This window comes from Niameybacter massiliensis, assembly GCF_001282685.1.
GTDB lineage: Bacteria > Bacillota > Clostridia > Lachnospirales > Cellulosilyticaceae > Holtiella > Holtiella tumoricola.
Genome location: NZ_LN875035.1, coordinates 3,296,446 through 3,380,000 on the forward strand (window position 1 = coordinate 3,296,446; position 83,555 = coordinate 3,380,000).

72 protein-coding genes, 2 tRNA genes, 2 rRNA genes, 1 riboswitch and 1 other annotated feature (1 of these 78 running past the window's edge) are annotated in these 83,555 nt (G+C 34.2%); of the genes, 14 read left to right on the forward strand and 62 right to left on the reverse strand.

Going from position 1 to position 83,555, the window contains the following annotated elements; all coding sequences use genetic code 11:
• Positions 1–177: 177 nt before the first annotated feature.
• The gene (locus tag BN2390_RS20820; RefSeq protein WP_053986202.1) at positions 178–525 is read left to right on the forward strand and encodes a hypothetical protein; all 348 of its coding nucleotides are present in this window, start codon (positions 178–180) and stop codon (positions 523–525) included.
• A gap of 210 nt (positions 526–735) precedes the next feature.
• Here the strand turns inward: BN2390_RS20820 and BN2390_RS20825 are convergent, their stop codons facing one another.
• The 5 genes from BN2390_RS20825 to BN2390_RS20845 all read right to left on the reverse strand — a co-directional run bounded on the left by BN2390_RS20825 (position 736) and on the right by BN2390_RS20845 (position 9,627).
• Positions 736–1,161 carry a GNAT family N-acetyltransferase gene (locus BN2390_RS20825; protein ID WP_053986203.1) on the reverse strand — a complete coding sequence of 142 codons (426 nt, stop codon included), beginning with the start codon at positions 1,159–1,161 and terminating at the stop codon, positions 736–738.
• 894 nt (positions 1,162–2,055) lie between these two features.
• Positions 2,056–3,264 (reverse strand): MFS transporter, encoded by a 1,209-nt coding sequence (locus tag BN2390_RS20830; RefSeq protein ID WP_053986204.1) that lies wholly within the window; start codon positions 3,262–3,264, stop codon positions 2,056–2,058.
• 1,681 nt (positions 3,265–4,945) lie between these two features.
• The gene (pheT, locus tag BN2390_RS20835) at positions 4,946–7,336 is read right to left on the reverse strand and encodes a phenylalanine--tRNA ligase subunit beta (protein WP_053986205.1); all 2,391 of its coding nucleotides are present in this window, start codon (positions 7,334–7,336) and stop codon (positions 4,946–4,948) included.
• A 508-nt stretch (positions 7,337–7,844) separates the two neighbouring features.
• Positions 7,845–8,864: a phenylalanine--tRNA ligase subunit alpha gene (gene pheS / locus BN2390_RS20840; RefSeq protein ID WP_053986206.1), complete on the reverse strand. Its 1,020-nt coding sequence runs from the start codon at positions 8,862–8,864 to the stop codon at positions 7,845–7,847.
• Positions 8,865–8,935: 71 nt separating this feature from the next.
• Positions 8,936–9,175 (reverse strand) — a binding site (T-box leader).
• Positions 9,176–9,189: 14 nt separating this feature from the next.
• Positions 9,190–9,627: a hypothetical protein gene (locus tag BN2390_RS20845; RefSeq protein ID WP_053986207.1), complete on the reverse strand. Its 438-nt coding sequence runs from the start codon at positions 9,625–9,627 to the stop codon at positions 9,190–9,192.
• A gap of 167 nt (positions 9,628–9,794) precedes the next feature.
• Between BN2390_RS20845 and BN2390_RS20850 the strand changes: the two genes are divergently transcribed.
• A complete protein-coding gene (locus tag BN2390_RS20850) occupies positions 9,795–11,060 on the forward strand; it encodes a 6-phosphofructokinase (RefSeq protein WP_053986208.1) in 1,266 nt (421 codons plus the stop codon).
• Positions 11,061–11,168: 108 nt separating this feature from the next.
• On the opposite strand, the gene BN2390_RS20855 is transcribed toward BN2390_RS20850, so the two are convergent.
• Positions 11,169–12,782 carry a putative ABC transporter permease subunit gene (locus tag BN2390_RS20855; RefSeq protein WP_053986209.1) on the reverse strand — a complete coding sequence of 538 codons (1,614 nt, stop codon included), beginning with the start codon at positions 12,780–12,782 and terminating at the stop codon, positions 11,169–11,171.
• Positions 12,775–13,488 carry an ABC transporter ATP-binding protein gene (locus tag BN2390_RS20860; protein WP_053986210.1) on the reverse strand — a complete coding sequence of 238 codons (714 nt, stop codon included), beginning with the start codon at positions 13,486–13,488 and terminating at the stop codon, positions 12,775–12,777. Before BN2390_RS20860 ends, BN2390_RS20855 begins: the two co-directional genes overlap by 8 nt.
• Positions 13,489–13,636: 148 nt before the next feature.
• Between BN2390_RS20860 and BN2390_RS20865 the strand changes: the two genes are divergently transcribed.
• The 6 genes from BN2390_RS20865 (at position 13,637) to BN2390_RS20890 (ending at position 19,397) form a co-directional block, all read left to right on the forward strand.
• A complete protein-coding gene (locus BN2390_RS20865) occupies positions 13,637–13,903 on the forward strand; it encodes an autorepressor SdpR family transcription factor (protein WP_053986211.1) in 267 nt (88 codons plus the stop codon).
• 2 nt (positions 13,904–13,905) lie between these two features.
• Positions 13,906–14,556 carry an SdpI family protein gene (locus BN2390_RS20870; RefSeq protein ID WP_198524961.1) on the forward strand — a complete coding sequence of 217 codons (651 nt, stop codon included), beginning with the start codon at positions 13,906–13,908 and terminating at the stop codon, positions 14,554–14,556.
• A 213-nt stretch (positions 14,557–14,769) separates the two neighbouring features.
• Positions 14,770–15,783, forward strand: coding sequence for a 3-deoxy-7-phosphoheptulonate synthase (aroF, locus tag BN2390_RS20875; protein ID WP_053986213.1), 1,014 nt, complete (start codon positions 14,770–14,772; stop codon positions 15,781–15,783).
• Positions 15,784–16,884, forward strand: coding sequence for a prephenate dehydrogenase (locus BN2390_RS20880; RefSeq protein ID WP_053986214.1), 1,101 nt, complete (start codon positions 15,784–15,786; stop codon positions 16,882–16,884).
• A gap of 24 nt (positions 16,885–16,908) precedes the next feature.
• Positions 16,909–18,189 carry a 3-phosphoshikimate 1-carboxyvinyltransferase gene (aroA, locus tag BN2390_RS20885; RefSeq protein WP_053986215.1) on the forward strand — a complete coding sequence of 427 codons (1,281 nt, stop codon included), beginning with the start codon at positions 16,909–16,911 and terminating at the stop codon, positions 18,187–18,189.
• A gap of 119 nt (positions 18,190–18,308) precedes the next feature.
• Positions 18,309–19,397, forward strand: coding sequence for a stalk domain-containing protein (locus BN2390_RS20890; RefSeq protein WP_053986216.1), 1,089 nt, complete (start codon positions 18,309–18,311; stop codon positions 19,395–19,397).
• 42 nt (positions 19,398–19,439) lie between these two features.
• On the opposite strand, the gene BN2390_RS20895 is transcribed toward BN2390_RS20890, so the two are convergent.
• From BN2390_RS20895 to BN2390_RS20915, 5 genes are all read right to left on the reverse strand, one after another.
• Complete coding sequence (locus BN2390_RS20895) at positions 19,440–20,084, reverse strand: SGNH/GDSL hydrolase family protein (RefSeq protein WP_053986217.1); 645 nt, start codon at positions 20,082–20,084, stop codon at positions 19,440–19,442.
• 73 nt (positions 20,085–20,157) lie between these two features.
• Complete coding sequence (putP, locus tag BN2390_RS20900) at positions 20,158–21,663, reverse strand: sodium/proline symporter PutP (protein WP_053986218.1); 1,506 nt, start codon at positions 21,661–21,663, stop codon at positions 20,158–20,160.
• 172 nt (positions 21,664–21,835) lie between these two features.
• Entirely contained in the window at positions 21,836–22,357 is a 522-nt protein-coding gene (locus tag BN2390_RS20905; protein ID WP_053986219.1) for a hypothetical protein, read from the reverse strand.
• Positions 22,358–22,581: 224 nt separating this feature from the next.
• Complete coding sequence (purH, locus tag BN2390_RS20910; RefSeq protein ID WP_053986220.1) at positions 22,582–24,132, reverse strand: bifunctional phosphoribosylaminoimidazolecarboxamide formyltransferase/IMP cyclohydrolase; 1,551 nt, start codon at positions 24,130–24,132, stop codon at positions 22,582–22,584.
• 84 nt (positions 24,133–24,216) lie between these two features.
• A riboswitch (ZMP/ZTP riboswitch) is annotated at positions 24,217–24,297 on the reverse strand.
• A 30-nt stretch (positions 24,298–24,327) separates the two neighbouring features.
• Positions 24,328–25,680 carry an NCS2 family permease gene (locus tag BN2390_RS20915; RefSeq protein WP_053986221.1) on the reverse strand — a complete coding sequence of 451 codons (1,353 nt, stop codon included), beginning with the start codon at positions 25,678–25,680 and terminating at the stop codon, positions 24,328–24,330.
• A 332-nt stretch (positions 25,681–26,012) separates the two neighbouring features.
• Here BN2390_RS20915 and BN2390_RS20920 point away from each other — a divergent pair, with 332 nt between their 5' ends.
• Complete coding sequence (locus BN2390_RS20920) at positions 26,013–26,576, forward strand: hypothetical protein (RefSeq protein WP_198524962.1); 564 nt, start codon at positions 26,013–26,015, stop codon at positions 26,574–26,576.
• 274 nt (positions 26,577–26,850) lie between these two features.
• Here the strand turns inward: BN2390_RS20920 and phoU are convergent, their stop codons facing one another.
• From phoU to BN2390_RS20945, 5 genes are read right to left on the reverse strand one after another with little or no spacing between them, the layout of a single operon-like run.
• A complete protein-coding gene (gene phoU / locus BN2390_RS20925; RefSeq protein ID WP_053986223.1) occupies positions 26,851–27,504 on the reverse strand; it encodes a phosphate signaling complex protein PhoU in 654 nt (217 codons plus the stop codon).
• A 14-nt stretch (positions 27,505–27,518) separates the two neighbouring features.
• The gene (gene pstB / locus BN2390_RS20930; RefSeq protein ID WP_053986224.1) at positions 27,519–28,271 is read right to left on the reverse strand and encodes a phosphate ABC transporter ATP-binding protein PstB; all 753 of its coding nucleotides are present in this window, start codon (positions 28,269–28,271) and stop codon (positions 27,519–27,521) included.
• Positions 28,261–29,133 carry a phosphate ABC transporter permease PstA gene (pstA, locus tag BN2390_RS20935; RefSeq protein WP_082238895.1) on the reverse strand — a complete coding sequence of 291 codons (873 nt, stop codon included), beginning with the start codon at positions 29,131–29,133 and terminating at the stop codon, positions 28,261–28,263. Before pstA ends, pstB begins: the two co-directional genes overlap by 11 nt.
• Entirely contained in the window at positions 29,117–29,986 is an 870-nt protein-coding gene (pstC, locus tag BN2390_RS20940; protein ID WP_242847704.1) for a phosphate ABC transporter permease subunit PstC, read from the reverse strand. The genes pstA and pstC overlap by 17 nt, the downstream gene beginning before the upstream one ends.
• Before the next feature lie 57 nt (positions 29,987–30,043).
• A complete protein-coding gene (locus tag BN2390_RS20945) occupies positions 30,044–30,952 on the reverse strand; it encodes a phosphate ABC transporter substrate-binding protein (RefSeq protein ID WP_053986226.1) in 909 nt (302 codons plus the stop codon).
• A gap of 245 nt (positions 30,953–31,197) precedes the next feature.
• On the opposite strand from BN2390_RS20945, the gene BN2390_RS20950 reads away from it, so the two are divergent.
• Positions 31,198–32,406: a patatin-like phospholipase family protein gene (locus BN2390_RS20950; RefSeq protein ID WP_053986227.1), complete on the forward strand. Its 1,209-nt coding sequence runs from the start codon at positions 31,198–31,200 to the stop codon at positions 32,404–32,406.
• A gap of 814 nt (positions 32,407–33,220) precedes the next feature.
• Here BN2390_RS20950 and BN2390_RS20955 read toward each other — a convergent pair.
• The 4 genes from BN2390_RS20955 to tgt all read right to left on the reverse strand — a co-directional run bounded on the left by BN2390_RS20955 (position 33,221) and on the right by tgt (position 36,368).
• Entirely contained in the window at positions 33,221–33,421 is a 201-nt protein-coding gene (locus BN2390_RS20955; RefSeq protein ID WP_053986228.1) for a cold-shock protein, read from the reverse strand.
• A gap of 488 nt (positions 33,422–33,909) precedes the next feature.
• A complete protein-coding gene (locus BN2390_RS20960; RefSeq protein WP_053986229.1) occupies positions 33,910–34,800 on the reverse strand; it encodes a CPBP family intramembrane glutamic endopeptidase in 891 nt (296 codons plus the stop codon).
• Positions 34,801–34,832: 32 nt separating this feature from the next.
• On the reverse strand, positions 34,833–35,216 hold the full coding sequence (gene yajC / locus BN2390_RS20965) for a preprotein translocase subunit YajC (RefSeq protein WP_242847705.1): 384 nt from the start codon (positions 35,214–35,216) through the stop codon (positions 34,833–34,835).
• Between the two features lie 24 nt (positions 35,217–35,240).
• Positions 35,241–36,368, reverse strand: coding sequence for a tRNA guanosine(34) transglycosylase Tgt (gene tgt / locus BN2390_RS20970; protein ID WP_053986231.1), 1,128 nt, complete (start codon positions 36,366–36,368; stop codon positions 35,241–35,243).
• Positions 36,369–36,542: 174 nt separating this feature from the next.
• On the opposite strand from tgt, the gene aroC reads away from it, so the two are divergent.
• Positions 36,543–37,712 carry a chorismate synthase gene (gene aroC / locus BN2390_RS20975; RefSeq protein ID WP_053986232.1) on the forward strand — a complete coding sequence of 390 codons (1,170 nt, stop codon included), beginning with the start codon at positions 36,543–36,545 and terminating at the stop codon, positions 37,710–37,712.
• Between the two features lie 19 nt (positions 37,713–37,731).
• Entirely contained in the window at positions 37,732–38,154 is a 423-nt protein-coding gene (locus BN2390_RS20980) for a potassium channel family protein (protein ID WP_053986233.1), read from the forward strand.
• A gap of 51 nt (positions 38,155–38,205) precedes the next feature.
• Here the strand turns inward: BN2390_RS20980 and BN2390_RS20985 are convergent, their stop codons facing one another.
• The 4 genes from BN2390_RS20985 to BN2390_RS20995 all read right to left on the reverse strand — a co-directional run bounded on the left by BN2390_RS20985 (position 38,206) and on the right by BN2390_RS20995 (position 40,805).
• Entirely contained in the window at positions 38,206–38,709 is a 504-nt protein-coding gene (locus BN2390_RS20985) for a metal-dependent hydrolase (RefSeq protein WP_053986234.1), read from the reverse strand.
• Positions 38,710–38,904: 195 nt separating this feature from the next.
• Positions 38,905–39,681, reverse strand: coding sequence for a CAP domain-containing protein (locus BN2390_RS20990; protein ID WP_053986235.1), 777 nt, complete (start codon positions 39,679–39,681; stop codon positions 38,905–38,907).
• Positions 39,678–39,815: a hypothetical protein gene (locus BN2390_RS21845; protein ID WP_154668868.1), complete on the reverse strand. Its 138-nt coding sequence runs from the start codon at positions 39,813–39,815 to the stop codon at positions 39,678–39,680. The genes BN2390_RS20990 and BN2390_RS21845 overlap by 4 nt, the downstream gene beginning before the upstream one ends.
• 213 nt (positions 39,816–40,028) lie before the next feature.
• Positions 40,029–40,805: a Cof-type HAD-IIB family hydrolase gene (locus BN2390_RS20995; protein WP_053986236.1), complete on the reverse strand. Its 777-nt coding sequence runs from the start codon at positions 40,803–40,805 to the stop codon at positions 40,029–40,031.
• Positions 40,806–40,891: 86 nt separating this feature from the next.
• Between BN2390_RS20995 and BN2390_RS21000 the strand changes: the two genes are divergently transcribed.
• Both BN2390_RS21000 and BN2390_RS21005 read left to right on the forward strand, forming a co-directional pair.
• Complete coding sequence (locus BN2390_RS21000; protein ID WP_053986237.1) at positions 40,892–41,728, forward strand: hypothetical protein; 837 nt, start codon at positions 40,892–40,894, stop codon at positions 41,726–41,728.
• A gap of 143 nt (positions 41,729–41,871) precedes the next feature.
• Positions 41,872–42,792 carry a hypothetical protein gene (locus tag BN2390_RS21005; protein ID WP_207642822.1) on the forward strand — a complete coding sequence of 307 codons (921 nt, stop codon included), beginning with the start codon at positions 41,872–41,874 and terminating at the stop codon, positions 42,790–42,792.
• 127 nt (positions 42,793–42,919) lie between these two features.
• Here the strand turns inward: BN2390_RS21005 and BN2390_RS21010 are convergent, their stop codons facing one another.
• From BN2390_RS21010 to BN2390_RS21185, 37 genes are all read right to left on the reverse strand, one after another.
• Positions 42,920–43,741: an undecaprenyl-diphosphate phosphatase gene (locus tag BN2390_RS21010; RefSeq protein WP_053986239.1), complete on the reverse strand. Its 822-nt coding sequence runs from the start codon at positions 43,739–43,741 to the stop codon at positions 42,920–42,922.
• Positions 43,742–43,945: 204 nt separating this feature from the next.
• Positions 43,946–44,680 carry an acyl-[acyl-carrier-protein] thioesterase gene (locus BN2390_RS21015; protein ID WP_053986240.1) on the reverse strand — a complete coding sequence of 245 codons (735 nt, stop codon included), beginning with the start codon at positions 44,678–44,680 and terminating at the stop codon, positions 43,946–43,948.
• Positions 44,681–44,697: 17 nt separating this feature from the next.
• Positions 44,698–45,459, reverse strand: coding sequence for an SDR family NAD(P)-dependent oxidoreductase (locus BN2390_RS21020; protein WP_053986241.1), 762 nt, complete (start codon positions 45,457–45,459; stop codon positions 44,698–44,700).
• A gap of 181 nt (positions 45,460–45,640) precedes the next feature.
• A complete protein-coding gene (gene queA / locus BN2390_RS21025; RefSeq protein WP_053986242.1) occupies positions 45,641–46,666 on the reverse strand; it encodes a tRNA preQ1(34) S-adenosylmethionine ribosyltransferase-isomerase QueA in 1,026 nt (341 codons plus the stop codon).
• 258 nt (positions 46,667–46,924) lie between these two features.
• Entirely contained in the window at positions 46,925–48,541 is a 1,617-nt protein-coding gene (locus tag BN2390_RS22200; RefSeq protein WP_053986243.1) for a SpoIID/LytB domain-containing protein, read from the reverse strand.
• A 74-nt stretch (positions 48,542–48,615) separates the two neighbouring features.
• Positions 48,616–49,605, reverse strand: coding sequence for a hypothetical protein (locus BN2390_RS21035; protein ID WP_053986244.1), 990 nt, complete (start codon positions 49,603–49,605; stop codon positions 48,616–48,618).
• A 118-nt stretch (positions 49,606–49,723) separates the two neighbouring features.
• Positions 49,724–50,980 carry a GntP family permease gene (locus tag BN2390_RS21040; protein WP_053986245.1) on the reverse strand — a complete coding sequence of 419 codons (1,257 nt, stop codon included), beginning with the start codon at positions 50,978–50,980 and terminating at the stop codon, positions 49,724–49,726.
• A gap of 32 nt (positions 50,981–51,012) precedes the next feature.
• Complete coding sequence (locus BN2390_RS21045) at positions 51,013–52,152, reverse strand: glycerate kinase family protein (protein ID WP_053986246.1); 1,140 nt, start codon at positions 52,150–52,152, stop codon at positions 51,013–51,015.
• A 111-nt stretch (positions 52,153–52,263) separates the two neighbouring features.
• Complete coding sequence (locus BN2390_RS21050) at positions 52,264–53,349, reverse strand: CdaR family transcriptional regulator (protein WP_053986247.1); 1,086 nt, start codon at positions 53,347–53,349, stop codon at positions 52,264–52,266.
• 151 nt (positions 53,350–53,500) lie between these two features.
• Complete coding sequence (locus tag BN2390_RS22335) at positions 53,501–53,617, reverse strand: clostri-philic family protein (RefSeq protein WP_278308279.1); 117 nt, start codon at positions 53,615–53,617, stop codon at positions 53,501–53,503.
• Between the two features lie 54 nt (positions 53,618–53,671).
• Positions 53,672–54,424 carry a creatininase gene (locus tag BN2390_RS21055; RefSeq protein ID WP_053986248.1) on the reverse strand — a complete coding sequence of 251 codons (753 nt, stop codon included), beginning with the start codon at positions 54,422–54,424 and terminating at the stop codon, positions 53,672–53,674.
• Positions 54,425–54,489: 65 nt separating this feature from the next.
• Positions 54,490–56,013, reverse strand: coding sequence for a hypothetical protein (locus BN2390_RS21060; protein ID WP_053986249.1), 1,524 nt, complete (start codon positions 56,011–56,013; stop codon positions 54,490–54,492).
• Complete coding sequence (locus BN2390_RS21065; protein ID WP_053986250.1) at positions 56,006–56,575, reverse strand: RNA polymerase sigma factor; 570 nt, start codon at positions 56,573–56,575, stop codon at positions 56,006–56,008. The genes BN2390_RS21060 and BN2390_RS21065 overlap by 8 nt, the downstream gene beginning before the upstream one ends.
• 312 nt (positions 56,576–56,887) lie before the next feature.
• Positions 56,888–58,156 carry an amidohydrolase family protein gene (locus BN2390_RS21070; RefSeq protein ID WP_082238899.1) on the reverse strand — a complete coding sequence of 423 codons (1,269 nt, stop codon included), beginning with the start codon at positions 58,154–58,156 and terminating at the stop codon, positions 56,888–56,890.
• A gap of 992 nt (positions 58,157–59,148) precedes the next feature.
• Entirely contained in the window at positions 59,149–60,309 is a 1,161-nt protein-coding gene (locus tag BN2390_RS21075; RefSeq protein ID WP_053986251.1) for an iron-containing alcohol dehydrogenase, read from the reverse strand.
• 104 nt (positions 60,310–60,413) lie between these two features.
• Positions 60,414–60,782, reverse strand: a complete 369-nt coding sequence (locus BN2390_RS21080; protein ID WP_053986252.1) for a MerR family transcriptional regulator — start codon at positions 60,780–60,782, stop codon at positions 60,414–60,416.
• Positions 60,783–60,906: 124 nt separating this feature from the next.
• A complete protein-coding gene (locus tag BN2390_RS21085; RefSeq protein ID WP_053986253.1) occupies positions 60,907–61,125 on the reverse strand; it encodes a (2Fe-2S)-binding protein in 219 nt (72 codons plus the stop codon).
• A gap of 144 nt (positions 61,126–61,269) precedes the next feature.
• On the reverse strand, positions 61,270–61,536 hold the full coding sequence (locus BN2390_RS21090) for an HPr family phosphocarrier protein (RefSeq protein ID WP_053986254.1): 267 nt from the start codon (positions 61,534–61,536) through the stop codon (positions 61,270–61,272).
• On the reverse strand, positions 61,533–62,492 hold the full coding sequence (whiA, locus tag BN2390_RS21095) for a DNA-binding protein WhiA (protein WP_053986255.1): 960 nt from the start codon (positions 62,490–62,492) through the stop codon (positions 61,533–61,535). Before whiA ends, BN2390_RS21090 begins: the two co-directional genes overlap by 4 nt.
• A 30-nt stretch (positions 62,493–62,522) precedes the next feature.
• On the reverse strand, positions 62,523–63,488 hold the full coding sequence (locus BN2390_RS21100) for a gluconeogenesis factor YvcK family protein (protein WP_053986256.1): 966 nt from the start codon (positions 63,486–63,488) through the stop codon (positions 62,523–62,525).
• A 1-nt stretch (position 63,489) separates the two neighbouring features.
• Positions 63,490–64,362, reverse strand: coding sequence for an RNase adapter RapZ (gene rapZ / locus BN2390_RS21105; protein ID WP_053986257.1), 873 nt, complete (start codon positions 64,360–64,362; stop codon positions 63,490–63,492).
• 3 nt (positions 64,363–64,365) lie between these two features.
• Positions 64,366–65,280, reverse strand: coding sequence for a UDP-N-acetylmuramate dehydrogenase (murB, locus tag BN2390_RS21110; protein ID WP_053986258.1), 915 nt, complete (start codon positions 65,278–65,280; stop codon positions 64,366–64,368).
• A gap of 77 nt (positions 65,281–65,357) precedes the next feature.
• On the reverse strand, positions 65,358–68,474 hold the full coding sequence (locus BN2390_RS21115) for an AAA family ATPase (protein WP_053986259.1): 3,117 nt from the start codon (positions 68,472–68,474) through the stop codon (positions 65,358–65,360).
• Positions 68,464–69,624, reverse strand: a complete 1,161-nt coding sequence (locus BN2390_RS21120) for an exonuclease SbcCD subunit D (RefSeq protein ID WP_053986260.1) — start codon at positions 69,622–69,624, stop codon at positions 68,464–68,466. The genes BN2390_RS21115 and BN2390_RS21120 overlap by 11 nt, the downstream gene beginning before the upstream one ends.
• Before the next feature lie 138 nt (positions 69,625–69,762).
• The gene (locus BN2390_RS21125) at positions 69,763–71,031 is read right to left on the reverse strand and encodes an ABC transporter substrate-binding protein (RefSeq protein ID WP_053986261.1); all 1,269 of its coding nucleotides are present in this window, start codon (positions 71,029–71,031) and stop codon (positions 69,763–69,765) included.
• 3 nt (positions 71,032–71,034) lie between these two features.
• On the reverse strand, positions 71,035–73,653 hold the full coding sequence (locus tag BN2390_RS21130; RefSeq protein WP_053986262.1) for a putative bifunctional diguanylate cyclase/phosphodiesterase: 2,619 nt from the start codon (positions 73,651–73,653) through the stop codon (positions 71,035–71,037).
• 148 nt (positions 73,654–73,801) lie between these two features.
• The gene (locus BN2390_RS22020) at positions 73,802–74,140 is read right to left on the reverse strand and encodes a sulfurtransferase-like selenium metabolism protein YedF (protein ID WP_242847706.1); all 339 of its coding nucleotides are present in this window, start codon (positions 74,138–74,140) and stop codon (positions 73,802–73,804) included.
• Positions 74,141–74,343: 203 nt separating this feature from the next.
• Positions 74,344–74,712, reverse strand: a complete 369-nt coding sequence (locus BN2390_RS21140; RefSeq protein ID WP_242847707.1) for a hypothetical protein — start codon at positions 74,710–74,712, stop codon at positions 74,344–74,346.
• Between the two features lie 142 nt (positions 74,713–74,854).
• Positions 74,855–76,729, reverse strand: a complete 1,875-nt coding sequence (locus BN2390_RS21145; RefSeq protein ID WP_053986263.1) for an extracellular solute-binding protein — start codon at positions 76,727–76,729, stop codon at positions 74,855–74,857.
• Positions 76,729–77,541 (reverse strand): ABC transporter permease, encoded by an 813-nt coding sequence (locus tag BN2390_RS21150; RefSeq protein WP_053986264.1) that lies wholly within the window; start codon positions 77,539–77,541, stop codon positions 76,729–76,731. Before BN2390_RS21150 ends, BN2390_RS21145 begins: the two co-directional genes overlap by 1 nt.
• Before the next feature lie 6 nt (positions 77,542–77,547).
• Positions 77,548–78,606, reverse strand: a complete 1,059-nt coding sequence (gene potA, locus BN2390_RS21155; RefSeq protein ID WP_053986265.1) for a spermidine/putrescine ABC transporter ATP-binding protein — start codon at positions 78,604–78,606, stop codon at positions 77,548–77,550.
• Positions 78,607–78,619: 13 nt separating this feature from the next.
• Positions 78,620–79,159: a helix-turn-helix domain-containing protein gene (locus tag BN2390_RS21160; RefSeq protein ID WP_053986266.1), complete on the reverse strand. Its 540-nt coding sequence runs from the start codon at positions 79,157–79,159 to the stop codon at positions 78,620–78,622.
• A 510-nt stretch (positions 79,160–79,669) separates the two neighbouring features.
• Complete coding sequence (locus BN2390_RS21165) at positions 79,670–80,512, reverse strand: diguanylate cyclase domain-containing protein (protein ID WP_053986267.1); 843 nt, start codon at positions 80,510–80,512, stop codon at positions 79,670–79,672.
• 140 nt (positions 80,513–80,652) lie between these two features.
• A tRNA-Leu gene (locus tag BN2390_RS21170) sits at positions 80,653–80,736 on the reverse strand.
• Between the two features lie 6 nt (positions 80,737–80,742).
• A tRNA-Gly gene (locus tag BN2390_RS21175) sits at positions 80,743–80,813 on the reverse strand.
• Between the two features lie 4 nt (positions 80,814–80,817).
• Positions 80,818–80,935: ribosomal RNA gene (rrf, locus tag BN2390_RS21180) — 5S ribosomal RNA — on the reverse strand.
• 79 nt (positions 80,936–81,014) lie between these two features.
• Positions 81,015–83,555 (reverse strand): 23S ribosomal RNA (locus tag BN2390_RS21185) (it continues 364 nt past the right edge of the window).

Below are 83,555 nucleotides of genomic sequence, written 5' to 3' on the forward strand. Positions count from 1 at the left end.
TATGCTTTTATCTAAATTAAGTTTTAAGCTTATTGTATCTCTATACATGCTATATTTCAATTCTAAATCTATCTTTATTTTTTATTCAAAACTAATAATTTGTTTTTGAATAACTTTTACATTTTATTCCTTATTGAGCCATATTATATAAATATAGATTTTGTGGAGGTGAATGATATGTATTATACTTTTGCTACAACTTTAATACTCCTGGGTATTTTTCTTTTAGCTTTCTTTTTTTCAATTAATGATGCTACGTTGCTTACTTGCTTGCCTCTTATCAAAGGACATTCTATACAACATGAAAGATTACTTCATTCTAAAGTAGCTTGCGCGCTTATTCGTTGTTTGAAAGGCTTAGAAGTTACTTTCCTTCTCCTTTTAGCCGTTACCACCTTTGTCATTGGTGAAACTTCTTTTTATAGCATTATTTTCCCATTCTTTTGCATAGGAACATTGAGTTTGATCATCATTGATTTATTTTTACCCCTTATTATTGATTCTTTTCTCATACACTCTAATTAAAAATACTCCTCATGAAAATCATTATCTATTGATTGACATGAGAAGTATTTTTTTGATGTATCCAAGATTTTATTTTTTAATCATCATTGGATATAGCCTTTATTGCTAATCATCCCTTATTTCATTAATAGCTCATTGGCGACTTTATTCCATCATAATAATAGAAACGTTTGACCTCTAACTATAGCTAATCCATACTGCGATAGTCTCCTATTCACAAGTACACTTACATTCATATCTAATAATGCCTGGATATTTCTCACCTAAACTATTCACTTCAAAGCCTATCTTTCTATAGAAACCAACTGCATCATCATCCGTTTCTGCTAATATGCAGGCTGGTTTATAGAACTCTTTTATACATTTAATCATTTGATATCCAATGCCTTGATGTTGCCTCTCTTTTAAAATAGCAATGTCCAGTATCTCTACTCTGTAACTCTCTACATAATTTAAAATAACAATGCCACAAAACTTATCATCTATATTTGCACCTAAGGCAATAACTCTGTCATCATCCATATACCTTTGGGCTCTAGCATTTAATTTTTCTTCAGTAGGCATATATGTACTTTGGGCTAGTATTGTTAGAATATCTTTAGCCTTTAAATACTCCTTTATATTAATCATTTCCATTTTTCTTCCCCCTCAAAATAAAAAGGCTTGATATATATTGCTATTAATCAAGTCTCTTCATTTATGCACTATTATTTTTTTAGTTCTTATCCACATCTTTGACTAATCTAATAGCTTGCAATATTTTATCTACCTTAGATTGCTTACCACCCATTATAGGCGTAAAGATTAGTTCTATAATATCATGGACTGTTAAATCTTTTCCTGTTTAACGGCCTAATAATACTTCATAAGCCATTGATAGCCAATAACTTACGAATCTTTGTTAATTGCACCTAAATAAACTTGAATAGGTAATGTACGGTTTAGGAAACCTGCCATTTATGCTTTTGTGCTGTCTTTCCTAAACTCTGTACCCTTTGGTACTCAACCCCTTCAGGCATTTCTTCTCGTCGCCCTCTTTGTTATTTCTGTCTAGCGACGACGTTTTGACGTCCTAACAATTTAAATAAGTTTGCACTACTTAGGGATAATGCACACTATTTGAAAAAAGTGTCTTTAAAACTACCTTCTCCGTAAAATTAAAAGGCTCTAGTGTAAGTATTAAACTATACCTACGTCTAGAGCCTCGAAAATACCACTATCTAACTTTTCTGCTGTTTCCTTTTCTACCTCTCCTATAACATGTGAGTAAATATCCATTGTTGTTGAAATGGATGCATGTCCTAGCCTTTGCTGAGCTACCCTTGGATTAATGCCAATGTGTTAGGCAATTCTAGCTCCCTTATACTACTCTCTGTCTTTGGATCTTTTGTTACGTTTTTTACTTTTCTGCATTTAGTACACCTATTGCTATTTTTTCAATTTTCTTCCTCTTATATAATAATTTTTATCCTTCTAGCCTATTATTAGGTATCAATCCCCTTACCTGACTCTTCATCAGATAAGTGCTTCTTAATTATATCTTGTAGTCGTCATATATATTTTAGCATACACAACCCCTACGACCATAATCCCTATTCCTGAAATCAAGAAGTATGTCTGTACTCCAATTATTTCAGCCATAACACCCGATATTGCAATCCCTATAGGTGTACCAATTACCATTAGTGCTCCAGATAAGGATAGTACTCTTCCTAAATAGGAATTCTCTATCTTCTCTTGAAATACTATTGTCTGTAAACCTTGATAAAATGGTGATGCAAAGCCTAATAACGCTGTTAAAACAACAAATCCACTGAATGCCTGTGTCGATAATATTCCTGAAAATGTAAGAGATATTCCCATTCCAATAGTAGCAATCGCTACATAAATAATTTTATTCCTTTTTAACTTAAGCCTACTAAGTAGTACTGCTCCCATTAGCATTCCAATAGCAAATATAATCTCTACAAAGCCTGCATGCCACTCACTTTTATTAAAATACCCTAGTGTCATCATTGGATAAAGCACAAAAATAGGCATATATATTATTGAAAACATAGCCCCTGCCATCATAAATCCTACAAGTTTATTTTCCTTTAGAACAACTATTCCTTCCTTCATTTCAGTAAAGAAATGATTTTCCACAGCCTCAGCAGTTTCTCTGTTTTTAGGGATCTTTGCAACGAATATGCATGCAATCGCTATTATTGCACCTATGCAATCTAGAAAAACAATATATTCTAGCTTCCAAACTGTAAATAAGGCTGCCGCAATAGCAGGACTCAGTATAAGAGATATAGATTGGAGTGTTTGTGAATAACCTGCATACTTGCTTAATTCACTTTCTGGAACAATCAGTGGAGTTACTGCTTGTAAGCAAGGTTGATGAAATGCCGTTCCAATAGAACGCACTGCTAAAACTACCATGATAATCCATATAGGAATATTTCCACCCAAGCCTGCAATAACAATTACCAAGCTCGCTAATGCAATTACAATATCTGATACAATCATCATTTGCTTCCGATCAGAGCGATCTATATATACACCTACAAAAAATCCTAAAATACCTTGTGGAAGAAAAGCCATAATTCCTGATAATGCAATAATAGATGGCGCATTGGTTTCAGCAATTAAATACCATACGATTGCCATCTGTAAAATTGAACTTGTTAGTTGTGAAATAGCTTGTCCAAAATACAGTATAAAGAAATTTTTATTCATCTTTCTTTTATTCATCTTTTCATTCTCCTTAGTTAGTGATTGATTTTGACAATATGGCAAAAATAAAAGCTATGGATTTTTCCATAGCTTTCTACTTAAAAGTATATAAAGGTATGGAAATAATTTAAAATTACAAATTGGTAATATAAATAAACCATCATAGCAAATGGCCTTTAATTACCTTATTTCATTGTAATTTTATTGTTTTTCCATACCACATTTATTTTGCCTATTATACAAAATCAAATATGAGGAGCAGTATCATTCCCTTCATACCATATTGTCATTTTTTATTTTATATAAAAAAATATCTTTAGTCAACTTGTTTACTACGTAATACTGTTTACTTTTATTACCCACACTATTCATATATAAATTATTTAACCTTCAAGTCGCCCATTTGACGCCCTAAAGACGACGACTACCTAAAAAAAGACGACCTTAATGACCACTAATTGCAATTCTCTAGTAGTTTCTCTATAAAACAAAAACCTTACACCCCTTGAAAATCAAGTACTTGTAAGACTTTATTCATTGCACCTGATAGGATTCGAACCTACGACGCACGGTTTAGGAAACCGTAGCTTATCCCGCACATCATTTGTTTAGCTATCCAAAAAATATTCTTTATTATAATAGCGTTTACTATCATTAATTCTATACATAAAAAAGTCATCCTTTTAATACCATAATGACGAAGACTAACTGAAAAAAGGCCACCAAGCCTTTCCCCCTTAAAATTTAAGTAATTATAAAACCCTTATTATATGCCTAATAGGCTTAAGATCTCACAATGCAACAAAAGCTAGCCTAAGTTGCCTCCCCTCCAAAATCATGGGCAAACTTAAGCTAGCTTTATAGGTGACATGTTTTAGCGGACTCTTATTATACAACTTCATCAATAGGGTGTGTGTATAAGGAGTTATTCTGGTTCCCTTCTAGCCGATTCTCGTCCTTACTAAAGCGCCTGGTATCCCTGCCGGTGCAAGAGGTCGCAATGACTTTACACTTTTAATCGTCTGGCCACTTGTAACACATAAGAGGTACTGTCTTGGTTCCATCCAACATTTATACAATATGTATTATTGATTCCATTATGAGATTGAATCCTTATCCTTTTCATCCATCATCTTGGTGTCACCTCCAAGATGGGGATGCCTAAGAAACAAGTTTGCCTTTTGGGAGGGGAGGCAAAAGTTATGGCTTCTTTCTTAGTGGTATAGTAGGTTGGGCATCTAGAATACCAACGCACCATACTTTTATATTAGGGTTACTTTATACTGCATGTCTCTTAATATACTAAGTATATAACTTTTCTGATTATTTTACAATATACAAAATATATAATTTTTATATTTTTATCTATTCTATTTCTCAAAGTTCTTTAAAATATCCCCTCTATTTTAAGCACTATTTTGTATACTCTTTATATTATAGCTTTCACTTATTTCAATCACTTGTAAAGCCCCACCTACAGCTACTTCTTCATCGACAAAGTCTACCTCAAAGTACTACGTCCATAACCCAGCAGTTTGGATAATAAGCCTTGGGATAGACGTGATATAAGTTTTACTACAATCAAAAAGCTAACTTAAATCTACCTGTTGGTTTTGTATCTAAACAGTAATAGGAGGTACTGAAATGAATCTCAGTACCTCCTATTATTTGTCTTATTATAAGTTCTACAATCTGTATCTTATTGTTCTCTTAATTTTGCTCCAATAACCATTTCAAGACCATTTAAGATTTTCTTCATTGGTTTTTGAATGTCTTCATCTGCAAGTGTACGATCAGGTGCTCTAAACACAAGGTTGTAAGCTACTGATTTGAAACCTTCTTCAATTTGTTTACCTTGGTAAACATCGAAGAGTTCACAGCTTTCAAGGAGTTTACCAGCTCTTTGTTTGATGACTTTTTCAATATCACCTACAAGTACGTCTGCTGCTACTAACATAGCGATGTCTCTTGTTGAAGATGGGAATTTAGGAAGGGCACTGTAGCTACGTGCTTTTTCCATATTGTTAAGAATCATAGCAAGGTCAAGCTCTGCTACATAAGTTTTAGCTTCTAAACCGTAGTTTTTAGCTACTTGTGGGTGAATTTCACCGAAGTAACCACAAACTTTACCACCAATTAAAAGGTTAGCTGTACGACCTGGGTGCATGAATACTAACTCTGTATTTCTTTCAAGTTCTACTTTTTGAACATGAAGGTCTTCCATTAAAGATTCTACAAGACCTTTAAGTGTGTAGAAGTCTACATCTTTGCCGTACATACCTACAGTAAGTTTTTTGATCTCGTTTGGAAGTTCTTGTCCTTCTACTTTTTCAAAGATTTTGCCTACTTCGTAAAGCATAGCTGTTTCATTTCTACGGTTATAGTTAATAGAAAGTGAATTTAAGATACCATTTAAAGTAGTTGTACGCATGATACTGAAGTCTTCACCTAGTGGGTTTGTAATCGTTAATACATTTCTAAGTGGACTATCAGCTGGAATGCAAAGTTTATCAAATACTTTTGGACTTTCGAATGTATAAGTTACAGCACCATGTACACCGTATCTACTCATAAGATGACGAATTTCTGTTACTGTTTCTTGTTCAAAGTTTTTGTGTCCAACTGTTGGTGTACCTCTTTCAAGTGTTACTTCGATTTTATCATAGCCATAAAGTCTAGCAACTTCTTCTGCAAGGTCAGCCATCATTGTAATGTCTGGTCTGAATGTTGGAAGTGTAACTGTTTTTGCTTCTGTGTTCACTTCAAACTCAAGACTTTCGAAGTAAGCTTTCATTTCTTCTTCAGTTACTTTTGTTCCAAGGTAATTATTGATCCATTGTAAATCATATGAAATTGTAAGTTTTTCACGTTTTACTGGATATACATCAATAACGCCAGATACAACTTCACCAGCACCTGTCATATTGATAAGTTGTGCTGCACGGTCTACTGCATCTGTAATGTTGTTTGGATCAAGACCTTTAACGTATTTTTTAGATGAGTCACTGCTAATACCAAGTTTTTTAGAAGTTTGACGTACATTGTATCCATTGAAGTTAGCACATTCAAAAAGAATTGTAGTTGTTTCTTCTGTTACTTTTGTATCTTCTCCACCCATAACACCTGCGATTGCTACTGGTTTTTCTTCATCTGCAATAACAAGCATTGTGTTATCAAGTTCTACTTCATCACCGAATAAAGTAACCATTTTTTCTCCGTCTTTTGCATTACGTACGATTACATGGTGACCTTTAAGTTTATCGTAATCAAAAGCATGCATTGGTTGACCAAATTCAAGAAGCATGTAGTTTGTAATATCTACAATGTTGTTAATAGGTCTAAGACCTGCTGATAAAAGACGGTCTTTTAACCATTTTGGTGATGGACCTACTTTTACATTTTTGATAATACGTGCTGCGTATCTTGGGCAAAGTACTTCATTTTCAATTGTTACTTTTGCCATGTCAGCTGCATTACCTGCAACTTCTTCAACTTTGATTTCTGGGTATTTGAAAGGTTTTTTGAAAGTCGCAGCTGCTTCTCTCGCAATCCCTAAAATACTGAAACAATCTGGTCTATTTGATGTAATTTCATATTCTACTACTTCTTCGCCAAGACCAAAGAAAGGTTTTACATCTGAACCTAATTCAATTGGCTCATGGAAGATATATACACCATCTTCTGGTGCATCTTCGAAGTCACTTGCAGCAAAACCAAGTTCTTCTACTGAACAGAACATACCTTGTGATTCTACACCACGAAGTTTACCTGTTTTAATTTTAAGACCACCATGAAGTGTTGCACCCTCAAGTGATACAGGAACAACATCCCCTGTATTTACATTCGTTGCAGCTGTAACGATTTGAAGAAGTTCACTTCCACCGATATCCACTTTCATTACACGAAGTTTATCTGCATCAGGATGTTGAGTTGTTTCAACAATTTTACCTGCAACAACTTTAGTAATCTCTTCTCCACTCACTTCAACTGTTTCAACTTTAGAGCCAGACATTGTCATTGCATCTATATAAGTATTTATATCTACATCAATATCTACATATTGTTTTAACCAAGACATAGGTACGTTCATTTTTCCAACTTCCTTTCTTATCTATCATCTTTATATACTTTTATCTTATTTAATCGAACTACATTATCGTTATAATCTATCACAGATGTTTCTGTTTCTCCCCCTTTATCCCTCTCAGGATCTAAGGAGCTTACCAGTACTCGTAATAATGAAGTGAAAAGTATCTAGGCCACTTCTAGAAGTTTAGCTAGAGTGTTTACATTGAGTATTCAAACTCCATGCAGTCACCAAATCCACCCTTTACTTTCCGTTCCTTATCAAAGTTCCTAGGAAACCTATGGATGTTTGGCAAGGTGGATGTCTAGAGGTTGAAGCATGAAATATGCCTCTGGAGCATTTGTAGAGATGCATGAATTATAAATAAGATGGTTTTAGCCACACTGTTTGAGCGTTAGCGAGTTTGTGGCGTTATCTTATTTATAATGAAATAGCAGCTCTTAAAATGTGGAAGGAGCATATGGAATGCTCAAACTCTATATAGCCACCGTCTTCCCACATTCTCTCTTCCCTAGAACTGTGATAAGAATCTCACATCATTTTCGTAGAATAATCTTAAATCGTTAATATCGTATTTAAGCATTGTTAAACGTTCCACACCCATACCAAATGCGAATCCTTGGTATTTAGTTGAGTCGATACCAGCCATTTCAAGTACTTTGGGATGTACCATACCACATCCTAAAATTTCAATCCAGCCAGAACCTTTACATACGTTACAGCCTTTACCACCACACATTACACAGCTTACATCTACTTCAGCACTTGGCTCTGTGAATGGGAAGTAGTGAGGTCTAAATTTAACTTGTACTTTATCTCCGAAGAATTTCTTAGCAAACTCAGCAAGTACCCCTTTAAGGTCACCAAATGTAATATTTTCATCGATTACAAGACCTTCAATTTGGTGGAATACTGGTGAATGTGTTGCGTCTGACTCATCAGAACGGTATACACGTCCTGGAGCAATCATACGAATAGGAAGTGCTTGTTCTTCCATTGTGTGTACTTGTACTGGTGATGTAGCTGTACGAAGTACTAAGTTATTTGTAAAGTAGAATGTATCTTGTTCATCACGAGCTGGATGTTCTTCTCCTAAGTTAAGGGCATCAAAGTTGTAGTAAGCTGTTTCAACTTCACGACCATCTACAATTTCATATCCCATTCCCATAAAGATGTTTTCTAATGCTTCAAGTGTTTTATGAAGTGGATGCATATGTCCTTTGTTCATTTTTTTACCTGGCATTGTGATATCAATAACTTCTTCTTTAAGTTTTTGATTTACAGCTTCGCTTTCAAGAGCTACCTTTTTATCAGATAAGGCTGTTTCTAATGCTTCACGCACCTCATTTGCCATTTGACCTACTACTGGTCTTTCTTCTGCTGTTAAATCTTTCATTCCTCTAAGAACAGCTGTAAGCTCACCTTTTTTACCTAAGTATTGTACTCTTAAGTCTTCTAATACTTTAAGATCACTTGCACTTTGTATTGCACTTAATGCAACTTGTTGAATTTGCTCTAATTTTTCTTTCACTTTTCTTACTCCTTTCTGGACTTTAAACTTACTTTTATAATTTTAGAAATAAAAAAAGCTCCATCCCTCCGAAAAGGGACGAAGCTTGACTCCGCGGTACCACCCAAATTTTTATACTAAGTATAAACACTTTAATAGCTATAACGCGCAACCGATACTTCCTACTTCTTTCAATCTAGATGAAAAGGATTCAAAAGTACTGCTCCAATGTGAAATTCACTTTTCTACAGGGCCAAAAGGTGCTTACAGCCGGTGACACCTTCTCTCTTTATGGTTCTAAAAAAGCTACTTTGCATTTTCCTAGCATTTCATACTATTATATCAATTATTGTACTATACATTCATTTCTTGTCAAGTCAAAAAGTTTTTCTTCCATAGTCATACTAATCTCCATTAAAAGGATAAGACTTTCGCCTTCTTCCATGACATTATATCTAGCAAGTGTATGACCATTTTGATAGTAATTCCAAAATTCTACTAATCTCTCATAGTGACAAGCTATGAGCTCATGCCTTTCGTTTATACTATTCATCAGTTCCTCATACTGTTTGTAATTCCCACCCAACCTGTAGTTCATAATAAGTTCACGTTCTCTAAGATGATGAAAGCCTATTATATTTTCTTTAACAAAAGCTAGACAAATAGACCACATTACCTTGTCTACCCTTTGATCTTGTACTAGAGAAACGAGCTCACTTTTCATCTGTCTCAAAATACTCTTAATTGTTAAATGTTCTTTCTGAATAATCTCCATAGTATCCATATTAGCACCTCGTTTTTATAATGTATCAACATTATTGCCAAATTTTTAGGTTTTTTAAACTTAAAGATTGAAACTTGCTTACTCTTGTCAATCTGTCCGCTTTTTAGTATTATGAATAGGTATGCTTAAATGAATGAATGACTGATATTTCTAAGGAGGATCTTTGCATGCTAACTCGCGGAAACTGTATTGTTGGGCAATCCGGAGGCCCTACTGTTGCTATAAATGCTTCTTTAAGTGGCGTTTTACAAGGTATATTAGAATCGGAGAACTATAACTCGGTATATGGGATGGTTAATGGTATTGAAGGCTTACTTCAAGGCAAGTATCTCAATTTATCGGAAACTTTTACGACCCAAGAATCTCTTGATACTCTTTCTATTACGCCTTCTATGTTTTTAGGCTCCTGTCGTTTTAAATTACCTCATTATGAAGTTGCTCCTGAGGTTTATGAAATACTATTTAAGTTCTTTACTACTCACAATATTACAACTGTATTTTACATTGGCGGTAATGACTCTATGGATACCGTTGTTAAACTCTCTTCTTATGCTGAATTAAAAAATTTCCCTATTCGTATCGTTGGTATTCCAAAAACTATTGATAATGACTTACCAATGACTGATCACACACCTGGTTTTGGTAGTGCTGCAAAATTCGTTGCTACTACAATGCTCGAAATTGCACATGATACTTATATTTATAATATTCCATCTGTAACTATTATTGAAATTATGGGCCGTAATGCTGGCTGGTTAACTGCAAGTGCTGCACTGGCTCGTACAACATATTCTTGTGCACCTGACCTTATTTATTTACCTGAAGCAGCTTTTTCTCTTGAACAATTTGTAGAAGATATAAAACGTGTTCAAAAAGAACGCAAAAATATTATTGTAGCTGTATCTGAAGGTATTAAAGATGCAGAAGGTAACTATATTTCAGCAACTGGAACAAGCGTAGATGCCTTTGGTCATAAACAACTTTGTGGTGCTGGGAAAACACTTGAAAATTACTTAAAAGACCAACTTGGTTGTAAAGTACGTTCTGTAGAGCTTAATGTGACACAACGTTGTGCGGCACATGTGGCTTCTAAAACAGATATTGATGAGAGTGTTCTCATTGGTAAAGCTGCTGTACAAGCTGCTATAGATGGACTAACAGCAAGTATGATGTGCTATAACCGTATAAGTGATGCACCATACCAAGTTGAGATTGTTCCTCATGCCATTGAAGATATTGCTAATAAGGAAAGAATTATTCCAAGATCTTGGATTAATGAAGCAGGTAATGATGTAACAGAAGACATGCTTACCTATCTTCGTCCTTTAATCGAAGGCGAAACTTTAGTAGGCTACAAAAATGGTCTTCCTATTTATTGTGATATTACACATCTTCATAATAAACACTTCTTTGAGCATTTAGAAGAAAATTAAGAAGCTATTATAGGATTAATTAATCTATATTAAATAGATAAAAGAGGTATATAATGAGAGATTCTTCCTCTCGTTATATACCTCTTTTCATGTCTTATAGAATATTTTTTATGATAACGCTTTAAAATATGCTACTCCTTTAGTATTCAAATACTTATAACTTCCTAAAGTCAATCCGATTAGCAACACCGTAAGGATGATTAATCTCATATTTTGAGCTATCCCTGGTAGGACCATCACAAGACCAACAGGAATAACTATACTTAACAATCCTATTACCATCGTAAGCATGACTGGTGCGCCTTGTTTAACCACTTGCACTTCACTTGTCCAGTCTAGCTTAGGGTATTTTAAATTCATATTAAGCCCTACCATACCTATCAAAGTAGAGTATATAAGTGGAATGACAAACACTAGTATACTTTGTACAAGATCTAATTGGAATGTAAAAATCATAATAATACCACTTACTAGAATCGCTGGTACTGTTATTGTAAGTTGAATGAGTAACTTACTTATAAATATCTTTTCTATTGGAATAGGTGAAGAATGTAAAATCCATAGGTTCTTTCCTTCTAATGAAATAGCGGAAGCTGTTGTACATGTTAAGACCATAAAGAACGCCGCAACAATAGGTGCAAATTGCCCTACATATATTCCTATATTAGAGACACCCAGTGCGCTTTCAATCTCACTCATATCAAAGAAACATAGACTAATAGCAAATACTAAAAGTAGTACAGACCCTATTGCTGTATTCATTACATATAAACTAGAGCTAAAATATCTTCTTAGTTCCTTCTTATAAAGTGCCATTAAAGGGGATGTACCTTTGAGCTCACCTAATTTATATACTGTATGAGTGCCAGAAGTTGCAAGTCTTGTTTGAATCTGTTTAAAGTATCTTCCCAATATGACTATGAATATACCAAAACTTAATAATGAGATAACTATAAATACTAGCAAACCTCCTATTTGATTACTACAAACACCATTGCCATACATGAGTGCAAATGGATAGACTTTCTGTATAAATCCTTCTAACATTTGCCCCACTACATCCATATTTTCTAATGCACTTTCAGTTGCTTGCCCTATTGTTCCTGTACTTGCAAATATTGCGACCACTACTGCCATTGATAAGACTATGCTAATAATGTTGGTATGCTTAGATTTTGAAGCAATTACAGTAATAATTGTTCCAATAATAGCACCTAATATAATTGGAATAAAAGGTACACATAAAAGTCCTATAATGTATTTAATCCAAAAACCTATACTCGCCTGTACCATTATGCTATAGAGTACACCTGCTGGTATCATAATAATCGCTAAGAATAAGAAATTCATACTATATAGCCAAATGATACGACTAGCGATAATATAAGATGTCTTAATAGGTAAACTCATTAATAGATCATAATCTTTAAAACTAAATAGTACACCATTTACCTTATAAATTGTTGTAAGAAACAAAATCATACTGGTAAGGGTCATAACAAGTGGCAAATATAAGGATTCCATATTCCACTCTAATAAATTGAATAAGAGAATACCGTTATATGTAGCCGACATAAGAACAAACATCATGCCTATTAATAAAAATAAAAAGCTCATACCTAAAACTTTTGTTTTCTTCTTAGGATCATTCTCATGAAGCATTTTATTAATATTACCTGTAGCCATTAATTGGATTTTAAATAGATACCATACCTTATTCATGACGTGTCAACTCCATAAATAAATCTTCTAAGCTCTGATTACCTTTAACATCTTCTGTTTTGCCTGTAACAACTAATCTCCCTTTTTGAATAATTGCTAACTTATTACATAACTTTTCTGCTACTTCTAATACATGGGTAGAGAAAAATATAGCACCGCCTTCAGCACACACCTCTTGCATAATTTGTTTTAACGTATGAGCTGCTTTAGGATCAAGTCCTACAAAAGGTTCATCTAATATAAGTAATTTAGGTTTATGCACTAAGGCTGCAATAATGGCTAATTTTTGCTTCATCCCATGTGAATAGGAGGAAATTAAGTCTCCTAAGCTACTTGTTAGCTCAAATTGGTCAGCGTATTTTTTAATACGTGACTCTCTTTCTTCTTTTGCTACGCCATATATATCTGCAATAAAACTTAAGTATTGTATGCCTGTCAAATGCTCATATAAATCCGGATTATCAGGTATATAAGCAATCTTAGATTTGCATTCAAGAGGATTTTTGAGGATAGATGTTCCGTCTATCTCTATTTCTCCTTCTTCAAAATCAAGTATCCCAACGACTGCCTTTAAAGTTGTTGTTTTCCCTGCTCCATTGTGACCTATAAAGCCATATAAATCTCCCTTATCTATATGAAGGTTCAAATCATCTACTGCCTTTTTTCCACCTTTATATATTTTTGAAAAATGTCTAATACTAAGCATAGTATTCACTTCCCTTTCCTTTTACGGCTTGCATTTTTAAATAAAAAGGTATATCATTTAATTAGATATTTAGATATTTATCTAATTACCTAACATTATAATACGATTTATCTTAAAGTCAACTATTTTAGAGAAAGAGGTACTACCTATGAATGATCTTTTTAAAGCTTTATCAGACCCTTCTAGACGAAGGATTATTCAGCTTCTCAAAAATGGTGATCTCTCTGCTGGCGAAATTGCAGAACACTTTGATATGGCAAAACCATCCATTAGTCACCATTTGAACTTACTTAAACAAGCAAATCTCGTTACATCTGAAAAACAAGGTCAAAGTGTTATTTATTCTTTAAATACAACAACACTCCAAGATGCCCTTACATTCTTTTTTGATTTAATGAATAAGGAGGATAAATGATTATGAAAACCAAAAATCCTATGATTATAAGCATCGCTATTATAACTATCATTTCTTTCATTGCTACTGTATGTCTATACAATCAATTACCAGCTCAAATACCTATTCATTTTAATAGTGCAGGTGAAATTGATAACTATGGTCCTCGTAGTTTTGCTTTTTTTACAGCTATTTTACCACTCCTAATGTTAGCTTTTCTAAAAGTGGTTCCTAAGATAGATCCAAAAGGAGATGCTTATTTAAAACATGGTAAAGCTTATAATATCTTTATTTTATTTATTCTTCTCCTACTCATTATTATTCACTGGGTAACTATGGGGATCGCTCTTGGCTTAACCCTTTCTGTTAATAAAATTGTACCACCTCTTACTGGTATTCTTTTTATTGTTATAGGAAACTACATGCCACAAATTAAACAAAACTATACACTAGGTATTAAGGTACCTTGGACTTATAATGATGAAGCTAACTGGCGTGCTACACATCGTGTTGGTGGATACTGTTTTGTCTTTGCAGGTATCTGCTTTATCATAACCGGATTTGTACCTACTCAATTTGTTACCATCATGACCATTATCTCTTTTGTACTGTTATTTTTCCCTATACTTTATTCTTATTTATTCTTTAGAAAAAACAAGTCTAAAAAGAATTAATATGCAAGTTTATTCATTACAACTTGCCAATTATCAATAATTAATATGATATATTTTTAAAAAGCTTGCATAAAAAGTCACTTTTCGTTAAAAGTCTTTGATTGCAAGCTTTTTCCCTGCTTTGCAATTCTCCGACCGTTGACATTCAAGATTTTAGCATTGTACAATAGATCTATAAAAGGTAAAATAGGGTTATAAAAGGAGGTTTGTACTATGATTATTGTTATGAAACATACTGCAACATCAGATGAGATTAATACAGCCGTTAAGCAAATAGAAAACGCTGGCCTTTCAGCACATATTTCTCAAGGTGCTGTTGTAACGATTATTGGTGTTGTTGGAGATAAATCTTTATTAAGTAGTGACTGCCTTTGTTCATTGAATGGAGTAGATAAAATCGTGCCTGTAACTGAGACTTATAAATTAGCTAATCTTAAATTTCATCCGGAACCAACAAAAGTCAAACTTGGCAACTGTGAGGTTGGTGGTAAACAACTTATCATTATGGCTGGCCCATGTGCCATTGAAAGCCGTGATCAACTTCTTGAATCTGCAGATGCAGTAAAAATGGGTGGTGCAACTGTACTACGCGGTGGTGCTTATAAACCACGTACATCACCTTATTCTTTCCAAGGTCTTGAAGAAGAAGGCCTTAAATATATGCAAGAAGCAAGGGAAAAAACTGGACTTTCTATTGTTTGTGAAGTAACAAGCATTAGTGCAGTAGAAACTGCTTCTAAATATGTAGACATTCTTCAAATAGGTGCTCGTAATATGCAAAACTTCGAGCTCTTAAAGGCTGCAGGTAAAACAAATATTCCTGTACTTTTAAAACGTGGTCTTTCTGCTACTATTGATGAATGGCTTAATGCTGCTGAATACATTATGAGCGAAGGAAATCAAAATGTTATTCTTTGTGAACGTGGTATTCGTACATTTGAAACAGCAACGCGTAATACACTAGATATTAGTGCTATTCCTGTTATCAAATCAAAAAGTCACTTACCAATCATTGTGGATCCAAGCCATGCTTGTGGTAAGCGTCCATATATTCCAAGTCTAGCAAAAGCTGCTATTGCTGCTGGTGCTGACGGACTTATGATAGAAGTTCACCCTAATCCAAAAATTGCTTTGTCCGATGGTCCTCAATCTCTTGATCCCCAAGACTTCAAAGTGCTTATGGATGAACTTCGCCCAATAGCTGAGGCAATGGGTAGAACGATCTAAATGCGTATTGGTATCATCGGTCTTGGTCTTATCGGGGGATCAATTGCCAAGACACTCAAAAAAGTTCATGCACAAAATAGTTATATTATTGGCTATGATACCGATTCTCTTTCTTGTGCTAAAGCTCTAGATGAGGGTGCTATTGACCATATTGCAGTAGAAATAGGTGAAGATTTCGTAGATTGTAATGTTATCTTTCTTTGTACGCCTGTTTCTGCTATTGATAAGGTAGCAGCTAAGCTACTACCTTATGTTTCTAAAGACTGTATTTTAACTGATATAGGAAGTACAAAACATGATACTGTAGAAAAAATAGGACGTCTTATTTCACATAGTCCTAAAAAGTGCTATTTCATAGGAGGACATCCTATGACTGGTTCTGAGCAATCAGGCTATGAAGCTTCTACTAGCTATCTTTTTGAAAATGCTTACTATATTTTAACACCATTAAAGGGGACACCTGACTTTATTCTATTCATTATGCAAAAAATGATAGAACGTCTTGGTGCTATTGCTATTACTCTAGAACCAGATTATCATGACTTTGCTACTGCTGCTGTTAGTCACTTGCCACATATTATTGCAAGTAGTTTGGTCCATCTTGTAAAAAATAATGATGGAGATGAGCATCTCTTACACACATTAGCTGCTGGAGGATTTAAAGATATTACACGTATAGCCTCCTCTAATCCGGCTATCTGGCAAGATATCTGTCTCTCTAATAAAACAAATATTCAAACTTGCCTTAAGAAATTTATAGACTCTTTAAGTGAGTTTTCAAATATACTTGATATGGAAGAAGCTGATAATCTTTATGACTTCTTTAATGAAGCTAGAAATTATCGTGACTCCTTCCAAGATGGTATTAAACCTGACATTGCTAAAGTATATACAATCTTTGTAGATGCAGAAGATGAACCTGGTATTATTGCATGCATTGCAACACTCCTTAGTTCTCACAGTATTAATATTAAAGATATTGGCATTGTTAACCACAGAGAATTTTCAAGCGGCGTACTCCGTATTGCTTTTGGTCACAAGCATGATATGCAAAAAGCACATCAATTACTTACTAAGCACAACTATACGGTCTATTGCTAATATTTGAATTAAAGGAGTTTTGTTATGATTATACAACCTGCATCATCTCTTAAGGGGACTTTATCTATTCCTGGAGATAAATCTATCTCTCATCGCAGTATTATGTTTGGAAGTATTGCGGAAGGGGAAACACGTATTTACAACTTTCTAATGGGCGATGACTGTTTATCTACTATTCGTTGTTTTCGTCAATTAGGTATTCATATTGAAATGTGTCCAGACTCTATCTTAGTTCAAGGAAAAGGCCTCCATGGCCTAAGTAAGTCTGATACTATATTAGATTGTGGTAATAGCGGAACAACCACTAGATTAATCTCTGGTATTCTTGCTGGACAATCTTTTACTTCTACTTTAACTGGAGATGCTTCTATTCAAAAGCGTCCTATGAATCGTATTATGGTTCCACTTAAAGCTATGAACGCTCATATTGAAGGTAAAGATGATAGCTACTGTCCACTAACTATTACACCAAGTACATTAACTGGTATCAACTATGCTTCACCTGTTGCTAGTGCCCAAGTTAAATCTTGTATTCTTCTAGCAGGTTTATACGCAGATAGCCCTGTTACTGTATCTGAGCCTAGTATTTCTAGAGATCACACTGAACGTATGCTTAAAGCCTTCGGAGCTAAGATTGAGACAGAAGGTAAATGTGTAACTGTTCATCCTAATAGTCATTTAACAGGTCGTGAAGTTATTGTACCTGGTGATATTTCTTCTGCTGCTTTCTTTATGGTAGCTGGATTAATCGTTCCAAACAGCAAGCTCACCCTCAAAAATGTAGGCATTAATCCTACACGTCGCGGACTCTTAGACGCATTATTAGAAATGGGTGGACGTATTACTTGCCTAAATGAACGTGAACTCTGTGGTGAACCTGTATGTGATATGATTGTAGAATCATCTCATTTAAAAGGTATTACAATCAGTGGTGATATTATCCCAACCATGATTGATGAAATTCCTGCTTTTGCTGTAGCTGCTCTCTTTGCAGAAGGTACTACAACAGTTAAAGATGCAAAAGAACTACGTGTTAAGGAATCTAATCGTATTGATACAATGACTAATGAGCTCACTAAAATGGGAGCACATATTACGCCTCAAGAAGATGGGCTCATCATAGAAGGTGGCTATCCTCTTCAAGGTGCTAAGCTTGAAAGCTATGATGATCATCGTATTGCTATGAGCTTAGCCGTTGCTTCACTGATGGCTTCTTCTCCTTCTGAGATAGAAAATAGTGAATGTGTACGTATTTCTTATCCTCATTTCTTTGAGCATTTAAAAGAGGTTAGTATGTATGATTAATCATACATACTAACCTCTTTTCATTTGTACATATTAATTGGAACTGTAATATTTGCAATACTTTATATACATTTGCGTAATACTTTAGTTATATGGTATAATTTACCTGGAGGTGTATTATGAAAAATTATATAAAACTTATTTGCATCCTTTGTCTCTTACTCATGACACCAGTATATGCTAATACACAATATACTTTAAAAGTGAACGATATCTCTTATCAATTAAGTACACCACTGATTGAGAGGAATGATACGCTCTATATGGACTTAAATGAACTTGCAAATATTTTATTTACTCATGTAACTGTAGATGAGGAAACATACGTTTTAAACTTTCAAGATAAAACTTATGAATTAAAGGCTAATGTGAAAACTGTTTCAAAAGGTATAGAAAAGTACATATTATCGACTCCACCAGTAGCAATAGATAATAAAGTCTATGTTCCTATTGAGTTATTCGAGATAATCCTTGGTAAAGATAATCTAGATATAGCACAAGGCAACATACAAATTACTTGCCCTACTCTATTTTCACGTAACTCTGATTCACCTGAAGAACATACTTATATTCTATCCCCTTATAACTTAAACAATTTACCTAAACATATTATGGCCCTCAGTACAGAAGATACGATTACCAATGCTATTAATACTGCTATTACCAATAAGGACTACATCAGTTTCTTAGATAATTCTAATCAAACTAAAGTAACTGACTATCTAAGATCTCGTCTAACTTTTTCTCCTTATAATAATATCCAAGTATCTTACCGTATCATTAATACACATACGTACCCAAATCAAATTACAGATACTGTAACGCTTCCTCTAAAAATTGATTTCTACGGAAGTACAATCCGCCTTAAACTTGGTGAGGATCAATGGACTTATCCGACGATTTGGTCTACTTATTATCCTAAACGTTCTCTAACTGATATGGACTTACAAAAATCTGTAGATACAACTATTATGCGTGCTCTTTATGAATACTATCGTAATAAGCATGATTTAAGAGATGATAAATACTTTAGTCCTTTCACTATTAGCTCTTCAAATAGGACTAATGAAATGCTTCATGATGCTTATAGTATTTCATATAGAAATGATGATACTTTAAAAGAATATGAAACCTCTTATACTATTAGTATCCAACGTATCCATCAATCAGGCAAACTACATTTTGTTATTGATATCATTAGTAAATAAAGCAAACAGGGAACAAAACATTATGTTTTGTTCCCTGTTTGCTTATGAGATAAAACGATCCTTTAATACCCCTTGATAATTAATAAGTCTTGTAAGTTCAATAAATACTATATCGTATAAAAGGTCTACACCTTTTTCATTTAATGCGGTACCTTCTTCATTTATAAATTGCTCCTCATACTGAGGCTGCTTTCTCATAATACTGAATAAATCTATAATAGGACAGTCGTGCTTAGCACTGACTGTTTTCGCTCTATATGTATATTGGCTAATTCTACTATTACTACATCCCCTATCCTCTTTGCTCTCTTTCATTGGGATAGGTGTAATAAGTATAGGAATAGGCATACATCCATTTAATCCTGTTCTATTATTAGAAGACTTAATCTCATTTATTAAGTTATCTAATTCATTTTCATATGTATCAAGTGAAACAAATGTTGCATTGTTGGTGTTAAGCTCTTCTAAACTTAATTCAACAAAGACTATATTAGGATTATAAACGAGAACTTTAGATTTTAAGTTTTCATTATACTTCTTGCTCGTACCTTCTTTTAGCCTAACATCTAGAAACTGCCAAGATATATTAGGGTAATACAAAGGTAAATACTTCTCTAATCTATCCATATAATGTTCCATTAACTTAGTTTGTGTTTTCCCATATCCTACTATAGTGGTTTTAATCATCTGCAACTCCTCCACATCTGAACTTGACTTCCATTGTATATTATATATTCTTTTTAGACGATATACAATATTCTTACAGATTAAGTTGATTCATTTTAGCTTCAATCTTAGCAGATTCTTTAACAGACACCTTACTTACTACATAGCAACAAAGACATGCAAAAATAAATCCTGGTAGAATTTCGTAGATATAAAAGATCCAAATACCCGGGAATGTAGCTTTAAGCATTGGCCATATAAGAGCTACTAATCCTCCTACTATCATTCCTGCTATAGCTCCTTGTTTGGTCATACGCTTCCAAAATAGAGAAATAAGAATAACAGGTCCAAAACTTGCTCCAAATCCTGCCCAAGCCCAAGATACTAATCCTAATACTGAACTATTAGGATTTAATGCTATATATCCTGCAATCAGTGCAACAGCCATAACAGTTATTCTTCCTACCCACACTAATTCTTTATCTTTAGCTGTTGGTCTAATAATACCTCTATAAAAATCTTCTGATACTGCTGATGCTGTTACAAGAAGCTGTGAATCTGCTGTACTCATAATTGCTGCTAGAATAGCAGAAAGTAAAATGCCAGATAGAATAAGAGGAGAATACTTCCCTACTAATAAAATAAAGATATTTTCTGATTCTACTTGGCTTAACCCTGTAAATGCTACATGCCCAATAAGTCCAACAATGGTAGCCATAATGAGCGAAATAATAACCCATCCTGTAGCAATACGCCTTGACCTTGTAATCTCTTCAGGATCTTTGATTGCCATAAAACGTGTTAAAATATGTGGCTGTCCAAAATATCCTAGTCCCCAAGCTAATGAAGATAAAATGCCAACGATCATCATTAAAGTATTTTGTGGCGCACCTGTTGGCACAAGGGCCTCCATTAAAAATGGATTCAGTAAAACAGGCTCTATAGTATTTACAATCGTTCCTATTCCACCCACACTAAAGATAACAATAGAAGGCAAAATAACTAATGTAGCAAACATCAAAATACCTTGAATAAGATCTGTCCAACATACTGCCATAAATCCGCCCATAAACGTATAGCTTACAACTACAATAACGCCTATTATAACTGCAACCTTATAGTCAATTCCAAATACAGTTCCAAATAATTTACCACTAGCAACAAAAGCTGAGGCTGTATAAATTAAAAAGAAAATAAGAATAAATAGTGATGATGCTACTCTTAAAATTTTACTAGTATCTTCAAAACGATTTTCTAAATAAGAGGATATTGTAATAGAATCATCTAACTTTTCTGTTGCTACTCTTAATCTCTTTGCAACAATACGCCAATTTAGATATGTACCTATAGCTAAGCCTATGGCCATCCAAATAGATCCTGAAAGCCCTGTTAAATATGCTGCTCCTGGTAGGCCCATTAATAGCCATCCACTCATATCAGAAGCCTGCGCACTCATAGAAACTACCCATTTACCAAGCTGTCTTCCTCCTAATACATAGTCTGATAAATTATGAGTCTTTCTGTAAAAAAATGCTCCAATCCCCAACATCATTGCTAAATATAAAACGAATGTTATCAATATAACTATTTCTCTATTCATTTTATTCCCCCTTATATATAAATTTTCTTATGTATTATTATACATTTAACTCTGTATCATTTCAACGTGTTAAAGTATATTTTTAGAATTTTTTATACTAATTTTACATAAAAAATAGGTAATAAAAGGCCCCTCCCTTTTATTACCTAAAGTTTTTTATATTATCTTGTAATTATTTATCTAATAGCATCTTATTTACGTTTTGTACAATATATTCTCTATCTGTAATTACATCATAAAAACCTTTTCCACAATAGAGACGCTGTATGTCTACTGTACGCATATCACTTAACTGTAGCCTTGTTAGCATTCCGTTCTTAAAGTTATTTACTGCTATATCCAATTGAAACTCTGGATCTGGTGGTAATGAATCAGCTTTTACAGATGTTGTTGGAATAACAACAAACTTGCTTTTAAAGTATTTAAATACATAGCACCAATGTCCCCCATAGAGTTCTTTTGGAAATCCCCTGGTTAAATTAAAATAAGCAATTTGATGTACTTTAGGTATATGCTTAGGTCGATAAAATGTAGTTGATGGATCACCTGTTTGCTTAGGTGTTAATTCATCATAGAAATAAGATAATTGTCCTACATGATACTCTAGATCTGTTACAAACCCTTCTACATCTGTATAATTCTTTAGTTCTTTGAGTGCATTTGATATCCCATGCATTCTAGCATCAATATCCATGGTTTCCCCCCTTACAAAATCTCCAATACCTTATTATTTTACCACGGTTCAATTAAAAATTAAAGTTAATTTTTGATTTATTTCTATATTTTTCCATTTAATCTTATATCTCTCTATCTTAAGAATTTTACTTCCAAAATTCTTCGCATTTGGACAGTTGTTTATTTAAACAAACAAGAAATAGGGCACTAAATTACTTAGCACCCTATCTTGAATCTTTATGTTTAGTGTTTAAAATGTCTCATACCTGTAAAGACCATTGCAATTCCAGCTTCGTTACATGCTTTAATAGAATCTTCATCACGAATAGAACCACCTGGTTGAATAATTGCTGTAATACCTGCAGCAGCTGCTGCCTTTACACAATCATCAAATGGGAAGAATGCATCTGATGCTAAAACGCTACCTTTTACACCTTCTTCTCCTAAGAATTCCATACCATGATCGATAGCTTGTGTCGTTGCCCAAATACGGTTTGTTTGACCGCCACCCATTCCAACTGACATGCCATCTTTTGCAAGTGCAATACCATTAGATTTTACATGTTTTACAAGCTTCCATGCAAAGTGTAAATCTTCCATCTCTTTTTCAGAAGGTGTACGCTCTGTTACTATTTTAAGCTCTTCTTCTATTAAAAGTTCTAAGTCTTTTTGTTGAACAATTAATCCACCATCTACTTTTTTCATTGTTAATGCATGTGGATCAGAGTATGTAATATTTTCAAGTTTTAATACACGTAAGTTTTTCTTAAGTTTAAATACTTCAAGTGCCTCTTCTTCGTAACCTGGCGCAATAACAATTTCAAAGAAGATTTTACACATTTCTTCTGCTGTTGCTTTATCAATTATTTGGTTTGTTACAATAATACCACCAAAGATAGAAACAGGATCTGCTGTATAAGCTTTTTGGTAGGCTTCAAGTACATTGTTTCCTACACCAACACCGCATGGATTAGCATGTTTAACTGCTACTACAGCTGGTTCACTAAATTCACGAAGTAGTTCAAGTGCACCATTTGCATCATTAATATTGTTATATGAAAGTTCTTTACCATTTAATTGTACTGCATCAGCAAGTGTTCCTTTTGTTTTTCCAACTTCTTTATAGAACGCTGCACCTTGATGAGGATTTTCTCCGTAGCGCATATCTTGAACTTTTTCAAATGTCATTGTAAATGTATTTGGTAAACTATAATCACCACGTTGTTCTCTTAAGTAGTTAGCAATCATTGTATCGTAGTTTGCTGTGTGTTCAAATACTTTAGTTGCAAGATAGAAGTTTGTATCTACACTTACTTTGTTATTTGCTCTTAATTCCTCTAATACAACAGCGTAATCAGTAGGGTCTACTACTACTGTTACATCATGATTATTTTTTGCTGCTGAACGAAGCATAGTTGGACCACCAATATCAATGTTTTCTATTGCTTCTTCTAATTTAACGCCTTCTTTAAGGATTGTTTGTTTGAAAGGATAAAGGTTAACTACTACAAGATCAATATTTGAAAGGCCTAATTCTTGCATTTGTTTTTGATGTTCTTCGTTATCACGAATATTAAGAAGTCCAGCATGAATAGCAGGATGAAGTGTTTTAACACGACCATCTAAACATTCTGGAAAACCTGTTACATCAGAAATACCAATTACTTCTACGCCTGCGTTTTGTAAAACATTAAAAGTTCCACCTGTTGAAATAATCTCTACGCCTAAACTTACAAGCTCTTTAGCAAATTCTACGATTCCTGTTTTGTCTGATACACTAATTAATGCTCTCATGACTCTCTCCTTTTAATTGTAAATATATTTTTATTGTGTAATTTTAAAGCAATAAAAAGACCGTCTGGACGCTACTTATATACTATGTAGTGCCCAGACGGTCGACTTTCCATTTCTATACTCCCCGCAGTTCATTCTGCTAATCCGTCAGTCATATAGAAACTTTATTTAATTTTAAATTCTACTAGTTAGCTATTAGATAATAAGTTTGATTACAAATAAAGCTGCCATAATGTACATAACAATACTTACATCTTTTGCTTTACCTGAGAATACTTTTACTAATACATATGAGATACCACCAAATACGATACCTTCTGAAATACTATAAGCAAGAGGCATCATGATAAGTGTTAAGAATGCTGGAAGAGCTTCTGTAATATCACTGAAGTCTACTTTTGTAATACTTTCAAGCATTAAAACACCTACTACGATAAGTGCTGGTGCTGTTGCAAAAGAAGGAATAGCAATGAAGATTGGTGCTGCGAATAATGCTAATGCAAAACAAGCTGCTGTTGAAAGTCCTGTAAGACCTGTACGTCCACCTGCAATAACCCCTGCACTACTTTCAACGAATGTTGTTACTGTTGAAGTACCAAGAAGAGCTCCTGCTGTTGTACCAACTGCATCTGCAAATAATGCTTGTTTTACACGTGGTAATTCACCTTTTTCATCTAAGTAATCAGCTTTTGCTGCTACTCCGATAAGTGTACCTAATGTATCAAATAAATCTACGAATAAGAATGAGAATACTACTACTACGAAAGTTAAAATACTATCTATACTACCAAATACTTCACTCATAGGTGGGAATTTGAAAGCTACTTCACTAAGTCCACCGAATAACCCTTGGCCTGATGCAAAGTTAGGAATAAGTGAGTAAACACCTGCTTCAACGTCTACTACGTACCAACCAATAAGTTCTGCTCCAATTCCAAGTAAGTAAGTTGCTACGATACCAATAAGTACTGCTCCTGGTACGTTACGCTTCATTAATACTACGATTAATACTACACCAAACATACAAAGTACTGTTTGTGGTGTTGTCATGTTACCAAGTGCTAAGAATGTTGCACTATCTGCTACGATAACGCCTGCACCTTTAAGACCAATGAAAGCAATAAATAAACCAATACCTGCACTAACTGCATACTTCATACATTTTGGAATTGCATTGAAAAGTGCTTCACGAACATTAAATGCTGTTAAGATAAGGAAGATAATCCCTTCTACGAATACTGCAAATAATGCAAATTGCCAACTATGCCCCATACCTAATACTACTGTAAATGCGAAGAATGCATTAAGTCCCATACCTGGTGCAAGTGCAAATGGATAGTTTGCTACAAGTGCCATAACAGCTGTCCCTATAACTGATGCAAGAACTGTTGCTACGAATACCCCATGTTTATCCATACCTGCTGCACTTAAAATGTCTGGGTTAACTGCTAATATGTAAGCCATTGTCATGAAAGTTGTAATACCAGCTAAAATCTCTGTCTTTACTGTGGTCTTGTTCTCTTGAAGTTTGAAAAATTTCTCCACAATAACTACCCCCTTTAAATGTTTATAATTAATATTTATGTACGACCTATTAGACTTTATGTCTCATAGTGTTATATTACATGAGAAATTTGGTTAGGTCAATAGTTTTTTCGAACATTTTATTTTTTATAAACCCTAACGTTCGATTTAATTCATTCTCTATATTTCACCTAACTCTATTAAATTTATTTAATTATTTTATAAATAATACAAGCATATATTTGTCCCTATTTCATATATATGTAATAGGACATTTCATATTTCAAAGGAGGGTAACAATGTCTGGTCCAAAATTTATGGTCTTTAAACTCAAAGATCTACGTATCCCTTTTATTATGTTAGTTGTCGCTGTCGTTGCTTTTTCTTTCTTTATGTTGAAAGGTAGTAACGATGCTACACCAACCTTTGCACCCGATAACAGCTATGAGGATGGTATGTACATAGCAAACATTGCTTTCACAGACGCAGATATGGATTTAGTAGTAGAAATCAAAGACAAACAAATCGCTTCTATTGCTTTAGAAGGATTTGACGAATCAGAAAGAATGCTTTATTCAGATTTAAATGATAGCATTTCTTTTGTCAATGATTATATTACTTCTACTCAATCTGTTGAACTTCCTGATGCAAGTAATGTCACTGCATCTACAAGCATTCTAATGGATGCTGTAAAGATCGCTCTTTCTGAAAAGAATGACGCAGTCCTTACAACTACTTACGAAGTCCCACTTCTTGAAGCCATCACTGAAGAAGTTCCTGAAGAAATGGCTGAAGACAAATCAGACGATGCATTAGCTGAAGATGTTTTATCTGAAACTGTTATCTCTGATGATATGGGCGAAGTTCAAGACGCTGCTCCTAGCGATGCAGATTCTATGGACGATAGTATTGAAGATTAATATGTAATAAAGCTCCTTGAGTGCATTCTCAAGGAGCTTTATTATTTTCTTTATAGATGAAATCTAATAAAATAACATAAATAAAAACTTTACCTACTTAATTTCAGATATATATTAACCCTATTAGATTTATATCTATTGTCTCTCCTACTTCTTCACCTTGTATCTTACTGTATTAAATTAACTTTTCTCTAGCATAGCATATTTGTTATCCACTATATACAAAAATAGAAAAGAGTACCGCTTTATGCGATACCCTTTCTGCTTTGTTTTATTATAATTCACCTGTTAGGTTGTAAATTAACCATTCAGCAATGTTTGTAATATGATCTGCAATACGTTCTAAGTATTTAACAATCATAATATAGGCTGCACCACTTGGTACAAAATCACTGTTTTTACTCATTTCAATTGTAATCTCTTTGAAGATTTTAGTGAACTCTTCATCGATTTTATCATCGTACTGACAAATCTCTTTGAGTTTATCTAAATCTTTTTGCATGAAATTATCTAAAGTTCTACTGAGCATCTCTCTTACATGTGTTGCCATTTTCTCAATATGACGTTTATAAGCGATTTCTTTAGTCCATACGCCATCTTCTAGTGTTAAGCTATAAGTACAAATATCTTCGCAGTGATCTCCAATACGTTCCATATCTGTTACACTTTTAAGCATAGACATAATAAGTCTTAAGTCTCTAGCAATAGGTTGTTGATGTGTAATGAGACTTACACATTTTTTCTCGATTTCTACTTCCATCTCATCGATAAGGTCATCGCTTTTAATAACTTGTTTTGCTAATTCTTTATTTTGCTCGGTTACTGCTTCTATGGTATTAGCAACAAGTGTCTCAACTTGATTACCCATCTTAATCATTTCTAATCTAAGATCTTCTAATTCTTTTTCAAATACTCTTCTTGGTGACATATTCCCCACTCCTTTTAGCCAAATCTTCCTGTGATATAGTCTTCTGTTCTTTGATCTCTTGGTTGGTCAAAGATTTTATCTGTTGCATCAACTTCAACTAATTCCCCTAAAAGGAAGAATGCTGTTTTATCAGAAATACGTGCTGCTTGTTGCATGTTATGTGTAACAATAACAATTGTGTATTGTTTTTTAAGTTCATTAATGAGATCTTCGATTTTTAATGTTGAAATTGGATCAAGAGCTGATGTTGGTTCATCCATAAGTAAGATTTCTGGATTCATTGCAATACTACGTGCAATACAGATACGTTGTTGTTGCCCACCAGATAAACTTGTTGCACTTTTACGTAAATGATCTTTTACTTCATCCCAAATAGCTGCTTTTCTTAAACTATCTTCAACTATTTTGTCTAATTCACTTTTCTTTTTGATTCCTTGCATACGTGGTCCGTAAGCAATATTATCATAAATACTCATTGGGAATGGATTTGGTTTTTGGAATACCATTCCTACTTTTTTTCTAAGTTCAATAGGGTTCATATTAAAAATATCTTGCCCCTTAAACTTAATGCTACCATCAACCTTTGTGCCTTCAACTAAATCACTCATACGATTTAAGATACGAAGAAATGTAGATTTACCACAACCTGAAGGTCCAATAAAAGCTAATACTTCATTCTTTTTTACTTCTAAATTTATATTTTTGAGCGCCTTGAAATCTCCATAGTAGAAAGATAAATCCGATACGCTTATAATGTTATTTTCCATGTTTCATCTTCCTTCCAATTACATAAGTTAATAAGTTCAGTGTAAGTACTACTAATAATAGAACAATCGCTGTTCCATAAGCTTCTTCTAACGAAATACCTTCTTTAGCTAACATATAAAGGTGTACTGATAAAGTCCTACCTGATTCCATAACATTTGAAGGTACTCTAAATACCATACCTGCTGTTAAGTAAATTGCTGCTGTTTCACCAATGATACGTCCTGTACTAAATACAATCCCTGTTAAAATACCTGGTACTGCACTAGGTAATACAACTTTCATGATTGTTGCAAATTTTGATGCCCCAAGTGCAAGTGAACCTTCTCTATAGCTTAAAGGTACTGTTTTTAAAGCTTCCTCTGTAGTTTTTACAACTGTTGGAAGGATCATAAGTGCTACTGTTAAGCCCCCTGCAAGGATACTGTAGCCCATTTTGAGTTGTGTTACAAAGAACATCATTCCAAATAACCCAAATAGAATAGAAGGAACAGCCGCTAAACATTCAATAGCAAAACGTAAGCTCTTTACGAATTTTGATTGTTTTGCATATTCACTTAGATAAATAGATGTTCCCATTCCAACTGGTACTGCAATTACAAGCCCCATAAGTACCATATATATAGTTGTTATAATAGCTGGCATAAGTCCTGCTATATTAACATGACCTATCCCCTTCATAAAGATATAAGATAAGATCCAAATAAGCATTGCAAATGTAGAGAATGCAATTAAACCAATAACACCATAAATAATTTTTTCTTTTGTTGAAACATATTTAAATGGATTATTATTCTTTTTCGCTGGTTTTTGTTCAGCTACTGGAGTTTCCTGTACCGTATTACCACTAAGCTTTGCTTCCACGGCCTTCCCTCCTTTCTGAATAATTATTGATTATATGTGTAATTACGTTGATTGCAATAATAAGGATGAATAAAATCATACCTGTTGCAAAAAGTGCTTGTTGATGTATACCTGAAGCATAACCCATTTCGATTGCGATATTCGCTGTAAGCGTTCTTACTGGGTCAGTAATGCTTGTTGGAAGTAATGCTGTATTTCCTGCTACTAGGATAACAGCCATTGTTTCACCAAGTGCACGTCCTGTTGCTAAAATAATACCTGCTAAAGTTCCTGATTTAGCTGCTTTCAGCTGAACTTTGAATATATATTGTAATTTACTTGCGCCAAGTGCTAACGCACCTTCTTTAAATTCATTTGGTACTGCTCTTAAACTTACTTCTGTCATACGAATAACTGTAGGAAGTACCATTAATGCTAAGATGAAAATAACAGCAAGTAAGCTACTTCCTGCTCCTTTTCCACCAAAGAATTTATTAATCATTGGTACAACTACCATAAGCCCCCAGAATCCATAAATAACTGAAGGAATCCCTGCTAATAAGTCTACTGCTGCTGAAAGAATTTTTGCGAGTTTACTAGGAAGAATTTCTACTAAGACAATTGCTGTACAAATTCCAACTATAATGGCTACAAGCATAGCCCCTGCCGTACCATAAAGGCTGGAAACGAGCATTGGGAAAATCCCAAAGATTTCACCTGAAGGCATCCAATTGGTGCCGGTTAAAAATTTCCAAAGACTAGTATGTTGAAAGAATGGAAGTCCATTGACTACGATATAGAATCCCATAAATGCAACTACTGAGATTGTAAGAGCTGCAAAACACCAGAACACTTTCTTCATTATTCTATCCATCATGATCACCTTATTAATTATAATGGATAAGAGGCTAAAAGCCCCTTATCATATTTTCTATTTAACTGAGATATATTTTTCGCTAACGATTTCTTGACCTTCATCACCTAAGATAAAGTCTACGAATTCTTTTGTTACTTCTGGAGCCTCTTTACTTGTTAAGATAAGAAGTGGTCTAGAAATACTGAATGAGCCATCTTTTACACTTTCAACTGTTGGTTCTACACCATCAACACTGATTGCTTTTACTGTTTCATCAATGAATCCTAAAGATACGAAACCTACTGCACCTTCTTTAGAAGCAACTGTTGCTTTCATTGTACCGTTACCTTCTGCGATAAGAGCACCTTGTGACATAGAAGAAACTTTTTTACCATCGATTTCTTTTTCAAGTTTAAGGATTTCTTCGAAAGCACCTCTTGTACCAGAACCATCTTCACGAGATACTACGATGATTGGTTGATCAGTCCCACCAACTTCACTCCAGTTAGTAACTGTTCCTTCAAAGATATCTTTAATTTGATCTTTTGTTAAATCTGTTACACCATTTGTTGGGTTTACTACTACTGCAATACCATCGTATGCAATTGTTGTAACTTCAAAGTTTTCATTTTCTTCTTCTGCTTTAAGTTCACGTGATACCATACCGATATCTGCTGTTCCATCATGTGCTGCTTTAACACCCGCAGATGAACCTACACCTTGAACTTCTACTACTACTTCTGGTTGAACTTCTTTATATTTTTCTGCTAAGCTTTCCATTGGTACGGCTACTGTTGTTGAACCAACTGCTACAACTTTACCGCCTGCTTTTTGTGTATCTTCTTTTTGTGTATCAGAAGCTTGTGTATTTTCAGTAGCTGAACCTGTTGGTGCTGGTGTACTTGTTGTACCACCTGAACATCCTGTTAACATTGCCATTCCAATTGTTGCTACGCCTAATATTCTTAAAAATTTATTTTTCATTTTTTATTGCCCCCTTATGTAATTTACGAGATTAAGGATACCCCCCTAATGTTCAAAACATATTTGAGTTATGTTAAATCTATGTTAAATTCTTTAACAGACTAGCACAATTTTTACTAATCTCATTATTAATAGGAAAGAATACCTTCCATATATATAAAACAATCTATTATTATAGATTGTCAGCATAAAAGCAATTTGTTAGAGTATATTTAGAAACTGTAAATTATATGGAGATGATAATCATGCTAGGATTAGCTTTAGAAGGCGGCGGTGCAAAAGGAGCCTTCCACATTGGTGCTATTAAGGCCTTTCTTGAAAATGGCTATGAATTTGATGGTGTTGTTGGAACATCTATAGGTGCTTTTAACGGTGCTTTAGTTTCACAAGGCGACTTTAATAAACTCTATGAGCTTTGGATTAACTTAGAGCCCTCTACCTTATTTGATATAGATGATGGGTATATGGGAAAGATGGTTCAGAGTGAACTCTCTTTAGATATGATTAAGTATTTGAAAAACCGTGCAAAAGCATTTATTGAAAATGGCGGTATTGATACTGGAAAGCTAAGAAATGTTTTAGATCAACTTATAGATGAAGATAAACTTCGTACCTCTAACCGAGATTTTGGAATGGTTACTGTATCTATTCCTGACTTTAAACCTGTAGAAATTTATAAAGAACTTATTCCTGATGGAAAAATTAAAGATTATATTATGGCAAGTGCCAGTTTTCCAGGCTTTAAACTTTGCCCTCTAGATGGGAAGTACTATATAGATGGAGGCATTCATGATAATTGTCCTGTCAATCTACTTCTTAGAAAAGGATATGATAAGATTATTGCTATACGCACTTCAAGCAGTGATAAATTTTCAAAGCTCGACCCACATAATGCTGAGATTATTAATGTTTTACCTTCAGAAGATTTGGGTACAACCCTCTTATTTACTAATGAGCTTATTAAGCAAAATATTAAATTAGGCTATTATGATGCTTTAAAAGTAATCCGTGGCCTAAAAGGACAGCGGTACTATATTGAACCTGTAGATGATGAAATAATTTGGAATAAGCTTCAAACGCTCTCCGATGAGATTATTTTTGAAATTGGTAAGCATCTTAAATTGCCCGAAATGAATAGTAAACGTATGCTCTTTGAGAAAATCATTCCCACCTTTGCTAATCTACTTAAGCTTTCCCCTACTGCAACTTACCAAGATATTCTCATTGCACTTTTAGAACCTCTTGCTACACGTTGCTCTGTTGAGAAATATGAAATTTATACACTTTCTTCTTTTATTACGACTATAGAAGAGCATCTCTTGAAGATTTCTCCTTCTTATCGTAAGAATCCTCATCGTTTTAAGATTAAACGATTACCTCTTGCTAAACTTCACCATCCTAGCACAGAAGAACTTGCCTATATTATGTTGGAATCCTTTTATAAAGAATTATAGATATAAAAAAAGACGCCCTTGGGGAAGGCGTCTTTTTGTCCGTTTATATATTCATACAAACTGAAAAAGGGATAAATAATATGGGGAGATTTTAATCTCAGAGTGAGATATGTAGCTTTAATTGTTAGGGAAGATTAGGCTACATATCATTCGCTCATGTGACTATATTAATCCATACTCTTGAATAAGTTATGAAGATAATCTTCATTTTTCAAAAAAAATATGAAATCCTTTTCACAAAAAAAAGACGCCCTTGGGGAAGGCGTCTTTTGATCCGTTTATATATTGATACAAACTGAAAAAGGGATAAATAATATGGGGAGATTTTAATCTCAGAGTGAGATCTATAGCTATAACTGTTAGGGAAGATTATGCTATACATCATCTGCTCATGTAACTATCATATCTTATCCTCTTGAATAAGTTATGAAGACAATTTTCTTTTCTAGATAAAATATGAAATTATTTTCATAAGCATTTCTAGTTCTTATTTTACTCAAAAAAAAGACGCCTTGGGGATGGCGCCTTCTTTTTTTTCCGTTTATATTATACAAACTGAAAAAGGGATAATAATATGGGGAGATTTTAATTTTAGAGCGAGTTATGTAGCTTCAACTGTTAGGGAAGATTTCTGCTACATCTCTTCTCTTCATATATTATTTTAAAGGCTTACAGTGAATTTGATTTGAAGGAAATTTTAATAAATTAACAACTTTCTTAGTCCATAAAATGAATTACATAATACTCTCTAAACAATAATATAAAGCAAAAAAGGCAGAACCAAAGTTCTGCCTTTAAAATAACTGTTGAGTTATTATGCTTTTGTAACGTTCTCTGCTTGAGCGCCACGTGGACCCTTAGTAAGGTCGAAGTTTACTTTTTGTCCTTCTTCAAGAGATTTGAATCCATCTCCTTGAATTGCTGAGAAATGTACGAATACGTCATCTCCATCTTCTCTTGAAATAAATCCAAAACCTTTTTCTGCGTTAAACCATTTAACTGTACCTGTCATCATGTGCGGTACCTCCTAATATGAATTTCTGTAATCTACGTAAACAAAAAAAATTCACATAATATTACAGATTATATTAAGTAACATATATAATCTCTAATAACATGTGAATCTCAATTAACACGTGAAGCGATATAGCTGACTACTGAATACTTTTATAGTATACGCCGTTTCTTTACAAAAGTCAAGGATAAATTTATAATAACTTACTTTTATTGAAGTTCCTAATCTATAATTAATAAAGTTACCTTTCTCTCAAAACAAAAAAGACGCCTTGGGGATGGCGTCTTCTTTGTTTCCGTTTATATTATACAAACTGAAAAAGGGATAATAATATGGGGAGATTTTAATTTTAGAGCGAGTTATGTAGCTTCAACTGTTAGGGAAGATTTCTGCTACATCTCTTCTCTTCATATATTATTATGCCTGTAATTTTTTAACAAAATATGACGCCCACTCTAATAAATTAAGAACTTTTTATAAAGAAATCTTTATGCTGTTTTTTTAGATAGTTGCCATATTAATATACCACTTACCACAATCATAAAACCTGTAGTTAATATACTTCCTTCCATTCCAAAAGGCCCACCATTCCATATAGAAGCCTCTCCTATGTGAGTTTTAAATAAGCTAACATCTAATGCATTTCCACTCACATTGATTCCAAATACATTTCCTTGAAAGAGATTCCAAGCTGTATGGAATCCACATGCACCCCATAGATTTTCCTCTTTTAAGACTAACAGACACAGCATCAATCCACACATCAAAATATTAATTAAACTGATAGCAGTGACACCACTATTCCCTAAATGTAATAACGAGAAAACAACTGAGGAGAAGATAATCCCTTTATAAACACCATACTTTACAGCAATAGATTGAAACATATAGCCACGTACTAATATCTCTTCTGCAGCTCCTTGAATAATCCAAGCCGTAAGAATGAGGCCAAAAAGTATTACGCCATTAATACCTATAGGAAGATTAGATACAGTTAATGTTATTTCACCTTTAAACTGTAAAATACTTATTACTAATAAAACTCCAATAACAGCTATAGCCATTCCTTTTAAATAACTTGATATAACATGATTTTTGAAGAATCCAAGACTCTCTACTTTACGCTTCTCTATATAAGAAACATAAAGTAAAATACCTCCTCCAGCTATTGCAAAGGAAATAGCATATTGCATGTATTGTAAATAAATAAGGCTAAGTTCTGTTTCATTATTTCCAAAGATAGTAACTCCTATAATAGATGCTACTCCTATTCCTACGGAAAGCAATATTGTAAATATAAAAGGCATTAAAATAATGGAAACAATACTTGCTCCTTTGCCAACCTTAGCTGCTTCTAACATTTTGTTATCTTCAAGCATATTACTCACTCCTTAGAAAAAGAAGAGGATGATTATTCCTCATCCTCTTCCTCGTATTCTTCATATTCATCTTCTTCGTATTCATCTTCATCATCTACCACTGGCTCTGCAGCTTTAGAGATTGTAAGGTTTGGTGCACCTACTGATGCAACTGCTACTCTTTTAACTGGGATACGAACACTTTTGTTAAGGCCAAGTTCAATAATAAATAAGTCATTGATGATATCTACAACTTTACCATAAATACCTGTTGTAAGTAATACTTCATCCCCTACTTTGATAGACCCTTGCATATCCGCTACTTGTTTGTCTCTTTTCTTTTGTGGACGGATAATTAAGAAGTACATAATTAAAAAGAAAAATCCAAGGTAAAGCACTGTTGACATAAGCATTCCGCCTGTTGATGCTGTTTGCATAATTTTCTCCTCCATTATTATAAATTATTTGTTTTTATATCCTTCTAGACGCATTTCCTTGTATTTAGCAAATTCACCTTTGTCTAATGCATCTCGAATTTCTGTCATTAAGTTGTTGAAGTAGTAAAGGTTATGAATAACACAAAGTCTCATACCAAGCATTTCTTTTGCTTTAAGAAGATGTCTAATATAAGCTCTACTGTATTTTTGACATGTTGGACATTTACATTCTTCACTAATTGGGCTCATATCTTTCTCAAATTTCTGATTGAAAAGATTCATCTTGCCATGGTTAGTGTAAACATGCCCATGTCTACCATTACGTGCTGGTAATACACAGTCAAAGAAATCTATACCACGATCAACTGCTTCTAAAATATTTTCTGGTGTACCTACACCCATTAAATAAGTTGGCTTATTTTGTGGTAAATAAGGCACAACAGCTTCAAGTACGTTGTACATATCTTCATGACTTTCACCTACTGCAAGTCCACCTACTGCGTAACCTGGTAAATCAAATTCACGAATAACCTTAGCATGCTCAATACGTACATCTGGTAAAATACCACCTTGGTTAATACCAAAGAGCATTTGTTGTTTATTAATTGTATCTTCTAAAGAGTTAAGACGGTTCATCTCATCCATACAACGTTTAAGCCATCTTGTTGTACGCTCTACAGAAGGTAAAATATACGCTCTGTCTGCAAGTGCTGGTGGGCACTCATCAAATGCCATTGCTATTGTTGAAGCAATGTTTGATTGAATTTGCATACTTTCTTCTGGTCCCATAAAAATCTTACGACCATCAATATGTGAAGAGAAATATACGCCTTCTTCTTTAATCTTACGCATAGCCGCAAGTGAAAATACTTGGAATCCACCTGAATCTGTTAAAATCGGTTTGTCCCATACCATAAATTTGTGTAATCCACCTAGCTCTTTAATTACCTTATCACCTGGTCTTAAATGCAGATGATATGTGTTAGATAAAGCAACTTGTGTATGGATATTGTGAAGGTCCTCTGCACCAAGTGCACCTTTAATCGCTGCTACTGTAGCTACATTCATAAAAACTGGTGTTTCAATTGTACCGTGTACAGTATGAAATCTACCACGTTTTGCTCTACCTTCTACTTTTAATAGTTCGTACATATTAGTGTATCTCCTATCTGTCATATACTACCATACAGTTTACAAGAAAAAGTATGTTATTACAAGAATCCTCTTCTGTATTTTTATCATTTTTTCCTACTTTTAGTCACAGTTATTGAAGGTATTCTAATAATTTGTTACAATTAAGACAAATCATTCAAGGGAGGTTTTCATATGTCCGGTTCTATTTTTGGCAAATATTTTACTGTATCTACTTTTGGTGAATCTCATGGCCCTGCCATTGGTGTCATTATTGATGGCTGCCCTTCTAATATACCTCTTTCAAAGGAAGATATTATGAAGAACATGGCTAGAAGAAAACCTGGCAATCCTAAAATTGCCACTGCGCGTAAAGAATCTGATGAAATAGAAATTTTATCAGGGGTATTTAACGGAAAAACTACGGGCACCCCTATCTGTCTTATGATTCGTAATGAAGACCAACGTTCTCATAATTACGACCATTTAAAAGACATTTATCGTCCTTCACATGCTGACTATACTTATCACTTAAAATATGAAAATCGTGACTATCGTGGAGGTGGACGTGCCTCTGCTCGTGAGACAGCTGCTCGTGTTGCTGCCGGTAGTGTGGCTATGCTCGTTTTAAAGGAACTCGGTATTCACATTCAAGCTTACACTAAAGCACTTGGAACAATTACTGTTAATGATGATGAAATAAATTATAACGAAATTCCAAATAATCTTCTTTCTATGCCTCATGTTGCAAAGGCAGATGCTGCACTGGAGCTTATTGCACAGATGAAAGAAGAACAAGATTCTATAGGCGGTATAGTAGAATGTCAAGTTACAGGCCTACCTGTAGGTATTGGTGAACCTGTATTTGATCGTCTAGATGCATGTCTTGGACAAGCCATTATGAGTATTAATGCAGTTAAAGCTTTTGAAGTAGGTGAAGGCGTAAAGGCTAGCTCTATGAAAGGCTCTACATATAACGATGCTTTTTATACCACTACTGAATTAGATCATTATGGCGAGGCAAACTATAAAAGTCATGGATTCTCAGGCAATGCTCATCCACTTTGCAAAAGGGTGTTGAAACATACTAACCATTCTGGTGGTATACTGGGTGGTTTATCTGATGGATCACCGGTTGTCTTCCGTGCTCATTTTAAACCTACACCTTCTATTGCTAAGCCTCAACAAACGCTTAATCATAATCTTGAAAATGTAGAAGTTTCTATTCAAGGTCGTCATGATCCAACGGTTGTCGCACGTGCTGTGGTTGTGGTAGAATCTATGGCAGCACTTACTATTTGTGATTTACTTCTTCGTGGTGCAACCTCAAGAATTGATCAAGTGAAAGCTGCTTACCAACATTAATTTACAGCTTAGGTGAACAATGAAAAAATTAAAGTTAGTTTGGAAAATATTAAAAAGTACAAATGCCGATAAGATTGTTATAAGCTTTTTTATCTTTATTCTTTTTATGGGTTTTATTTTTGAACTAGTTGAACCTAGTATTAATTCCTATGGGGATAGCCTATGGTACTGCTTTACCGTTGTTTCAACAATAGGTTTTGGTGACTTCTATGCAGTTACAACTCTAGGTAGGCTTTTAACTGTACTTTTAAGTTTTTATGGGATATTTGTCATTGCACTTATTCCTGGTATTGTTGTTAGTTTCTACATGGAATTTATGAAAATTAAAGCGAATGAAAGTACAGCTACTTTCCTAGAAAAATTAGAGCACTTAGAGGATCTTTCTAAGGAAGAATTAGCTGAGATTTCTGCTAAAGTACGCGAAAAAAAATACAAGATGTAAATAAAAGTACGTCTCCATAAGACTTTGTAAAGTCAAATGAAGACGTGCTTTTTATAATCCTAAGAATGATATTTGAGATAAGCCTTTTACTACTAAAAATAGTAGAGCTACCATTAGTATAAAATAAACAATCTCTTCTCCTCTTTCTCCTGTATGTATTTTACCTATTATTTTATATTTGTATTTTGTAAAAGGGTATAGTAAAGGTACACCTTTAGGATTTAGCATATCTAAGAGTAAATGTGATAAATATCCTAATACTACTCCTAATCCAACATAATTAGTTCCAAATAGCAAATACACTATTCCCCACATTATACCTAAGCCCAATAAACTATGTGTTCCTTTTCGATGTCCTAGCTTTTTAAATGGGTAATGTAATAAGCTCATTTGTTGACTAATAAAACTTTGAGGATGATCTATATCTGGCAACAAGCTTCCTGCAGTTGCTCCAATGTAATAACAAGTAAATTCTAGTTCAGACAAAGTGAAAAAATGTTGATGAATAACGCCGGCTAAAACTATTCCTCCTACTATATGAGTTTTATACGTCATTTTTCCACCTCCTTATATTTTAGCTTATGTATTTTACTACTTGTCTTATGACAATATACCACATTCCCTTTAAAGTGATAACAATAAAAATGAGGACTGTCCCGTAACAGTCCTCATTTTTATATGCATTTGTATGTATGCTGTATTTTTATATGTATGTTTCGCTATTTTATCTATTAATTTGTATGTTTTATATTATTTGCCAATGAACATTTGTGTCCAGTAATGTCCTTGAGCATCATATCCTATACCAATATGTGTGAAGCTTGAATTAAGAATGTTTGCACGGTGTCCTGGGCTATTCATCCATCCTTTTACTACTGCTTCTGGTGTTTGATAACCTTGTGCAATGTTTTCACCGGCACTTCTATAGCTAATACCAAATTGTTTTAACATATCAAATGGTGATCCATATGTTGGGCTTGTATGATCAAAATATTTATTTTGTCTCATATCTGTAGACTTAGTTCTTGCTACTTTTCTAACGCTTTCATCCATTGTTAAAGGTTTTAAACCATTTTTAGAACGTTCAACGTTAACAAGTTCTAATACTTTATTTTCATACGCTGTTTGAGAGCTTACTTCTGTACCTGTTCCTGGTTTACTTGTATCTGGTGTTTCTGTATCTGGTTTACTTGGTACTGAAATATCTGGTAACCAACCTGGTTTATTTGTTGCTGGTTTGTCAGTATCTGGTTCACTTGGTAATTCTACATCTGGACAATTATTATCTGAGCAACCTGGTAACCATTCTGGACAATCTGTTGATGGTCTGTTTATAGTTGGACAACTTGGTAACCAATTTGAGCAATCTTGTGATGACTTATTACCTGTTTGAGAACAACTATTAGAGTTTCCAACTTTAATAACACACCCATTTTTATATGTAAGTTCCTTTGCTTGTACTGAAGCTGTTGCTGAAAGTGCAGTTATTCCCATTAATGTTAAAGTAAATAATTTTTTAAGTTTCATAATACGTCTCCTTTTTTCAAGTCGAATTTTAAAGTTGTTACATTTTTGTTCGTTGTTTGTAACATCTTTGTAATATTTATTATACACATTTTTTCCATCTTTACAAGTCTTTTCAAGAATTTTAGCTTTTCCATATTATTACATTTCCTATTTTATCCTTATTTTTTCCTATCTTACCCTTTTATATTACAAACTTATTAATTCATTTAACATTTAGTCTATGTAAAAAAGTGGGTTAGTTCCCACCTTCCCCCCTTTTCTCTAACATATAAATCATAAATAAAAATAGAAGAGGATATACCCAAAGGTATATCCTCTTCTATTTTTATTTATGATTCTGCTACTATTTATAAACATCTCTCTCTAATAATATCTAGTACCTTACCTGTTTTAGCAATATGTTTAGCATGTTGCTTCATTTCTACTGGAGCATGTTCCATTACATAACTTTCTTCTACCTCATTCAACATAGATACATCATTGAAATAATCACCAAATGCCATACATTCTGCTGGATCTATCTGATACTTCTGTTGAAGGAATCTAACCCCTGCACCTTTACTAGTTTGAATACTTCCTATATCCACCCAATTTTTACCCGATACTGTAATCGCAAAATGTTCTCCCCATTTTTCTTTTAAAACATTCTCTATTTCTTTTGTTATACCTTCTCTATGATAAAAGGCTATTTTAATAATATCTTCTTTTATATCATCACTACTATCTACATTCTGAAGACTATAATAATACTTAGCAATCTCATCTTCAAAGTGAGGATCCACTGAAAGATTATAAGCAGTATCTTTACAGCAGATAATCATCTGTATTCCTTCTATTTGCTTTCCTGTTTCAATGACCTGTCTTGCTTTTTGCTGATCTAAATAGGTTACACCTATTTCATGTCCTTGATGTTTAATCATAGCACCATTGTCTGCAATTACATAAATACAGTCTAATACTGCTTTAAAATCATTTTCTACTGTTGCACCTTGCCTGCCAGTTGCTACAGCAAATTTTATATTTTTCTTATTAAGTGCATGAATTACTTCAAAAGTTTCTTTTGAAAAGCTTCCATCCTCTAATGCTAACGTTCCATCTAAATCTGAAATAATCAGTTTAATCATTTTAAGTCACCTCTTTTTAGTATTCTTCTTTTTTGCCTCATAATACTTTGTTATAATGTGGATAATGGAGTTAGGAGGAATTCCCAATGAAAAAATTTAAAATACCTTTAATAGTTATCTCTAGTATATTAGGCCTCGCACTCACTATCTATATTTTGTTAGGTTTTCATGCTGCTAACAACATGTTTTTTGCACCACAAGTTAGCCATGTTTCTATAGAAGAAGTTCTTGATCAACCTAGTTTCTCTGATGAAGATTATGCCTTACTCTATGCTCAAACAGGTATTGCTAAACCTATGATAGATATCTTGAAACAACAACCTGATTTTAAAACAAAAATGTTATCTTTTCAATCCAATTACTTTAAACCTCAAAATGTAGTTAAAACAAAAATGACTCCTTTTACAAATATTGATAAAGTACTTAATGAGAAAGGTGAAATGATTCCAGCCTTTGAACTAGCACCTTATGAAAATGGTTACATCTTCTTATCTAAATCTACTTACACATATAATTGGCGTCATGGACATGCTGGCCTTGTTATTGATAGTATACGTGGTAAAATGTTAGAATCACTAGAACCATTTACACTTAGTATGGAGCAAGATGCTTCTTGGTGGTCTTATCGTCCTACCTTTAAAATGATGCGTCTAAAAGATGTAGACCAAGCTTTCTTAGATGAAATTGCAAACTTTGCTGCTACTTCTATGCAAGGTATTCCTTATAATATTCTTGCTATGAAAACCAATAAGACCATTCCTACAAGTACCCATTGTTCACATATTGTATGGCATACTTTTAAGCAATTTGGTATTGACCTAGATAGCTCTGGTGGTATCTTTGTTTCCCCTGGGGATATTGGACGTAGCCCCTATTTAGAAACACTGCAAATCTATGGATTTGATCCTAGTAAGGATTGGTGATACTTATGAAACAAACATATAAAAAGCGATTAGCCTTAATAGTTACTGGACTAGCTATAAGCCTAATCGCTTTAGTTATCCTCATAAAAACTTTTCTTCCCCCTAAGTTATACACAGAATTAATCATAAATGCACAAAATAGTGTGGATTTGACTGATATCTCTATCTATGGTTCTGATTTTACTTACAAACAAATTCATGCTTTTACTTTTTCTGGTCAAGATCTAAAAGCTACTTCACAAAACTTTGTTCCTTACTCAGAGGGCTTTATAGAACAAAATCAATTTAAAAACTATCAAAAAATATTTTCTCAAAATGGTCAACCTCTAACCTCAACCTTTCAAGATTACTATGAAACAGATACCTTTACCTTCTTTGCCTTTCCTGGAGATTTAAGTACCTTTCGTATTCTTGAAAATGCTACAGGTAAGCTTTCCTCTCTTAACTTACCGCAAAAGCTTTATACCCACTCTATGTATGTATCTGATATGAGAGTTATAGATAACCAACTTATTATCTTAGCTGGTGAAGCCATGAGCTACCATGCTCTTATTTATACTGTAGATTTAAATACCTTTGATGTCATTGATTATAAACGCTTAGAGACACATCCTTCTGCATTAAATAGCATGCACTATACGCTTACAGATAATGGGCTAGCCCTTTTTATAGCAGGTAATACCTTACAAATTTATAATCCTTTAGATGATACTTTATCCTACTTCCCTCTTCCCTTTGAAGCTGAAGGTGTTCTATGCAATACTCAATATACATTTACCTATGCTTTACAAGAGAATGAAGTAAAATATCTACTTTTGGAAAATAAGGAACTTCTCTATCAGAAATCAGTTCCCACTCCTTACCTACTTTCACTCCCGTCTTCTTGGCCAAAAGTACTCGATCTTACTCTTAAAGATAATCTCGTCTATCTCTTGCTAGAGGACTTATCTGGTCCTCGCTTTAAGAATTATCTTTCAGTATATAACCTTGATACACAAGAGATGAGTTTTTGTCTTGGTATTAGTGATAGTAATCCACTCATTTTAACAGGATTTCAAAATTAAATCCATAAATTGTGTTTACAATTCTAACAATTGTGATATACTTAATATTGCATTAGACTTACGTGAGGACTTACTCCTTATAAAAAAGCCCCACCAAGTAAATACTTGGTAGGGCTTTTTTGTATGCCTATCTTAAGAAGAAATAGGCAAGAACAATAATACCTAACACAATACGATAGTATCCAAATGCTTTAAAGTCATGTTTCTTAATATAGCCCATTAAGAACTTAATTGCTAAAATAGATACTACGAATGCCACAACCATTCCTACTAAAAGGATAGTCAGCTCCATACTTGTAAATACAAATCCAAATTTAAGAAGCTTTAATAAGCTTGCTCCAAACATAACTGGAATAGCTAGGAAGAATGTAAATTCTGCTGCTACAAAACGTGAGGTTCCAATTAATATAGCACCAATAATTGTTGCTCCTGAACGTGATGTACCTGGGATAAGTGCAAGAACTTGAAATACACCGATCATAAGCGCAGCTTTATAAGTTAATTGATCTAAAGTCTGTATCTTTGCTACCTTATCTTTATTACGATTTTCAATAATAATAAAGAGTACCCCATAAATAATCAGCATTAATGCTACTGTTTGGTAATTATAAAATAGTTCGTCTAATAAATCATCAAAAGGTAGACCAATAATCATAGCTGGTAATACAGCCACAATTACTTTTAACCATAAGTTGATGGTATCTTTTTTAATTGTTACCTTATCTTTAAAAGAAATAGGAAATAGCTTATTCCAGAACAAGACAACAACTGCCATAATAGCTCCTAGTTGCACAACTACAAAGAACATTTCTTTAAATTGTGGTGTTACATTGAGCTTAATAAATTCATCTGCTAAAATCATGTGACCTGTACTACTAATTGGTAACCACTCTGTAATACCTTCAATGATTCCTAATATAATCGCTTTAAAAATTTCAATAAAATCCATTTTCTGTCCTCTCTTATCTTTTTGTTTAGCAAACACTGTTTACTCTTTTGTTTTCCATATTTCTGCAAACTACAGCTAGTATAACATACTTTTTATAAGTTTAAAATTTAAAAGCTAACTTAAGTCCTCCATTTAATTTCACAGGCATTTGACTTAAGCTAGCTTAACTAACATCAAAATAATTGTTTTAAAATAATATTTTTATTATAAGTCCATAAGCACAATCTTACTTGTCCAGTACACTGTCGTACCATCAAGGCTCGTTCCTTGAATAAGTGTGCTCCCATCTTCATCTAATCCTCTTATTACACGTACTTGGTCACCCTCTACTAAAGATGTAACATAGTTGGTTTGAATACTGCGAATCGGATTTTTAGTGCGTTCATCACAATCAAGCATATCTGTTGCCCAGCGTACATAATGTGCATTATTCATATGTCCATTGATATCAATTTCACCACTACGCACTTTACGAATATCTTCTTTTATAACTTCTACAGGTGCTTTAAGTTTTGGAAGCTCCTCACCTTCATAAGGCCAATTGAGCTTTTGCATAGGTCCTTCTAACTTTTGCACACGTAAGGGTCTATGTGTATGATAGTCCATTAAAATATAATCTCCAATGATATATCCAAGTTGCCTATCTTCTTCATCAAAAATATCAAATCTTCTTACACAAAACAACTTGTCAACACCTACAGGATAAGTCTCAATACGTATATGTTGTTGCCACTTTGGGTAACTATCTAAATGCATTTTTGCACGAGACACAATCCAATACATTTGCTGATCTTCATCTAATGTAAAATCAATACCTAGTTCTAAAGCATGCTCACCACTTACTTCTTGCATATAATCTACAAGAGCATTCATTGTTAAATTGTAATTAAAGTCTACATCTCTAAAATTAACTTTAAAGATTTTGCTATATTTAGTCATAGCTCCCCTCCTCTCTCCTATTTTTTCTGAGTACTGCGTACAAGTAATGTACTTAGCCTGATCGGACATAATGACATAACTACGGTAGATAATTTATTAGTCATTCCAGGGATAATAATAGCCTTATGCTTTTTAATTCCTTTGTAAGCACATTTTGCAACTTGCTCTGGTGTCATCGTTGTCAAGCTAGCAAGTCCAGACTTTTGCATCCTTGCCTTTTTAATAAACTCTGTTTTTGTAGGGCCTGGGCATAGTATACTTACATGAATCCCTTTATCCTTCCATTCATTACGTAGCGCCATAGATAGTGATAATACATAAGATTTAGAAGCATAATACACTGCCATATATGGACCTGGAGCAAAGGCTGCTGTCGATGCAACTTGAAGTACAGTACTACCTAACCCAAGATAAGGATACACTTTTTTCGTCAAATAGGTAAAACCTTTAATATTTGTATCAATACTAATTAAGTCTTCTTCTTCACTCATTTCTTCAAATGCTCCGAAGAATCCAACACCTGCATTATTTACAAACAAATCTATCTTTCTATTTTGACTTTTTATGTATGAAATCAGGTGGTCTATCTCCTCTAGTTGAGTAACATCCACACTTACTACTTGTACTACTACATTATAAGTCTTCTCTAACTCTATTTGCAAATCTTTTAAATTCTTCAAATTTCTTGCGCTAAGCAATAAATCATAACCTTCTTTGGCTAACAAGTAGGTCAAAGCCCTCCCTATACCGCTAGTTGCTCCTGTTACTAATGCGTACACTTTTTTCTCCTTTCACTAACCTTATTAGATGATTCCCAAAAATCAAGTTCTTTATAGAACAGTTAATAAAAAATTGTCACAGTATCTAACTCATTCATTCTAAAGCTTAAGAGAGGTTAAAACCTCAAAACCTAGAACTACATGTATACTGTGACAACCTTAATATTTAATATAAATCAATCTATTTAATAAACATAGCGTCTCCAAAACTAAAGAAACGATATTTCTCTTTAACTGCTTCATTATAAGCATGTAATACTTGATCACGACCTGCTAAAGCACTTACAAGCATAATAAGTGTTGATTCTGGTAAATGGAAGTTGGTAAATAATCTATCTACACATTTGAACTTATAGCCTGGATAAATAAAGATATTTGTCCAACCACTACCTGCACATATAACGCCATCTTCAGTAGCATTAGATTCTAATGTTCTTGTGCTAGTTGTACCAACTGAAATAATTTTGCCGCCATTAGCTTTGGCATCATTGATAATCTTAGCATTTTCTTCATCAATAATATAGAATTCTGAGTGCATTTCATGTTCTAAAATATCTTCTACTTTTACTGGTCTGAAAGTACCTAACCCAACATGTAGTGTTACATAGGCGATATGCACACCTTTTTCTTTAATTTGTTCTAATAATTCTTTTGTAAAGTGTAAGCCAGCTGTAGGTGCTGCAGCACTGCCTTCATGTTTTGAGTATACTGTTTGGTAGCGTTCTTTATCTTCTAATTTCTCATGAATATATGGTGGAAGTGGCATTTCACCAAGTTGATCTAGTACCTCTTCAAAAATCCCTTCATATTCAAAAGTTACAATTCGTTTTCCATCTTCAATTATTTCTTTAATTGTCGCTGTTAAAATACCGTCTCCAAATACAATACGGTCTCCAATACGTGCTTTCTTCCCTGGTTTTACAAGAACTTCCCAATCTTTTTCACTTTTTCTTGTAAGAAGTAAAAACTCTACTTTTCCACCAGAACCTTCTCTTGCTCCAAAAAGTCTTGCTGGAATAACACGTGTATCATTAAGTACTAAACAATCTCCAGGATTTAAATAAGTTATCATATCATAAAAATGTTTATGTTGTATTTCACCTGTTACTTTATCAAGTACCATAAGTTTTGATGCTGTACGTTCTTCAAGAGGAACTTGAGCTATAAGTTCTTCTGGTAAGTCAAAATAAAAGTCTGATGTATTCATACGTTCTCCAATCTGTCCTATACCTTAGTCTTTATCTTAATAGATTTTCTAAGTTTATCTATTCATTTTTATTGTCTCTCATAATATAATTCTACCTATAATAGTACGTTTTTAGCCTGTATTCGTCAAGCTAGCTATAAAATTTCTCCCGTTATCTCTTCCAAGAATCAATAGAAAATTGTTTTCTATAATGATATTTCCTATATAAGCTAATAAAAAAGAGTTGCTACATTTCATGTAACAACTCCTTTTATTAGCTTATTGAACTTTTACACCATCATAATAATACTCAATAATTTCTTTATATGTAAATCCTGCTTCTGCCATACCTTTAGCACCATATTGAGACATACCTACACCATGGCCATATCCATAACCATAGATTGTTAAGTCTCCATATACTGTTGCTGGTTTGCTAGAAGATGTATAATCACCATCTATTTCTACCTTATTCCCACTAGATGAAGTAAAGGTATCACTTGTGATGATTTCATCTGCACTTTGGATATATACAGTATCAGCTACCTTTGAGTAGGTAACTTCTGTTTCAATCCAAAGTCCTTCTATATCCATTTCTACTGTTCCATCACTCGTTATAATTGTTGCTTTACCTGTACTGCTTGTTCCTGGTTTGATACTTACATTTGGTGTATTTGATCCACTATAAGGTACAAATTGATACATACGACTTTTTAAGGAACCATCATTACTTCCGTTAAAGAACGTTCTTGTATTTTCTTTTGTTACTGTATATTCGCCTTTTGTTCCTAATATGGTAAGAGAATTGACACGTCCACTTTGTGAATAACTATCAATACGTACGCCCTCTACTGTACCAACGTCTTTCCCTGCATTCGCAACACATTTTTCTATTTCTTTTAAAGTAATTTGACGTGTCCATGGCACATGATCTGTTTCGTAAGGATCTGGCTTTGCTACTAGATAAGGAACACTATTGCCCCATACATACTTAGCATCTGCTGTATATCCACCACTACTTGCGCTATATACTGTTTCAGCAACTGCTCCATTATACATGGCTACTTCTCCTGCTGTCGCATCAACAGCTGCCGTTGTTCTCTTATCTTCAGAAGTAATCCCTCTATACACTTGGCTAGTTGTTGTATCCACTAAGTTATATCCTCTAGATACAAATCTATTGTATTGGAAAGTTGCCATACTTCTTGCAGCTACTGCTTGAGCCTTAAGGGATTCTACGTGCCAAGAAGCCGACACTTCACAAGGTACAACCCCATATAAGTAATCTTCCATATTCACTTGGTTTACAGCTGTAAGTCCTTTACTTTGTCCGTTGACAACTTCTATAACACCTCTATAGATTCTATTTGCTCCAACGCCTGTAGCTGGGAAATTATATTGACTATATCCCCCTCTAAATCCTAAAGGTTGCTCATCATTTTCACTGACTAACAGGACTTCTCCTTTTGTACTTTTTATCCCAATACGTTTGTTATTACTTGATACTTTATAATCTGCATCAAAATCATCCGTTGTGTAGATTTGGTATTTTCCAGGTTCTATGTAGGCTACAACTGCTTCATCATCATATATTTCTAAAGCTTTGTATGCATCTTCAAATTCATTATAAACTTCTTTATAACCATAATATGTAGTACTATCTAGTGATACTGATATATCACTAGAATCTAAATATCCCTCTTTAATCCACTTTTCACCTTCAAAATATCCGATTGCAATGGATTCCTCACTTTTAATTTGAATTGTAGCTGCATCTTTATAAACAGATTCAAGCCCTATTCTAATAGATTCTGGCGCTTTAGCTTGAAGTATTGTTGGAATCGTAAGTACCAACACCCCAACTAAAGTTATTATCTTGTGTTGATTTAGGCGCAATGATGTTCCCCCTCTTTTGTTAAGTTCTAATCTCTTTATCTTAACTCCATTATATAAGGAGAACTGCCAAAAATCTACAATTTATAGTAATCTGTACAAGTTTTAAGATCCGTTAACCAAAGTTGTATGTTTTTATCGTCAAAAGTTGTATGATACATTTCTACTAAATACTCTTGTAACTCTCTTATCGTAATTTCTCTTGATTGTTTTGGAATGATCTCTGTTTTAAAATTTATTTTCATCTTATGTTCTAGCTGTCTTGTTGCACTGTATATGACTGCCTCTTTATAGGCATCATAAAAGGCCTTCCAACTTTCATGGCTAGAATATTGCCAGTAATTTTTCCAACATTCTTTGCACTTTCTCCATATAACATGGTCCATATTGATTTTATACCCTGGATAATACTTATAAAGTGCCTCTAAATAATTCATTTCCTCTGTTTGAGCCCTTGTTAACCACTTAGCTATAGGTAAAAGGTGAAAGGGTTTCCTTCTTTCATAAATAAAAAGTGTCTCTATGTATGGATGCCTAACAAGCATATAGGGGAATTCTACGCCATGCCAAGTTGGTATATCCATAATGATGTGGAACTTCACTCTGTTACGTTTCCCCAGTCGATATAGTACTTGGCTAAGATCCTCATATCTTAACTTACTTGGCCTTTCTGCTACAAAGTCCCAAAATAGTCCTGTTGCATTACTTTGCCCTATTAATACTAGGAAGATCTCATCTGCATTTAAGCGTTTAATTCCCATCTGTAAGCATTCTTCAAATGTCTCTTTCTCAGAGCTCTTTGCAAGTACCATCTCATGGCGCTCAATCTTCTCTTCTCCATCGTAAAAATATTCGTATAGTCCCCCTCTTTTGACCTGACCAATTTCATCTTTTAAGGAACTAAACCGTTTGTACATCGCTAGGCAACTGTTTTCTAGTATATAGCCTCGGGCAAAAATTTTAATTTCTGGATGATCCACTTTTCCAAGAAGTTCAATTTCTTCCTCGATCAAGGCTGCTATCTCACAATTGCCACTTCCATAGACCAATACATTACATCCTGCCATAGCTCGTACCTCCTATTTTATTACTTCTATCATTATATGTTGGAAGTTTTTTAAAGATAACACAAAAAGAGGCATATAACTTTAAATTATATACCTCCTTGCTTGTCTAGTATGACTGTTAAAGAATAATTCCCCAAATAATTGTTGATACAATAGTAATAACAATACCAATTAATGATTCATAAGGGATGAGTTTTAAACGTTCTGATAGATTCATATTTGTTGCACCTGCTGTAGCATGGAAGAATGAACCATGTGGTAAATGATCAAGTACTGTTGCACCTGCATGTACCATTGCCGCACCTGCAAGTGGCATAATACCTGCTGAAAGGATAGCTGGTCCAAATGTAGCTGATGCAATCGTTGTTCCTGCTGTGGTTGAAGCTGTAGCCGCTCCCATTAAAATACCTGAGATTGGGGCTAATAAAAACTCTGGCATATTCATGCTATTAAGTAAAGAAATAGTTGTTGCTTGAAGTGTTGATGCTTTAATAATACCTGCTACCGCACCTGTTCCAATAAGTAAAACTGTTACAGGCATCATTTTAGATAATCCAAAAGTAATATACTCATTTGTATTTCTCCATTTGCCAGTAGCAATAACACCGATTAATCCTCCAATAGGAAGTGCAATAAGTGGGTCTACTGTAATACCAGCAATTGGTCTAAGCGCTAAAAGGATAATGGATACTAATGGTCCAATAATTGCTGCAAAGAAACTTGGAAGTTCTTCTTGGTTTTCTTCTACCGCTGTCTCTTGAATTACTTCTCCTTTTTTAGTAAGGAATTTAACAACGATAACCGTTGTAATTAGACCAACAATAGCTGGAATTAAGTTAGCAACCATAAGACTTGAAAGTTCTACTCCAAAGTTTTCTGCTGCTGAGATTGTATTTGGATTAGGTGAAATAATATTACCACATTTTCCTCCACCAATCATTGCAAAAAGTATTGCCATTTTAGAATAATTAAGCTTTTTACCGATAGCTAATGCAATAGGCGCTACCGTAATAACTGCAATATCAATAAATACACCTGTAGATGTTAAAATCATTGTTGCTAATGCTAACGCAAAGAGTGCACGTTTCTCACCTAAGGTTTTAACAATTTGATCAGCTATCTTAGCTGCTGAACCTGTTTTAATTAAAATACCTGCTAGTACTCCAGATGTTACAATTCTTAAAATAGCTGGCATAATATCTTTGGCTCCGCCAATCATTGTACTGACTGTACCATCTAGTCCTGCTCCACCTACAAGGCCTCCTACAACAGCTCCTAAGATAAGACTATAAGCTGGTTGAACCTTTTTGATAATAAGAATAATTGCAACTGCTAAACCTAAGATGGCTCCCAATGTAGTAATTTGTAGTTCCATTTCTCCCGCTCCTTTTCAAGTACAAATATCTATTATTTATATAGTCTAATTAAATTGAAAACTTGTTCTACTGTTTTAGTCATATTTTGTTTTGCATTTTCAGGATTCATAGCATCCTCTAATGACATTGCAGCATTAACGATTGAGAAGTAAGCATCTATCCCCTCTTCATTACATTTTTTCGCTTCATTTGCTAATGCTCCTGCAAAACCTAGAACTGGTAGATTATACTTCTTAGCTAATTTAGCTACACCTATTGGAGCTTTTCCCATAGCTGTTTGATTATCCAGTCTTCCCTCTCCTGTAATAACTAAATCTGCATCTTTTAAGTCTTCTTCTAATTTAATTTCTTTAAGAATAATTTGAATACCAGATTCTAATTTCCCATTTAAGAATGCCATAAATCCAAATCCTAGTCCCCCTGCTGCTCCTGCACCAGGAACTTGTGAAAAGTCTTGTTGCTTAAATGTTTTTACAACCTCTGCAAAGTTTCGTAGACCTTGATCTAAACGTTCTACCATCTCTGGTGTTGCTCCTTTTTGAGGCCCATAAATAGCTGCTGCTCCATTTTCTCCATAAAGAGGATTATCTACATCACATGCTATTTTAAATTCACATTCTCTAAGCTCTGGTAGTACTTTGCTTGTATCAATTCCTACTATTTGTTCTAACCCTTGTCCACCTTGTCCTACTTCTTGTCCGTTAATATCTATAAATTTAAATCCTAATGCCATAAGCATGCCTATACCTGCATCATTAGTAGCACTTCCACCAATACCTACAATGAATTTTCTACATCCCTCTTCAATACATTTTCGAATAATCTCACCTACACCATAAGTTGTTGTATAAAGTGGATTTCTATCGTTCATTGGAACAAGAGGAAGTCCAGCTGCTTCTGCCATTTCAATAATAGCTGTTTCATGACCTTCTAACATACCATATCTAGCATTTACACGCTCTTTTAAAGGACCTGTTACCTCTAGTGTTTGCATACTACCACCCATTCCACTTACTAGTGCTTGCGCAGTTCCTTCTCCTCCATCTGCAAGTGGTTTGATAATGACTTGTGCCGTATGATCTATATTCAAGATACCTTGTTTAATTGCATTACCTGCTTCTATTGATGTTAAACTACCTTTTAATGAGTCAATTGCCACAACTATTTTCACGTTTGATCACTCCTTTTGTACACATTATACTATATGACAAATAAATAACTATGTTCCAAATACCAATTATAATGTATACTTACCCCCTATATCTGTTACACATAACAAATTCTATTGCATGCCTTTCATATAAATTCCTAGATAAATCCTAATAGATTGTTTAAAATTACGAGGATTAATACCTATTTTATTTTGAATCTTATCTAATCGATACTGTACTGTGTTTTTGTGAATAAAAAGACGTTCTGCTGTCTCTTTCAAAGACATATTGCATTCATAGTAACAATTTAAAAGTTCAATCTCTTCCTCTGTTAAGCTCCCTACTACTGTACTTATATATTTATCTTTTGTTGATTTTGGCAAACTTTCAAGTATAAGCTCAATATCTAGCTCACTGCTATCTACTATAAATTGCTCATTGCGCTTAGCATATTTAAGTGCTAATAATGCTGAATCATAAGCATCTTTAATATGTTCTAGTGTCTCTGGTACGCCTATCCCACAGTATATACTTCTTTGAGCATATTCATCTAACCTAGGCATGAGTTTTTTCAGCTCTGTCATTCTCTTTTTAGGGATTAAAATAATAAAATGATTAGGGTAATTGTACATATAAAGTTCCACATTATATTCACCTAAAAGTTTATAAATCCTATTTTCTATTTCTATAAAATCTGCATATTTTTTAGATGTTTCAACCACAATACACTGATATAATTCACCTGCTTTTATATGAAGTCTTTGCATCATATGCTCAATAGCTTCTTTGTTAGCGCCTTTTTCATAAATACACATATTCATCAGATGCTGAATCATTTTCTTTCTAGATTCATAATGTCCCATGATCTGTTCTTCTTTAATGAAAATTTCTGTAATCTTAGATGCTAAAAATCCATATTTCATAATTGTCTCTGGATTACCTGTAATACCTATTACCCCAAAGACCTCGTTATCTATAATAATAGGGTAATTGACACCTCTCTTAGCCCCTTCAAAATTTCTCTCGTTTTGTACCATTACCATACGTCTTGTTATTATTGCTTCATACCCAGCTTCATGAAAACTTCCTATACGTGTCTTATCTGTACTAGAAATGATGATACCTTGTTTATTTATAAAGTTAATATCTTTTTCTACAACTTGACTAATTGCATCTACAATTTGTTGTCCTAATGCTGCATCTATAGTTCCTACCATTTTATATTTCCTTTCTTCATCCATACTTACTCAAATGTCTAACTTTATTCATTATATATTTATAATTACCTATATAGGTATTATTTATTTTTAATGATTATAATAAAAGAGGATAATTCCTCTGTTAAGATGAACTATCCTCTTTTACTTACTATTTGTATGAAGTTTTTTTCTCTGGCTCTCCATGATTATTTTGTTCATCATGAAGTTTTTGTCTACGTTTTCCTTTTTGCATTGGGTTGTTAGAACCTGACTTGTTTTGATACATAGGTACACACATCCTTTCAAAGATATTATTTACCTATTACAAACTCTTTATCTATTAATTCTTAAACTCTTTATTAACAATTGATACCATACCCTTTAAAGCTTCTGCTATAATGAGTTCACCTTTTTCTTGTGAACTTGTTCTTCCAATAGATAAAAGACCAGAAGCTGGTACTAAATCTTTTGGAATTGGATAAACCTGATATGTTGGTACTTCTTCAATTTTTTCTTCAATAAGTCTGTCCATATGCACAGTTTCTGGTGCAAATTTTAAAATAAGAGAAGTCTCAGTGATTGCTGCATGTTCTAATGCCCAACCTGGGAAAGGTACTTCATCAAATACCTTATCTATTGTCTCTTGTGTAATCAGATCCCACCAACTCATCATGACAATCTTTGTCCCTTCTGGCATATGTCTACTTACTAGATCAATCGCCTCTAATAAGAAGGCCTGATTTTCAAAATGAGAGTTCACTACAGCTATTTGCTTTACACCATCACGGATGAGTTCTTCTAAAATATCTTGTACAAGTGCAATTAAAGTTGCACCATTTAAGTCAATTGTCCCTGCGAATAAAGGACCACCGCCTGAAGCTGGTTGTGATTTATAGCCATAGTTAATAGCAGGCATCACAATCCCATTTACCTCTTGTGCTAAAAGTTCTGCAAAACCTTCTGATATAATTGTATCTGTAAATAACGGTAAATGAGGCCCGTGCTGCTCTACTGAACCTACTGGTAATATTACAACATCTTTATCTTTTCTTTCATTAAATTCATACCATGTCATATGTTTCATTTGTGTCATAGTGTTTATCTCCCTATTATCTATTATTCATTTATAATTATATCAAATAATCCAAAATAATGTTGCTATCTTATCGGAATTATTGTATCTTCTATTACAATACTTTCAACTTGATTCACATCAATTAAATTGGGCAAACTTATTTCTGTCCCTCCCATTGTACTAAAGCTTATACTATAATCTGATAAAATGCTTTCATCATTACTGATTCCTACCTTATCTACTTTATTTCCTAGCTCACTAGTTGTATCTTTACTATCTTCTTCAATGATCACACCTTGCTGTACATTCAGATGCTGAGTAAACCATAAATTAAATCGTGTACTCATACTATTAGAAAATAGTCCCAACTTGCGCCCATCTTTCATCAGTAAATAACCTGATAAGTCTTTCATAAGTTCTGTATTTTTACTACCTTCTATCTTCACACCTAATGCTGATAGTTTAATTTCATTAATTTTAACTTTTAAATTGTCTTTTTCAATTATTACATTGGGTCTAATACGTTTTGTATTATGATTAGAATCTAATCTAAAGGTTACTTGCCATTTCCCATCAGATATCAAATTAAAATAATCATAGTCTACTCCCATTTCTAAGTATGGTAAGTCTGCTTCTGTTATATCTTCAAATTGGTCACTCATTTTATGCAATCCATTTGTAGTGTCCCAAGTTCCACTACCACTATTATACTCTATTTCTGCTCCCGTACGTGTATCGATTAACTTTACATGGGTTTGTAAGAGTTCTTCTCCTATTGAATCTTGATAACTTGTAATAATATGAAGTACATCATCTATAAATCTTACTTGATCTAACTTAAATTGTGGTATCTCTTCACTTATTGTCAAACCTAATCCTTGATCTATGCTATATTCTTCCCATGCTTTATCATCAGATACAACTTTTTTACTTTCTTCGTAGGCTTTATTTAAATCTAACCGGGTTGTGGTATGTCCAGCCTCCCATTTTCCAAGACATGATGCTGTTAACTCTATATCTTTTCCAGATAGCTTTTTATCTCCTGAGACTTGTATCACACTAAAAAGCTTCTTACCATCTTCAGATAAGTAGTGTTGGCTTCCCCATCCTAAGCCTCCTGACTCATTGATATGAAGTTGTATCCTTAATGGCATACTTTCTTTTTCAAATGTTTTACCATCTTGTCTTTCAAAGCTAGTTATAATAATACCTGATTTATCATCAATGACCGCTTCTTCAACCTTAAATATAATACCTTCTGCAATAAATTGCTTTTGTACACTCTGTGCTTCTTTCTCTATTAAACTAAATGATTCCCCCCACAATGTTCTAAGCTGTTCATTAGTTCCCACTGCAACTACTGTAATAGCCATAATTCCTATCAGAGCAATAAGTGGTAAGAAGTATCTTTTGCGTCCTTTTAATTTTTTCTTCTCTTCTTTCTTCTTTTCAAAGGATACTACCTGCTGCTGTGAAATACCTGCCATAGCTTTCTCTTTAATTCGAGTCAAATCTAATTGCTTACCTTCTCTCTCTTCTTCTAATTTGATATTCTCTAATAAGTCTATATCTAGCTCATCCATTAATTCGGTAATCTTCTTATTCACCAAGGCCACCCCTCTCTTTAAAAACCTTTTGCAATTTTTGTTTTCCTCTATGGAGTTTGGTTCCAACTGTAGCCACTTCCATACCTAATGCCTTTGCAATCTCTGATAATTTTTCTAGATAAAAATATCTTCTTATAAAAATTTCTCCATCAGGCTCAGGTAAACTTCTAATGACATCCATAATCAAAGCATGTTCTTCCTTGGCTAGCATTTCATTTTCTGGTATACCTTCTTCTGCTATTCCTCTATATTTAATTTCATCTTCTTCTAAAGGTAATATCACTTTACCTCCTATGGCTCTCAATTTATTAATCGTTTTATTCCTCGCCATTGCACCTAAATAACTTTTTAATGCACCTTCTCCAATATTAAGCTTGTCTTTGTTCTCCCACATTTTAATAAATACATCTGCACAAATCTCCTCCATATCTTCTTTAGTAAGACGGCTCCCAGCAACCTTTATGACTACCCTAGATATGTAAGAGGCATAACAATCTATTAATTTCTCATAATAAAATACTTGGCCTGTTTGTATGCCTTGTATCAATTCCTTTTCTTTCATAGTGCCCTCCTTTTTCTGCTTTCATTTATATAGACACTCTAACTACTCATTATTTTCCCTTTTACTTAATTTTTTATATGTTATATTTTCCCATTCTACACAAATATATAAATAGACATCCACTTTAAGCAGCATTTTAACACATTTAAACTTTAAGATACACCTTGCCAAGATATAGCAATCATTCACTTACATCTATAAAAATGTTCAAATAGGTACTACTTCCCTAGATAAAATAAAAGAGGTTAAGACATAAACCCTATCATTTGTTTATGTTTTAACCTCTCTATAAACTGTTTAATTATTCTTCTATTATACTTCTTTTCCTGCTACATATTTACCAACAATATTTCTATCATCTGCTAGATACATCATTCTTTCCACTCGTTCTTTAATACTTAATTGTAACGGTGTTTCTAAATTCTCATCATCTAGTATGACTGCATCAAATTCATAACCTGCCTCAAAACTTCCTACTTTTCCGAAGAAACTTCCACCACCTTTAGTTGCTAGGTAGAAGGCCTCTTCAAAAGTTAATGGTGCTAGGCTATTGTCTACTAAGCGCCATCTCATTTTAGACATAACAATGGCATCTTGCATAGCATAGAAAATAGAAAGCTTACTTCCTGCTGCTACATCACTTCCTAGCCCAATAGGAATATGATACTCCATATACTTACGAATTGGCGCAATGCCTGATGCAAGATTGGCATTTGACTCAGGACAATGTGCAACATACACTTGATTCTCTTTTAAAAGCTTCATTTCTTCTTCTGAACAATAAACACAGTGTGCCATAACAGTCTTACACTCTTTATCTATTAATCCATATTGATGATATACATCTGCATAACAACTACTTTGTGGAAATAGTTCTTGTACTAATTGGATTTCACCCATATTCTCTGATAGGTGAGATTGCACTGGTAGCTGATATTTTTCTTGTACATCATGTAGTTTTTCTAATAGCTCTCCCGAGCAAGATGGTACAAATCTTGGTGTAATCATTGGCTTCGTATTTTTGAATTTACTTTGAACTGTATCGATCCATTTCTCTGTTGCAATAACAGATTCTGCTGCACTACTCTCGCATAAATAATCTGGTGCATTTTGGTCCATATTGACTTTACCAACGTACGTAATAAGCCCTGTAGCTTCTAGCTGTTCCATTAATATTTCTGTACTATGTGGATGGATTGTTCCAAAGATACATGCACGCGTTGTTGTTGTTTGCTTTAAGTCGGAAGCAAATTTTTGATAAGCTTGTCGTGCATAGCCTTCATCTTCATATTTTGCTTCTTCAGGGAAGGTATAAGCATTTAGCCAATCTAAAAGCTCCTTATCCATCCCTAATCCTCTAAATGTATATTGTGGTGCATGAGTATGAAGATCTGCCATTCCAGGTATGATTATACGCTCCCCACAATCTTTTACTGGGTATGCTTTATATGCTTCAGGTATTTCTGTATAAACCCCTTCACACACATTATCCTTACAAACAACATACCCCTTCTCTAATGTAACAAGCTCAGTTGGAGATTTTGAATAACATACGCTGCCTCGTAATATAAAATTCATCATTGTTCCGCCTCCCCTTTATATGCATAAATTTTAAATAAATAAACGTTTTGATATTAACACGCCATCTTATTATACTCTGACACAAATTATATTTCACTATAAATTTACTCTTATAAAGCTTCTCCTAAAACTCTTTCATATTAAAGTATATGCATAGATTACCATAAATCTCCATCTTTTCGTTTATTCTTTTATCTCTTTTTAGTTATTTAAGGATATCGTAGATTATAGCAATTAAATATTTGGTGGAGTGAAAACTTTTAGTATATGGCGTAGTCCGGTTGGCACTACGTGTGTGCTCTCCCTTTCGCTTTTACTCAAATGGACTAAGAATGTGTAAACTCCTATTCAGTCAGAACGTGTGAAAACTCGCTAACGCTCAAACACTCACACAAAAGCCTTCCTTCATATTCATTAACACATTCTAAGTCAATTCTCAATAAAAGCTCCATGGAGGTCACCCACGCATCACCGCCCTTTTCTACTCAGTTAGGTAAGTTTTCACTTCCAGTGGACACACGGGAGAGAGGAAGAAGAGCAAAGGTCTCTTCTTTGGAGATAGAACTTTCAAGTGTTTGATAAGACTTCTTTGTCGTTTACTTTTAACCTTGGAATAATTAGGTAGCTTTTATATAAAGAGTGTTTAGATAATAAAGCGATGTAGTCTAGCTAGCCTCTGGCGGAAGGGTCTATAATGTGATGGGCTGTATGGTAAGTTATTGTATGGAAACTTTCTCCACAGACTTTTTAGAGAGGCTTAGAGAATGGAATCAAACTGGTTTTAGGGAAATGTTTGAAGAAAAGTACTCTTCTTTTCTGAGTTTTGACCGTTAGTTTGATGAAATGAACTTAGCCTCTCTTAAAAGTCGAGGACTAGAAGTTGGAATACAATAAGCTTGCCTACATGCCCTCACACTTAACCAAATATTTATTCTTTTACCCCCCCATAGAAAAAGGAGCCACATACTTCGCGGCTCCTACTTTCATTACTCTTACATTGCACCTTCTAGGATTTTACGACTTACTTCTAAAGTTACTTCTCCCGTTTCAGAAAGTTGTGTCATTCCATGTCTTTCAAGTGCATCTACAATATCATTTATACCTTCTTCAGTTATTCCATAATCACTTAAGTGTGTAGCAATACCTAAGTTTTCAAAGAAATCACGTGTTCTCTTAATAGCTTGGTCAATACGGGTATCTATCTCACCTTCACTAATACCCCATACACGTTCTGCATATTGAAGTAATTTAGCTTGTTTTTGTTCTCTTCGTACATTCCAAATAGAAGGTTGAAGGATTGCTAGCGTTTTGGCATGGTCAATGCCATATAGTGCAGTGATTTCATGACCTATTGAGTGTGTTGTCCAGTCTTGTGGTACACCTGCTCCAATAAGCCCGTTGAGTGCCATTGTTGCACACCATACAAGGTTTGCCCTCGCATCATAATCTGTTGGATTATCAATTGTTGTTTTTCCAATCTCGATAAGTGTTTGTAGTATCCCCTCTGCTGTACGATCCTGGAACCTAGCCTCTGATGGTAATGTTACATATTGCTCTACTGTATGAATAAAAGTATCTACAATCCCATTCGCCACCTGTGTTTCTGGTAATGTATAAGTCAGTTCTGGATCTAAAATTGAGAATACTGGGAAAGCTTTTGGACTAAAAATAGCAAGCTTACCTAGTCTTGAGGTAATAACCCCTCCATTATTCATTTCTGAACCTGTTGCTGGTAATGTTACAACTGTTCCTATTGGTAAACATGGAGCCACTTCTGCTGGTACTGTCCCATAGCTAAACAGTTCTTCTTTATTCTCGCCTTCATAAGTCGAAGCAATAGATACAAATTTAGTTCCATCCATTACAGAGCCGCCACCTACAGCAAGTAAGAAATTAATCTTTTCTTGTTTAACTATTTCTACTGCCTTCATCAATGTATCATATTGTGGATTAGGTTCAATCCCACCAAATTCAAAAATTTGGCGTCCTTCTAAATAAGTTTTTACTTGGTCTAAGGTACCAAAGCGTTTAACGCTTCCACCACCATAAAGAATAAGTACTTTAGCATCTTGTGGAACTTGCTTTGAAAGTTCTTTTAAGGTGTCTTTACCAAAAATAATATGTGTAGGGTTATGAAATTCAAAATTTAACATAAATAAGTATCTCCTTTTTTCTTAATCTCTTCTTTTACCTTACACCTTATAGTTCACTCTAAGTCAATGCTTTTATACAAACATATATTAAAATATATACTTATCTATTCACATTCTTTAGTTTTACCATCATACCATTCTATTTTTTTATCTATCTTACGAACACTTCTTTGAATAATTTCCATCTGTTCTTGCAATTGCCTCTTATGTGCATTTAAAATCTGTTTTCTTTGAGGTATTGTATGTTCCCCTTCCATACTTAACTCAACAATATAATGAATATCAGCAATAGACATACCTGTCTCCTTTAGACATTTTATTAGCTCAATCCAAAAGATATCATCTTCTTGATATATTCTAATTCCTTGTCCATTTTTCTGAATACCTGGCAGAAGACCTTCCTTTTCATAATAACGTAATGTATATGTACTAAGCCCTACTCTTTCAGCTACTTTACCAATTGTATATGCCATCTCTTACTCACTCCAATTTAATCATTCTTTCTATTAGTATATCATCAAATAAGATCATATATATAGTTCTTCACTTAAATAGTATTACTCCTACTCTAACTTAATAAACAAAAAACAGAGTGGATTAATTCCACTCTGTTCCAAACTCAGCAATAAGATCTTCAATTTTACCTTTACATCTAAAGCCTTTACATCCACCTTTAGTTGCTCCTGTATCTTCTGCTACAGCTTCTACTGTTTTATTGCCATTTCTAATACTATTTTTAATTGATTCCTTTGTAATTCCACGACATACACATACTTTTTCTAATTTATCTTTAACATCTTGGTTTAATTGTTCCATGAGTTATACCTCCAGTAATTAATAATAATTATCTTTTAATATATTATATTATATCTATTCTTATTTGTCTATATACCTTAAGCAAACTCTGCAACAAATTTTTTCACAAAAAAAGGAGGGGTTTCTTCAACACCTCCTCATTTATTATTCACCTATTTCTTCAGTTGTTAAGAACTTATTTAAAGCTTCTAAAGCTGCTTGTTCATCTTCACCATCTACTACAAGCTCAATAGCAGCACCTTTTATAGTACCTAAAGACATCATACCCATAATACTTTTTGCATTAACATTTTTTTCATCTACTACTACAGCAATGTGGCTTTCAAATTTACTAGCAATTTGTACAAATAATGCAGCTTGTCTTGCTTCTAAACCATTTTTAAGACCTACAGTTACTTTTTCCTTAATCATTTAATCTTTCCTCCTCTTTGTTCCCTTATTTGATCTGCAATTTCACTCAATTTTTTTAGTCTATGATTTACTCCTGACTTCCCTACAGGTGGTGACAGAAGCTCTCCTAGCTCTTTAAGCGTTGCACTTGAATACTCTAATCTAAATCTTGCAATTTGCTCAAGGTTTTCTGGAAGTGCAGATAAGCCAATAGTATCTCTTAAATACTCAATGTCTTGAACTTGTCTTACTGCTGCCGATACAGTTTTTTTAAGATTGGCTGTCTCACAGTTGACCAACCTATTAACATTGTTACGTACTTCCTTTACAATCCTTATATTTTCTAATTGCATTAGAGCAATGTGTGCTCCTATAACGTTAAGCAAATCTACAATCTGTGCCCCTTCTTTCAAGTATACCACATAACTGCCTTTTCGGGTCACTATTTTAGCATCCATTTCTAAGTGATTCATTGTAGTCTGTAAATATTCTGCATTCTCATGATACAATGTTACAAATTCGAAATGATAGCCTTTTTCAGGATCACTTACTGAGCCTCCGCCTAAAAAAGACCCTCTAAGATAAGCCCTTTTACAACATATGCTTTGAACCATCATATAATCCATGTGTTGCCTTAACACTGGGAGGTTGCCTTCATATTTCAGAATTGTTGTAGCGAGAAGAATCTTCTCTGCATCCTTAGAGTCCATGGTTTTCAGAAGATAGGTTTGTCTACTTTTATTTTTATGCGTAATTAAAATAACTTCAGTATTAATATTAAAAGTTTTTTTAATCATTGTAAAGTATTTTCTAGCAATAGCTTCATTTTCTGTATGAATCCGAATGCTAAAAGTACCTCTTTCGAACTCTATTTTCCCTGCCATTAAAAGAAAAGCTCCGATTTCAGCAATCATACAGTGCCTTGCTTCTCCTGTAATTTCAGTAAGTTCTTTACGTACATCTGCAGAAAAAGACATTTTGTCACCTCTTTAGATACTGTTTATTATTTAAACATCATTAAAAATATATTCGGCTAACTTATCTTGATTGTGTCTAATATATTGTTTTTCATGATTAATACGTACAAGCGGTGCTTCAATACGCTTTTTAGCCTGCCAAATTGGATGTTCTGCATCGAAGTGTAACATGTGTGCGCCATCTTCAATGTATTTTTTCAAATATTCCTCTGGAATATTCTCGTTATTTACAATAACTGTATTAATTGTACCTTTACCTATGAATTTTTCAAGTTCTTCAACATGATCCTCTACTGTAAATCCTGTTGTTTCACCTGGTTGGCTCATCATATTAGCAATATATATCTTACGAGCCTTTGAATTTCTAATTGCATTGGCAACTTCTTCTATTAATAAGTTAGGTACAATACTTGTATATAAGCTACCTGGACCAAGAAGGAGGATTTCTGCTTCTTCAATCGCTTCTATTACTTCTTCTGCTGGTTGTGGATTTTTAGGTTCTAATCTTATATCTGTAATCATTTTATGATGTGCCTTACTATATTCAACAATCTGAGTTTCACCTTCTACACAATCACCATTTTCAAATGTTGCATAGAGTTGTACATTTTCTAATGTAACTGGCAATACTTTTCCTGTTATAGCCAGTACCTTACTGGTTACTTGCACTGCTTTTTCGAAGTTTCCACTTAAATCTGCAAGTGCCGCCAAGAATAGATTTCCAAAGTTTTGCCCTTTTAATGTTCCATCTTTAAATCTATATTGCAAAAGTTCTTTCATAATAGGTTCTGTATTTGCAAGTGCTACTAGGCAGTTACGAATATCCCCTGGTGGAACCATATTCATTTCTTCTCTTAAGATGCCAGAACCCCCACCATTATCAGATACTGTTACTATTGCAGTAACATCTGATGTATGCTTTTTAATACCTCTAAGCATAGTTGATAAACCTGTTCCGCCACCTATAGCAACTACTTTCAAGGAACTTTTATTCATGTTATTTACCTCGTTTACTATCTTTATCTATATCTCTATGCTGAACGGTTACTGCATTACCACTATTTTTTAAATATTGATAAAGTGCATTTCCTAGTACGACAGAACGATGCTTTCCGCCTGTACAGCCGATCCCAATCACCAATTGATTTTTGCCTTCTTTTGTATAGTGTGGAATGAGGAAGTCTACCATATCCTTTAGTTTATCTAAAAATGTAGTTGTTACCTCATATTGCATAACATAGTCTTGTATTTCTTTCTCATTTCCTGTAAGTGGTCTTAGTTCAGGTATATAATATGGATTTGGAATAAATCTAACATCAAATACTAAGTCCGCATCAATAGGTACACCATATTTAAATCCAAATACTAAAATAGTAATCATTAAATTTTTAAAATCATTTTTTTCAATAACTATATCGTGCAACACATCTTTTACATCCTTAGCTAAAAGATGTGTTGTATCGATAATATAATCTGATTTATCTTTAACCTCTGTTAAAATTGCTCTTTCTTTCTCAATGCCTTCTTGAATACGCTCGTTACGTGCAAGGGGATGAAGTCTACGTGTTTCTTTATAGCGTTTAACAAGTTCTTCATCAGCACAGTCAAAAAATATAATTTTGTATTCATATCCAGCTAATTTAAGTTCTTTTAAACTTGTAAATAAATCATCAAACAAAATACCGCCTCTAATATCTATGCCTAATACAACTTTATCATATTGTTGCTTCTTATCTACAATCAAACTAACAAAGTTAGGTATAAGCATAGGTGGCAAATTATCTACACAATAATATCCCATATCTTCAAAACAATTGATTGCGGTACTTTTACCTGCCCCTGACATTCCCGTAACGATAATGAATTCCATGCTTTATTTTTCTCCTATCACTTTGACCTCAGTCTCAAGTTGTACATTAAACTTCTCTTTCACACACTTTTGTACATTTTCGATTAAAGTCTTAATATCTTCATAAGTGGCACCGCCTGTATTAATAACAAATCCACAGTGTTTTTCTGATACTTGTGCACCACCTACTTGGTATCCTCTTAAGTCACTATCCATAATCAGCTTCCCTGCAAAGTGGCCTTCTGGTCTTTTAAAGGTACTTCCTGCACTTGGATACTCTAATGGTTGTTTATCTCTTCTTCGTTGCATCAAGTCTTTCATTTTAGCCTTAATTGCATCTTGGTCACCTGATTCAAGCTTAATAGTTGCCTTTACTACAGTGTAACCCTTTTCACCTACAATACTCGTACGGTATCCAAGTTTTAATTCCTCTAGGCTAAGTGTTTTAAGTACCCCATTTTCATCAATGATTGTAGCTTCTACTAAGACACCTTTCATCTCACCATCATAAGCACCTGCATTCATTGTAACTGCTCCACCTAGTGTGCCTGGAATACCATGAGCAAATTCAAATCCTGTTAAACTATGATCATATGCACTATTTGCAATGCGAGAGAGCAATGCACCTGCATAAGCTGTAATACAATTACCTTTTACTTCTATATCACTTAATGCTTTATATACTTCAATAATAACGCCTCTATATCCCTTATCTGTAACAAGTAAATTACTTCCATTTCCAATTACATAATAAGGTATTTGTTCTTGCTTACATACTTTTATAGCATGCATCAATTCTTCTTCTGTTTGAGGCACAACATATAAATCTGCTGGGCCACCTATTTTGAAGGTCGTATGTTGATTCATCCATTCATTTTCTAATATAAATGTTTTATTTATCTTCTGTGCTAATAAATGGATGATATTCGTTTTATTCATTTATTTCACTCCTTGACTGCCGCTATCTTCGTTATTATTATAATATACATTATTTTATAGGGTAATGATAGTATTTTTTATAACTTGAAAGTGGCCGTGCTTCCTTTGTGAGTGCTTACAATTTCAAGGCGTGCTGGGATTTGCTCCCTTAGTTCTTTAACGTGTGAAATGATCCCTACCAAGCGTCCTGTATCTTGTAAATTCAGAAGTGTTTTGATAGCTAATTCTAGAGCTTCTTCATCTAGTGTTCCAAATCCCTCATCAATAAACATGGTATCTAAGCTAGATGCCCCAGCAAGTCTTGATATGACATCTGCAAGTCCCAGTGCTAAGGCTAAAGCTGCCATAAAGCTTTCTCCACCGGACAATGTATTGACCGGTCTTGTTTGCCCTACATAATGGTCAATAACTGCTATATCTAATCCTGCTTGTGCATTTTTACGACGTAAGTCATCTGTACGATAAAGCTCATATCTAGATGTAGTCATTGGTCTTAATTTTTGATTTGCACTTTCTAAGACTTCATCAAATATACTACTTTGAATATAACGTTCAAAAGAAAGCCCTTTACTATTCTTTCCTTTTGCCATAGCAGTCATTGTACCTATAACATGTTGTTTACGTGCAACTTCTTCGCTTTCTTCATAAAGCTTTTCTATTCCTGTTTGTACTTCTTCGTAAAGTTTGAGCTGTCTAGTCAGCTCTACTATTGCTAGTTGTAGTTCTTCTTTCTTGTTAGTTAATTGTTCAAATTCTACTTTTACAGTTTCAAAATCTTCTAATTTAAAGCCTTGCGCTTGTGCTTCTAGCATTTCCTTTTTACTATTTAATATAGCTGTTTGTTGTTCATAAGATGCTATTTGTTGCTTTAAATTTTCTAGATGAACAACCTCTCCCTTCAATGCTTGATAGCTTTCTAAATCTAAGATATTTGAATGCTCCAATGCATCCTTAAATCGTTTATGTGCATCTTCTAAGCCATTTTCTTGTTCCGCTAAGTAAAGATTTTTTTGTTCTAATGTTCCTTTTAGAAGTGAAAGCTTCTCTTTTGTCTCCTGAAGCTTTTGTTGTAAAAGCTTATAGTTATTCTCATACTGAGCTTGGATAGACTTTAGAGTTTGAATAGATTCTAAGAGTGCTTCTTTTGATCTAAGATCTTGTGGTACTTCTTTCTTAATTTCTTCTAATTTACTTTTGTCTTTTTCTATTTCAATTTGATCATTGTGATACTTCTCTTTAATAGATTCTAATGTTGTCTGTAATGTTTCTTGTTCTTTCTTATCAGAAGCTAATTTAAGTTCTAACTGCTGAAGTTGTTTGATTTTGACTTTAGCTTCTTCAAGTGTTTTTTGAAGGTTTTCTTTATACTCTACAGTAATATTTTCTACAGATACACTCATTTGTATTTCATAATTTTTAAGCTTACTCTCAATTACAGTAATATCTTCTTGTATGCTCTTGCCTCGTGTAAGAATACCATTTTGCTCTTCTTCCTTCTTACTCATTTGTGTAAGTAATTGATTTTTTATGGCTTCTATTCTTTTGATATCTTCCATAGTCACTTCATTCTGAAGTTTAACTGCTTTACGAGGATGCTCCATACTTCCGCATACTGGACAAGGAGTATTGTCCTCTAACTTTTCTGCTAGTATACCTGCTTGTCCGCTCATCCACTGTTCTACATAAAGATCATGTTCTTGTTGCTTAGCTAGTTCTTGTAGCTTAAGTGCTTTAATTTCTCCACCAAGTACTTTGTACTGCCCTAGAAGTTGTAAGCGCTCTTCTTGTTTACGTGCTTGTTCCTTCTTAAAATCAAGAATATAGTCTACTTGTTGTAAATTCACCTGTGTGTCTGAAATGATTTTATTAAATACTTCTTTTTCTTTTAACTGCTCTTCTATTACTTTAATTTGTTGCTCTTTGGCAGTGAATGCCTCTACTAACTGTTCCTTTTTAGCATTAAAAGCTACTATATCTGCTTCTTTTTTGAGAATATCTTGTTGAAGTTGGTCTAGTGCATCCATCTTAGGTACATATCCTTCTAACTTAATAATATGCCCTTTTTGTGTTTCTATTTCCTCATGTTTAGCTTCATATTCTTTTTGAGTGTTCTCTAACTGTCCTAGTTGTTCATTTAGTACTTGTTGCTCTGACTGAAGTGTTATAAGTGCTTCTTTTGTCTTTGCTACCCCTTCTTTAAACTTATTTCCTTCTTTTTCTATGGTTACAAGTGGAACAACTTGTTCTAGTTTGCTTACTTGTTCTTGATGAGTTTTTATTGTCTCTTTTTCCTCTAAATGAATCTTTAACGCTTCTTGTAGCTGTTCTAATTGCTTGAATGCTGCGTATTTTTCATTTTGTATAAGTAGAGATTGTTGAGCTTTATCCAAAGCTACTTTAATATCTGTTGCCTGTGTATTAGACTCATCTAGCTGTACGGAGTATTGTTCATTTAACTCTGTCAAAATACGGCTAACCTCTGGTGCATTTTTTAGAATTTTTGTTTCTAGATAAAACTTAAGCTCTTCATGCTCTATTTCTTTCAGGTTACTCATAAATATTTCATACTGAACGTTCTTAGCTTTCATTTGTTCATTTAATTTGCTACTACGTTCTTCTAGCTTTTTCTCAACACTTTGATAGATGCCTGTCTCAAAAATGTCTTGGAGAATCTTTTGTCTCGCTTTACTATCTGCAGTTAAAAGTTCTCTAAATTTATTTTGTGCAATCATAATCACTTGTCTGAATTGATCAATGTTAAAGACAAGTAGTTCCTCTATTCTACGATCTACTTCTTGAAGTCTTGCTGCTACAAGTTTATATTCGTCATCTTCTTTTTTATAGAGTAATGCTTTACCTTCTTCTACAGTGAAGCCTTCTCCTCTTTTCTTAGGACGTTCAAAACGAGGAGATCTAATAACTTTATATTCATCCCCTTTTAATAGGAAGGTTAACGTAACCTCTGCCGGCTCGTCTGAAGCTGCAAACTTACTTCTCATACTTTCAGCAGTTCTCTCACCACCATTGGTTTGTCCATAAAGTGCATAGCAAATAGCATCTAAAATGGTTGTCTTCCCTGACCCTGTTGGCCCATGAATAAGGAACATATTTGTATCTTCAAGTAATGTAAAATCTATTGTTTCGGTACCTCCATAAGGACCAAATGCACGCATGGTTAATATCTTAGGCCTCATTTTTCCCCTCCTCAATCTCACGAATCACTTGATTCATATAATCTACTTCATCGTCACTTAAATCTACTTCTCCAACGTAACTCATAAAATCTGTAAATAACTCTGTTAAGGATTTTTTCTTCTGAGCCTCAAACTCACTTTGTCTTTCTACTTGTTCACCTTGCTTTGTTTTCACAGATACAAATTCAGCACCTAGTATAAAAGGATAAACTTGACGTAATACACCTACTACATCTTCTACAGGTTTACCTTCTACTTTTGCATAGACATAATCTTGTCTATTAATCTCTGGAAGTTCTGCTGCTGTCTTTATAAGTGCTTCTAATGGACCTTGAATCACTTTTAAATCCCTCTTAGGCGGTAAACTTATTTCTTCTATTTTATCTAATCCATCTTTTGTAACATCTAACTTTACAAAGCCTTTGCGTTGATTTGCCTCAGATACTGAATACTTGAGTAAAGAACCGCTGTATCTAATCGTTTCTGTGCCTACTTTTTGTGGGTTGTGTAAATGACCTAATGCAGTATAGGTAAAAGGTTTAAAACAATCTGCTCCAACCATTTCTGCTGTTCCAACTGCACAAAGTCTGCGTTCAGAATCAGATAAGTCTCCCCCTGCTACGAAAGCATGTACAACTAAAATAGTTGGTACTTCTCTTTTTTCTTTTAGAATCTCTCCTGTTAAATAGCGCATGGCTTCATCATGTCTTTTAATAGATTCATCTCCTGCGATTTCTCGTACTTTAGCAGGTTCCATATATGGAATGAGATAAAGATCAACTTCCTCATCTTTGCTTAAAGTTACCTTGTGATAACCTTTTTCACATTCTCCTATAATATATAAATGCTTACTTGCAAAAAGTTCACTACCAAAGTGTAGACGTGTATTACTATCATGATTTCCTGCTATGATGACTGTTGGCAGTTCCATTTCACCAATTACTTTACTAATAAAATAATTAAACAGTGCTACTGCTTCTTCATTAGGTAACGCTTTATCATAAACATCACCAGCTATAATAAGTAGTTCAATATTTTCTTCTTGAATATATGCTATCATTTGCTCTAACATAAAACTTTGGTCTTCAATCAAGCTATATCCATGCAAAGTTCTTCCTAGATGCCAATCTGATGTATGTAATATCTTCATATCTCTCACCTCTCAAATCTTATTATAATTTATCAATTAATCTTATGTTCAGTTTTGTCTGGTTTTATTAATAGTATACTATTTTTCAGGGTGGCTTTACAGTAAAAAAGGAGCTAGCTTACCGCTAGCCCCTTCTGTCTACTCTTTTAAAATCTCTATTTGATCTTTGAGTTGTGTATTTATTTGTGTTTCTATATTTTCCATAATGACTTTACTATTTAGTCCTGCATTTAATCCTCTTATAAGCTGTTGATTAATAATATTAAATGCACTTTCATCCAATGGCGTGATATTAACATACTCACATTCTCTAGCTAAGTCTGAATATAAACGCTGCTCATTTTGCCCTCCTAAGAAAGCATTTTCTCCAGCTGCTTTACTAAATATTTCTTGCTTTGGTAAATAACACGGAACGCTATTTCTTACTATAGGCATTAAATCCCCAAATATATATTCTTCAATAAACTCCCATGCAAGTTCCTTATTATTACTATTAGATGGAATAGCCATCAGAGTACCATTACTAATAGCATTCGTATTAAATGGCAACTCTGCTACACGCCATAGGCCTGCCTGTTCCGGTACCCATTCCTCTATTTGACTACTTCCCCAAGTCCCTAAATAAAGCATGGCCATTTGATTGTTACGTATTAATTCTTGTCCTTCTTCTAACCAAATATCCTTATAAGATACAAGCCCTTTATCTACAAAGGATCTACATAATTCTATTCCTTCAACAAATTGTTTAGAATTCATAACAAAGTTGTATTCTTTATCAAAATAGGGCATAGAGGACATCATAACCCCTAATGGATCTAATGCCCATTGAGTCATATAAATGCCCTCTCTTTTCAGTGTTTCTGCTATTTTTAAATAATGAGCTGGCTCTACTAGATACTCTGCTAAAGCTTGTGGTTCATCTGGGAAGCCATATGCCTTCATAATATCTGCTCGGTAAAACATTACTTTAGGAGCATTTGCCATCATAACTGCAATCATTTTCTCGTCACTAAAATCAAGTCCTGCCCCCCATGCTCCTGTATCAAAATCTTGTTGGTACTTTCCTATATTATAAGGTTCACTCTGTAAGTCTTCAAAAGCATCTACCGTATTAAACTGTCCCATTTGTAGGCTATCTAATATAAGTATATCAGGTCCTTCTTCATTACTTAATCCATCTAAATATGCATCTACATATTCATTATTTGCAAATACTTTAACCTCTATCTCAATGTCTTTTGCATAATTCTTTTTAAATTGCTCTGCTACACTTTCCCACCCCTCATAGTAGCTCCAAATTTCTAATTTATTATCACTAGTGATTTCATACTCTTGCTCTTCATGTAATGCTGAGCATCCTGTTAAGAGTAATAACACTATGCCTATCACTAAACTAAATTTCTTCATTATTTACTCCCCCCTATTACTTAAAATTTCACTAATTCTGCCTAGTGGAGAAGGCTCACAAATAACTCTTCCTTGTACACTATTGCATCCTACGGATTTTAAGTATGCTAATTCTCCCTCTGTTTCTACACCTTCTGCTATTGTTGTCATACCTAATTTACTTGTAATTTGAACAATAAGCTCTACTAATGTTTGTTTTCTTTTATCATAATCTATTCCCTTAATAAGTTCATGATCTACTTTTAACTGTTTTACAGGTAAATCTATTAGTTGACTAATTGAGCTATGAGTTTTACCAAAGTCATCTAATATCACCTTAATTCCTAAGCTGTATAACTCCCCTATCACCTTACCCATACTTTCTGCTTGTTCAATAACACTACTTTCTGCAATTTCGATTAAAATATCTTCTGGAGTTACCTCTTCTTGTTCTATAATCGTTAAAAGTGCTATGATGAATGGCTTCTGTCTAAAATACTTCTCAGATATATTAATGGATACAGGGAGGACCTTTTTCCCCTCTAGCTTCCACATTTTAATTTGCCTACAAACATTTTGAATAACCCACTGATCTAATTCCATCATAAAACCTAATTCTTCAGCTATAGGAATAAATACTTGTGGAGATACTTGTCCTAAATATTTATTGTTCCAACGTAATAATGCTTCAAGATTAATAATCTCTTTTGTATGAATATCATAGACTGGTTGATAATACATTTCAAACTCGTTATTGTTGATTGCATCACGAATGCTTTTTTCAATGGTAGTTCTTTTAATATATTCTAATTTAATAGATTCATTAAATACTTCTAAAGGTGTATTCCCTATCTCTTTACTTCTATACATAGCCATATCTGCATATTTAATAGCTGTATCTACATCATTTGTATGATAAGGGTATATGCTCATGCCTATACTTCCCTTCACCTGCATACACACTCCATCTATAATAAATGAACTCTCAAATACTCTAACAATGCACTCACCTATAACTTGAATTTGCTCTAACGTATCTTGTTGCGTTAATACAACAAATTCATCCCCTCCTAATCGATAGGCTTTACAGCCTTGTTCATCCTCTAATATTTTTAACCGCTCAGCTACTTCTATTAAAAGCTTATCGCCTTTTTCATGTCCTAAAGTATCATTAATTTGTTTAAACTGGTTAATGTCTAATAAGAAAACACCTGTAAGCTTTGAATCATAATAAGCGTACTCTCTAATATCATTTAAATCTCTTCTCATTTTGAGGCGATTTCCGATGTGGGTTAATGTATCTAAAAAAACAATCTCTTGTAGTCTTTGTTGTGAATTACTAAGTTCCTCATTTAATAGCTTAGTACTTTCAAACATTTCTTTAAGTTTAAAAGCAGCTTTATAAAAGTTATTTTGTAAAAGGCCTATTTCAACTGTACAACTTTCCTTCCATTTAATTTGTTCCAAATCATAGAGCTGATCTGGCAAGTTTTTAGTTGCCTCTTCTAACTGTGTAATACTTCTAAAAATAACTACTTCCAGTAATGCTACTACCCCAATAATCATTCCCCATAATATAAGTAGAAGTTTTAATCCATCTAAAGCTATGTGTAGGTCATTTACTAAAAAATCATTCTTATAAATTAGCACATACATATGCATATCAGGATTAACCATATATTGATGAACAATATAAAATTGATTCATAAACTGGTTAACTACTCCCATTTTACTGTCTATGCTAGGAATAACCCGATAGAATTCATCATCTATTTCTTCTATATTCTTAATATCTTTTATATCAAATTTGTTTTTAATCTTATATTTATCGTTAGTGGTAACTAATATTTTATGTTGCTCATTAGTCAAAATAATGTCTGCCATTTCTCCAGTTAATTTAGCATCCATTAGACTTTTAAGTTTCTCTCTATAAACTACATCATATAATATAAACTTTTGCTTCTCTCTGCTTTTCCAACTATTCACTTCTTTTTGAATCACTTGAAATGCACCATGAGAATAACTTTCTATTTGCTTTAAGGCTAATTGTTCATTCTTCCTTGCATTCACATAAATGCTACATAAAATGGGTAATGTGACCATAATAAGCGCTGTATGAAATAAAAATTGTCTTAATCTAATTTTATGTATTTTATCCTTTTTAAATATATCTAAAAATACAGGTGTGTACTGATAAAGTACTTCTCCTATTAAAATAGCAATAATACTATTTACTGCATGTATTATACAAACAAAACTAATATATTGCTGATTGTAGCTATCTTTTACCAATATAAGTGCTAGATAACATAATGGTAATTTAACAAAAAAACTTAGTATGCCGTCTACTAATACTAGATTACTCTTATCATTACGCTTTATGGCCCAACTTAGGACAACTGCCTCTAGCAAAAAAAATATATCTACTAAGTGTCCACTAAATACTGTTGTACTAATTGCATAAATAAGTGCTAAGGAAATTAAAACCATATGCGTTGAATACTGCCTGATCAAAAATACTATAATGATTCCAGTAAACGATAGTTTAATTCCTATAACGTATTCTATATGTAAACTTTGTATGAGTATACCTACTACAATAAATATAAGCCATCTAATTCCTTGTCTTATCTTATTCTCCATATTTGCCTCCATAATCCAACTCTTATATTTATTATACCAGAGTATATAACATTCTCCATATTATTACGAAATTTTGACAATATTTTAGTATATTTAACAAGATAAGAAGGTATTAGATAAATCTTTTTAGGATTTATCTAATACCTTCTTATAATGTAATAACCGTATTCGTATTAAGTACTATATCTGCAATCTCATTCATATCCGTAATTCGTCCAACTGTTAGCGAATGTTGACCACATACTTTATAGACGCAGGTACCACAAGCCAATAGTTCTACACCTTGCATCTCGAGTGCCTCTAATATGTCCATATATCTTGAACCTTGTGCCAAAAGCTTAACTCCTGAATTATAAAAAATAATAATATCTGGTTTTGTTAAGCTAGCTAAAATTTTCCTTAAAAATACGCCAAGTAAAGTTTGCCCAACACCATCATCACCTTTACCTAGCGATTCACTATTAATAATAACAACTTTTTGATACACTCCTATTTCCTCCCTTTTCTCCATATTAATCAATTTCTAGCCTACATAGTATATTCTAGCTGACTGAAGAAATTGTTATCTAATCTCCTCATCTTACTTGCTTCATCTTACAAAAAATGAAGTATTATAGATGCTGATTATCAGATAAATCTCTCTTTATTGATATAATATGCAAGAGAAACCTAGAAGTGTATCTTTATAAACTAATTATCTTTTTTAGCTTTTTTTGCAAAGTAAATAATTTCTAATACTCCAGCTGCAATTGTTGCTGTTAAGAATACAATATTAGTGATAAATCCTGCAATTGCAATCCCTTTACTACGTTTGTTTTTCATGCCTACAGCGCCTAGTACTGTTCCTACAATTGTAACCGGTAAACCAATAAGTGGAATAATCCACGCTACTGATCCAATAATCCCTAAAATAAATGATGTCCATGCATTAGGATTTGGTCTTGGTACTGGTACAATATTAGGTACCATTTCTGCACAGCTATCTGTGTCATTCTCATCTGCTATATACTCTTTTGTGTAGAATTCAATTTCTTCATTATTCATTTGTTTCTTTTTCATCCTTACGCCCTCCTTTGTATTGGTGTATCTATTGTTTTCATTATAAATTAATCTTACAAGTTTTTAAAGCCCTATCCTAAGAGAAAAGAAAGGATAAACAAAATAGGGCTAACACACTTATGCGTTAGCCCTATTTATTAACTTATTTAGATGCACTAGATTTAGCTTCCATCCAGATACTACTATAAAGCTTAATAACATCTGATGGGTCTGTAAACATTTCCATTCTATCTGTTTCTTCTTCTGATGGATATGCTACTTCACTATCTCTTATTTCTTCTGGTAGAAGCGCACGTGCTTCACTAAGTGGTGTTGAATATCCAATATACTCAGCATTTCTTGCTGCAATATCCGGTCTGCATAAGAAGTCAATGTACTTATATGCATTTTCAATATTTTTAGCACCCTTTGGAATAACAATTCCATCTACAAAGAAGTTCGTTCCTTCTTTAGGAAGAGCAAATGCTAAGTCTGGATTTTCTTCTATCATCACCATAGCATCTCCAGCCCATGAAATCATAAGAGCAGCCTCTCCACTAACCATTTTTCCTTTACCTTCATCACCTACATAGCTTAATACTAATGGTGCTTGCTTGATAAGTTCTTGCTTAGCTTCTTCTAGCTCTTTTGGATCTCTAGTATTCATAGAATACCCAAGCTTTTTAAGGGCTGCCATAATCCCTTCACGTTCACTATCATACATGAAGATTTTGCCCGCATATTTAGGATCCCATAAAATATCCCAACTATCTACTTCTTCATCTACCATTGTTGTGTTATATACAATCCCTACTGTTCCCCACATATAAGGAAGTGAGTATTCATTTGTTGGGTCATAAGGTAAATCTTTAAAACGATCATCAATCTTAGAATAGTTTTCAAGTTGTGATGTATCTATCTTTTCTAGCATATCATTGTTAAGCATCTTTTCAATCATATAATCTGAAGGTACAGCAACGTCATAGCTTACGTTACCTGGTTCAAGTCTTTGATACATCTCTTCATTTGTAGCAAATTCAGAGTAAATAACTTTTATACCTGTTTCTTCTTCAAACTCTTTATTTACATCTGGATCAATATAATCTCCCCAGTTAAATACATTTACAACCTGTTGTTGTTTACTTACGCCTGTTCCACCTACATAAAGCATAACTGCAATACCTGCAACAAGAACTGCCGCAATAATTTTAGTTGTTCTAAAACGTGATGGCTGTCTTGTTTCTCTAACTTCTACTTCTTGGCCCTCTTTAACTTTCTTTTGTTTCTTACTAGAGAACACATTGCTTGCAATTAAGATAATAATAATTGTAGCAAACATGATTGTAGAAATCGCATTAATAGTTGGTGCAACACCTTTTCTTGTCATTGCAAATACTTTAATTGAAAGTGTATCTACACCAGGACCAGTATTGAAGAAACTGATGATGAAGTCATCAATAGATAATGTAAATGCAATAAATAAACCTGCAAGTACACCTGGTAAGATTTCTGGTAAAACAACCTTCTTAAAAGCATATCTTGGCGTTGCTCCTAAGTCTAGGGCTGCTTCATATATATTATAATTTAACTGCTTAAGCTTTGGCATAATAGATAAAATAACATACGGTATGCTAAATGTTATATGTGCCAAAATCAAAGTTAAAATCCCTACAGGAATCTTAAGTGCTGAGAATAATAACATTAATGATACCCCTGTTACAATCTCTGAACTAAGTAATGGAATATAAGTAATATTCATTACAAGTTTTTTCTTCCATCCTGTCATACGTTCAATTCCCATTGCAGCAAGTGTCCCTATAATCGTTGCCACAACAGAAGAAACAACCGCTATAAAAATGGTATTATAAAATGCTTGTTGAATACTTGCATCTTGAAAAATCTCCTCATACCATCTAAAGGTGAATCCCTTCCAGATTGGAAGTTTAGAATCATTAAAGGAGTAAACCATAAGGATAGCGACAGGAGCATACATAATGAGTAGAATAAGTCCTACATATGCTTTTTTTATATACTTCATCAAAATAGGCCGCCTCCTTTATCTAGTGAATCTTTTTTAGACATAAAGACAAGCGTAATTAAGATTATTATCATTAAAATTACGGAAAGAGCTGAACCAAATGCCCAGTCTCCTGTCTTATTAAATTGTTGTTCAATTAAGTCTCCAAGTAATGTTGTCTTTCCACCACCTAATAAACGTGATACCAAGAAAGTTGTAAGTGCTGGCATAAATACCATAACAATTCCTGTTATAACACCTGGCATACTAAGTGGTAAAATAACCTTTTTAAATGTTGTATATTTATCTGCACCTAAATCATAAGATGCTTCAATAATACTATTATCAATTTTACAAAGTACGTTATAGATTGGTAATACCATGAATGGGAAGAAGTTATAAACGTTACCAAATACAATGGCACTCTTCCTATATAAAAACTGCATACTAGGTAATCCTATATCATTTAAAAAGTTATTAACTACTCCTGTATCTTGTAATAAATATCCCCAAGCGTATGTACGTAAAAGGGAATTCATCCACATTGGTAAGATTACAAGAAGTAAAATAACGCTTTTACCTGACATTTGCTTACTACTTAAAATCATTGCAAGTGGATATGCAAGCAATAAACAAATTACTGTACTGATAAACGCAATTCCAACAGAATCTAAAATGTTGCCTAAGTATTTCGGATTAAGTACCTGTCTATATCCCTCTAAAGTAAATACACCTTTTTCAAAGAAACTATAGTACAAAATAATAATAACAGGTACGATTGTAAAAATACTGGCCCAAATTAGATAAGGAAGGGCTAATCTCTTTTTATACACGCTTTGTTACCCCCTTCTCATGATATGGATATCTTCTGGTGTAAGCACCATACCTACTGTTTCTCCAATTGGTGCCATTGCTGTTGAATGTACCATCCATTTATATTCATTAGAATTAATAATCATTTCATAATGTACACCTTTGAATGTAACAGATTCTACTTCACCTGTTAGCATACCTTCTTCAGCCTTAACAATACGCATATCTTCTGGTCTGATTACTACATCTACAGGTACATTATTACCAAATCCAGCATCAACACAATTAAATTCTACACCTTGGAATCTAACAAGATAATCTTTGATCATTGTTGCTTCTATAATATTACTTTCACCAATGAAGTCTGCAACAAATGCATTTTTCGGTTCATTGTAAATATCAACTGGTGTACCAATTTGTTGAACACGTCCTTCATTCATAACAGCAATTGTATCAGACATAGTAAGTGCTTCTTCTTGGTCATGTGTAACATAAATAAATGTAATCCCAAGTTGCTGTTGAATGTTTTTAAGTTCCATTTGCATCCCTTTACGCATCTTTAAGTCCAATGCTCCAAGAGGTTCATCTAGTAAAAGTACTTCTGGTTCATTTACAACAGCACGTGCAATTGCAATACGTTGTTGCTGACCACCACTTAATGAATCAATGCGTCTATCTTGGAATCCTTTAAGGTTAACAAGCTCTAACATTTCAGCAATCTTTTTATCAATCAATTTTTGATCCATCTTTTTAATATGAAGACCAAAAGCAATATTTTCTCCCACTGTCATATGTGGAAAAAGCGCATACTTTTGGAATACTGTATTAATACGTCTTTTATAAGGTGGTAATGCTGCAATGTCTTTGCCTTCGAAAAGCACTTGGCCACTTGTTGCTTCCTCAAACCCACCAATAATTCTAAGTAATGTTGTCTTACCACATCCACTAGGTCCTAGTAATGTAAGAAACTCGTTACGTCTAATATACATGTTAATATCGTTTAAAACTTGTGCACCATCGGCAAAGGTTTTAGATATATTTACAAGGTTAATAATATGTTCTGTCTGATTTTTGGTTTCTTTCATCATCCCATCTCCTTTAAAAACTTGGTGGTGTAGCAACCCAAAGGACTGTAGCCTTAGTTTTGCCAGCATTCTCTAAATAGTGGTCACCTGTTGGTCTAAAGTAAAAGCTATCACCTTTCTTAGCTTTAAACTTTTTATTACCAAGATGTATATAAATTGTTCCGGATAATACATAGCCAAACTCCTCACCTTCATGCGGTGCTTGCTCTAATGCCTTACAGCCTGGATCAATGTTAATTAAAATAGGTTCCATATCATTCTTTTGTGCATTTGGAATAAGCCATGTAATCATGTTACCAAGCTCTTTATCTTCTTTTTCGAAGACATCTTGTTTTGTAAATACGATTTTTTCTTGACTTGTTTCATTAAAGAAATCTTTAAGATTTGTTCCTAGACACTCTAAAATATCAATTAATGTAGCAATAGAAGGTGATGTTAACCCTCTCTCTACTTGTGAAATAAAACCTTTAGATAGTTCGCATCGGTCAGCAAGTTCTTCTTGAGTCAAGCCATTCTTCTTTCTAAGCTGGTTTATCTTTGCCCCAATATCCATTTTAATGCCTCCCATATTTTCTTTTATGTAATAGTTGCAAGTAATTCACTCTATGTTTACATGTAATAATAAACTTTTTGTTTACACAAATTAAACTTCAACATATGAGATTATACTCATTTTTTACCAAAACGTCAATAAGTTTTAGCAAAAAACTTATTTTTATAAAACAAAGAGTTTAGTATATATGTTCTATCTTTTTATATTTACTTTCAGCCTTATGCCTTGATACTAATAGGATTAAACTTTATTATTAAAAACAAAGTATAGTTATGATATGCTTGTTTTATTCTTTTTCTTAGGTTATGTAGTATTAATAAAAAAGTTTAGTAAAAGATAACCTTACTTAAATATAGAATTTAACATTTTTAAATATTAACTCTATTTTATTCATTTCTAATATATTATTTCATTTTAATAGCCTGTGCTTTTCATCTTACATTTATACCTTTTTTATGTAATAGAAAAAGAGATATCTTATACTAAGTTAAGATATCTCTTTTTAAACTTTTAAACATTTTCATAAAAACAATTCCTACCTAATTGTTTTGCTTTAATCATTGCCTCTTGAGCTTTTGCCAAGATTGCTTGTTGAGAAGCCCTCTGCTCATCTACTTGTACAATACCTACACTCATACTAAATGTAAGATTCTCATTTTGAAGATGTATAACTTCATTTCCATCTAAAAGAATTCTCTTTACTATTTCTAGGACCTTTTCTTTATGAATTGATTTTGTAAGTACAATGAATTCATCTGCCCCTATACGATAAGATTCCATATGCTCATCTATATGTTTATCTATTCTACTGGCTGCAGTTTCTATCACTAAATCACCTATTTGCCATCCATACTGTCGGTTATAAAATCCAAACCTATCAATGTCAAAGCATAAAATATACTCCCCTAACTCTGAATCATTCTCTGCAATCTTTAAATATTCTTCTATGTTAGATACTCTAATCATAACATCCTCTCCTTTATCGTTATAAATAGTTAGAAGATGGACTCTTGGAAAAAGCTCTCTTACATCACCTAATTTTCTCCACTCTTTAGGTGAATAGCCATAATACTTTTTAAATGTTCTAGAAAATACTTCATAAGAATGATAGCCGTAATTAAAAGCTATATCAATTAGTTTTTGGTCGCTCAAAATGATTTCTGCACCTATCAAAGATAATCTTCTTTTCTCTATATACTCTCTTAAAGATTCTCTATGTAGACAAGTAAATAATCGATGTAAGTATGATAAGGATATATAGTGTGTATCTGCTAGAACTTGCAACGAAAAGTCTTCCTTTATATGATCTTCAATATAATCTAAAACATGTCCCAAAACTTCTAAGCTTCTCATATGTTCTCCCTTCTTCTAACACTTTTATCTTATCATTCCTTTATGCCTCAAACTTGATGATTTGTATCTTTTAACATTGATATTTTTAGAAATACAAAAAAAGAGTTACTATAACTACTTATAGTAACTCTTTTTTATCATGCCCGAGACCGGAATCGAACCGGTACGAGGGTTAGCTCGCAGGATTTTAAGTCCTGTGCGTCTGCCAGTTCCGCCACTCGGGCATGCAGAGCGGGTGATGGGAATCGAACCCACGTGGCCAGCTTGGAAGGCTGGAGTTCTACCATTGAACTACACCCGCATAAATTTGGCAACCACCTACTCTCCCGGTCCGTCTCCAGACAAGTACCATCGGCCGCTTTAGTCTTAACCTACGTGTTCGGTATGGGAACGGGTGTTTCCCTAAAGCGCATCGTCACCAAAAATGCTTAGAATATTTAGTTTAAGTATAAAACCTCATACTCTCAAAAACAAATACTGCAATCATTTTAACCTGTTTTTTTAGGTCAAACCCTCGAACCGTTAGTATTGGTCAGCTACACATGTTACCATGCTTACACCTCCAACCTATCTACCTCGTAGTCTACAAGGGGTCTTACTCCATTTCTGGATGGGAAGTCTTATCTTGAGGTCTGTTTCACGCTTAGATGCCTTCAGCGTTTATCAGCTCCAGACTTAGCTACTCTGCTATAGGCTTGGCAGCCTAACAGATGCACCAGCGGTCTGTTCATCCCGGTCCTCTCGTACTAAGGACAACGCCTCTCAAACTTCCTACGCCCACGACGGATAGGGACCGAACTGTCTCACGACGTTCTGAACCCAGCTCGCGTACCGCTTTAATGGGCGAACAGCCCAACCCTTGGAACCTGCTTCAGCTCCAGGATGCGATGAGCCGACATCGAGGTGCCAAACCTCCCCGTCGATGTGAACTCTTGGGGGAGATAAGCCTGTTATCCCCGGGGTAGCTTTTATCCGTTGAGCGATGGCAATCCCACTTTCATACCACCGGATCACTAAGTCCTACTTTCGTACCTGCTCCACCCGTCGGTGTCGCAGTCAAGCAACCTTCTGCCTTTGCACTCTACGAATGGTTTCCGACCATTCTGAGGTTACCTTTGAGCGCCTCCGTTACTCTTTCGGAGGCGACCGCCCCAGTCAAACTGTCCACCTGACATTGTCCCAAACCCGGATCACGGGCTATGGTTAGAAGTTAAGTATTACAAGAGAGGTATCCCACCGGCGGCTCCATGCAGACTGGCGTCCACACTTCTTAGCCTCCCTCCTATCCTGTACATGTAATACCCAACCTCAGTATCAAGTTACAGTAAAGCTCCACGGGGTCTTTCCGTCCTGTCGCGGGTAACCAGCATCTTCACTGGTACTACAATTTCACCGGGTGCGCTGTCGAGACAGTGCCCAAATCATTACGCCTTTCGTGCGGGTCAGAACTTACCTGACAAGGAATTTCGCTACCTTAGGACCGTTATAGTTACGGCCGCCGTTTACTGGGGCTTAAGTTCAAAGCTTCGGATTACTCCTAACCTCTCCCCTTAACCTTCCAGCACCGGGCAGGCGTCAGCCCCTATACTTCACCTTTCGGTTTAGCAGAGACCTGTGTTTTTGCTAAACAGTTGCTTGGGCCTATTCTCTGCGGCCTACCGAAGTAGGCACCCCTTCTCCCTAAGTTACGGGGTCATTTTGCCGAGTTCCTTAACAACGCTTCTCCCGTCGGCCTTAGGATTCTCTCCTCATCCACCTGTGTCGGTTTACGGTACGGGTACCTATCACGCAATAGCAGCTTTTCTCGGCAGTGTGGATTCAGGAACTTCTCTACTTTAATTTCGATCCGTATCGTACTTCACCCTCGTCTAGCGGATTTGCCTACTAGATGCGGCTTTGTACTTACACGCAGCTTTCCATTCTGCGCCTTCCCTATCCTTCTGCGTCCCTGCAGTTCTGATAATAGGTAGTACTGGAATTTCAACCAGTTGTCCATCGACTACGACTTTCGTCCTCGCCTTAGGTCCCGACTTACCCAGGGCAGATCAGCTTTACCCTGGAAACCTTGGATATTCGGCCTAGAAGATTCTCACTTCTATCTCGCTACTCATTCCGGCATTCTCACTTGCATAAACTCCACAGCTCCTTACGGTACTGCTTCTGCGTCGATGCAACGCTCCTCTACCAATTGATCTAAGATCAATTCCATAGCTTCGGTGGTATGTTTTAGCCCCGGACATTTTCGGCGCAAGATCTCTCGACTAGTGAGCTATTACGCACTCTTTGAATGTATGGCTGCTTCTAAGCCAACATCCTAGTTGTCTTCGAAATCTCACATCCTTTTCCACTTAACATACACTTGGGGACCTTAGCTGATGGTCTGGGCTCTTTCCCTTTTGACCACGTGTCTTATCACTCGTAGTCTGACTGCTGTTGGTATCTTTATGGCATTCTTAGTTTGATATCCTTCGGTAAGCTTGTGGGCCCCCTAGGGAATTCAGTGCTTTACCTCCATTAGACTCCTAACAACGCTAGCCCTAAAGCTATTTCGAGGAGAACCAGCTATCTCCGGGTTCGATTGGAATTTCTCCGCTACCCACAGTTCATCTCCACCTTTTTCAACAGATGTGAGTTCGGACCTCCATTACCTTTTACGGTAACTTCATCCTGACCATGGGTAGGTCACCCGGTTTCGGGTCTATTCGCAGCGACTAAATTGCGCCCTATTCAGACTTGGTTTCCCTTCGGCTTCGTACCTCCTGGTACTTAACCTTGCCACTACGAATAACTCGCCGGACCGTTCTACAAAAAGTACGCGGTCGCACTCATATGGTGCTTCCACTGCTTGTAAACATAGAGTTTCAGGTTCTTTTTCACTCCCCTCCCGGGGTTCTTTTCACCTTTCCTTCACAGTACTATACGCTATCGGTCACCGAGGAGTATTTAGGCTTGGGGGGTGGTCCCCCCGGCTTCCCACAAGGTTTCTCGTGTCTCGTGGTACTCTGGATACTGCTAGGCTTCAATCAGATTTCGTCTACGGGAT

Coding starts and splice junctions, on each gene's coding strand:
- BN2390_RS21000 (WP_053986237.1), top strand. CDS start 40,892: ATGAAAAAATTTAAAATACCTTTAATAGTTATCTCTAGTATATTAGGC.
- putP (WP_053986218.1), bottom strand. CDS start 21,663: ATGAATAGAGAAATAGTTATATTGATAACATTCGTTTTATATTTAGCA.
- BN2390_RS21015 (WP_053986240.1), bottom strand. CDS start 44,680: ATGACTAAATATAGCAAAATCTTTAAAGTTAATTTTAGAGATGTAGAC.
- BN2390_RS21035 (WP_053986244.1), bottom strand. CDS start 49,605: ATGGCAGGATGTAATGTATTGGTCTATGGAAGTGGCAATTGTGAGATA.
- BN2390_RS20880 (WP_053986214.1), top strand. CDS start 15,784: ATGCGTATTGGTATCATCGGTCTTGGTCTTATCGGGGGATCAATTGCC.
- BN2390_RS21080 (WP_053986252.1), bottom strand. CDS start 60,782: ATGGCATATACAATTGGTAAAGTAGCTGAAAGAGTAGGGCTTAGTACA.
- BN2390_RS20870 (WP_198524961.1), top strand. CDS start 13,906: ATGAAAACCAAAAATCCTATGATTATAAGCATCGCTATTATAACTATC.
- BN2390_RS20950 (WP_053986227.1), top strand. CDS start 31,198: ATGCTAGGATTAGCTTTAGAAGGCGGCGGTGCAAAAGGAGCCTTCCAC.
- BN2390_RS21055 (WP_053986248.1), bottom strand. CDS start 54,424: ATGACACAAATGAAACATATGACATGGTATGAATTTAATGAAAGAAAA.
- BN2390_RS20985 (WP_053986234.1), bottom strand. CDS start 38,709: ATGACGTATAAAACTCATATAGTAGGAGGAATAGTTTTAGCCGGCGTT.
- queA (WP_053986242.1), bottom strand. CDS start 46,666: ATGAATACATCAGACTTTTATTTTGACTTACCAGAAGAACTTATAGCT.
- BN2390_RS20905 (WP_053986219.1), bottom strand. CDS start 22,357: ATGGATATTGATGCTAGAATGCATGGGATATCAAATGCACTCAAAGAA.
- BN2390_RS21065 (WP_053986250.1), bottom strand. CDS start 56,575: ATGAAAGAAAAGGAATTGATACAAGGCATACAAACAGGCCAAGTATTT.
- aroA (WP_053986215.1), top strand. CDS start 16,909: ATGATTATACAACCTGCATCATCTCTTAAGGGGACTTTATCTATTCCT.
- BN2390_RS20980 (WP_053986233.1), top strand. CDS start 37,732: ATGAAAAAATTAAAGTTAGTTTGGAAAATATTAAAAAGTACAAATGCC.
- BN2390_RS21165 (WP_053986267.1), bottom strand. CDS start 80,512: ATGAGAAGCTTAGAAGTTTTGGGACATGTTTTAGATTATATTGAAGAT.
- BN2390_RS20830 (WP_053986204.1), bottom strand. CDS start 3,264: ATGAATAAAAGAAAGATGAATAAAAATTTCTTTATACTGTATTTTGGA.
- phoU (WP_053986223.1), bottom strand. CDS start 27,504: ATGTCACCAAGAAGAGTATTTGAAAAAGAATTAGAAGATCTTAGATTA.
- BN2390_RS21125 (WP_053986261.1), bottom strand. CDS start 71,031: ATGAAGAAATTTAGTTTAGTGATAGGCATAGTGTTATTACTCTTAACA.
- BN2390_RS20960 (WP_053986229.1), bottom strand. CDS start 34,800: ATGCTTGAAGATAACAAAATGTTAGAAGCAGCTAAGGTTGGCAAAGGA.
- BN2390_RS20850 (WP_053986208.1), top strand. CDS start 9,795: ATGCTAACTCGCGGAAACTGTATTGTTGGGCAATCCGGAGGCCCTACT.
- purH (WP_053986220.1), bottom strand. CDS start 24,132: ATGAGAGCATTAATTAGTGTATCAGACAAAACAGGAATCGTAGAATTT.
- BN2390_RS21160 (WP_053986266.1), bottom strand. CDS start 79,159: ATGGATATTGGGGCAAAGATAAACCAGCTTAGAAAGAAGAATGGCTTG.
- BN2390_RS21120 (WP_053986260.1), bottom strand. CDS start 69,624: ATGAAGATATTACATACATCAGATTGGCATCTAGGAAGAACTTTGCAT.
- BN2390_RS21145 (WP_053986263.1), bottom strand. CDS start 76,729: ATGAAGTATATAAAAAAAGCATATGTAGGACTTATTCTACTCATTATG.
- BN2390_RS20945 (WP_053986226.1), bottom strand. CDS start 30,952: ATGAAAAATAAATTTTTAAGAATATTAGGCGTAGCAACAATTGGAATG.
- BN2390_RS21040 (WP_053986245.1), bottom strand. CDS start 50,980: ATGGAACTACAAATTACTACATTGGGAGCCATCTTAGGTTTAGCAGTT.
- BN2390_RS20955 (WP_053986228.1), bottom strand. CDS start 33,421: ATGATGACAGGTACAGTTAAATGGTTTAACGCAGAAAAAGGTTTTGGA.
- BN2390_RS22335 (WP_278308279.1), bottom strand. CDS start 53,617: ATGTATCAAAACAAGTCAGGTTCTAACAACCCAATGCAAAAAGGAAAA.
- BN2390_RS21075 (WP_053986251.1), bottom strand. CDS start 60,309: ATGTTAAATTTTGAATTTCATAACCCTACACATATTATTTTTGGTAAA.
- murB (WP_053986258.1), bottom strand. CDS start 65,280: ATGAATAAAACGAATATCATCCATTTATTAGCACAGAAGATAAATAAA.
- BN2390_RS21085 (WP_053986253.1), bottom strand. CDS start 61,125: ATGGAACAATTAAACCAAGATGTTAAAGATAAATTAGAAAAAGTATGT.
- BN2390_RS21845 (WP_154668868.1), bottom strand. CDS start 39,815: ATGGAAAAGCTAAAATTCTTGAAAAGACTTGTAAAGATGGAAAAAATG.
- rapZ (WP_053986257.1), bottom strand. CDS start 64,362: ATGGAATTCATTATCGTTACGGGAATGTCAGGGGCAGGTAAAAGTACC.
- pheT (WP_053986205.1), bottom strand. CDS start 7,336: ATGAACGTACCTATGTCTTGGTTAAAACAATATGTAGATATTGATGTA.
- BN2390_RS20990 (WP_053986235.1), bottom strand. CDS start 39,681: ATGAAACTTAAAAAATTATTTACTTTAACATTAATGGGAATAACTGCA.
- BN2390_RS20895 (WP_053986217.1), bottom strand. CDS start 20,084: ATGATTAAAACCACTATAGTAGGATATGGGAAAACACAAACTAAGTTA.
- BN2390_RS20890 (WP_053986216.1), top strand. CDS start 18,309: ATGAAAAATTATATAAAACTTATTTGCATCCTTTGTCTCTTACTCATG.
- aroC (WP_053986232.1), top strand. CDS start 36,543: ATGTCCGGTTCTATTTTTGGCAAATATTTTACTGTATCTACTTTTGGT.
- BN2390_RS21130 (WP_053986262.1), bottom strand. CDS start 73,653: ATGGAGAATAAGATAAGACAAGGAATTAGATGGCTTATATTTATTGTA.
- BN2390_RS20855 (WP_053986209.1), bottom strand. CDS start 12,782: ATGAATAAGGTATGGTATCTATTTAAAATCCAATTAATGGCTACAGGT.
- BN2390_RS20820 (WP_053986202.1), top strand. CDS start 178: ATGTATTATACTTTTGCTACAACTTTAATACTCCTGGGTATTTTTCTT.
- BN2390_RS21100 (WP_053986256.1), bottom strand. CDS start 63,488: ATGAATAAAAGTTCCTTGAAAGTAGTTGCTATAGGTGGCGGAACAGGT.
- aroF (WP_053986213.1), top strand. CDS start 14,770: ATGATTATTGTTATGAAACATACTGCAACATCAGATGAGATTAATACA.
- BN2390_RS21070 (WP_082238899.1), bottom strand. CDS start 58,156: ATGATGAATTTTATATTACGAGGCAGCGTATGTTATTCAAAATCTCCA.
- whiA (WP_053986255.1), bottom strand. CDS start 62,492: ATGTCTTTTTCTGCAGATGTACGTAAAGAACTTACTGAAATTACAGGA.
- tgt (WP_053986231.1), bottom strand. CDS start 36,368: ATGTACGAACTATTAAAAGTAGAAGGTAGAGCAAAACGTGGTAGATTT.
- pstB (WP_053986224.1), bottom strand. CDS start 28,271: ATGGAAAATAACATTATAAGCGTATCGGATTTATCTTTCTACTATGGA.
- BN2390_RS21115 (WP_053986259.1), bottom strand. CDS start 68,474: ATGAGGCCTAAGATATTAACCATGCGTGCATTTGGTCCTTATGGAGGT.
- yajC (WP_242847705.1), bottom strand. CDS start 35,216: ATGCAAACAGCATCAACAGGCGGAATGCTTATGTCAACAGTGCTTTAC.
- pstC (WP_242847704.1), bottom strand. CDS start 29,986: ATGGATAGAATAATGAAGAAAGTGTTCTGGTGTTTTGCAGCTCTTACA.
- BN2390_RS21010 (WP_053986239.1), bottom strand. CDS start 43,741: ATGGATTTTATTGAAATTTTTAAAGCGATTATATTAGGAATCATTGAA.
- potA (WP_053986265.1), bottom strand. CDS start 78,606: ATGAAAGAAACCAAAAATCAGACAGAACATATTATTAACCTTGTAAAT.
- BN2390_RS21090 (WP_053986254.1), bottom strand. CDS start 61,536: ATGATTAAGGAAAAAGTAACTGTAGGTCTTAAAAATGGTTTAGAAGCA.
- BN2390_RS20845 (WP_053986207.1), bottom strand. CDS start 9,627: ATGGATACTATGGAGATTATTCAGAAAGAACATTTAACAATTAAGAGT.
- BN2390_RS21050 (WP_053986247.1), bottom strand. CDS start 53,349: ATGGTAGGAACTATAGATGCAGCATTAGGACAACAAATTGTAGATGCA.
- BN2390_RS20825 (WP_053986203.1), bottom strand. CDS start 1,161: ATGGAAATGATTAATATAAAGGAGTATTTAAAGGCTAAAGATATTCTA.
- BN2390_RS20865 (WP_053986211.1), top strand. CDS start 13,637: ATGAATGATCTTTTTAAAGCTTTATCAGACCCTTCTAGACGAAGGATT.
- BN2390_RS20920 (WP_198524962.1), top strand. CDS start 26,013: ATGTTAGTTGTCGCTGTCGTTGCTTTTTCTTTCTTTATGTTGAAAGGT.
- BN2390_RS20860 (WP_053986210.1), bottom strand. CDS start 13,488: ATGCTTAGTATTAGACATTTTTCAAAAATATATAAAGGTGGAAAAAAG.
- BN2390_RS20995 (WP_053986236.1), bottom strand. CDS start 40,805: ATGATTAAACTGATTATTTCAGATTTAGATGGAACGTTAGCATTAGAG.
- BN2390_RS21140 (WP_242847707.1), bottom strand. CDS start 74,712: ATGAAAAAGAAACAAATGAATAATGAAGAAATTGAATTCTACACAAAA.